We start from the raw sequence: 111,839 nt of genomic DNA, 5'->3' as shown, positions 1-111,839 counted from the left end.
GGGGCGGATCGAGGCGGTGGCGCGCGGGCGCTTCCTGCATTTCTCGGAAGACATTACCATCCGCGTCAGGCCGCGCGTCGACGGCAGCCGCATCGACATCCGCTCGGCCTCGCGGCTGGGCAGCCATGATCTCGGCGCCAATGCGGCGCGCATCGCTGCCTTCGCGGATGAGGTGGAGCTGTTGATGGATAATCGCTAGATCAGGCGAGACGGTAGCGGCTCGACAGGGCCGGCACGGCGTCGCTGGCCTGGACCGCGCCGCGCAGCACCAGATCCTCGAGCTGCGCCAGCACCGAGAGCGCCGCGGCGCCATGCAGGGCAGGAGCCAGGCCCTGATAGATCGCGGGCACCATGGCGGCGATCGTCTCGTCGCCCTGACCGAGGCGGCTGAGGACCGCCGCCTCGCGCTGGCGGCGATGCTGGACGAGCCCGCGCAGGAAACGCTGCGGCTCGGTGACGGGGCCGCCATGGCCCGGCCAGTAGCGCGCATGCTCCAGGCCGCGCAGCTTTTCGATCGAGGCCATATAGGCGGCCATCGAGCCGTCCGGCGGGGCCACGATCGAGGTCGACCAGGCCATGACGTGGTCGCCCGAGAACAGCGTCGCCTCCTCGGCCAGCGTGAAGGCCAGATGATTGGCGGTGTGCCCGGGCGTCTCGACCGCGCAAAGGCTCCAGCCCGCTCCTGAGACCGTGTCGCCATCCCGCATCAGCCATTCCGGCTCGTAACCTGTATCGGCTGCGGCATCGAGGACGCGGCCTTCGCCGGGGCCGAGTTCGCGGGAGGGGCGATGCCGCCCGCAGCCGACCACGCGCGCGCCGGTGGCCGCCTTGAGCGCCGGCACGGCGGGGGAATGGTCGCGATGGGTGTGCGTCACCACGATATGGCTCACCGTCTCGCCACGGAGCGCGGTCAGCACGCTCTCGACATGGGCCGGGTCATCGGGGCCGGGATCGATGATCGCCACCGTGCCATGGCCGACGATGTAGGTGCAGGTGCCGGTGAAGGTCATTGGCCCGCTGTTGCCGGCGATGATGCGGCGCACCAGCGGCGACAGCCTCGCGACCTCGCCGGCCGGCGTCGTTGCGCTCCTGTCGAATTCGATCTCGTCCGCCATCTTGCCGTGCCTCGCCCGGGCCTGAGCCGATTTCGCCAGGCCGGTTACCCATTCCTGCAAAGCCTGCTCGCTTGTGAGGCTCCGTGGCATTTTCTATAGACGCAATAGCGGCCGCGGCGCGCGGTCTTTTCGGGAAAGGACGACAAGCCCATGGCCGACATGTTCCCCATGCAAGCTTCGACGCTCGCCGGCACGCTGCTTCCCGCAACGGGCAGGCGCACCGCCATGCTGCGCAATGTGGCGCTCGCCTTTGCCGGAAGCCTGCTTCTCGTCGCGGCGGCCAAGATCAAGGTGCCGTTCTGGCCCGTGCCGATGACGCTGCAGACGCTCGCGGTGCTCGGACTCGGCGCCGCCTATGGCGCGCGCTTGGGCGCCGCGACCATGGCGCTCTACATCGCCTATGGGCTGGCCGGATTGCCGGTCTTCACCAATACGCCGCCGGTGGCGGCCGGCCCGCTTTATCTCGTCGGACCGACGGGCGGCTTCCTGATCGGCTTCATCGTCGCGGCGGCGATTGCCGGCTGGGCGGCCGAGCGCGGTGCCTCGTTGCTGCGGCTCGTCGGCGGGTTGGTTCTGGCCGATCTGGCGCTCCTGGCCATCGGCTGCCTGTGGCTCGCCTTCGGCGCCCAGATGGCGGGCGGCGCGACGGGCGTCGGGCTCGCCAAGGCCTTTGCCTTTGGCGTGCAGCCCTTCCTTCTCGGCGAAGCGCTGAAGGTCGCGCTCACGGTCTGCGTGGCTGGGGCGGGCTGGTCGCTGATCGGGCGGCGCGGCTGAGCTGCCTGCCTCTCAAGAGAACAAAATCCTCAAGAAGAAAGGCCGGGGTTTCGCGCCCCGGCCTTTTCGTTTCCTGCATGCTCGTGCGCTCGCGCTAGCTTGTCGACTGGCCGCCACCACAGGTCTTGCCGTCATAGGGCCCGAAGAGCGGGGGGAAGTTCCCGCATTTGTCGCAGCCCGAGAGCGAGAGAGCGAGCCCAAGCAGGCCGGCGAGGAGGATGATGTGCTTCATGGCCCAACCGTTCGATTCGATCCGGGCCGCAATCTAGAACGGGACGGCCGCGCGCGACAGTGGCTGCGGCGACCGATGATCGCGGCTCAGTGGCCGATATCCGCCAGCCAGCCCAGGATGCAGAACGCCGACACGGCGATCAGGGCGATCGTTGCTTTCGCGTCGCTCGGCCAATGATGTTGCATGTTTCGACTCCGTCGCGGGAGCCGTTGCAATAGTCATACCATTTAACGGGGAGGTGACGGTTTCCCCGGTGCCTGGGAGCCCGGGGAAACCGCCGTCTCGACCGCCGAGGGCGATCTCGCCGGTCGACGTTGCGCATTCAGGTTTCGCGGAAGGCCCGCGCCATGCTGTCCTTGAGCGGCTGCAGCAGGTACTCGAAGAAGGTCCGCTCGGCGGTCTGGATGTAGACATCGGCCGGCATGCCCGCGGTCGGCTGGAAGCCGGGAACGCCAGCGAGACTCTTGGCGTCGAGCCGGGCACGCACGACATAGAGATCCGGCACGCCGGGATAGGCTCGCTGCTTCTCGTCGGGCAGGGCGTCGGCGGAAATATAGATGACGCGGCCACTGACCATCGGCGTGGTGCGCTGGTTCAGGGCTGTCAGCCGCACGGTGGCGAGCTGGCTGTGCTTGATCTTGTCGATGTCCTGGGGCCGGACGCGCGCCTCGATGATGAGCTCGTCCTGCAGCGAGACGATCTCCATGATGTTCTTGCCGGCCTCGATGACGCCGCCGGGCGTGTGATAGCGCAGCTTGACCACGGTGCCCCTGACCGGCGCGGCGATGGTCGACCGATCGAGGATGCCTTTTACCGTATGGATGCGCTCGCGCACGTCGTTGAGGTCAGCGCTGATGTCCTGCAACTGGTCGGAGGCGACCTTCTGAGCGTTCTTGCGCACGCCGTCGATCTGCTCGAGGGAGCGGGCGATACGCTCGCGGGAATCGCCGATATCTCCGGTGATGCGCCCGGCTTCACCGCCCAGATTGGCGGCCTGGCGCTGGAGCGAGAGCACCTCGGGCTTGCGGATGTAGCCGCGCTGCAGCAGCGCCTGCTTGCCTTCGAGTTCCTCCTTCAGCAATCGCGACTGCTGCTGGACGCCGGCTAGCTGCACCCTGCTGCCGGTGATCTTCTCCTCCAGCGCGTCGATGCTCTTTTGATGAGCGGCGATCTCGCTTGCGGTGTTGTTCTGGCGGGCCCGGAAAGCGATGCTCTGCGCTGCCATCAATGCGGCGATGTCGGGATCACCGCGCCTTTCGGTCAGATGCTGGGGGAAGGAGAAATCGCTGCGGCCGGCGACCTCGGCCCGGAGCCGTGCCTCGATCGCCTCTAGCCGAAAGAGCTTGAGCTCGTGACGGCGCAGCTCGGCGCGCGAGGAGGTGTCGTCGAGCTTGACCAGGGGCTGGCCGCTTTCGACGACATCGCCCTCGCGGACGAGAATTTCGCGGATCACCCCACCTTCGAGATGCTGGATCGTCTTGTTCTGGCCGGTGGTCACGAACACGCCGGTGGCAATGACGGCGCCCGCGATCGGAGCGGTATTGCCCCAGACACCGAAGCCCATGACCGTCACGGCGACGATGACGACGCCGCTCAACGTGGCCATGCGCGTGCTGCGCGGCACGTCCGCATACCAAGGCTGCGAGATCAATGGCCTTGTCATGAGCCCACTCCCGTCTCCTGGAGCATTTCCGCGTTCATCCGGCTCTCCGGCATGCTCTATCTCTTTGTTTCGGCATGTCTTCTTTGCGCGAACCGGCGTCTATCCCGCTCGAAAATGCTCTAGCCTCGCGGCGATTGCCGTCGCGGGTTCCCGTCAGCGCGAGGTCGGTGCGGCACCGTCGATGCTGCGCCGCCCGACGATCAGCGGCAGAATATCGTCACGTGCTCCGATCGCCTGCACGGCGCCGTCCTTGATCATCATGATCTTGTCGACGCTGCGGAGCAGGGCAGGGCGCTGCGTGATCGCCACCATCGTCATGCCGCGCGCCTTTGCCCGCTCGAAGGCGCGCGCCAGCGCCACTTCGCCCAGCACGTCGAGATTGGAGTTCGGCTCGTCGAGCACGACAAGGCGCGGATTGCCGAAGAAGGCGCGCGCCAGACCCAGCCGCTGCTTCTGCCCGCCGGATAGCGGCGCGCCATCGATGCCGATCTGCGTCTCGTAGCCATGGGCGAATTGCGCGACCATCTCGTGGATGTCCGCGATCTCGGCAGCCTCGAAAACGTCGGCGTCGCAAGCGTCCTCGCGCATGCGGGCGATGTTGGCCTTGATGGACGCCGGGAAGAGCTGCACATCCTGCGGCAGATAGCCGACATTCTCGCCGAACTGGCGCGGATCCCAGTTGCGCTGCTCCATCCTGTCGAGGCGGACCGTGCCGGCGGTCGGCGTGATCGAGCCGACCAGCATGCGCGCCAGGGTAGACTTGCCGCAGCCGGAGGCGCCGACGATGGCGAGCGAATCTCCGGGCTCCAGGCTGAAGCTGATGCCGTTGAGGATGACCTTCTTGGTCGGCGGCGGCACGTAGAGGATGCGCTCGACATCGAGGCGGCCCTTGGGGCTCGGAAGCCTCAGGCGATCGAGGTTGAGCGGGGAGGCCTGCAGCAACGCCTTGACGCGCTGGAAGGCTGCCCGCGCATGAATGAAGTTGCGCCAGCCTTCGATCGTGCCTTCCAGCGGCGCCAGCGCGCGGCCGGCGACGACGGAGGAGGCGACCACCATGCCCCCCGTCAGCTGGCCTTCGAGCGAGAGCATCGCTCCCCAGCCGAGCATCGCCACCTGCGTCCCCAGGCGAAAGAACTTGGAAGCGCCGGTCATCACGATGTTGCGGTCCTGGGCGCTGACCTGAGCTTTGAGGGATTCTGCCGTCTCCCGGCCCCACATCACGACGCCCTCGGGGATCATGCCCATGGCGTTGATGACCTGCGCGTTGCGGGACATCGCCTCCGATTGCAGGTTCGCCCTGGTCGAGAAGGCGCTCGAGCGCGCGAAAGGGGCCGCCGTAAACTGCTGGTTGAGGTAGGCGATCAGGAACAGCACGATCGCTGCGACGGTGACGATATATCCGAGATGCGGATGGATCAGATAGACCGCCAGCAGATAGATCGGCGCGGTCGGCGCGTCGAGCATGGTCAGGATGACCGGGCCGGTCAGGAAGTTGCGGATCTGCTGGAGATCGGCCAGCGTCTGGAACTCACGGTTGGAGCCTGCCTGGGCCGCCTTGGCAGCCGCGGCGAGCACCGGGCCGCCAAGCCGGCTTTCCACATCGACGGCCACGCGCATCAGCATGAAGCGGCGGACCATGTCGAGCAGCACATGTGCTCCGATCGCCAGCATGACGATGATCGAGAGCATTGCCAGCGTGTCGAGGCTGCGACTCGTCAGCACGCGGTCCGACATCTGGAAGAGATAGATCGGCACGGCGAGCACGAGCGTGTTCACCACGACCGAAAACACAGCCACGACCATCAGGTTGTGCCGTGCGCCGGCGAGACCCACGCCGAGAACCTGCTTGAAGTCGCGATCGCCGAGGCGCTGTTCGATCGGCGTGCCGCCGCCCGGGCCACCGCCGCCACCGCCGCCATTGCCGCCGCCTCGGCCCCTGCCGCCGTCAGGGGCCTGCTTCAGGGCGTCTGCGTCGGCCTTGGAACGCGGCGTGAGCGCCTCGGGCGCCGGCTGGCCGTCACCACGCGCATCGGCACGGACGTCGTCATTCACGCGCGGCAGCGGCGTCTCGATCCTAGGCGAAACGGTCGGGCTGTTGGTGTTGGCCGTGCTGTCAACCGTGACCGCCGACAGCCCAATCGTCGGGGGCAGGCCGATCACGCGCAGCGGTTTGGAGACGGCAGAAGGCCGCGCTGCGGAGGTTGCTTCGCTCTTCTCGGTCATGCCCCTGCCCCGTCTCTCTCGTTCTCGCTTTCAGGTCATGATGTTCGACGTCAGATGATCGTGCTGGGCCGGATCCTGCACCGGCGCATGCCGGCAGTGCGGTTCGGGCTCCTGCGTGGCGTGCTCGGCGAAGGCGATGAGCTCCGGCACGAGCGTGCTGGTGTCGTGGATCTTCACCATGTCGCTGTCGGTGACGATGTTGACCTGGATCAGCACGGCCTCCTCATAGGCGTGGCCGCCGAGGTAGTTGGAGGTCGACATCAGCCCGGGATCGACGATGAAGGCCTCGTTGAGGGCGCTGTTGCCGCCCGCGGCTATGCCTTGCTCGGTGCCTTCCCTGGCGCTGGCCTGAATGCTCTGGTCGCCATCCACCAAGAAATTGACCTGGGTGATGACGTTGGCATCGTAGTAATCGCCGGCCACGTAGAGGATCTTCAGCGTGCCGGTGGCGCTGCCGTAGAGATGCCAGTCGGCATTCGGCTTGAGAATGGTCGCTCCGGCGGCGAACTGGTCCATCAATTCGTGATGAGCGTCGAGCATCGGCTTGAAGGCCGCCGCGTCGTAGGTCTCGATCGATGCCTTGTTGATGAGGCTGTTGAAGCCGGTGGTGACGGTGGTGTCGTCATCCGCGTTGCCTGTGCTGTAGAGCTTGGCATAGTCCGGATCGAGCACGATATTGTACTGATAGATCCAGTCGGCGCGATGGTAGTTTCCGCCGATGACGATGACGTCATAGTCGGCAATGCCTTGTATCTTCGCGAGGTTGAGCTGCTCGTTCCCGCCGGTGCCGAGATTGAAGTAGGTGCCGGCTTCCGCCTGGACGGTTCGGTCGTTGTCATCCAGGCTGTTGAACTGGACGACCGATTTGACGTCGTAGAAGTCGCCCGAGACGATATCGACGCTCCAATGGGGCGTGGATGCCGCGCCCTTGACGTCGATGGTCGCGTGATGGGTCACGAATTCCGCGATGTTGTGGACTTCGTTGCCATGGGTCTCGATGACGGGGGAAAGCGTACCGGCGACGGCGACATCGACGTGGTCGTTGTCGACGAGGATGTTCATCTGAACGATCCCGCGGCTGTAGAAATAGTCGCCGCCGACCATCAACGATCCGACGGCCTCATTGGCGTCGACGATGGCGGCCGCGTTGATCTGCGTGTTGAGCCCGGTCTCGGCCAGCGTCGCGACGCCGCCCGTCGGAGCAGCGACTTCCAGCTTCGCCTCGGTGACCGTCTGGGCGGGGGGATCCTCCAGCCGCCAGGGGGCGCTGTCGAGGATGGTCGGCATGGAGGGATCGGGAGCGCCGGCGACGCCGTCGACGATCCGGCCTTCCGGAGCCGCGGGAACGGTGGTGCCTTCCGGATACGGATTCCCGGTCTGCGCCCACAGGGCGTCGCGCGCCGAAACCATCGCGATGATTTCGCCCGGCCCAGCCTCGAGCGCCTCGCTCATATTCGGGATGCCATCCGGCACGATGTCGTTGGCCTGGTGGATCAGGCTGGCGAACTGACCCTCGAGATGCAGTTCCGGCGGGATCACCGGACTGCCGTCGGCATTGGTCACGGCGTTCGACGTCACGAGATCGCGGTCATCGGCGAGATTAACCTGCTTGAGTTGCAGGAGGGCTTCGTCGCCGCCCTGTCGATACTCGACCGTGATGGCCCGCGGGGCCGCATGGTACGGCAGACTCTGCTCATAGGGATCGGTAGGAAATGGCTTCAAAGGAGGCCGGAATGCGGGCAGTTCCTTGTTCGGAAGGCCATGAGGATCCGGCATGGATACCGGCGCGAAGCTCGCATGCGGATCCGAGCTCGATGTTTCCCTGATCGTTGTCGGGGCCGAAGCGAACTCGTCGAAATCGAGGCCACGTCGCGGCTCGCGCAGAAGGTCGTCGACGTCAGGAGGGAGCGGCGACGGCGTCTCGCCATCGTAGAAGCCCGACGTCCGCGCGACGGAGTCGGACAGACGCAGATAGCCAATGAACTGCCAGATCGTCTCGGTAAAGCCGCCGGCTTGCATGGCACGATCCTCCCCCGCATCAGGCTCGCATCGGGCGGGAAGATTTCAGGCGCATGTCGCGCAGGGACATGGCGGACCCGGAGCGGAAACCGCGCGGGACGTATGGCCCCGCGCGGTCGCTGATTGTGCCGGTCCTCAGAACGCGTCGTTCGCGTCCCCTCCGACCATTGTCAAGTCGACCGAGTTGAACTGGATGTTGGCCCCCATGACGATCGACTGGGTGAAGGCCTCCTGCGTGAGGCTGGCGGCCGCCGAAGCTGCGCCGATCCCGCTGAAGGTGCCGTCGTCGCCGGTGATCGAGCCGAGATGGGACTCGGCCGAGCCGCCGACGGCCCGCGCGATCATCGTGAAGTCGCCGACGCCGCCCGGGTCGCTCGAGCTCGGATCCCAGCAGGACGTCTCGGCCAGGCCACCCGCCAGACCGCTTGCACTGTAGCTCACGGACGGGTTGTTAAGCGTATCGTTGTCGGCCAGGTTGTTGACCTGATCGAGATTGAAGTTGTTGCCGCTTTCGAGGGTCTGGGTGACCACGTCCGGCATGATGATCGATTCGCTGATATCGTGGATCGTGTCGATATCGATGACATCATTGTCCAATGGCGGAAGGAGGGCCCCCGAGAGGTCAAGATCGACGTTCACGTCGACGTTCACGCAGTTGTTCACGTGATTGTCGACCTGGTTCTCGATGTGGTTGACGTTCTCGTTGAAGTTCAGGTTGCCGTTGGCGTTGAGGTTTCCGTTGCCGTTCAGGTTGAGATTGCCGTTTTCGCTCGAATTGCTGGCGGAGTTCCAGACATCGGTGTCGACGGCCTGAGCTGCATACTGAGCCTGACCCTGTGACTGGCCTTGCCCTTGGCCCTGGCCTTGCCCCTGACCCTGCAGCTGAGCCTGCAGTTCAGCTTGGCCCTGCAATTGGCCCTGCGTCGGATCGTCGTAGCGGCTACGCTGATTGTTGGACTGACCCATGACATGCTCCTGCGCATTCGGGAGACATCGATTGGGTCCGGCTACGCCTCTCTTCTGCGGTGCGCGGCACGGAATTGAGCGATGTCAATTGAGGATGATCGAGCACTTGATATCTTACGCGATACATGGAAGATGGTGCTCAATTTCGAATTTTGAGCTGCTTGTTACTGGAGTTTATTTCATTGTTTTTCCTTTCATTATTTTGATTTTGAAATAAATAGATATCTATGGCGTCGTCAAAATCTTGTGTGATCTTTTGAATTCGGATGAGGTCGTATATTTCCGGATGCCTCGCCGTAATATTCGTGCTTCAGAACGTAAAACTGTAATTAATTCTATTTATTCTTATCTAATTGAGTTATGATTGTGTTTTTTCTCGAAGTTCGTTTTGTCGAACGAGTATTATTTTTCTTTCCTAAGCTCTTTCTACTGTATATAAACAGCCATGAAGGGGCTTATGGGTCAATGTGACGAATCGTTACCCTGCGTTATCGAATCCTTGAATTTTAGTGACCCAGGAGGTGGCCTCGTGACGCTTGCGGCCTTGTGTGCCGGAGATTGGCTATGCCGAATGCCGTCCGCATGCACGACGAACAGGCTGCTTTCCTCTCGCTCGAGGCATTGGTCTGGCGCGGCGCGCCGGTCTGTCCCCATTGCGCGGAAAGCAGCCGGCTCGGCCGGCTGAGCGGGCTCAGTACACCGATCGGCATGTGGAAGTGCTATGCCTGCCGCAAGCCCTTCACCGTCAGGCACGGCACGATCTTCCAGAACAGCCACGTGCCCATGCATGTCTGGCTACAAGCGCTCTATCTGTTGACGGCGACCGGAGAGCGCGTCAGTTCACAGAGGCTGGGGCAAATTCTCGGAGTGTCCGTCCGGACCGCCTGGCATCTCAAAACGAAAATCAGTGCCGGCCTGGAGTCCGCGAAGGAGCTGCCCGGCTCGTGGCTCGGCGAAAGCGCGATGAAGCGAGTCCTGCGCGAGCCGTTTCCCGACAGCCCTGCGCCGCTCCAGCCCGGGCAGGCCGTCTGCAAGGCGCGTTACGAACGCTTCCTTGCGGCGACTGCGGGCGCGGCGCAGCATCTCGACGACACCATTTTCCTGGCGGCCTTGAACAAGCTGCTGAGAAGCCGCGGCACAGGCGCCGATCCGGCGAGCGAGATGTTGGAGCAACAGCTGGAGTTGAGTCTGTTCGACGAATCCGCAGGAGGAGAGGGCGGCGCCGATGATGAGGGGCTACGTTGACGACAAGGGTGCTGGCGCGAGCCGCCTTCATCGTCCGCGCGGCGCCGATCATTGCGGCCGGGGACTGCGGCGGAGGCACTGATCGACATGTTCTTCCCAAAGCTTCTGCAGCGTGGGGTCGAGCGATCTGACGGGGGCATCGGGCTCGTCAAGCGCTGTCGAGGGGCGCAGCATCTCAAGAAAAGCAACGGCGCCGCGCGCGCCAGCCGCGAAGGCGGGATCTTCGTGGCTGGTCAGCAGGCAGATTTCCTCCCCGATCAACTCCGGGCCGATGCCTGTGACGGCGTTCAGGACACGAGCCTGAACCGCAGCCAGCGCATGCGTGCGCATCGGCCCGCAATGGCGCTGGGCGATCAATGTAACGAGCGTCGCGAGGAAGCCGATGATCTGCGGATGAAGCCAATCGCCGGCCTGCAAGGTTGCCGTTCCGCCGTGGTCCCGGTGCAGGAACGGATCGATCGCGGCATGGGCCATGCGGCGCGCCCTGCGAATCTTGAGCAATTCGAACATGGCGCCTCCGCTCTGAGCGAAGCCTAAGGGAAACGTCCGATGCGCAAGTTCTCCCGAGGACAGGCTGCCTTGCCCCCCCGGCCGGATTTCCGAGCGCTGGAAGCTGCGGCCGCGCGCCCATCCTCCAGCCGCAGGGTAGCCTTCATGAACCTCGTAGGCGATCTGAATCTCGCCTGGTCGAACAATGAGAGCTTGTTCATCTATGTGCTGATGTGGCTGCTGGGCAGTGATGAAAAGGTCGCGGCGATTGTCTTCGCCACGCTCAACACCACGCGCGCGCGGCTGGATCTGGTGCAGCGTCTGGCCAAGATCGCGCTCGCAGACAAGGCCGTGCGTGGCGAGCTCAATGAGATCGTCGAACGGTTTTCGGCGGCGACGCGGCTGCGCAATGATCTCAGCCACGCGACCTTCGTTCTCGATGCGCAGGGCGAAATCACGCATACCCAGCACATGAAGGTGGAGGAAAGCCGGGGCAATCTGCGCTTCGGTGTCCGACGGGCCGTCGATGAGGCCAGGCTGGACGAGATTTCCCGCACGATCCGGGAGCTTCATGCCCTCAACCGACGAATCTGGGATCTGATGCCGATCCTGGAAGTCGCCACGCGGGCAGACAAATAGCCGTCGAGTCGGGGTAGTTGCGGCAATCAACACCGATACGGCGGTCAACGCCAACGTCCCGACGCTCGGCGACAGGCCGAGAAGAGCGACGGCGCCGACCGGCAGATCGGCGACTTCGTCGCCGAGGACGCTGCCCCAAGCTGGAGTTGGTTGGAAGCTGACGGCCTCAGCGAGCCTCAAGCGCAGTCCAGACGAAGACCGACCTGATCGCCTATGCAGCCGACAGGCGTTGGCCAACGAAGTTGCCGGTATCGTCGTCGGCGGCGTGCCCGCCGCCACCGATGACCGCTCCAAGATCGTGATGGTGGATCATGATGGTCGGCGCCCGCGTTGCCGCAATGTCTGATCCGAATTGGCTTCCGGTCTGGCATGTGCCGACGGCGGAACCTACTCGATCGATGCGACTACGATGCTCGCGATCAGCGGCGCAGTAGAGTCGCGCGTCAACGCTGGGTTCGCCGCCTTCGCTGCAGTCGAGGACGACATCGACGCTGCCGAGATGCATTCCATGGACACGGCCGCCATCCAGCGGGCTCGCTGGCCGCGCTCGGCTACACGCTCGACGTCGACGGCAAGCCTGGACCAAGACGAAGGCCGCCTGGCGGGCGTTCGAGGGAATGTGCCCACAGCCGAGCGTTTTGGAGATCATCGCCGATTTTCCGGCGACAAACTGGCCTCAGTGACGGAATCGGCCCGGCTGCGGATGTACCGGTCGCGTCGGGATCGACGATTTCGACTGGAGCTGTGGCTACTGGCGCGAGCTGTCGGGCGTTGTTCCCGTGGTTCCCGCAGTAGGTTCCTGCGCGAGCTGTTTGGCCAACTCCTGCGCCCCAGTCCGTGTCAGGGCGATGGTGACCGACTCCGTAGTGCCCGGCGCGGTCATCAATTCGAAGCGAACTGCGATGGCGTCCGGCCCTCGGAAGACTTGGAATCCGGCGACCCGAACTGCGGGAATCTCATTGCTTTCAGCCATGGGTTTTCTCCCGTTCCGAAGAGGTGACAATCCACCGCTTGCGTCCTCGGAGTCAAAGGCGTTCAACTTCATTGGCCTCTATTCGATCCTGTCGGAAGGGCGTGCCCGATGCCGGAGCACGCGAACTCGCGCGATGGGAGCGAGGATTTTCGCTTCAACGGCCGCTGTCAGATGGATCGCTCGATGTTGTCGCGCGGCATTAAGAAGGATGGGGACGGTGGGGAAATTGCCCGCCCGCCGCAGGCTTCATTGCTCTGACGCTATGGCTTTGATGCCGGCTGGCCTTCGTGCAATTTCTTACCCTGCGGTTGCGTCTCTTTCCCATAGTCCCGGTTCTGCTGGGAATTGGCGCCACCCTGCGCCTCGGGGCGATTTGCTCCTGGCGGCTCGGGGATACGGCCGCGCTGAGATTCCGCGGAATCAGGCTTCGCTCCGGCGCCCTCCTTGGTCGGTGGGTGGATCGTCTGGGCAATGGCGCCGCCGGCGACGACAAGCACGGCAGCTACCACAATCAGTCGACGTTTCATGCGATCCTCCGGGTTATTCGGAGCAAACGCCTCCCTTCGGCGCTAGGTTCCTGGCGTGGCCTACGCGCTGACCATAGCAAACCAAGCTGGCTGCGAGACGCTGGAACTCACGAGCGGTCTCGGTCGGACCGAAGTGCGCGCATTTTAAGAGGCGATCGGTTTCCGCCGATCACGGGTGCGGATCAGCATCATCCCCTGATGGCTCCGCGAGATGATGCTTGTGTTCACCGATTTGCGGAGGCCTTGTCGATCGGTCCTTGCGATCTCGCAATGCCTTGGTAAGCGTGATCCGTTGCACGAACAATTGCGCAAGCGAAAAAAGCCCCGAAGGGCTTTGTTTGCAACACTTTGAACTATCTCGGGAATTTTGGTCGGAGTGGCAGGATTTGAACCTGCGACCCCCTCGTCCCGAACGAGGTGCTCTACCAGGCTGAGCCACACTCCGATTAACTGGTGGCCGGCTTATAGCCAGCACGCGGGCGCGGCGCAACAGCTCGTTTGCAGGTTGGGGATGATTTCTTGCAAAGGCCCCCAATGCCCGTCGCGAGGCGGTTGCGCATGACGACGACGCGTTCTAGAAGGCGCGACGCGTTGGGGCGTCGCCAAGTGGTAAGGCAGCGGTTTTTGGTACCGCCATTCGGAGGTTCGAATCCTCCCGCCCCAGCCAGCTTCCCTGGACGATGACATCTTTCATTTTGGGACGGCCGGCGAGATGGGCGGTCGCGAGCTCAAGGCTGCGGCCAGAAGTCGGCCCAGGACGATAATGAACAGGTCCGGGCGTTCGGGATATTCCTGCGGGTCGAATGCCAGGCACAGCACCACAGGCTGCTGATGAGGTGCTTTGATCGGCCAGAAATCGAAGCGCGAGGCGTCGAAAGGGTACAATCCCGCTCGCATAAACCGGCCTTGATCGAGCGATGATTGCGCTGCGGCCAAGTCGGTCGCGCTGGCGGCTATGGGCCCCAGAGACGAGATGATTTCAAGCCGCCCGTCTCCGGGCGTCATCACCGCCACCGAGACGTGGAACATCTCTTCGAGCGCCGCCGCGGCTCTGTTGGCCATGTCTCGAGGGTGGCTCGCTTCGGATACGGCGGAGCTGAAGGCCTGCAAAGCTTGTTCCTGCCGGAGCCGCACATTGATGGCCGTTTGTCGCCGGGCCGCCAACGACGCCAGGCCGCTCGCCATGCCGCCGACCACGAGAAGCAATCCGATCGCCCAGATGTTGCCGGGATCGTTGACCTGGAACGAGAAACGCGGCGCGGTGAAGAAGAAATTATAAGCCGATGCGCCTGCCACAGCGGCGAGCATCGAGGGGCCAAAACCAAATATGATGGCAACCACGATGACGGGCAGCACGTAGACAAGCGAAAGGTTTGGAACCGACGCCACGCTTTCGAGGGCGGATGCAATCACCGTCGCCAAGGCCGTGAAAGCCAGAGCGGCGAGATAGCCGGCCGCGACCGGAAAATCGGACCGACCCCGATACGCTGCACCGGCGATGGGATCGACCGGGAGCGTATTTGCGTCCTGCATGCCTTCCGGGTTCGCCATGACAAGCCTCCCACGATGACGGGCTGCCGCTGGCGGCCGCCACCGAGCCCGCGCTCTCGGATTTAGGATGGGGGGCATAGAGTTTCCATGTGAGAAAGCCTTATCGGAAATAGGAATTCGGTTGAGCAGGTCCGGTGGTTGCCACCATCGGCGAGAATGCTGGGACGGCCTGTCAGGGCAGGCTCGAAACGCCCGAGATCCGTCCGTCGGCGCATCGGACCGGGCCGGGATCAGCGGCGACGCCGACATGTGCAACCCCGGGTCGATTGACTCGGTCGCTTGGTTTGTTCTTCTAATGTTCTCTTTTCGAGGATGAGAGCAATGACAGCCGAGCCGCTTGGCGAGCCGCCGGAAGCCGACGAATTCGAATGGGAGATCGTCGAGCTCGTCGACGAGTATGGAACCGAGCGGGCCGCTTTGCGGGCGACATACCAGATGTTGAAAGCGGTCCTCGCCGATGCCGATCGCGCGGTTTCGCGAGGCTTCGTGCGCGGCCTGTTCTCTCAGGGAGCGCGGCCGGCCCGCAATGCGGATGACCTGGCGAAAGGGCGAGGGGGCGCACAAAGACCACAGCCGGACCCACCCGCTTCGGGTTGAAATCCAGCTTCGTGCCGGCGGCCACGGCGATCCGTCGCGGGGCGGCGTATTGTCCTTAGGGACAGGTGTCGGCCCTGTGGGATGATAGTAATCGTCTGGTCAGCGAGAATTTCCCGGTGATGACGATTGAAGTCGTGGTCCGCACAGGCCACGATACCATGCTGGACGCGCGCGTGGCCGTATATATGCGCATGGCCCGAGAAGACATTCAGATTTCGGCGGTGGCAGTGGTCGATCGAGTGCCGCCGACAAGCAAATGAGCGTCACTGCGGCGCGAAACCCAGATGGCGTTTCGGAGCTGTTGCGAGGTCATGCCATGCATCTGCGAATTGTGTTCGTCAGCGTCATCGTCAGTGGGCTCGCCTCCCAGGCGCTCGCGCAGACGGCCGCGCCGCCACCACAACCCCAAGCGCCGGCCGCAACGCAGGCGGTGCAGGGCGAGCAGCCTCTCTCCGCCGCCGAGCTCGATGCGCTGGTCGCGCCGATCGCGCTCTACCCGGACAATCTGCTGGCGCAAGTGCTGATGGCTTCGACCTATCCGCTCGAGGTAGTGCAGGCGGATCGATGGGTCGCGGGCAACAAGAAGCTCAAGGGCGACCAGCTCAAGGCCGCAACCGACAAGCAGCCCTGGGATCCCAGCGTAAAGTCGTTGGTCGCCACGCCCTCCGTGCTGGCGATGATGAGCAAGAATCTCGACTGGACACAAAAGCTCGGCGACGCGGTCCTGGCGCAGCAGCCGGATGTGATGGACGGCGTCCAGCGGATGCGGACGCGCGCATACGATGCCAAGAAGCTGTCGTCCGGCTCCCAGCAGAAAGTGACGGTCCAGCCGGCCACCGGCAGCAGTAGGCAGACGATCGTGATCGAGCCGACCAATCCGGACACGGTCTATGTGCCCTATTACGATCCGGCCGTGGTCTACGGCACGTGGCCCTATCCCGCATACCCACCCTATTATTTCCCTGCGCCGGGCTATATCGCCACCGGCGTTCTCGCGACGGGCCTCGCCTTCGGCACCGCTTACGCCCTGGGGCGCTGGGCCTCGGGCGGATACTGGGGCGGAAACGTCAACTGGGTCGGCGGGGGCATCAATATCGACCGCAATCGGGTGACGCATTGGGAGCACAATCCGCAGCATCGCCACGGCGTGCAGTATCGCAATGATGCGGTCAGGCAGAAATTCTCGAACAGCAATATCCGCGCCGGCGCCGAAGGCCGGATGGACTTCCGCGGACGCAGCGGCGAGCAGGTTCTGCGCCCCGAGGGCGGGCGCGGCGGGGCGGGAACTGGTGCCGGCGCGAGACCGGGGGATCGTCCCGGAGCAGGTGCCAGACCTGACCGTCCAGGCGGCGATCGGGTCGCGGCAGGCAATCGGCCAGCCGGTGGGGACCGGGCGACACGCCCCGGCGGCGGGCGCCAGAACGCGGACCGTGGTCGGGGCTCGGCACCGCCGCGGGCGAACACTCAGCCGCGTCGTCCTCAATCCGGAGCAGGGCGTCCGGGACCGGCGCGCGAAAGCGCCTTTAGCAACATGCAGCCGGGTCGGGCCGCGAGCCTTCAATCCCAGCGCGGACGCGCCAGCATGGCGCGCATGCCCGCAGGTGGCGGCCGAGCGATGCATGCGGGCGGGGCGCGCATGGGAGGCGGAGGATTTGGCGGCGGCGGGCGCGTGGGCGGTGGCGGGCGAATGGGCGGCGGCGGTGGTCGCGGAGGTGGTGGCGGGCGCCGTTCCGACATCCAGCTCAAGAACCACGTCGTGCTTCTGGGCGTGATGGAGAACGGGCTCGGCTTCTACCGTTTCGCCTATAACGGCTCCCGCACCACCTATGTCGGCGTGATCGCGCAGGAGGTGCAGGGTGTCGCGCCCGCGGCGGTGCATCGCGGCGCGGATGGCTATCTGCGGGTCGACTACCGCCAGATCGGGGTTCCCTTCCAAACCTTCGACCATTGGAGGGCCTCGGGCTCGCGGGTTCCTGCCGGGAAGCTCTGAAAATGAAATGGCGTCGTCATCTGCTGGTGCGGTTCGCAACTGAGGGTGCAGTTCCATGATCATCACATGGCCAGCGGCGCATCTGCTCGTTCGCCTGCTTTGCGGGATTGCGGTGAGCGTCTGTGCCGCCTCGACGGCCGCGCGCGCCCAGGAATTGTTCCAGACTCCGGAGGAGGCTGCGGCGGCGCTTATCGCCGCGGCGCGCGAGGGAAGCTCTACGCGCTTGTATTCGGTCTTCGGGATGTCCGGGCGGGACATCCTGTTCTCGGGCGATGCCGTGCGCGATGCCGACAGCCGCAAGCGCTTCATCGCGGCCTATGATGCCCGGCATTCGATCGTCGAAACGGGCCGGACCGCTACGTTGCTGGTCGGGGAGGACGCATTCCCGTTTCCGATCCCCATCGTTCGTTCACGCGGCGGCTGGAAATTCCTCGTCGAGGCTGGGCGCCGCGAACTCCTGGCCCGCCGCATCGGCAAGAACGAACTGGATGCCATTCAGACAAGCCTGGCGATCCTCGACGCGCAGTTCGAGTACGCCGCAAAGGGGCATGATGGCCGAAATCCGGGAATCTACGCGCAGAGAATCGTCAGCCAACCAGAGAAGCACGACGGCCTGTATTGGCCGACCGGGCCGGGCGAGGAACAGAGCCCTCTCGGCGAACTCGCCGCCCAGGCCGCAACTGAAGGCTACAAGGCAAGCGACACGCCGCAGCCCTATCACGGCTACTACTTCAAGATTCTCAGGAGGCAGGGACCGGCTGCCGCCGGCGGCGCGGTCGACTATGTCGCAGGCGGCAATATGATCGGCGGTTTCGCCGTTCTCGCTTATCCCGCAACCTACGCAAGATCGGGAATCACGAGCTTCCTCGTCAACCACGCAGGCACTGTCTACCAAAAGGACCTTGGCCCCAATACGCGTGTCATCGCGTCGCGCATGAACAGCTTCAATCCCGATCATGGTTGGGAGAAAGTCACACCGGAGAAGACGCAATAGCGGAGCGGCCGGCCCTATGGCACGTGCGAGGCTGAACGGCGGTTCCGCAGGCGCCGACGACAGCTCGGGATGGTGGGGTCGATGAAGCGCTGGTTGCCGATCGCGGAGGGGCTGCTTCCCTACAGGTGGGAATGGCTGCGCTTCGATGTCACCGCGGGGCTGGCGATCGCCGCCGTCGCCATTCCCAGCGCCGTCGCCTACCCTGCCATCGCGGGGCTTCCGGTCGAGGTCGGGTTCTACGCCAGCATTCTGTCTCTCGTCGGCTATGGTCTTCTCGGCCCATCGCGCAAGCTGATCGTCGGGCCGGACGCCGCCACGATGACGGTTCTCGCAGCCACGCTCGCCACCCTGCCTCTCGGCGATCCGCCGGATCGCGTCGCTGCAGCGAGCGCGCTGGCGCTGATCGCCGGGGTATTTTGCATCCTGGCCAGCGTGCTCAAGCTCGGCGTCGTCGCGTCCTTTCTGTCCCGGCCGATCCTGATCGGTTTCATCAGCGGCATTTCGATATCGATCCTCATCGGGCAGATCGGGCGGCTGACCGGCGTGCGCATCGAGTCCGACGGCCTGGTGATGCCGCTGCTCGAGATCATCCGGAAGGCCTCGCAGATCCATTGGCTTTCGGTCTGGTTCGGTGCGGCCATGTTCGCGCTTCTCGTCATACTGAATCGCCTCCGCTTCCCCGTTCCGGGGCCGCTGGTCGTGGTCGTGCTGGCGGTGCTGGCGTCGGCTGCCTTCGGCTTGGAAGATCGGGGCATGAAGGTCATCGGCAGCCTTCCGGCCGGCCTGCCGAAATGGGCCATCCCGAACATCGCCCATTTGCCGATGACGGACCTTGTGCTCGGTGGCGCGGCGATCTGGCTGGTCAGCGTCAGCTCCGGTCTCGTCGGGGCGCGCAGCTTCGGGGCAAAGGACGGCTTCAAGGTCGATGCGGACCGGGAGTTGACCGGGCTGGGTGCAGCCAACATCTGTTCCGGCCTGTTCACCGGCTTCCCCATTACGGTCTCGGATTCGCGAACCGCGATCAATCTGGCGGCAGGCGGCCGGTCGCAGTTGGCGGGCCTGATCTCCGCTGCCGCTCTGGCCGTTCTGCTCATCTATCTGAACGATGTGCTGCGCGTCCTGCCCCATGCGGCGCTCGGGGCGATCCTCGCCTTCGCGGCGTTGAGTCTGATCGATCTCAAGGGGCTGCGGGAAACCTGGCGGATCAGCCGCCTGGAGTTCGGATTTGCCCTCATCAGCATGTGGGGCGCCATCAGCTTGGGCGTGCTCAGCGGCGTGGTCATCGCGATTGCCGGCACGCTCCTCTACGTCCTGCTGAAGGAAATGCGACCACGCGACGCCTTGCTCGGACTCGTTGCCGGCCGGCCAGGCTTCTACAAGATGCACCGGACGGAGAATGCGGCACCACCGCCGGGGATGGTGCTCTTCATGATCCAGGGCAGCATTCTGTTCTTCAACGCCGACTACGTCCATTCCCGGCTCGAAACCGTCGCGAAGGAGGCCCCGCCCGGTACATCCTGGTTCGTGCTGGATGCGAGCGCCGTCGCGCAGATCGACATGACGGCGGCCACCATGTTGCTGCAGTGGCGGGCGGAGCTGGCGGCGATGGGGCTGACATTCGCCATCGCGGAGCTGCACAAGGAGCCGCGGGAGATTCTGGAGCGAGCCGGCCTCTTCGAGGGGCCGCATGCGACGACGATCTTCGAAGATCTCGAAGACGCGGTCCGGATGCTCGGCGAGACGATGTCCCGATAGTCGCCTAGCCGAGACGGCCGGCGTGACGGTATTCGCGGATCAGGATGTCGCAGCTGACGATCAGCACCCAGATCGGAAAGACCAGGAAGGTCCAGTCGACGAGGTGGCTGCCGACGAGGATGACCGTCGCAGCGGCATAGCCGGCGAACGCCGTCCATCGTCCCGTGATCCCGGTGCGGAGCACGATGGTCGAGGCCGTGATCAGGAAGACGCTCGATACCTTCATCGCGTAGATGCTGGCGAGATTGTAGGCGAAGGACCTCGCCAGGGTGAACGTCACCGAGCCGGCAAGTTCGCCCGGCCGGGCTGCGTGCGTGAGCAGGATCGCGCCGATGGCGGAGGCCGCGACGAACAGCATGCCGATGAAGAGAAACCCGCTGCCGAGAAACACCGTCGCGAACAGGCTGTTCTCGCGATCCCCCAATCGATCGCGCAGCACGCCCATGAACCAGAGGAAGGCGATGCCCGCGAAGGGGATCAGGTTCAATGCCAGCGCCACCTTCCAGGATTGGGTGCCCACCCAATCGCCGGGATCCTGCGGATGGAGGCGCAAGGTCTGGAGCACCAGCACCAGCGCAGAGAGGAGCAGTACCGAAAACAGAATACCGGCTACACCGGCCGCCTTCGGCGTCTTGAGGCCATCCGGCGCTTGGTGAGGAGGCGGCACGTTGCGATCCTCGTTTCGGAAGCCTGCGCGGATATCCCGAGCTTGACGGGCCGGTCGGCACTAGCTCCAGAGACAACTTTCAGGGATTGTCGACCCGGAGCTGGCCGAGCCGCTCGGCGCAGGTCACGAGCTCGACGACGGAGCGGACCTGCATCTTCTCCATGACCTTGTGGCGATGGGCTTTGATGGTCCGCTCGGTCGTTCCGAGCTTGAAGGCGATCTGCTTGTTCATCTTGCCGCGAACGACCAGATCGAAGACCTCCCGCTCGCGCCTGGTCAGCTGCTGAAGCCGGGTCAAGCCGACCCGCACCCTGCTTTCTTGCTCGCTGACGAGACGATGGCGGCAGATTGCGCGGCCGATGGCGTCGATGAATTCGTCGGGCTCGACGGGCGTCGTGAAGAAGTCCTCGGCTCCCGCCTTGATCGCCCGGATGCCAAGGCGGACATCCTCCTGATCGGTCACGAAGATCACGGGCAGATTCAGGCCGGCCTTGCAGAACAGGTTCACCACATCGGGGATCGACTGATCTGGCCCCCGCGTATCAATGACGACGCAGCTTGCGCTTTCGATATCCGGGCGATGATTCAAGATTTCGTCGGTGCTGAGATAAGCCCTGGTTTCATACCCGGAAGCGCGAAGCATCCGATCGATACCGGCCCGAGATGCCGCGTCGCTATCGACGATGTGCACAAGAGCTGACATGGACAATCCTCAGTCTCTCCGTAGACAGCCGGGGCTTCCGGCACGCGGCGCGCGGCACGTGGGTTCAAGGCGTCTTCAGCGCCTCCGATGTGCAGCGCCGATACCTGATCGCGGTGCCCCCTTCGGGCGCGCTGTAGCGGTAGAGGCCGCCATCCTGACCCAGGGCGAGCACGGCCCGCGCGGCATCGGTCGCGATCGTCGTGGTGCAACTGAGATGAAGGACCCGCCGCTCACCCTGCAGGTTGACGCGAGCGATCCTGCAGGTCGCGAGCGGAGTGGACAGCCGCTCGCCCCGAATGACGAACGCGGAGGCAAAGGCGTTGGCCGGGCGCTTGAAGCCCAGCGCCTTCCCCGCTGCGGCGAAGACATTGGCGCAGATCTGCCCTTCTTCGAGCCAGGCACCCTGGAGGTCTGTCGTCTGTGCCCCTGCGTCCTGTGCGCCGAGCGCTGCAAAGCCGACAGCGACAGCGAGCAAATACGGTCGGAAAGCCATGGCGATCATCGACCTCCAGTAGTGAGCCTGTCCGAGACACAAACGGCACAGATCGCGACGCTCGTGTCGGGGCAACAGAGCCGCAGATGCGTGATGGCGGCCACCGAGGCGACGGCATTCCGCCTTCAGCTGCACCGCATGCTCCGCTTCCTCTTTGACAAGAAGTGAAAGCTGCGAAGGAAATCCGGGGTAGTAGGTTACGGTAGGCTACGGTCCCCGCCGGTTCCGCCTTTTCCCGCATTCGAGAGAGCACCGAATGATCGTTCGGTCTCGGCCAGGAACCGGTTTGGCACGGGGAAGCCGGCCTCGATGGCGCCGCGGATCAGAATGGCGCGATCTCTCGCATTGAAGTTGCGGCTGTTGAGCTCGTCATCGAACTTGTCGAAGAAACCCGGTCTCAGCCGCAGGAACTCGGCACGGGATTGCGCCGCTTCGGCCTGTAATCCCTGGCGCGCGAATATCAGCGCCGCGACGAAGTGGTATATCGAAAACCGACGCAGGTTTGCGCGGCGGATCAGATCGGCGGCGCGCGCATTGTCGCCTTGCATATAGGCGGCCAAGGCCAGGAGCCCGACATAGTAGTCGGAGTTGCCGGGGTTCTTTGCCATCGCCTCTTCGAGCAAGGATGCGCCTTGCTGCCAGTCTCCGGCCTGGGCCACCCGGCTGCCGTACTCGCCGAGCAGCTCGGTATCGTTCGGGTTGAGCGCGCGCGCCTGGGCGCCGACCCGCAGCGCCTCGCTGGCGTCTCTGCTGAAATAAAGGACGGTCATCAGCGCCTGGAGCGCGCGAATATTCTCCGGATCAAGGTGAACGGCGCGCTCTGCGGCGGCTCTCGCCCGCTCCAGGGGCGGCGGCGAGCCTAGCCGCCGGTTCAACTCGAAACGATCCTCGTCGAGATAGAGGTAGGACAGCATCGCCCAGCCGGTCGAAAAATCGGGATAGCGCGCCGTGACATTCTCCAGGCATGCGCGCGTCGCGGCATGCTCGGTCTGATCGAGCACGGTGCGGTAGCGATAGAACCGATAAGTGCACTGATAGGTTTCGAGGCTCTGGACGTCTCCCGATCGCGCCGGCCGCGGCGGAGCGCTGAAAATGATCCCATAGGGCTGGGCGATCGCCGTCGCGACCTTCGAGGCTATCGTCGTTTCCACGGCGACGATGTCGGCGGCGTTCGGATCGGCGTCATAGGTTCCCGACCAGACGATGGCAGAGCTCTCGCCATCCAGGACGCGGGTCGTCACCCGGAGCTTGCCGTCGGAAAGGCGGATGCCGCCTTCGAGAATGTACCGGTTGCCGAATTGGCTCGTGATCTCCGAGGCCGAGGCGCTGGGCGATACGGCGGCAGACGTTTCCCGGCCGAAAACCGTCAGCTCCTTGAACCGCGAGAGCTGCGTCAGCAATTCTTCGCCGAGACCGGCGATGTAGACGTTGACTTCCGGCTGCCCAGACAAGTTCGAGAACGGCCTGACGATCAGAGAAGGGCCACGCGGTGGCGGCGGCTCCCAGCTGGCGGGCGCCGGCGCTGGCGGGGCGGCCAACCAGGGGAGCGGGACGGCAAGGCACAGCGCTGCCACAACGATGGCCCAGGCGAACCAGCGGCTTCCCCACCACGGTGCATCCGCTCCCGCCAGATCCTGCCTCTCCGGAGCAGCGGTGCGGGCGGGATCGACGATGTGGATCGGCGGCGCCTCGCGCCGATGGAAGCGCGGCACGTAGCCGCCCTTGGGAATCTCGATCAGAATGGGGTCCGAGCTCCCGGACAGCAGATAGTAGCGCTCCAGCGCACGCCGGAGCCGCCCGGCTTCGATGCGAACAACCGGATCGTTCTGGATATCGAAATTTGCGTCGCGGCCGAAGACTTCGACTGCGACGGAATAAGCTTTGATCCGGTCCGCGTGGCCGGCGAGGGTCTGGCTGATCACATAGATCAAGAATTGCCGCACGCGCTCGGGAACGTTGAATTCAGTGCTGGCGAGGATCTTATCCAATTGAGCGTGAATTTCATCGCCCTGAAGCTTGTCTTCAGGGCGATCTTCCAAATTACCGTTTTCGAAAAGCCGGTTATTCTCCATGGAATCGGCTCCCCCAAGCCAGAAAACCACGTGAAAACTTCAGGGCTAGGTCGCGCTTTCGGTGTAAACTACGGTTATTTACTCCCAATCCAGTCGAGCGACCACATAAATATTCGCTTTCGCAGGGGGCGCGCTCCAATGGAACCGGGCGTTCTGGCTGCCGTTCGGCTGCTGCCGAAGCACAAGAAGGCGATCGAGGAGCTGGTGTTGAGGAGTCAGAACTTCCGGTCGCTATGCGTGGATCTGGCCGACGCAGAACAGGCCCTCCGGCGTTGGGAGGCCTCCGACGCTCCCGGAACGGCTGCGCGATGCGTCGAGTATCGGCATCTGATCGACGGCCTCGAATCCGAACTCCGGCAGTCGATCGGCGAATGGCAGGCCCGGTCCGAAGGGGCGATCAAGCATAAAGAACGGTGACTTCAACCCAGGGTGGAGAGTGACGATGTCAAAGCGTGCATACTTGGCTCTGGCGATCTCGTTGGCCTTGGGCGCGGCAGCCTGCGCACCCACGGTCACCAGCACGACCATCATGGTGGCCGGCGTCGGACCGGTCGAGATCGAACGGATCAATGTCGAAGTCGCGGGAGTCGACCCCAATGCGCGCATCGTGACCGTGCGCCAAGGGCGCTTTGTCTGGGATGTCGCCGTTCCCGACGTGTTTGGCGATCTGCAGGGGCTTCGCGTCGGCGACAGGCTGGAGATCCAGCGGGCCGAAGGCGTGATCCTCGGCGCCAGGCGCGCAAGGAAGGGAGTCCGGCCCGGCATCGTCTATACCGATACGGTCGGTGCGCCATCCTTCAACAATCTGCCCGACAAGTTCGTGACACGATCGCTGACGCTGACAGCCCGTTTCGAGAGGTTCGACCCGGCCACGGGCGTCGTGGACTTCGTCGGACCGGCAGGGCCGCGCAGCCTCACCGTGGCCGATCCCGTGATCAAGGACGATCTCCGGCGCATGCGTCGCGGCGACATGATCGACCTGACCTTCGCCGAGGCCGTCTACATCCAGAAGTACTGAATTCGCCGGCTCAAACCCGCGTCGAGGACGCTGGTTGCGATCGATGAAGGAGATGCGAACGATGTCGCCCGCAAATCAAAATCCGAACGCAGCGACGCTCGGCGACGAGAGTTTCATGTCGGCCGACGATCTCCGGTCTTATATGACCGATCTCGAAATGGCGCGGGCGTCCAAGCTGGCCGGCGCCATGAACAAGGCCGAGGACGCGCAACGCAAGCTTGCCGCGACGTTGAGCGAGGAAATTGCCGTCACGCCGGAGAAGATCGAGGAAATCAAGCAAAGCCTCGCAACCAAGACCCGCGCCGCGGCCAGCCGGGGCGAGACCGAGGTCCTCGTCATGCGCTTCCCGAGCCAGCTTTGCACGGACCGGGGGCGCGCCATCAACAATGCGGAAGCCGACTGGCCGAGCTCCCTGACCGGCCGGCCGCGGCAGGCCTATGAATTCTGGAAGGAGCATCTCCAGCCCGCGAAGTACAAGCTTCGCGCCATGATCATCGACTGGCCGGGCGGGCTACCCGGCGATGTCGCGTTCTTCCTGAGCTGGTCCTAACGGAGAGGGCGCCGGCGATGAAAACCAAGAGTAGCGAGCCCCTGAAACGAAAACCCTATGAGCAGAAGCTGCGGGATCTTCACGCGGAGCTGGTCAATCTCCAGGAGTGGGCGAAGCATGCGGGCGCAAAGGTCTGCATCGTCTTCGAAGGGCGGGACGGCGCTGGCAAGGGCGGCGCCATCAAGGCGATTACGGAGCGCGTCAGCCCCCGCGTCTTCCGGGTGATTGCGCTGCCGCCGCCGACGGAGCGCGAGAAGTCGCAAATGTATGTGCAGCGCTATCTGCCGCATTTGCCGGCGGCGGGCGAAATCGTGATCTTCGATCGGAGCTGGTACAACCGGGCCGGCGTCGAGCGGGTCATGGGCTTCTGCACCGAGGAGCAGGCGAAGAGCTTTCTTCAGGACGTGGCGGGCGTCGAAAAGGCGATCGTCGATTCCGGCACCATCCTTCTGAAATACTGGCTGGAAGTCAGCCAGGAGGAACAGACGCGCCGGATGGAGGAGCGCATCCACGATCCGCGGAAGATCTGGAAGCTGTCGCCCATGGACCTGAGATCATATTCGCGCTGGTACGATTATTCGCGCGCCCGCGACGAGATGTTTCGCGCCAGCGATACGACCTGGGCGCCATGGTATGCGGTCCACTCCGACGACAAGCGCCAGGCGCGGCTCAACATCATCTCCCACATCCTCCGCTCGGTTCCTTACAAGGCGCCGTCCCGGGAGAAGATCAAGCTGCCGAAACGGCAGAAGACCGATGGCTACGAGGAAGCCGAGTTCGCACGGAATTGGATCGGCTGATTGAGACTGGAGCGCGTTTATGGCAGCCGAACTTCATCCCCTGGCGCCGCGCCATCTGCCGGCCTTCATAACTACGCCGGGAGAGACGGACGTTCTCATGGTCGTTGCGGCCGTGATCCTGCTTCTGGCAGTGCTGGGTGTTGGCTTGATCTTCCTTCGGCTGCACACCTTGCCGGAGCGCATGGCGCATAAATCCCAGAAGCTCCAGTTCGAGATCGTCGCGGTGCTCGGCTTGCTCGCGCTCTTCACCCATGTGCATCTGTTCTGGGTCGCCGGGCTGTTGCTCGCCTTGATCGACATTCCCGATTTCACCGGGCTGTTCGGCAGAATGGCGCATGCGCTCGAACGCATCGCGGGGATTGCGCCGAGGCGGGCGTCCGTCGCCGAGGACACCGCGGCAGGGGAGCCCACAGCGGGATCCGGCGCGGACGATCACACCGCGCTCCAAAAGCGGGAGAGCAGCCATGCTTGAGCTTCTGTTCTGCTCCCTGCTGACGCTCCTGCCGGATTACCTCTATCGGCGATACGGGCAGGGAAAGCGGTTCGGCAAGGAAATCACCTTCTATTCGGTGTGGTTCGAGCTGCGATGGGGCATCATCTCCTGCCTCATGCTGACGATCGGCCTGATCACGGTGATCTTCTACAATCACCCGTCGACGACGAATGCGGCCGTGCTTTTCCGTACCGTCCCGCTCATTTCGGAGACCACCGGCCGCGTCGCGCAGGTCTATCTCGGCGTCAGCGGCCCGGTCACGAAGGGCAGCCCGATCTTTCGCCTCGACAGCTCCAAGGAGGAGGCGGCGGTTGAGACGGCCCGGCGCAAGATCGCGGAAATCGAGGCTTCCATCGTCGTCGCAAAGGCCGATCTTCTCACGGATGAGAACCGAATTCTCGAAGCCGGGAGCGCCCACAAGCAAGCCCTCGACGAGCTCGAGACGAAGCAGGAGCTGCAGCGCCGCAACGACGATATCGTCGCCCGCCGCGAGATCGAGAGGCTCGAAAATCTGGTGGCGGGGCGCGAAGCGGCCCTGGCGGTGGCCGTCTCTGCAAAATCCTCAGCCGAAACCCGCATTTCGACCTTGCTGCCGGCAGAGAAGGCAAGCGCGGAGGCTGCCCTCGCGCAGGCGCAGACCGATCTCGACAAGACCGTCGTGCGCGCCGGCGTCACTGGCCGGGTCGAGCAGTTCACGCTGCGCGTCGGCGACATCGTCACGCCCATCATGCGGCCGGCCGGCGTCCTGATCCCCGAGGAGGCCGGGCGGAATATTCTGCAGGCGGGTTTCTCGCAGGTCGAGGGACAGGTGATGCAGGTCGGCATGGTCGCCGAGGTGACTTGCCTGTCCAAGCCCTGGGTCATCATTCCGATGGTGGTGACCGGCGTTCAGGATTTCATCGCCACGGGCCAGGTGCGGGCCGCCGATCAATTGCTCGATCCCCAGCAGGTGTCGAAGCCCGGCACGCTGCTGACCTTCCTCGAACCTCTCTATGCCGATGGGCTCGATGGCGTGACGCCGGGCAGCAGCTGCATCGCCAACGCCTATTCGAGCAACCACGAGCTGATCGAGTCGGGCAAGCTCTCGACCGGACGAAAGATCGTCCTCCACGCCGTCGACGCGGTGGGCCTTGTTCATGCGCTGCTGCTGCGCATTCAGGCACTGGTGCTGCCGATCCAGACGCTGGTCTTCAGCGGGCATTGACCGCGAGCCACGGCCGTCAGGCGGACTCCGCCGGAGCGTCAAGGGGGAGGCGGGGCCTCGCGGCAGTTCGGCTCGCATTGCGTTGGGGCGGCGACCGACGCCCATGCAGGCGAGAATGAACCGGCACGGAACTTGCCGCGACAAACGGACATTCGTCCGGGTGTTTCGACATGGATCAGAACGAGTTCCGTTGCGAAACATGTGGCTCTCCGCATGTTTCGATCCCGCGCGTTCTCAAATCAGAGAGCGAAATCGTCTGCGGCCGATGTGGCGCCTTCATCGCGACATGGTCAAACTATTGCGGCGCAATCGCCTTGGCGCTTGCGAACGACAATCGCCTCCGGCCACCTCCGGCCGATCCGCTCCGGCCGGCTGAGTGATCAGCGGCTCGGCGGCAATCACTTATCGGTCCAGAAACAACCGAGGGGTGTTGGCAGCACGAGACCGTCTCGGGGTGCTCGCACCAGGAGAACAGATCGTGCGCCGTTTTTCTTTGCGAGTGTGGCGCGCGTGGGGCCGGCGGCTCAATCGGCTGCTATGGGTAGGCAGCCGCCATCGACGATCAAGGAGCGGGCTCGCCGTCTTTTGGAAGCCGCAGCAAACGCTCGCGTGCTGCCATAGTGCACACGAGCGTGTTGGCAGTCCCTACGCTAACGAGAGGTTTAGTAAAATCACACAACCGGGCGGCCCAATCAGGTCGGTCTATTGCAATGATGTCCCCAGATTTGCAGTGTTCAGCAAATCTCGATATCAATTTTTCGGGGTCATACCTAAGACCTTTTACCATTGGTCTACAATATCGCTGTTCGCGAGCATATGCCGATTGAATACACAGCCCCACTAGCGCCAACGCAAGGTAACAGGTGGACCTAAGCATATCCGCATCCGTGGCTGTATTGAATTTGGTCCTCGCCTCTAGATTGCGCGGATTCGCCGCCCCTGCAAGGGACCGAAGAGCTTTTGCGAACGGCCGCAACGTGGTCGAAAGCGGTCGGAAAGTCTCCGGCCCCCATGCGCGCTGACCAAATGCGGTCAAGCGTTGACTAGGCCCTAAAAAGCGCTGACGGGGAATCTGCCCGTCAGCGGCCTCGCCGCAACTACACCTTTCTGATTCCGGGCGGTCGCGGCGCCTAGCGGCAAAGGACTGCCTTCGTCTTCTCAGACATGGTGCACAGGGACACCTGGCGTTCTTCGCGAGGGAGTGGCCGATAGGTGCGCATGCTGTCGCGAGTGACCAGGACCGCGGAGCCCTGCTGAGGCGGAACATAGGTTGCGCACCCGGCGAGGAACGCGCAGCACACAGTAATGGCAAGCATCTTCATGCTGTTTCTCCTGGCGTGGGCCTACAGATTGAACTCTGCCACCAAACGCTTGACAACGGCGATGATTTCCCAGGACGCCCGGTCTCCGAAAGGGTGCGGTCTTTTTCGGCCAGCTAATGTCGCTAACAGGTCGCAAGCGGCCACCCAACGCTCTCAAGTGCTCGCGAGGCCGAGCGGGAGCGGTCTGAAGGCGCGGGCTTGCGAAACGATAAGTGATTTCAATCACTTATGAAGTTGTGGTAGCGGGAGAGGGACTTGAACCCCCGACACGCGGATTATGATTCCGCTGCTCTAACCAGCTGAGCTACCCCGCCACGGACATCGTAGCCGGCTGGGCCGGCCCGTCGTCGAGGCGCGATATAGGCGTCGCGATATGGCTGCGTCAAGCCTTCGATCGCGACTTATCAGCAGAGACGAGCTTGCGCAGGCGAACAACCTTGAAATAGCCGCGCCCGACATGGACGGTTTCGTAGCGGCCCGTCGCCTTCGCCCAGTCCGTCAGGCGGCTTACCTTGAAGTCGGAGCTCCAGCCGATCGCCTTCGAGAGCGGCGCGACGGCGCTCCAGAACGGCGCGAGGACGCCGCCATCATCGACGAGGCGGCTCGAGATGACGATCTCGCCGCCCGGCTTCAGGACGCGGTCCATCTCGGTCAGCGCCTGCTCGGGATCCGGCACGAGCGTGATGACGAATTGCGCGGTCACGGCATCGAAGCGCTCGTCGTCGAAACCGAGGCGGCAGGCATCCATCACCATCAGCCCGCGGACATGCCGCAGATTCTGGCTGGCGACCTTGCGATGGGCCACTTTGAGCATGTCGAGCGAGAGATCCGCGCCGAGGACGCGCGTTTCAGGGGTAAAATAGGACAGGGTGAGGCCGGTTCCGACACCTATTTCCAGGATATCCCGTCCGCATGCGCAGGCCGCCTCGACCGCCTCGCGCTGCGGGCGCGCCAGCATGCGCTGATAGATCCGGTCGTAGAACTTGGCCCAGGTCGCGTAGACGCGCTTCTGGCCGTCGAGGTCGTAGGTCACCGGCATGGCTGGAATCCGAGCAGAGAAGCTGAGCCCGTCAGGACAGGGCGAGCGCCGCGGGCGCGGCGGTGGCCGACATGGCGAGCGGCCGGCGCAGGATGGTGCCGCCGCCGAGAACGCGCGAGCCAGGGCCGGCATCGGCGTAGATCACGCAGGCCTGGCCGGGCGAGACGCCTTCCTCGTCGCCGGCAAGCTCGATGCGCAAGCCCTCCGCATCGCGGAAGAGGCGGGCTTCGCGCGGCGCGCGGGTCGAGCGGACACGCACGGCGACCTCGAGCCCTTCCGGCGGCAGGGCGTCGAGCGCGGTTTCGCCGAGCCAGTTGAGATCGCGCAGGCGAACTTCGCGCACGCTCAGCGCCTCGCGCGGGCCGACGATGACGCGCGCGGTGTCGGCATCGAGACGCAGCACATAGAGCGGCTCGGTCGCGCTGAGCCGCAGGCCCTTGCGCTGGCCGACGGTATAGTGGAGCACGCCCTCGTGATGGCCGAGCACGCGCCCGTCGAGATGGACGATGTCGCCGGGCCGGGCGGCGCCGGGCTTCAGCCGCTCGATGACATCGGCATAGCGGCCGTTCGGGACGAAGCAGATGTCCTGGCTGTCGGGCTTGTCGGCGATGGCGAGGCCGAGCTCGGCCGCGAGCGCGCGGGTCTGGGTCTTGTCGATATGGCCGAGCGGGAAGCGCAGCAGGTCGAGCTGCTCCTGCGTCGTGGCATAGAGGAAATAGCTCTGGTCCCGGCTGGCGTCGGCGGCGCGGAACAGGCCGCGATGGCCGTTGCCGAGGTCGCGGCTGACGACGTAGTGGCCGGTCGCCAGCGCATCGGCGCCGAGCTCCTTGGCAAGATCGAGCAGGTCGCGGAACTTGACGGTGCGGTTGCACTCGACGCAGGGGATCGGAGTCTCGCCGGCAAGATAGCTCTCGGCGAAGCGCTCGATGACGGCGTCGCGGAAGCGGCTCTCATAGTCGAGGACATAATGCGGGATGCCGATCGCCTCGGCGACGCGGCGGGCGTCGTGGATGTCCTGCCCGGCGCAGCAGGCTCCGGCGCGGTGGACGGCGGCGCCGTGATCGTAGAGCTGCAGCGTGACGCCGATGACGTCATAGCCCTCGCGCTTGAGCAGGGCTGCCACCACCGAGGAATCGACGCCGCCCGACATCGCCGCAACGACGCGCGTGGCCGCTGGCGGCTTGGCGATGTCGAGTGAGTTGCGGGGCGTGGTCATCGTCTGTGGAGGCGTCCGTGGCTCGGAAGTTCGGCATTTGCGCGTCTGCCGGCTCTATACCGGCTTTGGCCGGCTGCTGCCAGCGGGATCGGCAAATCCTGCCGGCCTTCGGCTTTCATGCGGGCGGTTCTTGCCGCCGCAGTCCCGATAAGACATTCTAACGCATTGATTTATAACGTCTCTGTTCTGGCGTGCAACTTGCTGGCGACGGGCGGGTGCGTTGTTGCCCGCGCCGCGGAACCGTTCATGTCGATCCAGCCCGTCTTCACCAATCAGCGAGCGTCGGACGCTCCAGCTTCGCGCCGCCGCGCTGAGGGCGGGGAGAGCGATGCCTTTTCCTTGCCCGAGGTGCAGGAGGGGAGCGACGCAGCGGCGGGAAAGGGCATCGCCAGCAAGACAACCGACCAGGCCGGCGCGGTCGAGGAGGCTGTTGCCGCGGCTGCTGGCGCCCAAGCCGAGAAGATTTCGGCGCCAGCGGACGGGAAGGGCGAGCTTGTCGTGAAGTCGGGCGAAGTCGTCGCCAAGCCGTCCAAGCCCCAACAGGCGGGAGCGCAGCCCGAAGCTCCAGCTGTGGCCACAGGGATCGATTTCCTGATCGCGATGGCGGCGGCTCAGGCCGAAGCCGCCGCGGTTCAGGGCGGCGAGGGAAAGCCGAAGGCGGACGGCCAGGCGAATTCCACAGAAGGCGAGCAGAAGCCGGCCAAGGCCAAGACGGATGACGGCGAAGCCGACGCGGCGAGCCAGGCATCGGGTGCGGAGGAGGCCAAGGCGATCGCCCAGCCGCCTCATCCCGTCGCGTTGATGGTGCTGCCAGTGCCGGTTTCGGCCTCCGCGGCCGGTGGAGACGTCTCTCCGCCTGCCAATGGATCCGCCGTCGCCGTGGGCGATGGAGCGAAGCCTCAGGCGACGCCGCTGCCACTTCCCGGATTTGCCAAGGTCGACGCGAAGGCGGCGAAAGACGCCGAAACCGTTGCGCCCGAGGATGCGGCGTCCGTGGACGGTAAGGCAATTCCCAAGACAGATCAGGTGACCGAGACCAAGAGTACGGCCGAGAAGGCCATCGCCGGCGCCCCTACCAAGGCAGAGGCGACACCGGCAGCAGCCGATCCGAAGCTGCTCGACGGCTTGCAGCAGGCCTTGGGCCCGCTCGATCTCTCCACGATGCTGCAGCAGGCGCCCGGAAAGCCGGGCCATGACCGCCTGCTCCAGCCGCTCGATCCGAATCTGGCTGCGAACGGTGCCGCGCTAGCTCAAGGTCAAGGTCAGGGCGTCGCGGGCGGCCAGCCGACGCCGGTCCATATGGTGCCGATCGAGATCGGCATGCGCGCGATGTCGGGTTCGAAGCAGTTCGACATCCGTCTCGATCCGGATGAGCTCGGGCGCGTCGACGTCAACCTGTCGATCTCCGACAAGGGCGAGGTCAGCGCGAGGCTCGTCGTCGACCGGGTCGAAACCCTGCACCTGCTGCAGCGCGATGCCCGCACGCTGGAACGCGCCTTCGAGCAAGCGGGTCTGAAGCCCTCCGACGGAGGCGTCGATATCAGTCTGCGCGATCCGTCCGATCAATCGGCCTTCCGCCAAAACCGGCAGCACGACGAGGCGCCGCAGCGCCCACGCCTGCCGCAGGGCAACGAGCGGGCTGACGAAGCCCCCCTTTCCAACGATCCCGCCCCGCAGCGCCGCCTCGTGCGGCTCGGCGGCGTCGATCTCAGCATCTGAGCAAGGACAAGCGCCATGGCGGTTTCCGGGACAAATAGTTCGACGGGCACATCGACCACCAACAACACCAACGTCTCCGGCGGCACCACCGGGATCGCCAACAATTTCGACCAGTTCCTGACGCTGCTGACGACGCAGCTCAAGAACCAGTCGCCGCTCGACCCTCTCGACACCAACCAGTTCACGGCGCAGCTGGTCCAGTTCGCCGGCGTCGAACAGCAGCTCAAGACCAATGAAACGCTGAGCTCGCTGCTCAGCCTGAACGCGGCGGGCACGGCGACCAGCGCGGTTGGCTTCATCGGCGCCAAGATCACGGCCGATGGTGCCACCACACGGCTGATCGACGGCAAGGCCGAGTGGAAGGTCAACATGCCGTCGGCCGGAACGGCCACCGTCACCATCAAGGATTCGAAGGGCAACGTCGTCCAGACCGCCACCAAGACGCTGGTCGCGGGCGACCAGACCTATAGCTGGGACGGCACGACCTCGATCGGCTCCAAGGCGCCGGACGGCGAATACACCATCACGATCGACGCGAAGAACGTCGCCGGCGAGTCCATCACCGCCAAGACGCAGATCAGCGGCATCGTCGACGGCGTCGACTTCACCTCTTCGATCCCCATGCTGAAGATCGGTTCGATCAGCGTGCCGATCGACAAGGTGAAGAGCGTGGTGCGCAGCGAATGAGCCGGGGCGAATCAATCGTGGACATACGACACGATCGTTTTAGCCAATTTTTAAAGCCGGCCTTCTATGCTGCCCTCAGTAGCTCTGTTGAGTTGTGTGAGAGTACCATGACCGAGCCATTGCGACCGCGGGTGAAGTACGTGATCGGACCGGACGGAAGTCCGCTGACGATCGCGGACCTTCCGCCGATGAATACAAGGCGCTGGGTCATCCGGCGGAAGGCAGAGGTGGTGGCCGCTGTGCGCGGCGGCCTGCTGAGCCTGGAAGAAGCATGCCAGCGCTACACGCTGACGGTCGACGAGTTCCTGAGCTGGCAGATGTCAATCGACCAGCATGGCCTCGCTGGGCTGCGGACGACCCGGATTCAGCATTACCGCCAGTAAGCGGCAGGTTTTTCTTTTGTTTTCAAAGGCGTCGGTCCGATCAGGACCGGCGCCTTTCGCGTTGGCACGGCATGTCCGTGTGGAAAGTTTAACGAGCCGCCTCGAAAAATTAACCGACTGCTAACCATGCGCTGGGAAAAACTTGCCTAGTGGGTCGGCAAGTGCGCCGTCCTTTCGATTCTGTGGAACGGATGGCGGCGTGAACGGCCTGATCGAGCAGTTTGCGAAGTTCGGCGCGGCACGGCTGGCAGCCATGTTGGCGGTGACGCTGGCGCTCGTCGGCTTCTTCGGCTTCGTGATGCTGAAGATGTCCCAGCCGGCGATGAGCGTGCTGTTCACGGATCTTTCCAGCCAGGATGTCAGCGCGATCCTCAAGGATCTCGACACGCGCGGCATCAAGTACGAGCTGCGCGGCGACGGCCAGACCGTGCTGGTCCCCAAGGCCGACGTGCCGCGGCTGCGCCTCGATCTCGCCGGCAAGGGAATCCCGGCCGGCGGCGGTGTCGGCTACGAGATATTCGACAAGGGCGACGCCTTCTCCTCGACCAGCTTCGTCCAGAACATCAACCATCTGCGCGCGCTCGAAGGCGAGCTCTCCCGCTCGATCCGCTCGATCAGCCGGGTGCAGGCGGCACGCGTGCATCTCGTCATTCCGGAGCGCAGGCTGTTCGAGCGGGACCGCGAGGCGCCGCGCGCCTCGATCGCGCTCAAGCTCGCGGGCGACCTCGATGCGGCGCAGGTCCGGGCGGTGCGCCACCTCGTCGCCTCGGCGGTGGACGGGCTGAAGCCCGAGCGTGTCTCGATCGTCGACGAGCGCGGCCGCCTGCTCGCGGATGGCGCCCAGAGCGATCAGGGCCTGATCGGGCTCGGCATCGAGGAGCGCCAGACCGCGATCGAGAAGCGCATCAAGTCGCAGGTCGAGGACATCGTCGCCAGCGTCGTCGGCTTTGGCCGGGCGCGGGTGCAGGTTTCGGCGGCGCTCGACACCAATCGCGTCGAGAGCCGCTCCGAAAGCTTCGACCCGGAAGGCCGCGTCCTGCGTTCCAGCCAGAACCGCACCGAGGCATCGACGACGAACGAAGGCGGCAACGGCGCGGTCACAGTCGGCAACGAGTTGCCGGGCGCCCAGCAGGCACAAGGCGCGCAGCAGGCCCAGCGCGAGAACTCCTCCAAGAACGAGGAGGTGGCGAACTACGAGATTTCCCGCACGACCCGCACCGAGGTGCTGGAAGGCGGCCGGATCAAGAAGCTCTCGGTCGCCGTTCTCGTCGACGGCAACTACAGCCGCAGCTCCGGCGGGGAGCTCGCCTATCAGCCGCGCAACACCGAGGAACTCGAGCGCATCGGCGAGCTGGTGCGGACCGCCGTCGGCTTCGATCAGGGCCGCGGCGACAAGGTCGAGGTGGTCAACCTGCGCTTCGCCGAGGCGCCGCCTCCGCCGAACGACCTGACCGAGCAGACGCTGATGCAGCAGCTGCTGTCCTTCACCCGGGAGGATCTCGTCCGCTTCGTCGAGCTCAGCGTGATCTCGCTGCTGACGGTGGTCGTGCTGATGACCGTGGTGCGGCCGCTGCTGAAGCAGGTCCTCGCGTCCGACAACAGCAATGTCCGCGCGATCCCCTCCTTCATGCGCAACGGTGCCGTTCTCGCGGACGGCACGACCGGCGACCCGGCTGGCGTGCCCGGCCGCGCCGTTGCCACGGTCGGTCCCGACGGGGAGGTGCTGCAGGCGGAGGTCGAGATGCCGTCCGAGCGGATGCTGGCCATCGCGCAGGTCAAGGGGCAGCTCAAGGCACAATCGGTGGAAAAGATCGGGGCGCTGGTCGCGCAGAACCCGGCCGATTCGGTCGCGGTGCTCAGGAGCTGGATCCACGAGAAGTCACCGGCGTGACGGGCCGCTGAACCATGGCAGAGACACGCTCCCTCGCGACGCGCGGCACCGGCCTCCCTGACGGCATCGAGGGCGGCGGATTCGGCGCGACCACCATCGACCAGATGACCGGCCCGCAGCGCGCGGCCGTCATCCTGCTCGTCCTTGGCGAGGATCACGGCAAGAAGATCTGGCAGGAATTCGACGACGACGAGATTCGCATCATCACCCGCGCCATGGCCGAGCTCGGCACCGTCGATGCCGACGAGGTCGAGCGGTTGATGCTGGAGTTCGTCGGCAAGCTCTCCAGCGCCGGCGCCATCACCGGCTCCTTCGACCGCACGATCTCGCTGCTCGAGAAGATCCTGCCGAGCGATCAGGTCGCGCTGATCATGGAGGAGATCCGCGGGCCGGCGGGCCGCAACATGTGGCAGAAGCTCGGCAATATCGATGCCGTCGTGCTCGCGAACTTCCTCAAGAACGAATACCCGCAGACGATCGCCGTGATCCTGTCGAAAATCCGGCCCGACCATTCGGCGAACGTGCTGCGCAACCTGCCGAACGAGCTGTCGATCGAGGTGGTCGGACGCATGCTGCGGCTCGAATCGGTGCAGAAGGAAGCGCTCGATCACATCGAGAACACCCTGCGGACCGAGTTCGTCTCGACGCTAACCCAGACGCGGCGGCGCGATCCGCACGAGATGATGGCCGAGATATTCAACGGCTTCGACCGGCAGACGGAGCTCCGCTTCCTCTCGGCGCTCGATGCTTCCAACCAGGAATCGGCCGAACGCATCCGGGCGCTGATGTTCACGTTCGAAGACCTCGGAAAGCTCGACCCGGCCGGCCTGCAAACGCTGATGCGCCTGGCCGAAAAGGACACGCTGGCGCGCGCGCTCAAGGGCGCGAGCCAATCCATGCGCGATTTCTTCTACGGGGCCATGTCGCAGCGCGCCGCGAAGAATATGAAGGACGACATGGAGGGGCTGGGGCCGCTGCGGCTCAAGGAGGTCGACGAGGCCCAGACCAAACTGGTCCAGCTGACGAAGGATCTCGCGGACAAGGGCGAAATCGTCCTGTCCAAGGGCGGTTCCGAAGACGAACTGGTGTATTGAGATGGTTTCCGCAACGAAATTCATGTTCGGGACGGATTTCCGCGAAGGCGGCCGCAAGGCAGCCGGCGAAGCCGATCTCGCCGCAGCGCGCGCCGAGGGGTTCCGCGCCGGGCAGGAGCAGGCGCATCGCGAGGCGCAGACCCAGCTCGCCGGCCTGACCGGGCAGCTTGCCCGCTCCGCCGAGCGGCTGTTCGCGCAAGAAGCGGCGCGGGCCGCGGCGATCGAGGAGCATGCTGCGCATGTCGCGCTCGTAGCGGCGAAAGCGCTGGCGGGCGCTGCGCTGGCGGAGAAGCCGATGGCGGCGCTGGCCGGAGCCGTGCGCGAAGCCTTGAGCCATGCCCGGACGGCGCCGCATCTCGTCCTGCGCGTCAACGAGGCCGTGGTCGAGCAGGCGGAGGAACTGACCCGCAAGCTCGCTGCCGAGCATGGCTTTGCCGGAAAGCTGATGGTGCTCGGACAAGCCGACATCGTGCCCGGCGACGGGCGCATCGAATGGGCCGAGGGCGGTTTCGTCCTCGACAGCCAGCAGCTTTCGGCGCTGGTCGAACAGGCGGTCGCCCGCGTGTTCGGCCATGGCCGGGCGGAACCATGAAAGTCTGAGCCATGAGCCAGCAGAACGACCTCAACCTGCCGCCGCTGAACCAGGCCGACCTGTCCTTCGACCAGAACCAGACCTCGGTCGCGCGGTCGGGGCCGGTCCCGGTCAAGACGGCCGAAGATCTGGAACAGGTCTTCGACGTGCCGGTCACGGTCTCGGCCGTGCTCGGCTCCTCGAAGGTCGCGGTGGGCGACCTGCTGCAGATCGTGCCCGGCGCGGTTCTCGAGCTCGACCGGCGTGTCGGAGAGGCGATCGACATCTTCGTCAACGAGCGACTGGTGGCGCGCGGCGAGGTCGTCGTGGTCGAGGACCGGCTCGGCGTGACCATGACTGAAATCATCAAGGCGGACCGGTGAGAACCGGCCCTGCCATCGTGACGCTAGATCGCCGTGCATCCGAACGGACGTATCGTGGCGATCTATCTCTTTGTCTCAGCATCGGATTCATCCGAAAAGCGGATGCCGCTTTTCGGTCCGATGCTCCAAGCGGAAGGACCTGAGCCATGCGCCTCATCATCGCCGGCGGTCTCAAGGGACAGATCATCGCCGCCGCCAAGATCGCGATGTCGCACGGAGCGGCCGTGACCCACACCGATGGGCTCGACCAGACGCTCGCGGTGCTGCGCGCCAAGGGCGCCGATCTCCTGATGATCGACGTTGTCCAGCCGATCGCGGCCTATGTCGCGGCGCTGGAAGCCGAGCGCATCCGCACGCCGATCATCGCCTGCGGCACCTCGACGGATGCGCGTGCCGCCGTCGCCGCGATCCAGGCCGGTGCACGCGAATACGTGCCGCTGCCGCCCGATCCGGAGCTGATCGCGGCGGTGCTGGAAGCGGTCGCGGCCGATCAGTCCAGCCTGATCTGGCGCGACCCGGCAATGGAGCGCGTCGTGCAACTCGCCTCGCAGATCGCGCGTTCGGAAGCGCCGGTTCTCGTCACCGGCGAGAGCGGCACCGGCAAGGAGGTGATCGCGCGCCATCTGCATCAGAAGTCGGGACGTAAAGACCGGCCTTTCGTCGCGGTCAACTGCGCGGCCATTCCCGACAACCTGCTCGAATCCGAGCTGTTCGGCCATGAGAAGGGCGCCTTCACCGGCGCGATCGCCCGCCGCATCGGCAAATTCGAGGAGGCGCATGGCGGCACGCTGCTGCTCGACGAAATCTCAGAGATGGATGTGCGCCTGCAGGCGAAGCTGCTGCGCGCCCTGCAGGAGCGGATGATCGATCGCGTCGGTGGCACCCAGCCGGTCAAGGTCGATATCCGCATCATCGCGACGTCCAACCGCAACCTGGCGGACGCGGTGCGCGAGGGCGCCTTCCGTGAGGATCTGCTCTACCGCCTCAACGTCGTGCATCTGCGCCTGCCCGCGCTGCGCGAGCGGCCCGGCGACATCCTGGCGCTGGCCGAGCATTTCGCGAAGAAATATGCCGATCTGAACGGGATGCCGATGCGGCCGATCGCGGCCGATGCGCGCAAGCTGCTGCTCGGCAATGCCTGGCGCGGCAATGTCCGCGAGCTGGAAAACACGATGCACCGGGCGGTGCTCCTCGCCAGCGGGCCGGAAATCGCAGCGACGGCCGTGCTGACGCCGGAAGGCGAGGTGCTGTCTTCGGCGCCCGCGCGCGATTCCGCCGCGCGCGCTGCGCAGACTGCGGAGGCAATGACCCGATCGCTGGTGGGGAACACGGTCGCCGATGTCGAGCGCGAACTGATCCTCGATACCCTCGACCATTGCTTGGGCAACCGCACGCATGCGGCCAAGATCCTGGGGATCTCGATCCGCACCCTGCGCAACAAGCTCGGCGAATACACCGCCGCCGGCATCACCGTGGCGGAGCCGGGTCAGACGCGCATCAGCGTCGCCTGACCCGCGCAGGGCTCACCAATAGCGCCGGCGATAGTAGCGCGGACGATAGTAGCGCGGCCGGTAATAATACCGCGGGCGGTAATACGGCCGGTAATAGGGGCGCCGATAATAGCCGTAACGCGGCCGGCGATAGTAGTAGTACTGGCTGAATTCGGCGTCGGTCTTGTCCAGCGCCTCCTTCACATCGGCCGGCACTGCTTCATCGCCCTTCGCGGGCCCCGCTTCCGGCGTCAGGTCCGGCTTCGGCTGGGCCGCTTCGACGGCAGCAATGCCGCCCATGCCGGCTGCGGCGAAGCCTCCGACCAGTGTGATCAGGAATGAGCGTCTGTCCACGACGACCTCCAGGCTGTTGTCCCATCCATTCTTAAGGCCGGAAAGCCGGCGATAAGTAATGCATTTAGAGGATGCTTTGTTCCCGGGAGCGCGGATTTCGTCCCTATGGTCACGGCCGCGTTCAATCGACGGCATTCAGTGGCCTGGCAACGCTCTCGAGCGGCCGACGCTCGGCACGGATCGCGAAACGGGCCGCAATGACCGCGGCGCCCAGCATCAACGCGGCGCCGAGCAGATAGCCGCCGAAAACGCTGCCGCGCGAGCCGGTGTCGATCAGGATGCCGAAGAGCCAGGGGCCGGCGACGCCGCCAACGCCTGTGCCGAGCGCATAGAACACGGCGATGGCGAGCGCCCGCATCTCGACCGGGAAGGTTTCGGAGACCGTGAGATAGGCCGAGCTCGCAGCGGCGGAGGCGAAGAAGAAGACGACGCTCCAGCATAAGGTGAGCTGGGAGGCCGTGAGCCAGTCCTTCCAGAAGAGATAGCCGGTCCCGGTCAGAAGCAGGGCCGACAGCGCGTAGGTTCCCGCGATCATCACGCGCCGGCCGATCGTATCGAAGAGCCGTCCGATCATCAGGGGGCCGAGGAAGTTTCCCGCGGCGAAGGGCAGGATGAACCAGCCGATCTGCTGCGAGGGCACAGCGTAGAAATCGGTCAGGATCAGCGCATAGGTGAAGAAGATGGCGTTGTAGAAGAAGGCTTGGGACAGCATCAGCGCAAGGCCGACGAGTGCGCGCTCGCGATGGACCACGAAGAGCGCGTGGAAGACCTCGCCGAGCGGAGTCTTGGCCCGCGGCCTCAGCCGGGTCGGTATCAGAACCTCGTTTGCCGGCGCGACGAAGCCGGCGCGGCGCTCGATATCGGCAACGATGGCGGCGGCGCGCTCCGGGTGGCCGTGGCTGATCAGCCAGCGCGGGCTCTCCGGAATCCAGTGCCGCAGGATGAGGATGGCAAGGCCCAGTGCGGCGCCGATGAAGAAGGCGAGGCGCCAGCCATATTCCGGGTCGATCCGGGCCGGATCGAGCAGGACGATGGCGCCGAGCGCGCCGAGCGCTGCGCCGATCCAGAACGAGCCGTTGATGACGAGATCTGTCCAGCCGCGCACGCGGGCCGGGATCAGCTCCTGAATGGTGGAATTGATCGCCGTGTATTCGCCGCCGATGCCCATGCCGGTCAGGAAACGGAAGGCGATGAAGCTCGCGACATTCCAGGACAGGGCGGTCGCGGCCGTGGCAGAGAGATAGACGAGAACCGTGATCGTGAAGAGCTTCTTGCGGCCGAGACGGTCCGTGAGCCAGCCGAAGAAGACGGCACCCAGCACAGCGCCGGCAATATAGGCCGCCCCCGCAATGCCGATCTCCGTGTTGGTGAAGCGGAGGACCGGACTTTCCTTCAGCGCTCCCGAGACGGCGCCCGCGAGCGTCACCTCGAGTCCGTCGAGAATCCAGGTGACGCCGAGCGCAACGACGACGAGCGTGTGGAAGCGCGACCAGGGAAGCCGGTCGAGACGGGCGGGCACGTCGGTCTCGACGACGGGGTGTTCTGCTGCCTGCGATTGAACATGCTGCACGGGTCGTCCCCGACGATGAACGGCGCTCTTGCGGCGCTTTGAGATGGGCAGGCACCGGCACGGGAGAGCTGCCGGCGCAGGAATGACGTCGCCTGATATCGGCGGAGCCGGTGCGCGTTGGGTCGAGACGCAAACAATCCGTGTCCGCGAAGGTTCCGGTGACGCATTCGGGGACAGGTGCCCGAGGCCAGGCTTAACCATTCATTCACCATGAACCCGGCAAGAATTGCCGGGTCGCGCTCCGCTTCGGAGTGCTGGCCTGCCATGGGCGGGCATAGGGCGGGCGGAGCGGTCGATGACCGATGTGACGGCGGGGCAGGGAAGAGGGTTCAGCATCCCGGATCGCGGCGCGCTGGGAAAGCTGCTGAACCGGCCGGACCTGTTCCTGGCAATCGGCGTCATGGGCATCCTGGTGGTGCTCATCTTCCCGATGCCGGCGGTGCTGCTCGACCTGATGCTGGCGCTTTCGATCATCCTGTCGGTGCTCGTGCTGATGACCGCGCTCTTCATCGAGGAGCCGCTGGAGTTCTCCGCCTTTCCGACCGTGCTGCTGATCGTCACCATGTTCCGGCTGGCTCTGAACCTGGCCTCGACGCGCCTCATCCTCGCGCATGGCCACGAGGGCACTTCGGCGGCGGGCCACGTCATCGAGGCCTTCGCCGGCTTCGTGATGAGCGGCAATTTCGTGATCGGGGTGATCGTCTTCACCATCCTGATCATCGTGAATTTCGTCGTCATCACCAAGGGTTCGGGCCGCATCGCCGAGGTCGCGGCCCGCTTCACCCTCGACGCCATGCCCGGCAAGCAGATGGCGATCGACGCCGATCTCTCCGCCGGCCTGATCGACCAGGAGACTGCCAAGGTCCGCCGCAAGGCGCTGGAGGACGAATCCTCCTTCTTCGGCTCGATGGACGGTGCTTCGAAATTCGTGCGCGGCGATGCCATCGCCGGCCTGCTGATCACCTTCATCAACGTGCTCGGCGGCATCATCATCGGCGTGGCGCAGCAGGGGCTCAGCTTCGGCCAGGCGGCCACCAACTATACGCAGCTCACCGTCGGCGACGGCCTCGTCAGCCAGATCCCGGCGCTGATCGTCTCGACCGCGGCGGGCTTGCTGGTCTCGAAGGCGGGCGTGCGCGGCGCCGCCGACAAGGCGCTCGGCAAGCAGCTCTCCGGCTATCCCAAGGCGCTCGGCATGTCGGCCGCGGTGATGCTGCTGATCGCGCTGCTGCCGGGTATCCCGATGCTGCCCTTCCTGCTGCTGGCGGGTGGCGCGGGCTTCCTCGCCCGGCGCTTCGGCCAGGCTGCCAAGGCGCGCGAGGCCGAGCAGGCGCTCACCGGGGCGGCGCAGCCCGGCGCGGCGCTGGCGGCGGACGGCTCGCCGCGCGAGGAGACGCTGAACGACCTGCTCAAGATGGACGAGCTCAAGATCGAGATCGGCTACGGATTGCTGCCACTGGTCAATGCAGCGGGCGGACAGGACCGGCTGACAGATCAGGTGCGGGCGCTGCGCCGCCAGCTTGCCGCCGAGCTCGGCTTCGTCATGCCGGCGGTTCGCATCGTCGACAACGTCCAGCTCGAGGCCAACCACTACTACATCAAGATCAAGGAGATCGATGCCGGCCATGGCATCGTCTATGCCGGCCAGTACATGGCGATGGACCCGATGGGCGGCTCGGTGAACCTGCCCGGCCACAACGTTCTGGAGCCGACTTTCGGCCTGCCGGCGACCTGGATCGACGGCGCACTACAGGACGAGGCCCAGCTGCGCGGCTACACGGTGGTCGACGCCGCCACCGTGATCTCGACGCATCTGACGGAAGTGCTGAAGTCGAACATGCCGGAGCTGCTCTCGCATGGCGAGGTGCAGAAGCTCCTGCGCGAACTGCCGAAGGACCATGCCGATCTTATCAAGGAGATCGTGCCGAACCAGATTTCGACCACCGGCATCCAGCGGGTTCTGCAGATGCTTCTTTCCGAGCGCATCTCGATCCGCGACCTGCCGACCATCATCGAAGGCATCGCCGAGGTCTCTGCCGGCGTTCGCAATCCGCGCGACATCGCCGAGCATGTCCGCGCCCGGCTGGCGCGCCAGATCTGCGCGCAGTTCTCGAACCAGCATGGCGTGCTGCCGATCATCACGCTGTCGCCAGCCTGGGAAAGCGTCTTCGCCGAGTCGGTCATCGGACAGGGCGAGGACCGGCACCTCGCCATGCAGCCCTCGCGGCTGCAGGAGTTCGTGCATCACGTCCGCGACAAGTTCGAGGATGCCGCACGCATCGGCGAGATGCCGGCACTCGTCACCTCGGCCATGGCGCGGCCTTTCGCGCGCCAGATCATCGAGCGCTTCCGCCGCGAGACGCCGGTGCTGTCGCAGGCCGAGATCCATCCGCGCGTGCGCCTGAAGACCGTCGGCAGCGTCTGAGGCTCGCCTCCGCTTTCCACGGGGGTCCGATGCCCGCGGCGCAATGGTCAGCGCCGGGAGCTGCGGCTAAGCGGAGGCCATGTCCCGCAACGCTGCCCTCTTCGCCGTCATGTGCCTCGTCTGGGGGCTGACCTGGCTGCCGGTCAAGGTCGGTGCGGCGCATGTGCCGCCGGTCTTCCTGGCGGCGGCGCGCTTCACCATCGCCGGGTTGCTGATGCTGATCTGGGCCGGGCGCGACGTGCCGAAAGTGCCGCGCGATGCCTGGCCGCGATTGATCGGCACGGCGCTGCTGCTCAACACCGGCAACTACACACTGTTGTTCTGGGGCACGGCGCATGCGCCGAGCGGGCTTGCCGCCATCGTCAATTTCGCGACGATCCCGATCTTCACCTTGCTGGCGACCCGCGCTTTCGAGGGCGAACGCATCGACGGGCGCAAGCTCGCGGCGATCGGGCTCGGCACGGTCGGCCTCGGCTTCCTGTTCGCGACGCGCGCGCTTGGCGGATTGTCGCTTGCGCAGGGCGATCCGCTGGAGGCATGGGGGCTTGCGGCCGTGGCGGCCGGAACTTTGCTCTACTGTGTCGGCGCGGTGCTGGCGCGCCCGATCGCGGGATCGATGCCGACGTTGACGCTCGCCGGATGGCAGACCCTGATCGGCGGCGTCGGCCTCACCGCCGTTTCGCTCTCCTTAGAGCCGGTCGGCTACGACGATCTCGCCAAGCTGGTGCAGTGGCCGGTGCTGCCCGCGCTCATCTTCCTTGTGATCGGCGGCTCGCTGATGGGCTTCACCATCTATATGCGGCTGCTGCGCGACTGGGGCGCCTTCAGGGCCGGTCTCTACGCCTTCATCAGCCCGGCGATCGCCGTCGCCGTCGGCGTCCTGGCCCTGCACGAGCCTTTCGGCTGGTCGGAGGCAACCGGCGCGCTGCTGATGTTCGGAGCCGCCGCGATTGCGCTCAAGCGGCCATCGGCCAAGCCCGCGAAGACTGTGACGGCCTGATTCAGGGCGGCGGTGCGATGCGGGTGCTGCGTTTGAGCTGCGCCCGCTCGAAGGCCAGCACGATCGGCAGCGAGAACACCAGCGGCAGGATGAGATAGAACAGCCGCCAGATCAGCAGCGCGGCGAAGACTGCCGGGGCCGGCACGCCGGGCATGACGGCAAGGAAGACCGCCTCCATCACGCCGACGCCGCCCGGGACCTGGCTCAGAAGGCCGGCCGAGAAGGACAGCAGGAAGGCGCCGAGCACGATCAGGAAGCCCGGATTGCCCTGATCGGGCAGCGCGAAATAGATGATGCCGGCCGCGCCTGCCAGTTCGAGCGGGGCGGCGAGATACTGCCTGATGACGATGGGCAGACGCGGATAGATGATCTCGAACTTGCCGATCTTCAGCGGCTTGAAGCGCAGCCACGAGCCGATCGTATAAAGCGCGACGAAGGCGAGCATTCCGACGCCGATCATGCGCGCCGTGTTGTCGCTGATTGCGAACCACCGCGACATCCGTTCGAGCGGGTGCAGGATCTGCGGTTCGTAGATCAGGACAAGGCCCATCAGGAAGATGGTGCCGAAGGCGAAGGTGAAGGAGCAGAGCGCGACGAGCATTGCAACTTCGGCGGCTGTGAGGCCCTTTGCCGTATAGGCCCGGTAGCGCACCATGCCGCCCGAGAAGACCGAGGCGCCGATATTGTGCGAGAGCGCGTAGGTCACGAAGGAGCAGAGCGAGATATAGAACCAGGAGATGCCTTTCTCCTTGCCGAGATGGATCAGGGCGATCCGGTCGTACCAGGCGAGGGCGGCATAGGCGACGAGCGTCGCGAGCGCGGCGTGGAAGAAGGCCTCCGGCGGGATGACCGCGATCTTGTGGCCGATCCGCTGGGCGATGATCTTGATGCTCTGCCAGAGGCTGGCGTCTGTGAGCAGCGCTTCGATTGCGGCGTCGGATCCGGCTTCGGCCTTGAGCTTGCCCCAGAGCAATTCGACCGACCAGACCACCGCTACGAGCCCGATGATCGGCCAGAGATAGTCGAGATAACGTTTCATACAGGCCGCGGGGCTGGGAACTGGTGACGGGTGGCGGGTGGCCCACGTCGTCACCGCTGCGGCGCGAACCTGTCGTTCTCTGTGCCAGCGTGTGGGGGCAAGGGCAAGCGCCCGAAGACGCCTGCCCCCGCGCTGGACTAGGTTATTTGCCGTTCTTCTTCAGCCAATCCTGCATCATCGCGACTTCCTTCTCCTGGTCGCGGATGACGCTCTCGGCGAGTTTGCGGATCTCGGGGTCCTTGCCGTGGGCCAGGACAATGCGCGCCATGTCGATCGCGCCCTGATGATGCGGGATCATGCCGCGGACGAAGTCGGCATCGGCATCGCCGGAATAGGCGATGTCCATGTCCTTGTGCATCTTCATGTTGGCCGCCTTGTAGGCCTTGGTCGATGCATTCTCGGCCGTCGTTGCGGCAGCGGGCGCGCCGTGCTGGCCGTGATGCTGCTGCGCCTGCGCGGCGCTGCCGAGCGTTCCGGCTGCGAGGAAGGCGGCCAATGCGATTGCTGTACGATTCATCTGTCTTGTCCTTGAACGATGGAAAACGCGGATCGCGCCGGAAAGCGGCGTCATAATCCGGGGAAATTTCGACTCAGATCGTCAGGGCGCGTGGTGGGCGCTCCGCCGGCTCGATGGAGAGCCCCCGGGACAGCATCGCGATCGGCGGACGCGTCCGCGACCAGACGATCAGCACGGGCAATAGCGGGGCCGACGGCGCCTGCGCGATCAGGCCGCAGCCGATGATGCAGCAAGGCGGCGCGGCGGAAACCGGGTGCTTGGCCGCGGTCGGTTCGTGACAGGGGGCGGGAGCCTCGGCCCGCTCGCCCGCGCCTGCAGCTGTCGTCTCGCCGTGATGCGACGAGGTGGCCATCGGCATGCGCATCATCGAGGCCGCCAACGTGACATGCGGCAGCACCGCGAAACACATCACCAGCAGCGTGAACAGCCAGCCGGCGGGGCGGCCGCGTCGCGGCCGCCCCGATCCAACCATGGTGTCACGCCGGGCATGCATCATCACGCCATGCTCTTTCGACCGCGATCATGTCATGATCGCGGCGACGACCACTCTTTCGAGCCGCGATCTGCCTTCCATGTCCGAGAGCCTGACCATTACCCTGAACGGAACGACCGATTTGCCGCCGGGCAAGATCGCGACGATCGTGACATCGCTCGAGATGTTCGAGCGGCCGACGCAGCGCTCCGATCCGCCCGGGACCGAGGGCTTCTCGCTCGATCCGATCGATCGTTCCGATATCGAGCGCTATCTGCGCGTTTATCGCCGGCTCGGCGAGCGCTGGATGTGGTTCAGCCGCTTGACCAAGCCGCGCGCCGAACTCGAAGCGATTTTCCGCGATCCGGCTGTCACGGTCTTTGCCGTCCGCTTCGACGGGCAGGATGCGGGGTTGCTGGAACTGGATTTCCGTGTGCCGGGGGAGGGGGAGCTCGCCTTCTTCGGGCTCGATGAGCCCGTGGTCGGGAAGGGGGCGGGTCGCTGGCTGATGAACCGGGCGCTTGAACTGGCCTGGGCCCGGCCGATCTCGCGCTTCTGGGTGCATACCTGCACGCTCGATCACCCGGCCGCGCTCGCTTTCTATCAGCGCTCGGGCTTCACGGTGTTCAAGCGCGGGGTCGAGGTCGACGATGATCCGCGCCTGACCGGCAAGCTGCGCAGGGACGCCGTCGAGCACCATCCCGTCATCGCATGAAAAAAGGCGGCGTCCGCGAGGACGCCGCCCTTTTCACTGAATTCCTGGGAACTACAGGATCTTTATTCTATCGCATTTTCCCGACGCGAACCGGTGTCCACTTCGCTCGAACTCTTGAAGCGGGTCAGGCGCGCGAACGCAGCCCGATCGCGTCCATCGTCGCCTGGTCGCGGGCGGCTTCCGCGGCACGCTCGGTAGCGCGCTCGCGATCGTCGAGAATCTCGACCTTCTTCATGTCCTCGAAGGCTTCCTGCAGCTCGGCCTTGGCCTCGTCGAGCTGGCCCTTCAGATTGTCGGCCGACTGGCGCAGGTTGTCGCGGCGGCCCAGAGCCGCCTTGGCATAGGTCGGATAGGCGAAGTGAGACGAGTCGGTGATGCCGGCGCGGGCTTCCTCGGACTGGATCTCCCGATCGAGATCGTTCGCCATCCTGTGGAAGTCGGCGATCATCATCTCGATCTGGCTCACCCGGCGACGTTTCTCGTCCACCTGAAAGCGCTTCAACCGCAGAAGGGTCTCTCGCGACTTCATGTCGTTTCCAACTCCTGATTACGCATTGGCCTCTGCCGACCCCTCGGCGCGGGCCTGAACTCTATCCGCGAGACGTGGCGCAGCATGGCGCAAGGAGGTTGACCTTTCCTTACCGAGACGGGCTGCTTTTTCTGCATGCTCAAGCCGCGTCGCGGCTCCTGCCGCTGCCTGTCGCGATGATCTAGTCACTGAGCCAGCGGCCATTCGGCCCGTTGTCAGCGGATGTCCTGTCTTGGTTGCCTTTCCTCGTTTCGGCGGGCACGGCCCCCTGCTTTTCGGCCTCGCCCTCACGCGCATCATCGGCTGGGGCTCGACCTTCTATTCGCCTTCCGTGCTGGTCAGCGCGCTCGACCGCGATCTCGGCCTCAATGCCGAGATCGTTTTCGGAGGCATCACCATTCTGCTGATCACCGGCGCGCTGGTCGCTCCGGCGATCGGCCGCCTGCTCGACCGCGAAGGCACGCGCTGCTCGATGTGCGTCGGCGCGGTCATCTGCGCGCTTGGGCTCGCCGTTCTCGCCACCGCACAGGGGCCGGTCAGCTATCTCGCGAGCTGGTTCGTCATTGGGCTGGGACATGCGATGTCGCTCGCCAATGTCGGCAACGTCGCGATCGCGCAGCTGATGGGCGAGCGGACCCGGCGCGTCATCGGATTGATGATGCTGGTGACGGGTCTTGCCTCCAGCGTGTTCTGGCCACTGACCGCAGTTCTGCTGGATGCTTTCGGCTGGCGCATCACCGTGCTCGTCTTCGCGGCGATGCAGATCGTGATCGTGCTGCCGATCTACGCCGCAGTCCCACGCCTCCAGCCCGCGCAGCCGGCGGCGAAGGTGACCGGAGCTCTCTCGGCCGGCGAGGAAGGGCGCGTTCCGTCCTCGTCCCGCAAGGCGGCTTTCTGGCTCGTGGCGCTCGCCTTCTCGGCGAGCGGGCTGGTGTCATGGGGGCTGCCGCTGCACCTGATCACGCTGTTCCAGGAGGCCGGGCTGACGCAGGCGGAAGCCGTCTGGATCGCGACGCTGAGCGGGCCGGCGACGATCGCAGCGCGCGCCATCGATGCCACTGTCGGCGAGCGCCTGCCGGCGGAGAAGACCGCCCTGCTCGGCCTGATGCTGGGGCCGGCGCTATGCCTGGTGCTGCCCTTCGTTCCGATGACGATCGGCGCCGCGGCTGGCTTCGTCATGCTGTTCAGCGCGGCGCTGGGCGTGATTTCGGTGGCGCGGGCAACATTGCCACTCGCCCTGTTCGGCCGGAACGGCTTCGCCGCGATGCTAGGCAAGCTCACCGTGCCCCAGAACATGGCCTTTGCCGCCGCGCCGCTGCTCTTCGCAGTGATGGTCGAGCGGCTTGGAGCCGACCTGACGCTGATCGTTTCCGCTGCGATCCAGGCAATCGGGTTCGCCGCGATGTTCGCCCTGGTGCGGATGATGGCGCGGGCCTGAAGCGGCTCAGATACCCATCAGCAGGGCGAGGATGGCGAGGGCCGCCGGCAGCGCCTGGATGTAGAGGATCTTGCGGCTGGCAGTCGCTGCGCCGAAGAGGCCGGCTACGAGGACGCAAGCCAGGAAGAACAGCTTGATCGCGAAGCCCCCGGCACCGAGCCAGAGTCCCCAGGCGAGGCCGGCGACGAGGAAGCCGTTATACAGCCCCTGATTGGCCGCCAGCACCTTGGAGCGCGCCGCAAATTCGGGCGTCAGTCCAAAAGCCTTGTGGCCGCGCGGCGTATCCCACAGCCACATCTCCAGAATGACGATGTAGATGTGGATGAGGGCGACGACGCCAGTCAGAGCCGAGCCGATCATCGATGGGGCATCCTGTGAAAAGGGTGAACCGGCGTCACACGCTGCCGCTCATGATCGCATGGAGGCGCTGATAGCATTCGGGCAAGGGGGTCGCGTCGTCCTTGGCCTGCTTGAGGAAGGCCTCAAGCGCCGGGTGCAGGCGGATTGCCTCGTCGACCTCGGCCGAAGCGCCCTGACGGTAGGCGCCGAGCCGGATCAGTTCTTCCATGTCGGCATAGGTCGCGAGCGTCGCGCGGGCCTTCTGCACGGTCGGGTAATAGGCCGGATCGCAGGAGCGGGGCATGGTGCGCGAAACCGATTTCAGGATGTTGACGGCGGGGTAGCGGCCGCGCTCGGCAATGGAGCGCTCCATGACGATATGGCCGTCGAGGATGCCGCGCACCGCGTCCGCGACCGGCTCATCATGGTCGCCGCCATCGACCAGCACGGTGAAGAGCCCGGTGATCGCGCCGTCTTCTGTGCCGGGGCCCGCTCGCTCCAGCAGGCGCGGCAGCTCGGCGAAGACGGTCGGCGTGTAGCCTTTTGTCGTCGGCGGCTCGCCTGCCGCGAGGCCGATCTCGCGCATCGCCATCGCGAAGCGGGTGACCGAGTCCATCAGGCACATCACCTGCAGGCCACGATCACGGTAATACTCTGCCAGAGTCAGCGTGGTCAGCGCCGCCTGCTTGCGCATCAGCGCCGGCTCGTCGGAGGTGGCGACGACGACGATCGAGCGGGCGAGGCCCTGCGGCCCGAGGTCCTCCTGCAGGAACTCCTGCACCTCGCGGCCACGCTCGCCGACGAGGCCGATGATGTTGACGTCGGCCTGGGCATAGCGGGCCAGCATCGAGAGTAGGACCGACTTGCCGACGCCGGAGCCGGCGAAGATGCCCATGCGCTGGCCGATGCAGCAGGTCAGGAAGGCGTTGAGAGCGCGGACTCCGAGATCGAGCGGCCTGCCGACGCGCCGCCGTTTATGCGCAGGCGGCGGATCGTTGCGGAAGGCATAGAGCGTATCGCCTTGCGGCAGTGGCGGGCCGCCGTCGACCGGCCGGCCGAGCGCATCGACGACGCGGCCGAGCCAGGCGGGGGTGGGGCGCAGGCCGGGCTGAGCGCGGTCGACATGGACCGGGCAGCCACGGCGCACGCCGTCGAGGCCGCCGAAGGGCATCACCAGCGCCTTCTCGCCGGAGAAGCCGACGACCTCGCAGGGAACGCGGGTGCCGGCGGCGATCTCGATGCCGACACGGCCACCCAGACTCATCGCGCCGATCGGTCCGGCGACCTCGACGAGAAGGCCGCGCACGCCGATGACGCGGCCATAGATGCTCACCCCCTCGATGTGCTCTATGGCGGAGGCGAGGGCCGAGAGACGGTCATGGCCGTGCGAGGGGGAATTCATGATGCGATGACGTCCTTGCCGGTCGGCGAGGGGGGCGGGATATTCGGCAAATCGCCCTTGTGGATGATTTGGTAATGGTTCCTAACAAATTGCGCTCATTTACCAGCCGTTAAGCTCTGTGATTAACACTGCAGATCGAGGCTGCCGCGTGTCGCAGGGCCGTTTGGCCCCGTTTCTCGCAGCATCCCTCCGCGAAAGGGCGCTTTTCGCGGGTGAGAGTTCATCGATCCGTGTCAAATTCGACTCACCTCGACAAGGATCGTTCACTTTCTCCGAGGAAGCGCTTGCGCTCGGGAATCACGGTTTGTTAACCAGTTTCCTCGTAGCGTGTCGCGTGGCGTTTCATTGGGCAAGTGCGTCGTCGCCAAGGGCCGGGAAGGTCCGGGCGAAAGCAACGGTTAACCTGCCCTGCGGGCGAAATTGGGGACGTGGACATGCGGGTTCTGCTGATCGAGGACGATAGCGCGACCGCTCAAAGCATCGAGCTCATGCTCAAATCCGAGAGCTTCAACGTCTACACGACGGATCTCGGCGAAGAGGGCGTCGATCTCGGCAAACTCTACGACTACGACATCATCCTGCTCGACCTGAACCTGCCCGACATGTCGGGTTACGAGGTGCTGCGCAGCCTGCGTGTCGCCAAGGTCAAGACGCCGATCCTGATCCTCTCCGGCCTCGCCGGCATCGAGGACAAGGTGAAGGGCCTCGGCTTCGGCGCCGACGATTATCTGACCAAGCCGTTCCATAAGGACGAGTTGGTCGCCCGCATCCATGCGATCGTGCGCCGCTCGAAGGGCCACGCCCAGTCGGTCATCACGACCGGCGATCTGGTCGTCAACCTCGACACCAAGACCGTGGAAGTCGACGCCGCCCGCGTCCATCTCACCGGCAAGGAATACCAGATGCTGGAGCTGCTCTCGCTCCGCAAGGGCACGACGCTCACCAAGGAGATGTTCCTCAACCATCTCTATGGCGGCATGGACGAGCCAGAGCTCAAGATCATCGACGTGTTCATCTGCAAGCTGCGCAAGAAGCTGGCGAACGCGTCGGACGGCAAGAACTACATCGAGACCGTCTGGGGCCGTGGCTATGTGCTGCGCGAGCCTTCCGAGGTCGACGAGCGCATTACGGCCTGACGCACTCTCGTCGCGTGCCCGTCATCGGGCAGTCACGAAGCGGTGGCATACAAGTTTTGACCTGATCGTCGGATGTACACGACAGGTCGACGGGACCCCGCCGCGAGGCGGGGTTTTTGTTTTGGCGCCGACGGTGCCGATGTGGCGATGTCCGGCGCTCAGGCGCGCCAGCCCGCCAGCGGTTGCGCAAAGCTTCGATTGGCAAGCGGCGCGGCGCTGCGCGGCTGCGCGGCGAGGGCGGCGTGGCGGTAAAGGCCCCGGTGCTCGGGGTCGCAGGTCAGCCTGGTGGCTAGCCCGAGGACCGTTTCCGCTGCGCCGAGAACGAAAGCTCCGTCGGGGACGAGGCGCGGCGTCAGCAACTCCAGCGCCTTCACCTTCGTCGGCACATCGAAATAGATCAGCACGTTGCGGCAGAAGATGATGTCGAACCGGCCGAAATGATCGTTCCGCTCCAGCAGATTGTGATGGCGGAAATCGATCATGCGGCGCAGCCGCTCCGAGATCTGCCATTTGTCGCTGCGCTGCTCGAAATGCTTGAGCAGCATCTGGATCGGCAGGCCGCGCTGCACCTCGAACTGGCTGTAGATGCCCGAGCGCGCTTTCTCCAGGATCTCCGAGGAGATGTCGGTGCCGATGATCTCGACCTTCCAGCCGGCGAGGCGCTCGGCGAGGTCGTCGATGATCATGGCCAGCGAATAGGCCTCCTGTCCGCTCGATACAGCGGCGCACCAGATGCGCAGCGAGCGGCTGGCGGCGTTCGCGGCGATGCGTTCCGGGAGGATCACGTCGCGGAACAGGTCGAACGGCATGCGGTCGCGGAAGAACAGCGTCTCGTTCGTCGTCATCGCATCGACGACAGCGCTTTCAAGCACGCGATCGCGGCCGAGCCGCAACTGGCCGATCAGCGTTGCGATATCGGCGATGCCCCGCCGGCGGCACAGGATGCTCAGGCGGCTTTCCGCCAGATACAGTTTGTCGGGCGTCAGCGACAGGCCCGAGCGCTGCTGCAGCAGCAGCCGCAGGAAGGCGAAATCGGTCTCGGTCATGCCGGCTGCACCCCGCGCACAAGGCAGCGAACCGAGGCGCCGATCTCGTCGAGCGCGATCACGCTGCTGGCATGGCGTGCACGGACGACCGCGCCCGGCATGCCCCAGATCGTGCTGCTCGGCTCGTCCTGGGCCAGAACGGCCGCGCCGGCCTTGCGCAGGGCACCGGCGCCCTCCGTGCCGTCGCTGCCCATACCCGTCAGAACGAGGCCCATCGTCGCAGCGCCGAGATGGCGGGCGGCATCTTTGAACAGCACGTCGACGGCGGGCCGGCAGAAGTTGACCGGCGCCTCGTCACCGATCCGCGCGACGATGTGCCCGAGCCGGCGGTCAATGCCGAGATGGCGGCCGCCCGGCGCGACATAGACGGTGCCGCGCATCAAGCGCTCGCCGTCGAAGGGCTCTCGCGCGGGCACGCCGATATGGCTCGCGATCTGCTCGGCGAAGGAGGCCGTGAACAGCGGCGGCATATGCTGGACGACCAGCGTCGTCAGGTCGTGAAGGCCTTCGCCGATGTCGAACAGCACCTTGGCGACGGCGCGCGGCCCGCCGGTCGAGGCGCCGATCACGAGATAGCGCGGCATCACCGAAACCAGGGGGCGCAGATTGACGGGGCCGCCATGCGGAAGATCGACGATGTCGACCTCAGGCGGCAGCGAGCCGGGGCGTGCCGGCGTATGGGCGATGTTGCCGAGCTTGAGCAGAAATTCGCTGCGGAAATCCAGCGACAGCGTCATGCCGGCGCGGCTGTCGGGTTTCGAGACGACGTCCATCGCGCCCTTGGTCATGCATTCCAGCGCGATGCGGGTGTTGCGCTCGTTCAGCGTGGCGGCGAGGAGGACGCCGGTATTGGGGCTTTCCTTGAGGATCTGCGGCAGTGCCGCAGCGCCGTCGACGCCCGGCATGTCGAGGTCGAGCACCATGACGTCCGGCTTGTAGCGTGTCGCATGGGCCACGGCCGTCTCGCCGTCGCCGGCCACCGCCACGACGTGAAAATGGCCGGCTTCCCCCAGCCAACGGGCGAAAAGCCCGCGCACGACGACGGAATCGTCGGCGATCACGACCGTCTTGTGCCGGGTCGGTGGGGCCGGAAGGGGAAGGCGGGACGCCATCATGCTCATGCTGCTTACTGGATCGGCGGTGCCGTCCGACGGAGATCGGGCATCCGCCCCCGCCGCACTGCTCAGAGCAGGCCGACCTGATGGAACTTGGACGCCACGATTTCCTTGTCGAAGGGCTTCATGATGTATTCGTCTGCGCCGGCATGCATGGCGCGCGCGATATGGGCGATGTCGTTCTCGGTGGTGCAGAAGACGACCTTCGGCCGCTTGCCGCCGGGCATCTGGCGCAGCGTGCGCAGGAACTCGTAGCCGTCCATGATCGGCATGTTCCAGTCGAGCAGCACAGCATCGGGCATCTCGCCCTTGCAGGCATCGATGGCGCGTGCCCCATCCTCGGCTTCGGCGATGCGGAACTGAAGACCTTCCAGGATACGGCGGGCAACCTTGCGGATTACCGCTGAGTCATCGACGACGAGGCAGTACTTCATGGTCTGTCTCCAAAGCTTTGGGGCCGCGCCTCAGGCCGCGGCGGGAAGGTCGAGATCGAGGACTGCATCGAGATCGAGTATGACGAGGAGTTCGTCGGCGAGCCGGTGAACGCCGGTCGCCAACGCGGTCCAGACGCGGTCGAGATGAACGGGCAACGGCTCGAAGGTGGAACGGTCCAGCCGGATCACCTCGCCGACGGCGTCGACGATCAGGGCAAAGGCCTCGCCGCGATGGTCGATGCCAATCGCCGTCAGCTCGCCTTGCCCCTGCGCCTCCGGAACCGTTCTGCCTAGCCGCTTGCGCAGGCAGATCGCCGTGACGATGCGTCCGCGCAGATTCAGCAGACCGACGATCTCGCTCGGTGCGCGAGGGACGAGCGTGATGCGGTCGGTGATGAAGACGTCCTGTACGCGACCGATCGGCAGCCCGAGCAACTGCTCGCCGATGCGGATCGTCACGTAGTCGAGCGAGTCGCCGAAACTGGTCGACGCCGCCTGCTGCGCCGTGTCGGGCACGGGACGGGTCATGCTGCCTGCCTCATATCTGCGCTGCCGGCATTCAGCTCGCTCAGCAGGGCCCGGCGATCGAATTTTGCAACGATATCGTCGAGACCGGCCTGTACGGCCCGCATGTGCAGATCGGGGGTCGCGCAGGTGGTGAGTCCGAGGATGCGCAGGCGCTCGCTGCCGGCCTGCGCGCGCAGCGCGGCGGCGAAGACGAAGGCCGCTTCGGTCTGCCGATCGAGATCGAGCAGGACGATGCTGAACGGCTCGGCGGCTGCAGTGGGATCAAGGTGGAAATCGGCCGCCATGGTGATCACATGGCCGGACGCCTTCAGGATCGGGCTCAGCATTTCCCGCAGGAAATCCGACGGCTCGATCAGCAGGACACGGGCGGATGGAGCCGAGCTGCGCCGCACGGCAAACCAGCCGGGTTCGTTCAGCGGCAGGTAATGGGCGAGATCGACGATATCGGTGGCGCGGCCCCGGATCATGGCCGAGCCGATTACGCCGCGCTCGTGGCTGGCGGCCATTTCGAGGTCGAAACTGTCCTCGACGATATCGACGATGGCATCGACGGCAAGCGCGACGGTCAGGTCGCCGTCCGAGACGATGACGAGTGGCTGGATGCCCTGGCTGCGCAACTGCGTTTCCGCGAGCGGCGTGACGGGTACGAGCCGCCCGCGATAATGCAGCAAAGTGCGGCCGCCGCCGCGCTGGAACTGCTCGGCGTCGACCTCCTCGAGCCTTGTCACCAGCGACAAAGGCAGGGCCTGGAGACTGCCGGCTCCGGTGCGGAAGACGAGCATCGTCGTCTTCTCGCTGGCCTGGGCATGAGGGGCGGCGGCATGCGGCTTCGCCTCGGCCTCGCCCGACAGAACAGCGCCGACCAGGCTGGCGACGCCGTTGGGGTCGACGATCAGCACGACGGCCCCGTCGCCGAGGATGGTATTGCCGGAGAAAAGCGGGATGTGGCGCAGCTTGCTCGACATCGGCTTCACCACGATTTCCTCGGTGTGGAAGACGCTGTCGACGAGGATCCCGAATTGCCGCTCGCCGATCTGGGTGATGACGATGAAGCCCTCACCGTCAGCGGCCTTGGGCGCGCCCATCAGCTCGGGAAGCGAAATGATCGGAAGCAGCCGTCCGCGCAGCCGCAGGACCGGGGCGCCGTTGATCTCCTCGATGCGGTTGTCGTCCCCCGCCTTCACCCGCACGAGCTCGCGCACCGCGATCTGCGGAATCGCATATCGGTCATTGCCCGCCACCACGATCAAGGCGGAGATGATCGCGAGCGTCAGCGGGATCTTGATGGTGATGGTCGTGCCGAAGCCGGGACGGCTTGCGACGTCAATCATCCCGCCGATCGAATCGACATTGGCCTTGACCACATCCATGCCGACGCCGCGGCCGGAAACCGCCGTCACATTATCCACGGTCGAGAAGCCGGGCAGGAAGATGAAGCGGCTGATCTGGGCGTCGCCGAGCTTCTCGATCTCGGCTTCGGTCGCAAGGCCTCGGGCGATGGCCTTGTTCCGGATGCGTCCGACATCGAGCCCGCGCCCGTCATCCGCGATCGAGATCGTGACGGAGCCGCCCTCATGATAGGCGGAAAGCCGGATCGTGCCCTGTTCGGGCTTGCCGGCTGCCCGGCGCTCCGCCGGAAGCTCGATCGCATGGTCGGCGCAGTTGCGGACCATGTGGATGAGCGGGTCCTTGATCAGGTCGAGGATCTGGCGGTCGAGTTCGGTTTCCGCCCCATCGGTCACGAGTTCGATGCGCTTGCCGAGTTCGGTGCTGAGGTCGCGGACGATGCGCGGCAGCTTCGACCAGGCGTTGCCGATCGGCTGCATGCGGGTCTTCATCACGCCGTCCTGCAGCTCGGCGGTGATCAGCGAGAGGCGCTGCAGCGGTGCCTTGAGCTTGGCGTCTTCCTGCTGACGGGAGACATCGAGGAGCTGGTTGCGCGTCAGAACGAGCTCGGAGACCATGGTCATCAGATGCTCGATCGTGTCGACATTGACCCGCAAGGTCGCCGGGCCGCCGCTTCGCGGGGATGACGGGCCATCTTCGGTATGCGGGAGACTTTCGCCGCTTTCGATACGGCCGTTGCGGTCGCGCTGCGGCTCCGGCGCGCTGCGAAACACGATGTCGTCCGTTGCAGCCTTGGCGTCGGCCTGGCCATGCCGGGCGAGATAGGCGGCGACGGGATCGATCGGCGCCTCGGCCGGGTACGCGTGGTCGAGTTCGCCCCTGGCACGGTCGGCCAGAGCCTGCAATTCGTGGATCAGCGTCTTGTCGTCGCCCTCCGGCTCCTGCCCCTTCTCGGTCAGCTCGGCGAGGATGTCCTTGATGCGGTCGATGGTTTCGAGAATGGCGGTGACGGCGCTCGGCTTTACCGTCGCGCCGTCACGGAACTGCCCGATCACCGACTCGGCCGCGTGGGTGAGCGCCTCGAGCCGCGGCAGGCCGATGAAGCCGCAGGTTCCCTTGACGGTGTGAACCAGCCTGAAGATGTTGCGCAGGATATCCCGATCGTTCGGGTCCTGCTCGAAGCGGACGAGCTCCCGGTCGACCGTATCGAGGTTCTCGCCGGTCTCGGTCAGGAACTCTTGCAGCAACTCGTCCATGCAGGAACATCACTCAACGCGAAACCCTCCAGGAACCAAAGCACGAGAAGGGTTTATGATCGGTTGAGATCGCCCTTCGATTGATTTCGGTTTCAGGCCGCCTTGGCTGCCTTGATGGTCACGGTCTCGCCGTCGATCGCGACGGAAACCTCCATCCCTGCGGCACGCGCCACCATGCCGGTATAGACCGGCTGGACGGCATGGGCGTCGATCGTGCCGCCCGGCGCATTGCCGGCGAGCAGTTCCTCGACGTGGGCGGGGATGCGGGCATGCGAGCCGGTGGCCTTGATCTCGAAGCTGCCCTGTTCGCCCTCGACGCTGGCTCGCGAGACAAGCTTGCCGCCGCGCGGCACCGCCTGGGCTGCGATGACCAGCAGGTTCAGCAGGAGCTTGACCTGGTTCTTCGGCAGCAGGGCGCGCGGCGCCTCCCAGTCGAGCGACAGTTTCTCGTCGTTCAGGAAGCCGTTGGCGACGTTGCCGGCATCGCCGAGATCGATCATCGCGCCGGCCGAGCCGGCTGCGCCGAAGGCGAGGCGCGCGAACTGCAGGCGGGCGGAGGCGTTGCGGGCGCTCTTCTTGATGAGCTCGAGCGCGAAGTCGCGCATCGAGGGATCGTCTTCCTCGAGAACCTCCAGAGCGTTGACAATCGCGCCGACCGGGCTGATCACGTCATGGCAGACGCGGCTGCAAAGAAGAGCGGCCAGATCGAGCGAGTCGAGCGAGATGGCGGTCATGGGGGCGAAATCCTGGGATGGCGATGCGCCGAGGGTAGGGCGGCAATGCCGCCAGATATGCTGTCATCTTGGTTTTCATGTGGTTAATCGCCATATACCGGGCCAATGTTCGAAGGATGGGCCGCCATGATCGGCCGCGATGATGCCCGCCTGCGCGATTGCGACGGGCTGGGGCGCAAGCTTGCGGAAGCTGCCAGGATCAGTTCGACCGTCCTGCTGGCGAAGCGGGCGGCACGCGACGTGACGCTCAAGCAGGACGGCTCGCCGGTCTGCTCCGCGGATCTGGCTGCCGACCATGCGGCGAAGGATGCGCTCGCGCGCCTTTGCCCCGGCTTCCCTGTCATCAGCGAGGAAACGGCCGACAGCGTCGCGCCGGGCAAGGTCTTCATCCTGCTCGATCCGCTGGACGGTACGCGCGAGTTCCTGGCCGGCGGCGACAGCTACTGCGTCGCGATTGCGGTGGTCTGTGACGGCAGGCCGATCGCGGGCGCGATTGCTGCCCCGGCCATCGGCCGCCTCTGGTTCGCCGGCCAGCACGCCTATGTGCAGGATTTCGCCGCCGACGGCACCGTGCTCGGGGAAGCGCGCCGCGCGGCGGTGCGTGCCTTGCCTAGCGACGGGCCGGTGGCGCTGGTCAGCCGCTTCCATGGCGACGGCCGCAGCGACGGCATCGCCGCGTCGATGTGCTGCCACAAGGGCATCCCCGTCTCGTCGGCGGTGAAGTTCGGGATGATCGCTTCGGGCGAGGCGGATCTCCATGTCCGCTGTGGCCAGACCATGGAATGGGACATCGCGGCCGGCGACGCCATTCTTTCGGCGGCGGGCGGGGTGGTGCTGACGCTTGACGGCGCCTTGCCGCATTACGGCGTGAGCGAGCGGCAGTTCCGCAATCCGCCTTTCGTAGCGGCGTCGAGCGAGGCGCTGGCGCGGCGGGCCATCGCCGGTGATACCGGCTGCTGAGAGCCTTTTTGAGAATTCCCTGAGCCCTCATTCTGAGGAGTCATTCCCGCGCCTTGCGGCGCTCCTCAGGATGAGGGCTCGGGTCTCCAAAATGCCTCTTGGAGACCTCAGCGGGCGACGAAGCGCAGCACCGATTTCCAGCGATCTTCGGCCTGGGCCAGGAGCGCGGCGCCCTGCAGGAACCGCCGGCGGTTTTCCGCCGAGCGGAACAGAAACAGCCGCGAGCCGATGATCGCGTATTGGCTGGGATCGCTCTCGACGGCGACGCCATTGGCGACGCCCGTCGGGTCGAAGCCGCCGAAAGCGGGCGCGTAGACGCCCGGTGCATCGCGGAAGGCCTCGAGGTTGGCCTGCGAGGCGAAGCGCCAGACGATGCCCTCATGAATCAGCTCGTGGTCCGCGAGGCCGGCCGAGGGCCCATTGCCTAAGCGATAGGACACCGGGTCGAAGCCGTTGATGGCAAGGCCGGTGCGCAGGTCGCGCTGCATCACTTCGCCAAGTGCGGGCAGGCTGGGCAGACCGGCTGGCAGCCCCGGTGCCCCCGTCGAAGCCGGAACAACCGGCTCGGCGGAGGTGGTGTTGGCGGACGTCATGGAGACGACGAGGAAGAGAATGGCAATGCCGGCGCAGGTCGCGCTCCAGCGTCGCCTTGTTGCGGCCTTCATCCCCACAAATCCTCGCAATCCCGCATCCCGGGCCGCTCGGCTCTCCGGAATTTTCACGCCTTGGATAGATTTGCAGCGTATCAAACTGGTTACCGAAATGATTCGTTTTCGCCGGACGTCGTTTTTTCGACGCCGGTGCGAGCGGCGGATAGCCCAGAATCGGCCCGCCGTCCGGTCCGCATCGCGCTTGCCCGGAACAGGTTGCCCGGCCACCGAGGCCGGCGCCGGGAGCCCGGGCGATCAAACCGTTCTGGCGTCCGGCCTGGCCAGACCCTCTGTCCGGAGATCTAGCATATGAACCAGACCCGCCGCAGTCTCATCAAGAGCGGTCTCGCCGTAGCCGGAACGGGCCTCACCGGTCTGTCGGCCCCGGCTTTTGCGCAGAACTACAACGAGCAGCGCTCCTTCTCGCAGAACGAGCTGGTCACGTCCGGCCACAAGTTCTTCGGCAACGTGTCGCGAGGTCTCGCGCTCACCATCGAGGAGGCCGTGCGGCGCTGGGGCGAGCCCAATGGCTATGTGCTCGGCCAGGAGGCCTCTGGAGCCTTCGTCGGTGGGCTGCGCTTCGGCGAGGGCCAGCTCTACACCCGCAATGCCGGCGACCGCAGGGTGTTCTGGCAGGGGCCGTCGATCGGCTTCGACTTCGGCGGCGAAGGCGCACGCACGATGATGCTGGCCTACAACCTGCCGGCGGTGGACGCGCTCTACCAGCGCTTCGCCGGTGTCGACGGCTCGGCCTATTTCATCGGCGGATTCGGCTTCACCGCGATGACGGCGGAGGGCATCACCATCGTGCCGATTCGCACCGGCGTCGGCTGGCGGCTCGGCGTCAATCTCGGCTATCTCAAGTTCACGCCGCAGGCGACGTGGAATCCGTTCTAGCCCGCCGATCTCGAGCGGGTGACTAGAACTGGCCTTGGCGGCGCGGGCGTGGCAGATTCAGCCATCGCCTGTGTCCACGCTTGGTTCGGGAGACCTGGGTCTTGATCGAAGCCGCCATGCTGTTCGCGCTCGGCTTCCTTTGCGCGGCCCTGCTCGCGCTGGCAGCGGTGCCGGCGCTTGCTCGCCGTGCCGATCGGCTGGCGCGCAAGCGGGCTGAGGCTGCGTTCCCGCTCTCCCTGGCGGAAATCGCTGCTGATCGCGACCATCTGCGCGCCGAACTCGCCCTGCGCATGCGCTCCGTTGAGCAAGAGGCCGAGCGTGGCTTTGCGGCCAAGGCCGGGGCGATGCAGGAGCTTGGCCGCCGCGACATGACGATCGGCCGGCTGGAGCGCGAGCGTGGCGAGCGCGACACACGGATCGCGGAACTCGAAAACCTGCTCGCTACGACCCGGGCCGAGCTTGGCGACACGCGCAGCACCCTCGAACAGGAACAGGCCGGCCATGGCGAAACGGCTGCGGCGCTGGAGAAGCGGCTCGCGGATCTGGCGAGCCTGGAGCAGAGCCTGGCTGAGACACGGCAAGCTCTGACCGGCACCGGGGCCGATCTGAGCATGCGCGACGACGAGCTCGCGCGGGAACGCGAGACGGTCGGGCGGATCGAGAAGCTGCTCGCCGAACGCGAGACCGAACTGGCGGGGATCCGCGACGAGCATGCGAAGCTGCGCTTGGCGCTGGTGGAGGACCGCACCCAGATCATGGTCCTCCAGGGCAAGCGCGACGAGCTTGCCGGGAGACTGGCGGGAGTCGAGGATGCGCTGGGCCGCAGCGAGGCTTCATTGAAAACGATGACGGGCGAGCGCGACGGCGAACAGGTGCGGGCCGGTGCCTTCTCCGCGCGTGCCGAGCAGGCTGAAGCTGGGCTGGCGGCGGCCGATGCGCGCGCCAGCGCGGCGGCTGTCGAGGCGCGGCAGCTCGGCGTGAGGCTGGAGCAGGCGATGGCCGATCAAGGGACGCTGCAAGGGCGGGTGGATGCCCTGGAACTGGCGCTTGCGGCTGCCAAGGATGAGCTGGTCGATCTGCGCCGGCGCAAACAGGAAGAGATAACCGCCTTGCAGCACAGTCAGCGCGAACGAGATGGTCAGATCGAGCTTGTGCATGCCGAGCTTCAAACGCTGCAAGGAGCCCTCAGCCAGGCCCGCGAAGATCGAAATCAGCTCCTGGACGAGATGTCGGACCTGCGCAGAGCGGCATCGGGCGCGCAGGCCAATTCGGCCTTGCGCGAGGAGATCGTCCGGCTGGCCGACCGCCTGATGAGCCTATCCCCGAAACGTGAGGCGGCAGAATAGCGCGGAATCGGCCGCGCCGTTCGTCGCGCGGTCCGGGCAGCACCGAAAAGCGGTTTCCCCTTTCCTCGTCGATGGTCCAGATCGCCTTGCGTCCCTGCCTGACCCGAAGCGGGGATCTATCTCTTTGTTCGGGCATCGGATTTTTCCGAGAAGTGGATTCCACTTTTCGGTCCGATGCTCTAGGAAGACGGGGCCTCCCGGCGCGCCGGCGCCACCTGAAATGGTTTAAATCGTGACGGACAGCCAAATCGATCTCTTGTGCCTGGGCGAGCCGCTCGGCGAGTTCAACGCCACCCGGGCGGAGACCGGGGCCTTCCTGTTCGGGCATGGCGGCGACACCTCTAATTGTGCCGTCGCGGCGGCCCGGCAGGGTCTATCGGTGGGGTATCTCGGTGCGCTCGGCGACGACAGCGCCGGCCATTCGATCCGGGCGCTGTGGAAGCGGGAGGGTGTCAACGATGCCCATGTCTCGACGCATGCGACCGCTCCGACGGGGCTCTATTTTGTCGATCACGGCCCGTCCGGCCATGTCTTCTCCTATCTGCGCGCCGGTTCGGCCGCGAGCCTCTACGGTTCGCGCGATCTGCCGCGCGATCTCATCCGCTCGGCCCGCATCATCCAGGCCTCCGGCATCAGCCAGGCCATTTCGGCCAGCGCCTGCGATGCGGTGTTCGAGGCCTTCGAGACGGCGCGCAAGGCCGGTGTTCTCACCGCCTACGATACCAATCTGCGCCTGAAGCTCTGGCCGCTGACCCGCGCGCGGGCGATCATCCATGCCGCCTGCGCCATGGCCGACATCGTTCTGCCGGGCCTCGACGATGCGACGCAGCTGACCGGGCTCAACAATCCCGACGCCATCGTCGATTTCTATCTCGGCCTGGGCGCGCGGGTCGTCGCGCTGACGCTCGGCCACGAAGGCTCGCTGATTGCGACGCCGGTGCGCAGGGAGCGTTTCCGCCCGATCAAGGTCGATGCCATCGACGCAACGGGGGCGGGCGATTGCTATGACGGCGCCTTCCTCGCCGAATATCTGCGCACCGGGGATGCCTTCGCGGCGGGCGCCTATGCCAATGTCGCCGCGGCGCTCTCGACGCAGGGCTATGGCGCCGTCGCGCCGCTGCCGCGCCGGGCCGAGGTCGAAGCGCGTATCGCTGCCGAGGCCAAGAGCTAATGACCGTTCCCGTTCTGAAGCGCGCGGGCGATCTCCTCGCCCGCTACGATGTGCTGATCAGCGATGTCTGGGGCGTCGTTCATGACGGGCTCTGGGCGCTGGAGCCGGCCTGCGAGGCATTGATCGCCTTCCGGAAGCTGGGCGGGACGGTCGCGCTGCTCTCCAATGCCCCCGGGCCGTCCACGCAGGTGGCTGGTCTGCTCGATACCAAGCGCGTGCCGCGCGAGGCCTGGAACCGGCTCGTCACGTCCGGCGACGTCACGCGTGCGCTGATCGCGGAGAGCCATCACAAGCGCGTCTACCATATCGGCTGGCAAAGCGACCGGGCGGTTTTCGCTGGGCTCGATGTCGAGCTGGTCGGCGAAGAGCAGGCCGACATCATCGTGGCGACCGAGCTCAACGATTACCGTACCGAGACGCCGGAACAGTACCGGCCGCTGCTCGAGCGCTTCGCCCGGCGCGGCCTGCCTTTCATTTGCGGCAACCCGGATCTCGTCGTGCATGTCGGCGAGGATCTGCTGCCCTGCGCCGGTTCGCTCGCGGCGATCTATGAGGAGCTGGGCGGGACCGTCGCCTGGGCCGGCAAGCCTTATCGTCCGGCCTATGACCTCGCGCTTTCAGCCGCCGCCGAGGCGCGCGGCGGCCGCCCTGTCGAACCCGGCAAGGTCCTGGTGATCGGCGACGCGGTCAGGACCGATCTCGCCGGCGCGAGGCTGATGGGCTTCGACAGCCTTTTCATCGCCGGCGGCATCCATCGCGACGAGACGATGCATGGCGGTGAGGTCGATCCTTCCGGGCTCGCCAAGGTGCTGGACGGGTTGCCGGTCCGGCCGATCGCGGCAATGGGCGCGCTCGCCTGAAGCCGGGCCTCAGGCGGTGGACGCTTGGCCGAGCTGGCCTTGTTGCAGCACCGCCGTCATTCCGGGGCAGGCCGACGGCCTGAGCCCGGAACCCATGACCACGACGCGGTTCCAGAGTCGTAGTGCTCGCCCTTGCGGCGAGCATCCACGTCTTGAACACCACCCGCGACCGAGGAAGACGTGGATGGTCGGCACAAGGCCGACCATGACGGGAGCGCCGTGTTCATGGGTACCGGGCTCGGACCTCCGGTCCGCCCCGCAATGACGGCAGCGGTTCCTAAGCCTAGTGATTGCGCAGCCGTGCGAGGATGTCCTCGTAGAGGCCTTCGAGCGGGCGGAAGACGAAGCGAACGGTGGATTTCCCGGGCGGGACGACGACGGCCCGGAAAAGCACATTGGCGCGCAGCAACTCCGCCGGGCGATCGTCGACCTCTACCCGCCACCAGTGGTGCCAGACGTCGTTGAGGACGAGATAGCCGCCGCGGGGCGCATCGACGGCGAGCGTCACCGTGGTCGTGCCGTAATCGCGGATCGCAACCTTGGCCGGCCCGATCACGCCGGTGGCCAGCGGCGGCGGGTCGCGATCGAGCAGGACGGTCCGGCGCGGATCGAAGCCTGTCGGCCATTGGCCGGTCGTCAATATGGCGTCGAAATCGGCCTTCTGCGCCTCGGTGACGAGCAGGACGCGCGGCAAGGCGCGCGGGTTCTCGTAGATATAGGCGTCCTTGGTCCGGGCGATCTGCCTGAGATCGCCGGGCTTCAGCCGCGTGTCGATCTGCTCGACGGGAACGCCGGTCGCGATGAAGCGCAGGCCCAGCATGTCGGTGAGCAGGGAACGATAGCCCGGCATCAGGGCGGAGAAGGTACGCTGGTCGGGCAGGGCGACCTGGTCGCCGGCGCCGGTCGCCTTGCTGTAGAGGCCGAGGCGCAGCGGGTTGTAGCCCAGCGTGTTGTCGAGTTCGTGGACGAGGCTGGCATTGGGCCAGTGGAAGTCGATGGCGGCGAGCTCGATGCGGTCGCGCCGGTCGGGAGCGGCCGTGCGGGCGGTCTTGCGCTTGAGCAGCGCGATGGTCTCGTTCGCGCTGTCCTTCCGCAGCACGTCGTACATCTGCGGCGGCAGGGCAGTGGATTCGCTGGGGCCGTTATTGACCGCCAAATCCATGGTGAGGATCGCGGCAAGCACGACGGTCGCCGCCAATGCCGAGCCGCGCTGCGCCAGCCCGCGCGCGGCAACCAGGCCGCCGAGCGTGAGCAGGCCGCAGAGCAGCGCAATGACGAGCGGCGTGATCGCGACCGGGACGCGCCCGACCGTCCAGGCGAGCCAGAGGGCGAGAGCGAGCGCCCCGGCGAAGATCAGCGCTTCCAGGGCGATCTGCCACGGGCGCGCCTTCGGCGCCGTGCCGGTCATGACGAGGTGGGTCAGATAGCCGCCGAGGATGGCGATGAGAGCGCCGAGGATGAAGAGCGCGTCGGCGGGGCGGCGGTAGAAGCTCACGCCCGGAAGCTCGAACAGGAGCCGGAAGGCGGGCGTGTAACGCCCGAGCGCATAGAGCAGGACGATGAGCGCGGCGACGCTGAGCGCGACGATCTCGCGCCGCCAGAGCGCGCCGCGGACGAGGCCGAGGGTCAGGACCAGCCCCATCGGCAACAGACCAAGATAGAGCTGGCTCATATTGCGGGCGAGGAAGAGCCCGAGCGGGCCGAAGCGGGCTTCCCAGGCCGGGCTTGGCGCGCCCCAGAAATCCGCGAGCGGCCCGGCCGCGCCGTAGAGATTGGCGATTAGGCCGGTGAGCAGCGCCGCGGGGTGCAGCGAGCCCTTCCCGGCTTCGACGAAGTCGATCGCGGGACGGTTCGACTCCTGCGCGATGAAGGCGGTCAGGAGGATGGGGATGGTGGCGACCAGAATGGCGCCCAGCGTGCCGGCGAGCAGCGGCAACAGGCTGGCGCGGAAGGCGCGCCAGGGATCGCGCGTCATCAGGATCGCGGCGATGACCAGCCCGGCAAGAACATAGACGCCGATTAGCGCGACCTGATCGCGGCCGAGCACCATGAAGCCCGAGACCAGCCCGGCGGCGAAGCCGTAGCCTATCGAGCCGCGCTCCAGCGCGCGGGAGAGCAGGAAGAGCGTGACCGTGAAATAGCCGAGGCTCAGCACCTGCCCGACATGCTGGATACGCCAGGCGGCGGCGGCGCCGAAGGCGAAGGAGAGGGCCGCGACGACCGCGCCGGCCGGATGCCAGCCACGGTCACGGAAGATCAGGACGATCGCCAGCGCACCGCCCAGCAGCGTTCCGAGAACGGCTCCGTCGCTCCAGCGGAAATCGGGCGCGGGATTGAGCGCGGCGATCAGCGCGAAGGAGGGGGAGAAGATCAGCGACTGCGGATCGGCGACCTGCGGCGAGCCGGAGAAGACGTAGGGCGTCCAGAAGGGGGACAGGCCACGATGCCAGCTATCGGCGAGGAACTGTAGCTGAGGGTGGAAATGGGCCTTGGCGTCCCAGGGGATCGTGACGGCACCGGAGAGCCAGGGCCAGGACAGGGCCAGCCAGCCGAGAAACACGATGCAGAACACGCTGGCAAGCGGCCAGCGTGTCGGATCGTCCTCGAATGACGTCGTCCCGGGCACCGGCATCAGCCTGGCCTGACCGCGATCGGATGCACCGTCAATCCGTCGGGGCGGCACGCGCCATCAGCGCGTCCATGTCGATGAAGTGGCCGGCGCGGTCGCGCTTGGAGGCGAGGTAGCGGACGTTGTGGGCGTTCGGGCGGCCCAGCACGCGCTGGCTGGCGGCAACCTCGAGACCCGCCGCCTCGATCGCGCTGATCTTCAGGGGATTGTTGGTCAGCGCCACGACGCTGGAGACGCCAAGCTGCTTCAGCATGGTCGCCGCGAAATCGAAATGGCGCTGGTCGAGATCGAAGCCGAGCACCTCGTCGGCGTCGTAGGTGTCCCAGCCCTGGCTCTGCAGCTTGTAGGCCCGCATCTTGTTGGAGATGCCGTTGCCGCGGCCTTCCTGATCCAGATAGAGCAGGACGCCGCCTGTGTTCTCCGCCATCCACTGCACGGTCTCGCGCAGTTGGTCGCCGCAATCGCATTTCAGCGAACCGAAGAGATCGCCCGTGAGGCAGGCCGAGTGCAGACGCACCGCCACCGGCCCCGAAAGATCGGGTTTGCCAACGATGATCGCGACCTGATCGCGCAGCCCCTCGCCACCGCGGAAAACGACGAATTCAGTCTCCGGCGCGCCTTCGAGCGGCACGGGCGCGCGACCGACGATCTTCAGCGAAGCGGCCTGCTGGGCGCGATAGCCTTTGATCGCTTCGATGGCGACTTCGACCAGCGGCTCATCGGCGATGTCGGCGGCGTCRACCCGCACGACCACGACGGCCGGGAGGACGAGCGACAGGCGGGCCAATTCCAGCGCGGCCTCGTCGAGCCCGGAGGCGGGCGCGATCGGCGCATCCATCCGCGCATCGATCTTAAGGGCGAGCGTCTCGACGCGGCCGAGATCGATTGTGGGCAGCGCAAAGACGCCGCTTTCGCTGCGCCCCTTTGCGCCAAGCCGGCGCAGCCTCGCACCGCTGAGGACAAGATGCCCGCCGCCATGAGCCAGCTCATCGAGACCCTGCACGAGGCTCTCTTCGGCCAATTCGGCAGAGAGGACGAGCGCGCGCTGGTCACCGTTCCGCAGCAGGACGGGGCGGCCGGCGCGAAACTCGGCGATGGCCCGGTCCACCCTCACGAGCGCAGTTTCGAGGGAGGGGCCGAAGAGCGTACGCGACTCAGGCATCGGGAAGTCCGTCAGATTGGGCCGGCAAGCGGCCTAGGAGCGTCAGAGGCACCATGGGAAAAGGATATAGGGGTTCTTGGTTCGCCCTTCCAGCAACGTTCCCGGCAGGGCACGGTTCCATGGCACGCAAGTGCTCGGGAACGAGAAGCGGGAACCTGACCGGAGCAGTGTCGTATAGGTTGGTACGCTTGAACGTGGGATGAATGCTTTCCCTTGCGGCAACACCCGGAGAACGGCCGATGTCGGCGGAAATGGCGCCCGGCGGTTACAGCGCGACCGCCCGCACCCTGCATTGGATCACCGTGGTTGCGGTCTTCGTGATGATCCCGGTTGGGGTGACGATGAGCTATCGCGGCAACGTTCTGAACCTCTGGGACGGGCTGACCAACGGCCTCTACAGCGCTCATAAGCTTACCGGATTCCTGCTGTTGTGGCTGACGGCAGGACGCTTGGTCTATCGCCTTCTGCATGGCGCGCCGGCGGATGAACCGACGCTGGAATGGTGGCAGAAGGCCGGCTCGCATCTCGTCCACTGGCTGCTTTACGGGTTGCTCCTCGTCGTCCCGCTGCTGGGCTGGATCGGCGTCTCGCTGTTTCCGGCGCTCACCGTGTTCGACCTGTTCAACCTGCCAGCGCTGGCTGGGCCGAATGAAGCGGCGGCCAAGCAGGTGCTCGGCGTCCATGGCAAGCTTGCGCTGACGCTCGGCGCAATTGCGATTTTGCACATCGCCGCGGTGCTCTACCACCGCGTCATCCGCAAGGATGGCGTTTTGCGCCGGATGTGGCCGGGAACCGGCTAAGGCGTGCAATCCCTCCGGAGGGAAGATGGCGATCCGGCTCGTTTTCGGGGCGGAGCCTCAGACCGGGCGCGCCCAGAGATCCTGATGGCCGATCCGCGCCGATCCTTCCTCGCTGCGTGCGGCAAGCCAGCTCTCGACGGTCGCGGGATCGACCCGTCCGGTTTCGCGCACGGCCTGCGCAATGCCCTCGGCCAGGGCCGCGCGCAGATCGGCGCGAGCGCCATCGATTAGCCAGCTGCTGTCGCCCATCGAAACCGCGAAGCCGGCCTTGCGGAAGGCCTCGGCCACGATTTCGCAGGCCGCCGGGCCGGCGGAGGGGCCGAAGCCCTTGTCGCCACGCTGATGATCGACAAAGGCGGCGTGCATGCCGGCATCGGCGGGGTGCTCCGGCTGCCAAGCCTCGCGGCCGTCATAGGTCAGCACGGCATAGAGCGGCAGGCGTTGGCTCGTGAGCGCGGCGACGAGGCGCTCGATCCAGCGCCGCGAGGTGAGGTCGAAGAGGGCGGCGGCCGTCACGAGGTCTGGCCGCCAGCCGAGCACCCAGTCGAGATCCTTGTTGAGGTCGACGCGGCGCGTGTCCACGCCGATCAGTTTTTCCCCCTTGGCGAGGACGAGTTCCTCGCCCTGCTCGCGCGCCTCATCGGCCCAATCCGCCAGGCGGCTGCGCGCATGGGCAAGCAGGTCGGCATCGTGATCGACGAGTGTCCAGTGCTGACGGGCGGGCAGGGCCGCGTAGGAGGCGCGCAGATTCGAGCCGGCGCCGCAGCCGAGATCGAGGATGGACAGCGAAGGCCTGTCGGAGAAATACGAGCCGACCGCGGCGAGCACCTGCGGATTGCGCGCGGCATGATCCGCAGGCTCGCGCAAGGCGAGCCATTCCGGAGAAAATCCAGCCATCAACCCACCTCCCGGCTGCCGCCGCCCAGACATGCCCGCGCGACGATGCGGGCCGCATCGTGCCAGCGTGGCAAGGCGCCGGCTCCCGCCCATGCCGCATCGGCCCTCTGCCGGCGCTCAGCCGGCGCATCAATCAGCCTCGCAAGCGCATTGGCAAGTGCCGCAACGTCGCCGGGCGGCACCTTGAGAGCCGCATCGGCCGGCAAGGCATCCGCGCCCGCGCCGCTCAGCGTGCAGACGATCGGCAGGCCGCGCGCCAGCGCTTCCGTCAGAACCATGCCGTAGCCCTCATAGAGCGAGGGCATGGCGAATAGGTCAGCTTTGTCATAGAGTTCACCGAGGTTGTCCGGCCGCACGGCCCCGGCAAGCAAGATGCGGTCCGCCAGCCCGGCGGAGCGGATATGGGCCTCGATCGCGGCCGCGGTTTCGGGGGCGTAATCGGGAGAGCCGGCGATGGTGAGATGCCAGTCGCGGTCGGCAATCCGCATCAGCGCCTCGATCAGGACATCGTAACCCTTGCGCGGAATCAGGGAGCCGACCGCGAGCAGCTGCAGCGGCTGATCGCCGTGGCTGCCGGTGGCGCGCGGCGCGGGATCGACACCGGGAACGGCGACGAAAATGCGGCTCTCGGGGACGCCGAACTCCGTGCTCAAAACCGTTGCCGTCGCGGGGCTCGTCACCGCCACGGAGCGGACATGGCCGAGAGCGGCGCGTTCGCTCGCGCGCAGCGCCGCTGCCTGGGCGGCCTCTAAGCCCGTTTCGAGCGCCAGCGGATGGTGGACGAGCGCGACCAGCCGGTCGGCGAAGCGCGCGGCGAGCGCTTCGGGAAAGGCCCCGAAGGCGAGACCGTCGACCAGCAGGATGTCGTCCGGCGCAGTCGCCGCCAGCAGCAATTCCGTCGCTGCGAGATCGGCTTCGGTCGGGAAGGGAAAGCCGCCCGGCAACGCCAGATGCCGGGCCTCGACGCCCATCTCGCGCCATTCACGCAGGAGACGGCGGTCATAGCCGTAGCCGCCGGTCGGCAGATCGATATTGCCGGGGATGGCGAAGACGATGCCCTTCACCCCAGCACGCCCTCGTAGCTGGCGCGGGCGAGGTCGGTCTCGTGCAGCGTCACGCGGATCTTCGACAGGCCGGCGCCATCGGTACCGAGCGCGCCGGATTTCGCGGCGGCGGACATGGCGTCGAAGATATGCTTGCAGAGAAATTCAGTGGTGGTCAGCACCCCGGCGAATTGCGGCAGGGCGTCGAGATTCTGGTAGTTGAGCGGCTTCAGGGTCTTGCCGAGCATGTCGAGCGCGGCGCCGATGTCGACGACCACGTTCTGCCGGTTCAACGTCTCGCGGAAGAAGGCAACGTCGACCACGAACGTCGCTCCATGCATGTTCTGCGCGGGACCGAAGAAGGGATCGGGCAAGGAGTGGCCGATCATGATGCGGTCGCGGACTTCGACGGAAAACATGCGATCTCCTGGAGAGACGCCCGAAGCGGGCGCGGTCACGGCCGCGTTTCATAGCAAATCGCGGCGGTGAGGCCAGCGGCGCCCGGCGCGAGCAGTTCCGGGATGCGCTGCGGTGCATCGCGGAAGGCGATCTCCTCGGTGATTACAGCGTCGAGCCGGTCGTCGGCGAGGAGCGTCATCGCTGCTGCCGCCCGTCGTGCGTGGTCCCAGCGCGCCCGATGCGAGGCGGCGACCATGCCGACCTGCGACGAGACGAGCTGGAGACGGCGCGCATGGAAGGCGCAGCCGAGGGTCGCCGGCACCGTTCCCTCGCCATACCAGCTCATCTCGACGATCCGCGCCTCGGTGCCGGCCGCAGCCACGGCGGTAGCGAGGCCGGCCGCCGTCGCGCTGGTGTGAAAGACGAGATCGGCGTCGCGCGGAGCTGCGTCCGGCATGGCGAAGCCAAAGCCCAGTTCGGCGGCCGGCCCTGCGCGGCCGGGCTCGACATCGACCAGCGTCACGTCGGCTCCCGGCAGGCGTGCGGCGAGCCAGGCGACGAGCAGGCCGAGCACGCCGCCGCCCACCACGACAATCCGGTCGGCCGGGGCCGAGCCGGCGTCCCAATGGGCGTTCAGGGCCGTTTCCATATTGGCGGCGAGGATGGCGCGCCGGGGTGGAACGCTGTCGGGAACCGGTATCAGGCTGCTGCGCGGTGCAATGAAACGGTCCTGATGCGGATGCAGGCAGAAGACGATGCGGCCTAGCATGTCCGGCGGGCCGGCATCGACGCGGCCGACGGCGCAGTAGCCGTATTTGACCGGGAAGGGAAAATTACCCTCCTGAAAGGGCGCGCGCATGCGCTCATGTTCGGAAGGCGGCACGCGGCCTTCGAATATCAGCCGCTCGGTGCCGCGGCTTAGCCCGCTCCACAATGTGGTGACGAGGCAGTCTGCTGGGCCAGGCACCGGCAAGGCCACATCATTCAGCTTGCATTCACGGGGGGCTATATACCAAAGCGCGAGGGCCTTGGCCCTTGCGTCAATCGTGGTTGCAGGCTTTAGCTCCCGCGCCATCGCGTCTGCCCTCCGTCCGAGCCTGTCTGCCCCCATGACAGAGACTGCCACGAACCAGCGTCCCGGTCCGAACACGTTCCAGCGGGTGACGCAAGGGGACGAAGCGATCGGCCTGACGCCGGCCGGCCTGCAGGACGCAATCGTGCTCCGGCGGCGGCGCCTCCTCGTTCTCGTGCTCAATCTTGCGACACTGATCCTGTTGCTGGCGGGGCTTGCTCAGGTGCTGGGGGCGGGCGGCTGGACGGTTGCGGATGTGGCGATCTTCGTCGCCTTCCTTGTCGGGGCACCCTGGACCGTGCTGGGCTTCTGGAACGCCGCGATCGGGCTGTGGTTGCTGCATGGCAGCCAGGATGGGCTTGCCGAGGTCGCGCCCTTCGCCGCCGCCGGGCAGCGGGCGACGCCGCTCTCGCTGCGCACCGCGGTGCTGATGACGTTGCGCAATGAGGATCCGGCGCGCGCCTTCCGGCGGCTCGAGGTGGTGAAGCGGAGCCTTGACGAGACGGGTGAGGGCATCTGGTTCGACTATTTCGTCCTGTCCGACACCAATGACCAGGCTGTCGCCGCCGCAGAGCAGGCTCTTGCCGCTGCCTGGGCGCGCGAACTCGGCGAGCCCGCACGGCTGATCTATCGACGCCGCGCCGAGAATGACGGCTTCAAGGCCGGCAATCTCAGGGATTTCTGCGAGCGCTGGGGCGAGCGCTACGCGCTGATGCTGCCGCTCGATGCCGACAGCGTGATGTCAGGCGAGACGATCCTCGGCATGGCCCGAATGATGCAGGCCTATCCAAAACTCGGAATCCTGCAGAGTCTCGTGGTCGGAATGCCCAGCCGCTCCGCTTTCGCCCGCATCTTCCAGTTCGGCATGCGCCAGGGCATGCGGCCCTACACGATGGGCTCGGCCTGGTGGGGCGGGGATTGCGGGCCGTTCTGGGGGCACAATGCGCTGGTGCGGATCGCGCCGTTCCGCGACCACTGCGATCTGCCCGTGCTGCCCGGCGGACCACCTCTGGGCGGCGCCGTCATGAGCCACGACCAGGTCGAGGCGACGCTGATGCGCCGCGCCGGCTACGAGGTGCGCGTGCTGCCGGTCGAGGGCGGGAGCTGGGAGGAGAATCCGCCGACCATGCTGGAATTCGCCAAGCGCGACCTGCGCTGGTGTCTCGGCAATCTGCAATATCTCAAGCTGCTCGACTTAGCCGATCTCAAGCCGATGAGCCGGTTCCAGCTGGTCTGGGCGATCCTGATGTTCCTCGGTCTGCCGGCCTGGACGCTGATGATCGCGCTGCTGCCGCTGAAGGCGTTTGAGGACCGGACGATCGCGGACTATCCGGCAGCGCTGACGGCCTGGCTCTATGTCCTGTTCCTGGCCATGTATCTCTCGCCCAAGCTCGCCGGCTTCGCCGACATCCTGCTGACGCGCGGCGGCGTGCGGCGCTATGGCGGCGCGGCGCGTTTCCTGTTCTCGGCGCTGATCGAGACGCTGTTCGCCTTCCTGCAGGGCGCGGTATCGAGCTTCCGCACCACGCTGTTCATGATCGGCCTCGCTTTCGGCAAAGCGCGGATCGGCTGGGACGGGCAGGCCCGCGATGCCCATGCGCTGACCTTCGCCACGGCCTTCGCAGGATTGTGGCCGCATCTGCTGTTCGGGATCTATCTGTTTGCCGGGCTCGGCGTGATCGCGCCGACCGTGCTGATCTGGTCCCTGCCCCTCACGGCCGGCTATCTGCTCGCGATCCCCTTCGCGATGCTGACCGCCTGGCCGGTTGCGGGTGCCTGGCTGGCCCGCCACGGGCTTTGCGCAATCCCCGAGGATTTCGACATGCCGCCCGTACTGGCTGCCATCCGCGACGGGGACAGCGCATGAACGCCACCGTCTATCCGAAGGGAACGGTGAAGGCGCTGTCGCGCTCCTTGCGCATCTATCACGGCGACAAGCGGCGCAACGCAGCCATGGACCAGCTTTACGGGACTTTCCTGCGACCGGGCGATCTCGCCTTCGACATCGGCGCCCATGTCGGCGACCGGATTTCCTCGTTCCGCAGGCTCGGCGCGCGCGTGGTGGCGCTGGAGCCGCAGCCCGGACCGGCTCGTGTGATCCGCCTGATCCACCGGCGCGACCCGCTGGTGACGCTGATCGCAGCCGCTTGCGGCGATCACGAGGGCTCGATCGCGCTCAGGATCAACAGCGCGAACCCGACGGTCTCGACGGCGTCGGCGGCCTTCATCGGCGCCGCAGCCGGGGCGCGCGGCTGGGAGGGGCAGGTCTGGGACCACGAGATCAGCGTGCCCTGCACCACGCTCGACCGGCTGATCCTGCGCCACGGCCTGCCCAAGCTTCTGAAGATCGATGTCGAGGGCTTCGAGGCGCATGTGCTCGCGGGGCTGACCAAGGCGGTGCCGGTGATCTCCTTCGAGTTCACGACGATCCAGCGTGAGGTGGCGGAGGCCTGCCTTGCCGTACTGGAGACGCTCGGCCCCTATCGCTTCAACGTCGCGATCGGCGAGAGCCAGAGGCTTGAGCTCGGCGAGCCCGCGAGCGCGGATGCCATGGGCGATTATCTGCGCGGCTTGCCTCATGCGGCCAATTCGGGCGATGTCTACGCCATCCTTCAAGGCTGAAGACGGGGTGCAAGGCTGCATCTGCATCGATCGCCTCCGCCGTCCCGGACAAGGAAACCCTGGCAACCATCGGCCAATACCGGCGTTGCAGTGCAAGCCAGAACCTGTTTCGGTTTCGCCCGCTCTGCCCGGCAGGTGAGGCCATGCGGCCAGCCGGCGTTCATCTTGCGTCGCTACGCTGCTCCCGAAATCACTCGCCAGGGATTGCCATGCTCAGCCTTGTTCGCCCGCTCGCGGTTTCGGTCGCGCTTCTCGCCTCCCTGACGATTGCGCGGGCCGCGGGCGACGTCGCCGTCGAGGTGCGGAACGAATCCGAGCCCGTGCTCTGCGCCGAGAAGGACAACGTCACGATTAAGGCGATTTCGCCTGAGGTGCGGCGTTTCCAGATCGAAGCCGCTCATCCGGCCTATATCGCGGGACTCGTGCGCGACAACTGGGATGCGGATTGGGCGAACTGCGACATGAAGGGCGATCCTTCCTTCACGCCGCCGACACCGCCGCGCCGCATCACCTTCTGGGAGACGATCGATTACTGGCTGGTCGGCTACACCTTCCCGACTTTCTGGCGGCCGGCCGACACCACCTTCCGCGTCGGCGACCGGGTGGAGAAGGGGCTGCATCTCGTTCAGCTCTGGAAGCTCGGCAAGGACAAGTCCTACGAGGTACTGGTCGTCTATCCGCAGGACGGCTACTGGCGCGCCCGGCCGCTGCCGCCGGAACATCTCGGCTTCTCCTCCTACGGCTCCTCCTTCCTGTTCGGGCCGATCGAGCAGGATGGGCGCCCGGTCGTGAACATCAAGGAGATCGAATTCGATCCTAAGACCCTGACCTTCAAGCTGAACTTCAAGGACGGGTCCGCCGGTAGCCTGAGACTCGACAGCGTCGACGAGAACCGGATGGTGCTGGGTGCCGTGCTCGACAAGCCGGTGACGGGGGGCAGGGCCTTTGTCGCCTTGCGTTCGATGTACGTCACCGAGTTCAACAACGACGTCGCACGCATCGCGTTGCGCGAGCCCAGCGCCAAGGGCTGGCGGGAGGAGGCCCTGATGCCGTTCCAGGGTGGCAAGGCAACCGATATCTGGATGGGGCGCACCACCCATTCGCGTCACAACACCTCCTCGCCCGACATGGTTTTCCGGCATTTCTCGGCCGATCCGAATCCGCCGCCGAAGCCGGAAAAGAAGTAGCGGCCGCGCGGCCGCATCGGAACGCATCCCCTCCCTGCGGCGTTTGGTCATGACGCGGCCGGCGCAGCGCGCTAGCTTGCCGTGATTGCTACCGCTTAGTCCGCAGAGACCTTCATGCCGCGTTTTGCCGCCAACCTTTCGATGATGTTCACCGAATGGGATTTCCTCGACCGTTTCAGAGCGGCCGCGGAGGCCGGCTTCGAGGCCGTGGAATTCCTGTTTCCCTATGAGCATACCCCCGAGCAGATCGGGCTCGCGCTGACCGGCGGCGAGCTCACGCAGGCTCTGTTCAACCTGCCGCCGGGCGATTTCTCCAAAGGAGAGCGCGGCATTGCGGCGCTGGCTGGTCGCGAGGACGAGTTCAAGGCCTCGGTCGAAACGGCGCTGGCTTATGTGCACGAGACCGGCGTCAAGCGCCTGCATATGATGGCAGGGCTCGCCGATCCCAACGATCCCATCGCGCAGAAGACCTACCGCGCCTCGCTCGCCTACGCCGCCGACAAGCTGGCGGAGCACGGCGTCGACCTCCTGCTCGAGCCGATCAATGGCAAGGACATGCCGGGATACTTCCTGAACGACTTCGATCAGGCTGCGGCCTATGTGCGCGAATCCGGCCGGCCGAACGTCCGGCTGCAATTCGACATGTATCATTGCGAGTTGATCCACGGCGATGTCTCGGCGCGGCTGAAGGCGCTCTATCCGCTCGTCGGCCATGTCCAGATCGCTCGCGCCAATGGCCGCCACGAACCCGACGCCTCGGGCCCGGATTATCCGACCCTCTTCGCTGAGCTCGATGCGCTCGGCTATGACGGCTTCGTCGGATGCGAATATCGGCCCGAGCGCGGCACGCTCGAAGGTCTCGGCTGGTTTGCGCCCTGGCGGAAGCCGCTCTGATGCGCCCGCCGTCGATATCCTATCCGGTGCTGGTCGCCGATATCGGCGGCACGAACTGCCGGCTATCGCTGGTCCCAGACCCGGACAGCCCCCACCAGCCGCTGGCGCGGATCGGCACCGGCAGCTGTCCGACGGCGGAGGCGGCATTTTCCGCAGTGCTCGCGGAGGCTCCGGAGAAGCCGCGTTCGGCCGTGCTTGCCGTCGCCGGGCCGCTCGACGGCCGGCAGGCGCAATTGACGAATGCTGTCTGGAATCTCGATGGGCCGCGGATCGCGGAGGCTCTCGGGCTGACGCAGGGCCTGCTGGTCAACGACTTCGAGGCCCTGGCGGCTTCCCTTGCCGTCCTGAGCCCGCACGACGTCGCCACATTGATCGATGGCAGGCCGGAGCGGGAGGGCGTGCGGCTAGTGCTGGGGCCGGGGACTGGCTTCGGAACCGCGGCTTTGCTGACACATGGCGAACGCGGCATGCTGATCCCGACCGAAGCCGGCCATATCGGCATCGGCCCCGAGGACCAGACCGAGCAGCGGCTCTGGCCGGCTTTGAGCGAAGGCATACCGCGCCTCACCGTCGAGCATCTGCTCAGCGGCGACGGGCTCGTGCGCCTGCACCGGGCCGTGGCGCGGACCTCGGGCATGCTGGAGGCGGAGGTGAGCGCTGCCGACGTCTCCCGCCTCGCCCATGACGGCGATCCGGCAGCGCTGATGGCGGTGGTCTGCTTCTGGCGGCTGCTGGCGCGTGTCGCCGGCGATCTGGCCCTCGTCTTCAAGGCGACGGGCGGAGTCTTCATCGCGGGTGGAATCGCGCCGCATCTGCTGCCGCTCGCGGACCGGGCGGCGGTTCGCGCCGCCTTTGCCGGCAAGCCGCCGATGGAGGATCTCGCGGCGCGCTTTGCTCTGCACGTCGTCACCACGAAGGACGCCGCCGAGCAGGGGCTCGCCGCGATTGCCGCCAATCTCCATCGTTTCGGGCTCGACGATCCGAAGCGGCTGTGGTTTGGCTGAGCGCCCCGCTCATCCGACTGGTTCCCGACAGGTTCGCGTGCAGCCCATCTATTCGATCCAGGTCCTGCGCGCGCTCGCGGCCTTCATGGTCGCGATTCATCACGTGCAGCCGGACGCCGCCGCGCTGGCCGAGCGGGCGGGCCTGAGCTTCAGCCGCAGCGACCTGCTGCCCTGGATGGCCGGCGTCGACATCTTCTTCGTCGTCTCCGGCTTCATCATGGTCCATGCCTCGCAGGACCTGTTCGGGCGGCCCGGCGCCTGGCGCGAATTCCTGAAGCGCCGGCTGGCGCGCATCGTCCCACTCTATTGGGCGATGACGACCCTGTTTCTGCTCGTCGGCCTCGTCGTGCCGGCGGCGCTCAATTCGGGCGTGCCGAGCTTCACGCAGATCCTCGGCTCCTATCTGTTCTGGCCGGTTGTCTCGACGCAGGGCCTGGTTCAGCCGGTCTATTCGCTGGGCTGGACGCTGAACTACGAGATGCTGTTCTACGCGCTGTTCGCGCTCGGGCTCATCTTGCCGAAAGGCTGGACCTTGCCGGCTGTCACTTTGGTCCTGGCGGTACTGGTCGGGGGGGAGAGCCTGGGCGGACCCTTGTCGCTGCCTTTCGGATTCTGGGGGCAGCCGATCGTTCTGGAATTCGCAGCCGGCATGGGCATTGCCGTGTTGCGGCGCAGAGGGCTTCGCCTGCATGGCGCCTTGCGTGTTGCGGTCGCCGCGGGGGGCGTAGCCCTGCTGATCGCGGCCGCGCAGCTGCCGGGCACGGATGGCCCATGGAGCAGCGTGCTATGGCGCGGCGGCGCGGCCGTCCTGCTGATGCTCTCTGCGGGCTGTGGGCGCGAGGGCATCGTGCCGGTGTGGCCGGTCAAGGCGCTGGCGGCGGTCGGCGATGCCTCCTATGCGCTCTATCTCGTCCATCCCTTCGTGATCCGGGGGATGCGCGAGGTCGCGTTGCGGATCGGGCTCCATGCGCCGATGCTCTTCATCGCAATTGCACTTACGGGCGCCGTGGTGGCGGCAGTCCTGCTCTATCGCTTCTTCGAGAAGCCGGCGACGCGGCTTGTGCGGCGCTGGTTGGAAAGCAGAGGCGGCCGTCCTGCTCGGGCTTGACCCGATCATCCCCAGCAGGAAGAAGCTCCGTGGCCCCTCTGTCATGAGCTTCACGGGTCTGCACGGGGTTTATCCCTGGGCCGGCCGACGGTCGGACCCGAGGGCTTCGCCCGCGAATAACGGCGCCACTCAGTTCAGCTTCATGCCCTTCAGCGACTGGCCGACCACGCCGCCATCCTTGCGCCGCTGTGCCCGCTTGGACTTGATCGTCTCGACATGCTCGGGCTGCGGATAATAGCCGCGCTCCATGATCTCGAGCGAATATTCCTCATAGGTCAGGCCGAGGGCAGATGCCTTCTCCTCACGCCGCAGCGCGATCTCGCGCGGCTTCTTCCAGGCCTTGCGATGGGCGAAGCGCCAGTCGAAATAGCGGCCGATATTGCCTGATCCGCTCGAGGAACGGCGCTTTCGCTCCTTCAGCGGCGGACCGCCATTATGGCCGATCCCGATGGGGCGTTCGCTGGGCATGGCTCTCGGACTCATGGGCTGCTGCGCCTCACGATAGGGGGCGGAACGGCGCTGGCAAGGGCCGTGCCATCACCTGCGGACGTGACAGGGCGGCGGCGGCAGTCTATCCCGCAGGCCGGAACACAGGACGGACCATGGCCCCCTTGCTGCATTTGCGCGACGTCGCGCTCACCTTCGGCGGACAGCCTTTGCTCGAAGCCGCCGAGATCGCGGTCTCGGCCGGCGAGCGCGTCTGCCTGGTCGGCCGCAACGGTTCGGGCAAGTCGACCCTGCTCAAGATTGCGGCCGGCCTCGTCGAGCCCGACAGCGCGGACCGCTTCGTCCAGCCGGGCGCGACCGTGCGCTATCTGCCGCAGGAGCCGGATTTCACCGGCTACCGGACCTCGCTCGCCTATGTCGAGGCGGGGCTCGGGCCGGGCGACGACGCCTATCGCGCCCAGTATCTGCTGACGGAGCTGGGCCTCACCGGGCAGGAGAATCCCGCTTCGATGTCGGGCGGCGAAGGGCGCCGGGCGGCGTTGGCGCGCGTGCTGGCGCCGGAGCCTGACATCCTGCTGCTGGACGAGCCGACCAACCATCTCGACCTGCCGGTGATCGAATGGCTGGAGCAGGAGCTGAAGTCGTTGCGCTCGGCCATGGTGCTGATCAGCCACGACCGGCGTTTCCTGACTTCGCTGTCGCGCGCGACGATCTGGCTCGACCGCGGCGTCACGCGGCGGATGGAGAAGGGCTTCGGCGAGTTCGAAGCCTGGCGCGACGAGGTGTTGGCGCAGGAAGAACTCGACCGCCACAAGCTCGACCGCAAGATCGCGCGCGAGGAGGACTGGCTGCGCTACGGCGTCAGCGCCCGGCGTACCCGCAACCAGCGCCGGCTCGGTGAGCTTCATTCGCTGCGCGACCAGCGCCGCACGGCCCGCAGCGCGGTCGGCAACGTCCGTCTGGAGGCGAGCGAGGCGCAGACCTCCGGCAAGCTGGTCATCGAGGCTATCGACGTCGCCAAGGCCTATGGCGACAACGTTATCATCAAGAACCTGTCGCTGCGCGTGGCGCGTGGCGACCGGATCGGCATCGTCGGTCCGAACGGCGCCGGCAAGACGACGCTGATCAACCTGCTGACCGGCGCGCTCGCGCCCGACAGCGGCACGGTCAAGCTCGGCACGGCGCTGGAGATGGTGACGCTCGACCAGCGCCGCGAAAGCCTCGATCCGGCGACACCGCTCGGCGATGCACTGACGGGTGGCGGCTCGGACCAGGTGATGGTCGGCGGGCAGCCCCGCCATGTCGTCTCCTACATGAAGGACTTCCTGTTCCAGCCGATCCAGCGCGGCACCCCGGTCGGCGCGCTTTCGGGCGGGGAGCGCGGGCGGCTGATGCTGGCCCGCGCGCTGGCCAAGCCGTCGAACCTGCTGGTGCTGGACGAGCCGACCAATGATCTCGACCTCGAAACGCTCGACCTGCTGCAGGAACTGCTGGCCGATTATCAGGGCACAGTGCTGCTGGTCAGCCACGATCGCGACTTCATCGACCGGGTCGTCTCGGCGGTGCTGATCTCGGACGGAGACGGCGTCTGGACCGAATTCGCCGGCGGCTATTCCGACATGCTGGCGCAGCGCGGTCGCGGTGTCGGCGCCAAGGTGCGAGTGCTGGAGAAAGCGCCAGCTGCGGCGCCAAAGACTACGGGTGCCCCCGTACAGGCCCCGCCGGCGTCCAAGCGCAAGCTCTCCTTCAACGAGAAGCACGCGCTGGAGACATTGCCCAAGAAGATCGAGGCCCTGCAGGTGGAAGCCGCAAAGCTCAACACTGCCGTGGCGGGCGATCTCTACACGCGCGATCCCAAGCTTTTCGCCAAGGCGACGGCGCGGCTGGAAGAGGTGGCGCGCGAGATCGGCGATGCCGAGGAGCGCTGGCTGGAGCTGGAGATGCTGCGCGAGGAGATCGGGGCTTAAGGTCCCGCGGTCATGCTCGGGCTGGCCCCGAGCATGACGGAAACCACCGCCCTCTCGTCATGAGATTCTCGGGTCTGCGCTTCGTTTCGCCCGAGAATGACGACTTCGCCCATACGATTTCCGTATCCGGCTGCGCATGAAAGCGCATTTACCGACTCGCTCAATCGTTTCAAACATCGCGCAATCGCAAAGCACGAGGAACATCCATGAGACTGAAAGGCAAGACGGCGCTGGTGACCGGCGCGGCGCAGGGTTTCGGCTTCGGCATCGCCGAGACCTTCGTGCGCGAGGGCGCGCGCGTCGCGGTGCTGGACATCAACGGCGACAAGGCCAAGGAAGCCGCCAAGGCGATCGGCCGCAAGGCCTTCGCCGTGACCTGCGATGTCGGCAAGGCCAAGAGCGTTGACAAGGCGGTCGAGAAGATCCTCGCCAAAGTCGGGCGGCTCGACATCGTCGTGAACAATGCCGGCACCACCCATCGCAACAAGCCGATGACCGAGGTGACCGAGGAAGAGTTCGACCGGATCTTCGCGGTCAACGTGAAGTCGATCTATCTGATGGCGCGGGCGACGGTGCCGCATTTCCGCGAGCATGGCGGCGGCGTCATCCTCAACATCGGCTCGACCGCGGGTCTTCGTCCGCGACCGGGCCTGACCTGGTACAACGGCTCGAAGGGCGCGGCGAACCTGATCTCGCAGTCGATGGCGGTCGAGCTTGCGCCGGACAAGATCCGCGTCAACGCGATCGCGCCCGTGGCCGGCGAGACGCCGCTGCTCGCCACCTTCATGGGCGAGGACACGCCGGAGCGCCGCGCTCAGTTCACCGCCTCGATCCCGTGGGGCCGGTTTTCGACGCCGCAGGACATCGCCAATGCCGCGCTGTTCCTGTGCTCGGACGAGGCGGACATGGTGACGGGCTCGGTGCTCGCGGTCGACGGCGGCCGCTGCGTCTGAAGCAGCTGCCGATCCGCCATAGCGGCCGCCCAACGCGCCGTTCTGTGCTTCCGGTACTCACGGACGAAAGTCTGCTGCGCGCCGGTTTTCGAACGGCGCGCCATTCGTCTCGCGCTGACGAATTCTCCAACGCTTCAGAATGGAGAGGTAGCTAGGCGCGCTCACCCAGGAGCGCGATTTCCTGGCGGAGGACGACCGTGCCGTCAGGCTCGAAGCCGCGTTGTTCCAGCCTGATCTGCGGTGCAGCAGCGTCTCCCGCGATGTGGAAGAGATGCCAGGTGCCGAGCTCGCCATGACCGAGCAGGCCGAGCGAAGCCGAGGGCACGCCGACGATCGGAACATCATGGTTTGGCCCGGGGCGCCAGGCCAGCGAGAAGCTGTGATTGTGCCCGTGGATGATGAGGTCGGCGCCCTTGCGCTTCAGCATGGCCTCGAAGGCGGCGGCATCGACCAGTTCACGGCCGCGCTTGGCACCGCCGACATAGGGCGGATGGTGGATCAGGACGACGCGGATGAGGTGCTCTTCGCGGGCGCGGTCGAGCAGGGCAGCGATCCGCTCCATCTGCTCGCTGCCGATACGCCCCGTCGCCATCAGAGGCAAGGTCGGCACGCCGCTGTTGACGCCGATCAGCGCGACCGGCCCGCGGCGGCGATACCAGGGGTAGCCGGCACGCCCGTCATCATCGGCGCACCAGGGGGCGAGCAGCCCGGCCAACGGCTTTAGCGAGGAGCGCGCATAGGCGTCGTGATTGCCCGGCACGAAGCTGACGGTCTCACGCGGACCCAGCGTGTCCAGAAAAGCGATGGCGGTCCTGAATTCGTCGGGCAGCCCGATATGGGCGACGTCGCCGGTGCAGGCGGTGTGGTCCGGCTGCTGCGCGTGGATGTCGGCGACGATGCGGGCCAGGACATCCATGTCATGGGCGTGCCTGCGCTTGCGACGCCAGTTGACGTAACCGGTCGCGCGCTTGCCCAGCAGTTGATGCAGCGAAAACCCGGCGAGCGGGCCGAGATGCGGGTCGGACAGATGCGCGAGCTTGAACACGCTCCAGCGCTTGCCCTTCCCGCCCGCCGTCAGTCAAGCGCGCCGTTGAGGCGCCTCGGCTGACGGGATGCGGAAAGCTTCAGTTGGCGRCGCCGGTGAGTTCCGACACGATACGGGAATCGGTCAGGGTAACGGCGGGCTTCCAGACATAGGCCGGCTTGGCCTTCAGGTAAGAAACGATGAACGAGAGCAGCATGTTGGTGGTTCCTAGCGGATGCGGCGGCTGTGTGACCCTTATTTGGGGCGCGTTTGTGACAGGGCAATCGACTTGGTTGACGGTCCGTCATGCGCTTTTTGCATAGACAATTAACGCAGCCTTGAGAGTCGTTCCGATGCAATCGCAGGCGCCCCATCCGCCAGCCGATACCGAGATGCCGCGGACCCTCAGGCATCGGCTGCTCACCGCGGTGTTGCATGCCTATTTCCGGCTTTCCCGCAGCATGACATTCGGCGTGCGCGCCGCGGTACTCAACGCGCGCGGCGAGGTCTTCCTGGTCCGGCATGGCTACATCCCCGGCTGGTATCTGCCGGGTGGGGGAGTCGAGGTCGGCGAGACGATGTGGGATGCCCTTGAGCGCGAAGTCGCTGAGGAGGGCAACATCAGGATCACCGGGCAGCCGACCCTCCACGGCATCTTTTTCAACCGCCGGATCTCGCGCCGCGATCACGTCGCGCTCTTCGTCATCCGCTCCTTCATCGTCGAAGGCGTCAGGCAACCGGACAGGGAAATCGCCGAGGCCGGGTTCTTCCCCCTGGATCGCCTGCCAGAGGGGACCACGCCTGCGACGAGGCGGCGCCTGGCGGAAATCATGACGGGCACGCCGGCCGCGGCCGACTGGTAGAACGAAAGCGCGATGGACGGGCCTATCCGCCTCTGCTACAGGCGCTTTCCATGAGCAATGGGTACTGCCTTCGAGACCTGCGACGACCGGCGCGCTGAAAGCGCCTTCCGGCAGTGCGCCCGCACGCGCCTGCCTCCGCCGATCGCCTCTCTTGCTCTGCCTGCTGCCATGACATCCCTGCCGCTGACCATCCGCCACGAATTGCCTGTGGACTCCGCCGCCATCGAGCGCCTGCATGAGCGCGCCTTCGGCCCCGGCCGCTTCGCCCGCACCGCTTTCCGCCTGCGTGAGGGCGTGCCGCCCGATGCGGCGCTCTCCTTCGCCGCCCATGTCGGCACCTTCCTTGTCGGGTCGGTGAAAGTGACGCCCGTGCTCGCCGGCGGCCACAAGGCGCTGATGCTCGGGCCGCTGACGGTCGACCCCGCCTTCGACGGCAGGGGCATCGGGTCCGCGCTGATGAACCGCTCGATCGAGGCCGCGCGTGAGGCCGGCCACGACCTGATCATGCTGGTCGGAGACGCGCCCTACTATGCGCGCTTCGGCTTCAAGGTGCTGCCGCCGGGCCAGCTCGTTCTGCCGGGCCCGGCCGATCCGGCGCGCTTCCTGGCGCTGGAACTGGTCGAAGGCGTGCTGAACGAACGCCGCGGCGCCGTGACCTCGGCGCGCGTCACGCCTGCCGCTTGAAGCGGCGGCCGCTCTCGCCGAGCCAGCCGGCCACGAGCGCGCCGAACAGGATCGCAAGGCCGATCAGCCCGACGAAGAGCGGCGAGATCTGCACGCCGCGTACGATGCCGGAATCGCTGATCCTGAGGCCGATCCAGTCATTGCCGGCGAACTGGCTGCCGGAGCGCACCGGCACGATGCGCGGAATGCTGACGCCGGAATCGCCCTCGTGCCCGATGCGGCGCGAGGAGCCGCCGGTGGCCTGAGCCAGACTCTGGAGCGCAGCCGGGTCGCTGACGACTTCCATCAGCTCGCGTGGATTCTCGGGACCGACGCTGGCGAAGGCGGTGAGATTATCGGCCGTCAGCCGGTAAAGGCCCTGATCGCCAGCCGGGATGCGGGCGGTGAACAGGCCCGGCCGCCCCGCTTCCAGCGGGATCGAGCGCGACTGGCCGTCGGGGCCGGTGATGGTGACCGGGGCGGGATTGTCGCCCAGCGTCTGACGCTCGACCTCGATGGTGCCGCCGCGGGTGGTGGCGCGCAGCGCCTCCTCCTCCAGCTCCGGTTCCTTCATCAGCCAGTGGCTGAGGCGGCGCAGCAGGTCCAGATAGGGGCCGCCGTCGCGGAAGCCGCGGGCCCAGAGCCAGGCGTGATCGGAGAGGAAGAGCGCGACGCGGCCCTTCTGTTCGCGGGCCAGCATCAGCAGCGGCCGGTCGCCCGGGCCGGTCATGACCGGGGATGCGCCTGCGCGCGCCTGCGCGCCGACCATGCGCAGCCACTCGCCCCAGCGCGGCGGCGAGACTTCCGAGCCCGGCAGGTCGCGGGTGACCGGGTGGCGCTTGCCGGGCTCGCTGACCTCCGCGCGATAGGCCTCGTCGATGACGCTGCCGTCCGGCAGGGCCGGCAGGATCTGGCCGAGCGGGGTGCGCGCCAGCGTCTGCGATCCCGCATATTCCGGGCCGGCCGCGACCAGCAGCGCGCCGCCGTCGCGGACGTAGCGGACGATGTTGTCGAAATAGAGCAGCGGCAGGATCGACTGGTTGGCGTAGCGGTCGAAGATGATCAGGTCGAATTCCTTGATCTTGACCTGGAACAGCTCGCGCGTCGGGAAGGCGATCAGCGAGAGTTCGTTGATCGGCGTGCCGTCCTGCTTCTCCGGCGGGCGCAGGATCGTGAAATGGACGAGGTCGACATTGGCGTCCGCCTTGAGAAGGTTGCGCCAGGTACGCTCGCCCGGATGGGGCTCGCCCGAGACCAGCAGCACGCGCAGCTTGTCCCTGACACCCTCGATGGTGATGACAGCGCGGTTGTTGGCGAGCGTCAGCTCGTTGTCGAGCGGCGCGGCCTCGATCTCGACAACGTTCGGGCCGCCGCGGTCGATGCGGATCGGAACCTGCACGGTCTGGCCGGTCGCGACGTCGCGGCGAGCAATGATCTCGCCGTCGCGGCGAATGGTGAGGCCGGCGCGGCTCGATCCGTTCTTGTCGACCACCCGCAGCCGGATGACCTGGTCCTTGCCGACGATGCCGAAGCGTGGCGCATCGACCAGCATGATGCGGCGGTCGATCTCGGCATTGCGGCCGGTCGTCAGGATATGGAGCGGAGCGCGCAGGCCGAGTGCCTCGGCATTGGCGGGGGTGTCGTGGGCAAGGCCGTCGGTGATGGCGATGGCGCCGGCGACGCGTTCGGAGGGAACATCGGCGAGGCTCGAGGCCAGGGCCTCGAAGAGGCGGGTGCCGTCGCTCGACCCTTGCGCGTCGCGCAGCTCGACGATCCGCGGTTCGACATTGGGGATGCCGCGCAGCTGGCGCTCGACCTCGGCAACCGCGGCATTGGTCTGGGCCGAACGGTCGGCGAGGCGGTTCGACGCCGAGCGATCGACCACGACCGCGACGACGTCCTTGACCGGCTCACGCTCCTCGAAGACCAGCGAGGGATCGGCGAGAGCCGTCGTCAATACGACGAGTGCCAGTGCCCGCAGGATGGCGCTGCGGCCGGCGAGGACGAGGGCGGCGCCGGCGGCCAGCGCCGCCAGCACGGCGAGGCCGATCAGGAGCGGCAGCGGCACGAGTGGGGCGAAGGAGACGCTCCACATCAGCGCAATCCTTCCGGTTTCTGACCTTCAGCCTTCATCTGGTGTAGCCATTCGGAGAGGATTGGCGTCTCGAAGGATGGTCCAGAAGGTTCTGGAGACGTCTGGAGCATCCTTCGAGACGCCGCTTCGCGGCCCCTCAGGATGAGGGCTCGAAGGGGCATCACTGGCCCAGCCTTTCGAGCAGGGCCGGAACATGGACCTGATCGGCCTTGTAGTTGCCGGTGAGGGCGTACATCACGAGGTTGATGCCGCCGCGCAGCGCCATCTCGCGCTGGCGCGGATCGGCGCCGGAGAGCGGCACCAGCCCTTCGCCGCGCTTGTCGATGGCCCAGGCCGCGGCGAGGTCGTTGGCGGTGATGATGATGGGCGAAACATTGTCGCCGGCGCGTGCCGGGCGCCGGCCGTCGCTGTCAGCGGGCGGCAGCGTCTCGACCCAGGTCGTGCCGCTATCGTAGCGGCCGACGAGTTCGTCGAGGATATAGAAGGTCTTGGTCAGGACATGGTCGCGCGGCAGCGGCTCAAGCTCGGGAATGTCGAGCGTCTGCAGCATGCGCTTGAGCTGATCGCCTTCGGGTGTCGTGCCGCCGCCGGGACGGGCGCTCATGGCGTCGCGTGTGTCGAAGATCACGAGGCCGCCGCCCTTCATATAGGCTTCCAGCTTGCGAAGGGTTTCGGCCGAAGGGATCGGCCGGCCGGCCACCACCGGCCAGTAGAGCACCGGGAAGAAGGCGAGTTCGTCGCGCTCGACATTGACGCCGACCGGCTCGCCCGGTTCCAGCGCGGTGCGCGCGCCGAGGACGATATTGAGCCCGGCGAGACCGGCCTTCGACATATCGTCGACGGCCCTGTCGCCGGTGACGACATAAGCGAGCCGCGTCACCGCCCCATTGGCGAGGAGCGCGCGGGGAATCGGCGGGCGCGTGTCCGCTTGCGGGTTCGGCGCGGGTTGGGCGCGAGCGCTGTCGGGCGCGAAGCCGCCTGCGAAGCCCAATGCGATGAGGATCGCGGCCGCCGCGGTCGCTTTGCGGGCGCGGCCGAAGCCGAGCCGCCCGCCGAGCCAGAGCGTCGCCAGCGTATCCGCGATCAGCAGCAGCAAAGCCAGCGCCAGCAGGGGCGGGCGGGCGTCGCGCGCCACCGGCTCGTCGATCGGCAGGATCGGAGCGCCGAGGCCGGCGAGATCGAGCGCACCCAGCGTGTCATTCGGGGTGAGAGCATTCACTGCGAGCGTGCCGTCGGCAGGGCCATAGAGGCCGGGCGGATGGGCGAGCGTGCCGCGGCCGGCATAGTTGCGGGGCACGGGCTGGCTGGTCGCCGGCGGGGTGCGGAAGCGGCCGCTGCCGTCGAGCACGCGGGTCGGCGAGAGCGTCTCGACGCGGACCTCGTCGCTTTGGGCATCGGCGGCAGGGCCGGTGCCGGCGAGATTCACCACGCGGCGCAGCATCTCCACGAAGAGGCCGGAGAGAGGCAGGTTCGACCAGGTGGTGTCGGCGGTGACGTGGACCATGGCGATCAGCCCGTCGCCGCGCCGCTCGCCGGTGACGACGGGCGTGCCATCTTCCAGCGCCGCCCAGGTCTTGCGCGAGAGATCGGCCTCCGGCTCCGCCAGGATCTGGCGGCTGACGCGGATATCGTCACTGATCGTCAGGCCGTAGAAGGGGCTTTCGCGCGTGAAGGGCGCGAGCTTGCGCGGCGTCTCCCAGGAGAGGCCGCCGCCCAAAGTCCGTCCGCCGCGGCGCAGGCGCACCGGCGTGAGATCGTCCGAAGAGGCGGCAAGGCGCGCGCCGGCAAAGCGTAGCAGCACACCGCCGCGGGTGACGAAATCGGAGACCTTGGCGCTGGTGTCGCGGTCGAGCGCGCCGATATCGGCCAGAACCAGGACCGAGAGATTCTGCGCGAGGAGCTCACCGACCGGGTCGGTCGAACCCTGGCGCGGTTCGCGGACTTCGGCGAAGGGCTGGAGCGCGCGCGAGATGTAGTAGGTCGGCGAGAGCAGCGGTTGCGCCGTGTCGGCGGTGGCGCCCGAGACGATGCCGATCCGGCGGCGCTTGGCGCGATCGTCGAGCAGGGCGACGGCGCCGGCGCTGTTCTCGCCGAGGATTTCCAGCCGCGAGACCGCGTTGCGGACTTCGATCGGCAGTGTCAGGCGTGCTGTCGTCTGCAGGTTCGAGCCTTCGAAGATGAAAGGCGCGTCGCCGAGCGGCAGGCCCTTCAGGTCGAGCGCGCGGACCTGCCCGGTGGCGGGGGCGCTCGCCGTCGGCCGCAGAACCTTCACGCTGAGCGCGCCGGCGAGATTGTCGGGCGCAGCGAGTGCGAGCTGGTTCGGGGGGCCGGCATGGATCGAAAGCCGTCTTGCGTCGGCGAGCTGCTTCAGCCTGGCCTGGAAGCTGCCGTCGTCGGAAACCGCGAGGCCGTCGGATATCCAGACGATCTCAGCTTCCGGTGCTGTCTGGAGGAAGGATTCGATGCGCGGCAGATGCGCGGCTCGATCAGGCGCATGTGGCTGGAGCGCCAGCGCGCGCAGCCGGTCGAGCGCTACGCGCGGCTCCGCCAGCGAGATAGCGGCCGGGGCCTCGGCCAGTCCGACGATGGCGACCGGGCGGCCCTCGCGCGTTGCGGCCGCGATCCGCGACTCGGCGACGGTGACGCGGTCCGGCCAGTCGGAGGCGGCGCCGAAGCCGTTGTCGACGAGGAGCAAGACGGGGCCGCGCAGGGCTGCGCCTTCGCGCGGCGGGTTCCAGATCGGGCCGGCGACCGCGAGGATGACGAGCGCGGCAACCGCCATGCGGATGGCGAGCAGCCACCAGGGCGTATGCGCCGGCAATTCCCGCTTGGCGACGAGGTCGGCCATGATCTTGAGCGGCGGAAAGTCGATCCGGCGCGGCCGTGGCGGCGTCACGCGCAGGATCAGCCAGAGCGCCGGGAGCAGGGCGAGCGCGGCCAGTGCGAGCGGGGCGGTGAAGGTCAAGGGGAGGGCGCTGAACATGGCGGCTCCCTTATAAGCCCGAGACGCCGCGCGAAGCGGCGACGAGGCTGGCGATGCGCAGAACGGCTTCGCTCGCCGGTCGGTCAGTGCGGTGAAGCGTCAGGGTCCAGCCGGCCTTGCGGCAGGCCTCGGTGATCGCTTCGCGATGGGCGGCGAGGCGCTGACGATAGGCCTCGCCCCAGGCGCCGGCATCGCCGACGCGCAGCGTCAGCCCATCCTCCAGATCAAAGAGCTCGGCCTGGCCGGTGAACGGGAAGGTTTCCTCGATCGGATCGACGATCAGCAGCAGATGGCCGCGCGCGCCCGACGACGCCATCGTAGCGATGCGCTGCGCCAGCGAGGCGGAGGGCGAGAGCCCGTCGGTGATGATGATGGCATCGGCCAGCCGTGGCAGCGGCGCGCCGGGAGGGAGGTCGGCCTCGCCATTGCGGCTATCGGCGGCAATGGCCTGCGCCAGCAGCTCGACGATGCGGCGCGAGGCCAGCGCACGGGTCAGGCCGATATGGCCGACGCGCTCGCCCCCCTCGACCATCGTTTCTGCGAGGGCGAAGCCTGCGACCAATGCGCGGTCGACCTTCGGCGCCATCGCCAGCGAGGAGGCGAAGCCCATCGAGGGCGAACGGTCGATCCAGAGCCAGATCGAGTGCGAGGCCTCCCATTCGCGCTCGCGCACGAAGAGATGGCCGTCCCTCGCGGAACGGCGCCAGTCGATGCGCGAGGCGGATTCGCCGGCAACCAGCGGGCGGTACTGCCAGAAGGTCTCGCCCGGGCCGGAGCGGCGCCTGCCGTGGATGCCGTGGACGCTGGCGGAGACGCGGCGGGCTTCGAGGATCAGGCGGGGCAGGCGCGCGGCAAGGTCGAGCGATTCCGTCAGAACCGGCTTGGCCGGTTTCCGCTCGTTCGGGCCCAGGACGCGCATGCGCAACATCGGCCTATCCCAGCCGTTCCACGAGCCGGCCGATGACGCCCTCGACGGTCTCGCCATCGGCGCGGGCGGCGAAGGTCAGCGCGACGCGGTGCTTGAGGACCGGCAGGGCGAGCGCGGCGACATCGTCCACGGACGGCGCGAGCCGGCCCTCGACCAGCGCACGGGCGCGCACCGCGAGCGTCAGCGACTGGCTGGCACGCGGACCCGGCCCCCAGGCGAGCTTGTCGGTGATGGCGGCATCGCCCTCACCGGGGCGGGCGGAGCGGACGAGATCGAGGATCGCATCGACGACGGCTTCGCCGACCGGCAGACGGCGCACCAGACGCTGGATCGACATCAGCGTCTCCGAGGTCATCGCCTGGGACGGCTTGTATTCGGTCGCGCCGGTGGTTTCGAGCAGGATCCGCCGCTCGGCCTCGCGGTCGGGATAGCCGACATCGATCTCGAGCAGGAAGCGGTCGAGCTGCGCCTCGGGCAGGGGATAGGTGCCTTCCTGCTCGATCGGGTTCTGGGTGGCGAGGACGTGGAAGGGGGCGGGCAGGTCGTAGCGTTCGCCGGCGACGGTGACGTGGTGCTCCTGCATCGCCTGCAGCAGCGCGGATTGAGTCCGGGGCGAGGCGCGGTTGATCTCGTCCGCCATCAGGAGCTGCGCGAAGACCGGGCCCTTGATGAAGCGGAAATGGCGCTTGCCGTCGGCGCTCTCGTCGAGCACCTCCGAGCCGAGGATGTCGGAGGGCATCAGATCCGGCGTGAACTGGACGCGCCGGGCGGCGAGGCCGAGCACCGTGCCCATCGCCTCGACCAGCTTGGTCTTGGCGAGGCCGGGCACGCCGACCAGCAGCCCATGTCCGCCCGCCAGCAAGGTGACGAGCGAGAGGTCGACCACCGCCTGCTGACCGAAGATGACCTGCCCGATCTCCTTGCGGGCCGCGCCGATGGCGCCGAGCGCGGCCTCGGCCGCCTCGACGATCCCGCTGTCGAGATCGATGGGGGAAGTGCTCTCGCTCACGCGGGCTTGCGCCGCCATGTCGGTCTCCTTCACTGTCGCGGGCCGTTGTGCCGCCATCCGAACCGATCGGTGTGTTCCGTCCTTGAGTGTGGACGGGCCACCCCGGCGGCTCAAGCGCCGAATGGAATGGTACACATCATCTCGGCTTCACGATTATGTGGAGTTCAAGGCAGAAACGCGGTGCAATCAATATGCCGCAGCAAGTGGAGACGGGCTTTTCGATGACGGCTCCGGGCAATGCGATGGACCGGCTGATGGCCGCGCTGGGCAGCGGGAAGGCGCGCGGATTGCCGCCGGTCGAGCGCTGGAGTCCGCCGTTTTGCGGCGATCTCGACATGCGGATCGCGGCCGATGGAACTTGGTTTTATCTGGGCACGCCGATCGGCCGGCCGGCGCTGGTGAAGCTTTTCTCCTCGGTGCTGAAGCGCGAGGGTGACGATTACTTTCTCGTGACGCCGGTCGAAAAGGTCGGAATCAAGGTCGACGATGCGCCGTTTCAGGCTGTCGAAATGCAGCTCGACGGCGAGGGAGATGAACGGAGCATCGCCTTCCGGACGCAGGTCGACGATCTGTTCTGCGTCGGGCCGGAGCATCCCCTGCGTTTCCAGCGGGCTGCGAAGGATGGCCTGAAGCCTTATGTCCATGCCCGTAGCGGCCTCTGGGCCCGGCTGACGCGCGCGCTGACCTATGATCTGCTCGCGCTCGGCGAGGTGCGGGAGGCCGATGGGCAGGCGATGTTCGGGGTGGCGGCGGGTGGCCGGTTCTACCCGGCGCTGCCGGCGAGCGAGATCGAAGGCATCGGGATTTGACGTGAACGGCCAGGCTCTGAACCTCAGCACCGAGGCTTTCGCCAAGCTGGCGCGCGAGCGGCTGCGCGCCGAGCCGCCGTCGCTCGGCGATCTCATCGCCCGGCCGCGCGGCGACCACGAGAACCAGCCGCAGCCGGTGCCGATTCCGGACGTGAAGCGCGCTGTCCCCGCGGCCGTGCTGATCGGCATCGTGCCGCGCGAGACGGGCCCCACCGTGCTCCTGACCCAGCGCGCCGCGGCGCTGCGCAATCACTCGGCGCAGGTCTCCTTTCCCGGCGGGCGGGTCGATGCCGTCGACGGTTCGCCGGTCGTGACGGCCCTGCGCGAGACGGAGGAGGAGATCGGCCTGTCGCGGGAACGTATCCGAACGCTGGGGTTCCTCGATGCCTATCTGACCGGAACGGGCTATCGCATCGTGCCGGTGGTGGCGCTGATCGAGCCGCCTTTCTCGCTGGCGATCAACCATCACGAGGTCGACGAGGCCTTCGAGACGCCGCTCTCCTTCCTGCTCGATCCCGCCAATCACAAGCGGGAGGGCCGCGAATGGAAGGGGCATTTCCGCACCTACTATGCGATGCCGTTCGAGGGCCGCTATATCTGGGGTGCGACTGCCGGCATGATCCGTAACCTCTACGAACGGCTGGCAGGTTAGGATTGTCTTGCGCGGAAAGCGCGCCTGGGAACGACGAAGCCGATGCTGCGCGCGATCATCGAAGAGGTCCTGCTCTTCGTCCTGCCCTTCTGCGTCTTCGCGGGCTATCTCATCGTCCAGCGGCGCAACCCTTTCGACGTCGCGCATTGGAGCCGGCACGCCTTCTGGCTCGCTGTCGCCGGCCTGCTGCTGGCAATCTCGGTGCTCACCTATACCGGCTTCATCGCGCCGCGCAGCGAGGGGGCGTACGAGCCGCCGCATATGGAGAATGGGGTGCTGGTGCCCGGCCGCTTCAAATGACCGGGGCACACGAACAGGCCATCGAGCGCTTCCTGGCCGAGCCGATTTTGGTCCGCCTCCTGGACGCGCTGAACGGGGCGGGGGAGGAAACCCGCATCGTCGGCGGAGCCGTGCGCAATCTCCTGCTCGGCGAACCGGCCGATGACGTCGACCTCGCCACCACCGCCCTGCCGCAGGAGACGATCCGGCGCGGCCGGAAGGCCGGGTTCAAGGCCGTGCCGACCGGCATCGAACACGGCACGGTGACGCTGGTCTCGGGCGGCACGAGTTTCGAGGTGACGACCCTGCGGCGCGACGTCGAGACAGACGGGCGACGCGCCAAGGTCGTGTTCGGGCGGGATTTTGCCGAAGATGCGCTGCGGCGCGACTTCACCATCAATGCGCTCGGGCTCGATTGCGGCGGCAAGCTGCATGATTACAGCACCGGTCTTGCCGATCTGGCCGGGCGGCGCGTGCGCTTCATCGGCGATGCCGAGACGCGCATCCGCGAAGACTATCTGCGGATCCTGCGCTTCTTCCGTTTCCACGCCCGCTACGGCGTGGGCGCGCCCGACGCGGAAGGGCTGCGCGCCTGCATTGCAGGCCGCGACGGGCTCGCAGCCCTGTCGCGGGAGCGCGTCCGGGCCGAGTTGATGAAGCTTCTGGTCGCTCCGGCCGCGGGCGCCACGCTCGAAGCGATGGCCGGGGCGGGGCTGTTGATGCCCGTGATCGGTGGCGTGCCGCATCGCTCGCGCTTTGCTGCCATCGCCGATGAGGACAGCGACCGCGTCGATCCGGCTTTTCGGTTGGCGGCGCTGGCGTTGTCGGTTCGGGAGGATGCGCCGCGCTTGCGGACGCGGCTGCGGCTCTCGAACGGGGAATTCGAGCGGATCGACGGAATTGCGCTCGCGCTGGAGGGGCTCGCCGGGCAGGCGAAGTTGTCGTCGCTGGCGCGGTTGCGCCATGTCGCCGATCGCGCCGGAAGCGATGCCGCGGCCGCTGCTTTGGCCCTTCTCACCGCTTCGGCGGATGACGAGACCGGCAGGAGCGTGCGGGATCTCGTCGGCCAATTGGGCCGGACGCCCGCTTTCCTGCCGCGCGGGCAGGATGTTCTCGCCCGCGGCGTGCCGAAGGGCGAGCGCATCGGGCGGGCTCTCGCGGAGGCACGCCGGCTCTGGATCGAAGCCGGGTGTCCGTCCGATCGGGCCGCGCAGTTCGAACTGCTCGATGTCGCCAGCCGGGAGGCGCTGCCTTAGGGCCAGCGCACCGTCGGCGGCATCGAGGACAGGATCGAATCGACGTTGCCGCCGGTCTTCAGCCCGAAGATCGTGCCGCGGTCGTAGAGCAGGTTGAACTCGACATAGCGGCCGCGCCGGACCTGCTGCTCCTGGCGCTGCGCCTCGGTCCATGGCTTGCCGATATTGCGGCAGAGCACATTGGGGTAGATGTCGAGAAAGGCCTCGCCGACTGCCTTGGTGAAGGCGAAATCGGCGTCCGGATCGCCGGTCCAGATATAGTCGTAGAAGATGCCGCCGATGCCGCGCGGCTCGTTGCGGTGCTTCAGGAAGAAGTATTCGTCGCACCACTCCTTGAAGCGGGAATAATCCGCCACTGCCGGGAAGTTGTCGCAGGGCCGGCGCATCGCGGCATGGAAATCCCGCGAATCCAGATCGTCCTGATTGCGCCGGGCATCCAGCACCGGCGTCAGATCGGCGCCGCCGCCGAACCAGGGCTTCGTCGTGACGACGAAGCGGGTGTTCATGTGCACGGTCGGCGCATGCGGGTTCCAGGGATGGGCGATCAGCGAGATGCCCGTGGCGTGGAAGCGCGGATCGTCGGAGGCGCCGGGGATCTGGCCGGCGAAATCCGGGTGAAAACTGCCATGGACGGTGGAGACGTGAACGCCGACCTTCTCGAAGACACGGCCCTTCATGATCGACATGACGCCGCCGCCACCGGGAACTCCGTCGTGATTGGTGCGCTGCCAGGGCGTGCGGACGAAGCGGCCGGGCCGGTCGGTCTCGGACGGGAAGGGGCCCGCAGCCTCGTCCTCGATTTCCTCGAAGGCGGCGCAGATCCGGTCGCGGAGATTCTCGAACCACGCCGCCGCGCGGGGCTTCATCGCCTCGACGACAGCCGGATCGGCGGGCGCAGCTTCAGCGGGCTTGGGCTTGTTCATGGTCATGTCCATCGCGGCGCGGAAAGCCGCCTGTCTGTCGCAACGCCTCGCCCATTACCATCGCCGCCGCAAGCGCGACATTGAGCGATCGCAAAGCCGGGCGCATCGGGATGTGAAGGCTGGCATCGGCCGCAGCCTGCACCGCGGGCGTGACGCCGGCCGATTCGCGCCCGACAAGGATGATATCGCCGGGCTGGAAGACGAAATCCGGCAGCGGGGTCGCACCGTCCGTCTCCGCCAGGACGAGGCGGTGCCCGGCCTCGCGCCGCCACAGGTCGAACGCCGCGAAGGAATCGTGGCGGGAGACGGCCGCGCGCTCGAGATAATCCATGCCCGAACGGCGGAAATGCCGGTCCGACACGTCAAAGGCGGCGGGCTCGACGATATCGACCGCGATGCCGAGACAAGCCGCCATGCGGATCATCGTGCCGGCATTCTGCGGGATATCCGGCTGGAACAGGGCGAGACGCAACATGGCCCTGTCATGCGGTGACGCCCGGATATGCGTCAAGCAGGCTGGCCATTCGCACAAGCGGGGGCCATATGCCTCGAAACCGTCGCGATGCCGCTCCAGGGAAGGCAGACATGTTCGCTCCGCTCTTCCGCTGGCTCGAAAGCCGAATCGACGTCTTCGCTCCCTTCGACGAGCAGGAGACGCCGCCGCACGGCGTCTGGCCCTTCATGTGGCACCACATCAAGGGTGTGAAGGGCTGGATGGCGGCGATCATGATCACCGGCCTCGGCTTCAGCGGCATCGAGGCGGCGATGTATCTGATGGTCGGCTGGTTCGTCGATCTGCTCTCGACGCAGTCGCCCGATACGATCTTCCGGGATCATGGCTGGCTGCTTGCGAGCGCCGCCTTCCTGCTCGTGGTCGTCCGGCCGCTGATCTATTTCGCCAACCACGCTATCGTCGATCAGGTCGTGGTGCCGCAGATCACCAACCAAATCCGCTGGCGCAACCATGTCTACACGCTCGGCCATGCGCTGGGTTACTTCCAGAACGATTTCGCAGGGCGGCTTTCGGCGCGCGTCATCCAGGCCGGGCAGTCGATCCGCGGCGCGACGATCGAGGTCATCGACGACCTCTGGTACGCGCTGGTCTTCGCCACGGTGGCGATCGGCTTCTTCGGCAAGACCAGTCTCTGGCTCGCCCTGCCGGTCATCGTCTGGCTCGGCGCCTATGTCGCGCTGCTGATCTACTTCGTGCCGCGCGCCAAAAAGCGCTCGGAGGCGAATTCCTTCGGCCGTTCGACGACGACGGGGCGCATCGTCGATTCCTACACGAACATCCTGACGGTCAAACTGTTCGCGCGCGCTGATGCCGAGCGCTCCGCCGTCCGCGACTCGTTGACGCGGTGGAACGCCTCCTTCCTCAACCTGTCGCGGCTGATCACCGGCGTGAGCGTGATCCTGCAGACGATGAACAGCCTGCTCGTCGTCGCGACCGCGTGGCTCGCGCTGCTGCTCTGGAGCCAGGGCGAGATGACGCCGGGCGCCGTCGCCGCCGCGATCGGCCTCGTGCTGCGCCTCGTGCAGATGTCGGGGTGGCTGATCCATCTCGTGCGCGGCATCTTCGAGAATATCGGCTCGGTGCAGGAGAGCATGGAGACGATCGCGAAGCCGCATGATCTCCGCGATATGCCGGACGCCCGGCCGCTCGTCGTCGACAAGGGGGCGATCAGCTTCGAGAAGATCCGCTTCAACTACGGCCGGGGCGCCGGGCTGTTCGAGGGGCTCGATCTTCAGATCAAGCCGGGCGAGCGGATCGGGCTCGTCGGCCCCTCGGGCGCCGGCAAGTCGACGCTGGTGAACCTGCTGCTGCGGCTCTACCCGCTCGAAAGCGGGCGCATCCTGATCGACGGGCAGGACATCGCCCATGTCACGCAGGACAGTCTGCGGGCCCAGATCGGCATGGTGACGCAGGACAACTCGCTGCTGCACCGCTCGATTGGCGACAACATAGCCTATGGCCGGATGGGCGCGAGCGAAGCCGAGATCATCGCCGCCGCGCGACAGGCCGAGGCGCATGACTTCATCCTCGGGCTCGGCGACCAGGACGGGCGCGAGGGCTTTGATTCGCGCGTCGGGGAGCGCGGCGTGAAGCTCTCGGGCGGCCAGCGCCAGCGCATCGCCATCGCGCGCGTGCTGCTCAAGGATGCGCCGATCCTGATTCTCGACGAGGCGACCTCGGCGCTGGATTCAGAGGTCGAGGCGGCCATCCAGCAGCAGCTCGCCGCGCTGATGCAAGGCAAGACCGTGATCGCGATCGCGCATAGACTGTCGACGATCGCCGCGCTCGACCGGCTGATCGTGCTCGATCAGGGGCGGATCGTGGCGACCGGAAGCCATGAGGAGTTGATCCGGCGAGGCGGGCTCTACGCCCGGCTGTGGGCGCGGCAATCGGGTGGTTTCCTTGCCGCCGCCGATCCGGAAAAGCTCGCCGTCTGAGGTCCTCGCCTGCGAACTGTGCGCCATGCATGGGCGGGAGGTTCGCGACAGTAGACTTCGTCCAATCTGCATGTCAAAGAGCCCGAGGTGACGCACCGCCGCATTGCGGCGGTCGTGGCGCGCCCCTATGAGGGCGAGAGGCGACAATTTCGAGCTGTTCCAGCTCGCAAGACGTGTAAGAGGATTGGATCGTGGCGAACGCGACCGATACATCGACCGGAACAACCCGCCGCGATTTCCTGATGCTTACGACCGGGGCTGCAGGCGCCGTCGGCATCGGCGCTGTCATCGTCCCCCTGATCAGCCAGCTCGCTCCCGATGCGCAGACCGTCGCGGCCGGCGCGCCGGTCGACGTCGATCTGGCACCGATCGCCGAAGGCCAGGCAATCAAGATCTTCTGGCGCGGCAAGCCCATCTTCGTGCGCCATCGCACCAAGAAGGAGATCGACGAGGCGCTCGCCGTCGATGTCAGCACGTTGCGCGACCCGCAGACCGACCAGCAGCGCACGAAGGCCGGCCATGAGCAGTATCTCATCGTCTTCGGCAACTGCACCCATCTCGGCTGCATCCCGCTCGGCACCGCGCCCGGCGAGCCCAAGGGCGACTACGACGGCTGGTTCTGCCCCTGCCACGGCTCGCACTACGATTCCTCCGGCCGCATCCGCAAGGGCCCGGCACCGCTCAACCTGCCGGTTCCGCCTTACGCCTTCACTGCGGACACCAAGATCAAGATCGGCTGAGCAATGCGCTCGACGCTTTCCCGCCAAGATGAGACAGCCTTGAGGCATTCTTCATGAGTGGTCACAGTTCCTACGTTCCGAAGACCGGCATCGAACGCTGGCTCGACGCCCGCCTGCCGATCATCCGGCTGGCTCATGATTCGGCCGTCTCCTATCCGGTGCCGCGCAACCTGAACTATCTTTGGACGTTCGGCGGCATCCTGGTGTTCATGCTGGTGGCGCAGATCATCACCGGCGTGATCCTGGCGATGCACTACACCGCCAACTCTCTGCTGGCGTTCAACTCCGTCGAGCACATCATGCGCGACGTGAACTATGGCTGGCTGCTGCGCTATCTGCACTCGAACGGCGCCTCGATGTTCTTCATCGCCGTCTACGTGCACATCTTCCGCGGGCTTTATTACGGTTCGTACAAGGCACCGCGCGAGGTGCTCTGGATCCTCGGCGTGGTCATCTTCCTGCTGATGATGGCGACGGCCTTCATGGGCTACGTGTTGCCCTGGGGTCAGATGTCCTTCTGGGGCGCTACCGTCATCACCAATCTGTTCTCGGCATTGCCGGTGATCGGCGAGACGATCGTCACCTTCCTGTGGGGCGGCTATTCGGTCGACAACCCGACGCTGAACCGCTTCTTCTCGCTGCACTATCTGCTTCCGTTCATGATCTTCGGCGTCGTCGTGCTGCATATCTGGGCGCTGCACGTCGTCGGCCAGAACAACCCGACCGGCGTCGAGGTGAAGAACGTCGAGAAGGACACCGTGCCCTTCACGCCCTATGCGACCGTCAAGGACATCTTCGGCATGGTCGTGTTCATGATCCTGTTCTCCTGGTTCGTGTTCTACCAGCCGAACTTCCTGGGTCACGCCGACAACTACATCGTGGCGAACCCGGCCGCGACGCCGGCGCACATCGTCCCCGAATGGTACTTCCTGCCGTTCTACGCGATCCTGCGCGCCATCCCCGACAAGCTCGGCGGCGTGCTGGCCATGGGCTCGGCCATCGTCGTGCTCGCCTTCCTGCCCTGGATCGACACCTCCAAGGTGAAGTCGATGAGCTACCGCCCGATCGCGCGCCAGCTCTTCTGGGCCTTCGTCCTGGTCTGCATCGGCCTGGGCTATCTCGGCGCCATGCCGGCGGACGGCGGCTACGTCATCGCCTCGCAGATCTTCACCGTGCTGTATTTCGGCTTCTTCGTCGCGCTCTTCGTCGTCGGCCTGTTCGAGCGGCCTAAGGCGCTGCCGACCTCGATCGCCGATGCCGTGCTCGCTGTTTCCGCCAAGAACGGCTCGGCGGCGCGCATCGCGACCGCCACCGCTGCCGAACCGAACGTCAAGGGCTGACGGAACCATGAGCAGAACATCGTTTCGTCTTGCCCTGACCGGGCTCGCTGCCGGCCTGTCGCTGGTGCTGTTCCAGCCGGCGGCGCRGGCGGCCGAAGGTGGCTTCCAGCCGCCGGCGCAGAGCTGGTCGTTCTCCGGCCCCGTCGGCAAGTTCGACCGGGCCCAGCTTCAGCGCGGCTTCAAGGTCTACAAGGAAGTCTGCGCGGCCTGTCACGGCGCCAGCCTTGTCGCCTTCCGCAACCTGTCGCAGCCGGGCGGTCCCGAATTCACGCCCGGCCAGGTCGCCGCGCTTGCCGCGACCTATCAGATCAAGGACGGCCCGAACGAGCAGGGCGAGATGTTCGACCGGCCGGGCCGGCCGGCTGACCGCTTCCCGTCGCCGTTCCCGAACGAGCAGGCGGCCCGCGCGGCCCAGGGCGGTGCCTATCCGCCGGACTTCTCGGTTCTGGCCAAGGCCCGCACCTATGTGCGCGGCTTCCCGACCTTCATCTTCGACATCTTCACCCAGTATCAGGAGCAGGGGCCGGACTACATCCATGCCCTGATGGTGGGCTATGAGGAGCCGCCGGCCGGCGTGACGCTTCTGCCGGGGCAGAACTACAACAGGTATATGCCCGGTCACTTGATCGCGATGCCGAAGCCGCTGAGCGACGGGCAGGTCGAGTATCCGAAGGGCCCGGACGGCAAGTCGCCGGTGCCGGAAACGGTCGACCAGTATGCGCGCGACGTCGCGGCCTTCATGGTCTGGATGGCCGAGCCGCATATGGAAGCGCGCAAGCGCTTGGGCATGCAGGTGATGCTCTTCCTCGTCGCCTTCTCGTTCCTGCTCTACTACACCAAGAAGAAGGTGTGGTCGCGCATGCCGGACGGCTCGCCCGCCCACTGAGCCGGGAATGACGATCTTGCGAAAGGCCCCGGAGACGGGGCCTTTTTGCTATCGGGCAATGGCGCCGCCGGAACTCTCTGCGCTGTGTTGCGACCGTCATCGAAAGATGGTCCTTTCCGCGCCCGCAACAGGGAAACAGCCATGAGCGAAGCCGTTCTCGGAATCATCGGCGGATCGGGTATCTACGATCTGCCGGGCCTCAGCGACCTCCGCGAGGAGCGCATCGACAGCCCCTGGGGCGAACCTTCGGATGCGCTGCGGATCGGCCGAATCGGCTCGACCAAGATCGTCTTCCTGCCGCGGCATGGGCGCGGCCATGCCATTCCGCCTTCCGAGATCAACTATCGCGCCAATATCGACGTGCTCAAGCGCGCGGGCGTGACCGATCTCGTCTCTCTGTCGGCGTGCGGTTCCTACAAGGCCGAGCTCTATCCCGGACTGTTCGTCCTGGTCGACCAGTTCGTCGATCGCACCACGCGTCGCGAAAGCTCCTTCTTCGGCAAGGGGTGTGTCGCCCATGTTTCCCTCGCCTATCCGGTGGGGCCCGGCCTGCAAAACCGGCTGGCCGAAGCGGCCCGGGCGGAGCAGTTGCCTTTCGTGCGCGGCGGAACGCTGGTGACGATGGAAGGGCCGCAATTCTCGACCTATGCGGAATCGATGACCTATCGCGGCCTCGGCTACGACCTCATCGGCATGACGGCGATGCCGGAGGCCAAGCTCGCGCGCGAGGCCGAGATCACCTACGCCACCGTCGCCATGGTGACGGATTACGATTGCTGGCATGAGCTGCACGGTGCCGTGGACGTTGCCTCGGTCGTGGCGGTGCTGCATGAGAACGCCGACAAGGCTCGTCGCCTCATTGCCCGGCTCGCCGCCGATTTCCCGGCCGGGCGGGAGCGTTGCCCGGCCGGCTCGCACAACGCCCTCGACAATGCGATCATCACTGCGCCCGCGTTCCGCGATCCTGCCCTGCTGGCGAAGCTCGACGCGGTCGCCGGGCGCGTGCTCAGGGGCTGAATGATGGCCGCGCCCTTGACGAAGCCGGCTCGACGTCCGACCAAGGCGTCCGTCACCCTATCCGAGACGACGCCCGTGAACCTTGCCGACAGCATTCGCGCGATTCCGGACTATCCTCGGCCCGGCATCGTCTTTCGCGACATCACGACGCTGCTCGGCGATGCGCGGGCCTTCCGCCGCGCCGTGGACGAGCTGGTGCAGCCCTTTGCGGGGCTGAAGATTGCCAAGATTGCCGGCATCGAAGCGCGCGGCTTCATCCTCGGCGGCGCCGTGGCACATCAGCTCTCGGCCGGCTTCATCCCCGTCCGGAAGAAGGGCAAGCTGCCGCTCGAGACGCTGCGAGCGACCTATGCGCTCGAATACGGCACCGACGAGATCGAGATCCATCGTGATGCCGTCCAACCGGGCGAGCGGGTCCTGTTGGTCGACGATCTCGTCGCGACCGGCGGCACGGCCGAAGCGGCCGTCAATCTGCTGAGTGGGGTGGGAGCTGAAGTGGTTGCCGCCTGCTTCATCGTCGACCTTCCCGATCTGGGCGGTGCGGACAAGATCCGCCGGCTCGGCGTGCCCGTACGGACGCTGGTATCCTTCACCGATCCTTGAGCCCATGAAGATCAACGGCCAGCACTATCGGACGATCTGGCTCGCGCAGGATGGCTGGCGCGTCGTGGTCATCGATCAGACGCGATTGCCTTTCCGCTTCGAGACGGTGTCACTCGGCTCGGCCGAGCAGGCGGCCGATGCGATCCGCTCGATGGTGGTGCGCGGCGCGCCGCTGATCGGCGCGACGGCAGCCTATGGCGTGGCGCTGGCGATGCGGGCGGATGCCTCGGATGCCGCCTTGAAGGCGGCGCTGACGCTGCTCGGCGAGACCCGGCCGACTGCGGTCAATCTGCGCTGGGCGCTGGAGCGCATGGGCCGCATCCTCTCGGGGTTGCCGTCGGAGAAGCGTGCGGAGGCTGCCTATGCCGAAGCAGCCGCGATCTGCGACGAGGATGTCGCGCTGTGCCGCGCGATCGGCGAGCATGGCCTGCCGCTCATCCGTGAGATCGCCGGGCGGAAGCCGGCGGGGCAGCCGGTCAATATCCTGACCCATTGCAATGCCGGCTGGATCGCTACCGTGGATTGGGGCACGGCGCTGGCGCCGATCTATCGAGCGCATGACGCGGGAATCCCTGTCCACGTCTGGGTCGACGAGACGCGCCCGCGCAATCAGGGCGCCGCTCTGACGGCCTATGAGCTCGGCGCCCATGGCGTGCCGCACACCGTTATCACCGACAATGCAGGCGGGCATCTGATGCAGCGCGGTGCGGTCGACATGGTGATCGTCGGCACCGACCGGACGACAGCCACAGGCGACGTCGCCAACAAAATCGGCACCTATCTCAAGGCGCTCGCCGCACATGACAACGACGTGCCGTTCTATGTCGCGCTGCCGTCGCCCACAATCGACTGGAGCATCGGTGACGGCCTTGCGGGAATTCCGATCGAGGAACGCGCCGCGCGCGAGGTGACCCATCTGTCGGGGCTTGCGGAGGATGGCGAGGTGCGGTCTTTCCGCGTCGTCGCGCCGGGCAGCGGTGCCGCAAACCCGGCTTTCGATGTGACGCCGGCGCGCCTCGTCACCGGACTCATCACCGAACGCGGGGTCTGCGCTGCAAGCGCCGAGGGGCTCGCGCATCTCTTCCCCGATCTGGCGAACAAGGCGACGGCATGAACGAAACGGAGCTGCGGCAGGAGATCGTCGCGGTCGCGCAGGCGATCGACCGGGCGGGCTTCTGCCCCTCGAAATCGGGCAATGTCTCGGCGCGCTTCGGGGTGGGGTTGCTGATCACCCCGTCCGGACTGCCCTACGCCCAGACAAAGCCGGATGACCTGATCCATCTGTCCCTCGACGGAACGGTGCTCAGCGGCGCGCGCAAGCCTTCCTCGGAGTGGCCCTTCCATGTCGCGATCTACAAGGCCCGCCCGGATGCGCAGGCGATCGTGCACACCCATTCCCCGCGCGCCACGGCACTCTCCAGCACCCGCCGCGGCATCCCGGCGTTCCACTACATGATCGCGCTCTGCGGCGGCGCCGATGTGCGCTGTGCCGACTACGCCACCTTCGGGACGCCGGAACTTGCGGCCAATGCCGTGAGGGGGCTGGAGGGGCGCAAGGCGGTGCTGCTCGCCAATCACGGCGTCATCGCGCTCGGCCAGACGCTGGCCGGTGCTCATACGATCGTCGCTGAGGTCGAAAATCTCGCCGGCCAGTATCTCGATATCCTGGCAGCCGGGCTCGAGCCGGTCATCCTCGACGCTGCCGAGATGGAACGCGTCGGCGCGAAGTTCGCGGGTTACGGCAAGGTCGGCTGAAGCCGTCGCCGCGCCGGCTTGCACCTGTGATCACCCTGCCGCGATGAACGCAGCAGGGTATTTTCCGTTCTGAACTTGCCGGGATGGCATCCGGACCGAGAGCATGTGCCGATCAGATCGGAGCGCAACCTGATCGGGGGCCGGCCTAGTCGAGCATGAAGGCCTGCTCGAGCACATCCCTGGAGTCGAGGCCGAGCTGCACCTCGAAGCGTCCGCTCTCGACGACTTCCTTGAGCTCGGCATTGATGAATTTGAGCTGCTCCTTGCCGATCTCGAAGCGCACCACGCGGCTCTCGCCGGGCTTGAGCGTCACCTTCTGGAAACCCTTCAGCTCCTTGATCGGGCGTGCGATCGAGGCGTAGGGGTCGGCAATGTAGAGCTGCACGACGTTGGCGCCCTCATAGGTGCCTTCATTGGTCAGCGTCGCCTCTGCAGTCAGGCGCTGGTCCCTCGTGATCCGCGCCGCCGAGAGCTTCAGATTGGATAGGGCGAAACGGCTGTAGCTCAGCCCGAAGCCGAAGGGATAGAGCGGCCCCTGCTCCTCCTCGAAATACTGCGAGGTGTAGTTGCCCGGCTTGCCCGGGGTGAAGGGGCGCCCGATCCGCAGAGGGTTGTAGTAGGTCGGGATCTGACCGGCGGAGCGGGGGAAGGAGATCGGCAGCTTGGCCGAGGGGTTGTGGTCGCCGAACAGCACGTCGGCGATGGCGTTGCCGCCCTCGGTTCCGGTGTACCAGGTCTCCAGCAGCGCGTCGGCATTGTCCTTTTCCCAGCCCAGCGCGAGCGGGCGGCCGTTCATCAGCACGACGATGAGCGGCTTGCCGGTCGCCTTGAGGGCCTTGAGCAGGGCGCGCTGCGAACCGGGCATCTCGATGCTGATGCGGCTCGATGACTCATGCGACATGCCGCGGACTTCGCCGACGACGGCGATCACCACGTCGGCCTGGTTGGCGACCGACACGGCCTCCTGGATCATCTCCTCGGGGCTGCGTGGATCCTGGACGACCTCAGGCTTGTCCCAGTTCAGATAGTTCAGGTATTCGACGACCTTCTGGTCGTCGAGGACGTTGGAGCCGCGAGCGGTCAGGAGGCGCGCCTTGCCCTCGATCGCCTTCTCAATGCCAGCCCGCACCGTCACGGCCTGCTCGGCTACGCCCTGGGCGGACCAGCTGCCGAGGATATCGAGCCCGGAATCGGCCAGAGGCCCGACAAGCGCGATGGTTCCGGTCTTCTTCAGCGGCAGCGTCTGGTTGCGGTTCTCCAGCAGCACGATGGTCTGGCGGGCAATCTCCCGCGCCGGCTGGCGGTGGAGGCGGCTGTCGGCCTTCTCGTTCACCGGGTCGTCGGCGGGCTTGCCCATGCGCAGGAACGGGTTGGCGAACAGGCCCAGATCGTATTTGGCGCCCAGCACCTCTCGGACGCAGGCGTCGAGTTCGGCCATCTTGACCTCGCCCGAGGCGATGAGGCCCGGCAGCTCGGCAAGATAGACCTGATCGGCCATGCTGAGATCGATGCCCGCCTTGATGGCGAGCTTGGCAGCTTCCCGCGCGTCGCGCGCGACGCCATGGCGCGTCAGCTCGGTGATTGCGCCGTGGTCGCTGACGGTCACGCCATCGAAACCCCACTGCTTGCGCAGCAGATCCTGCATCAGCCAGGTGTTGGAGGTTGCGGGTACGCCGTTGATCGAATTGAGCGCGACCATCACGCCGCCGGCCCCGGCCTCGATCGCGGCACGGTAGGGCGGCAGATAGACCTGATGCATGCGCAGCGGGCTCATATCGACCGTGTTGTAGTCGCGCCCGCCCTCGACGGCGCCGTAAAGCGCGAAGTGCTTGACCGCCGCCATGATGCTGTCCGGGCGGTCGGTCGCGTCGCCCTGGAAGCCGCGGACGCTGGCCCTTGCGCATTCGGAAACGAGATAGGGGTCTTCGCCGAAGCCCTCCGAGGTGCGGCCCCAGCGCGGATCGCGGCTGATGTCGACCATCGGCGCGAAAGTCATGTCCACGCCGTCGTTGCAGGCCTCGATGGCCGAGACGCGGGCCATCCGCTCGATCGTGGCCATGTCGAAGCTCGCCGCCAGCCCGAGCGGGATGGGGAAGGTGGTGCGGTGGCCGTGGACTACGTCATAGGCGAAGAAGAGCGGGATCTTCAGGCGGCTGCGCTTGACGGCCGCTTCCTGCAGCGGCCGATTGTCGCGCCGGATGACGGTGTTGAATGAGCCGGCGATGCGCCCGGCCGCGACCTCGTCCATCAGCTTGGCATGCGGCATCTCGGGGCCGATGCTGATCAGGCGGAGCTGGCCGATCTTTTCCTCGACCGTCATGCGCTTGATCAGGTCGTCGATGAACGCCTGCTTGCTGACGGGGCCGGTCAGGTTGAGGGCCTGTTTCGGCGCTGCTGCGGCCGATTGCGCCGTCATTCCCGCTGCCATCGCGACCGAAGCCATCGCGCCCAAGGCCTGGCGCCGGGACAGGCCCTTCTCCGTCTCATCAGTACAAGGCATCGCATCCAGCCCATCAGCGACCGGCGTACCGTTCGAATTGTTCATGCTGAGTTCGTTCATTCAGGTTGACGAAGGCCAAGGGCGGCGCGGAGCGGTTGCGGAAGAACGACGCTCTTCCTTGACCCTTGTGTCGATGATGGGCATTTGTGCTCGCGTGCGCCGCTCCCGACATGGGACGGGCGCACTCCGCCCCGCCAGCGTGCATCTTTAAGGAGCTGTTGTGAGCTTGTCGACCCGTTCTGGTGACGGGGCCCTTGATATGGCCCGGTTTTCTTCTTCGGCCCGACGCATGCTGGTGTTGGCTTTGAGGCAATGCGCAGCGACCTGCAGCAGGTCGGGTTTGGCCCGGTTGAGCCTGGCTGCCGGCTGCCTGGCGCTCGGAGCGCTCGTCGGGACCTCTGCCTTCGCGCAGAAGCGTCTGGCGGATTTCGGGCTCGAGGACGTGCTCGCGAAGGCGAAGGCGCTGGCGGACAAGCCTTACGTGACCCCGGTCAGCAACCTGCCCGACGTGTTCAGCAAGATGCAATTCGCCGACTATCAGAAGATGCAACCGCGGCGTGACCGCTTCGCCTGGACGGAATTGCGGACGCCCTTCAAGCTGGCCTTCTATCATCAGGGCATGCAGTTCAACACGCCGGTGAAGATCAACGAGATCGTCAACGGCGCCGTGCACGAGATACCCTATGACGCCGGGCGTTTCGACTTTGCCGACCTGCATTTCGACCCGGCCGAGACCAGCAAGCTCGGCTGGGCCGGTTTCCGGGTGGTCTATCCGATCAACCAGGCCGGCAAGCTCGACGAGATCATGAGCGTGCTGGGCGCGAGCTATTTCCGCGTCATCGGCAAGGGACAGATCTACGGCCTCTCGGGGCGCGGCCTGGCCATCGATACCGGGCTGCCGATCACCGAGGAGTTCCCCAAATTCCGCGAATTCTGGCTGCGCCGCCCGAAGCCCCAGGACAAGCAGCTGACCTTCTATGCGCTGATGGATTCGCCACGGGCGACCGGCGCTTATGAATTCACGCTGGTGCCGGGCGCCGACACAGTGCTGAACGTCAAGGCGCGCGTCTTCATGCGCGAGGGGGCGGCGCCGCGCACGCTCGGCATCGCGCCGCTGACCAGCATGTTCCTCTTCGGCCCCAACCAGCCTTCGCCGACCTATAACTTCCGGCCGGCCATCCATGATTCCAACGGGCTCGCCATTCAAGGCGGCGACGGCAAGTGGACCTGGAGCCCGCTCGGCAACCCGCCATCCGCGGTGGCCGTCACCAATTTCCCGGCCGAGAATCCGAAGGGCTTCGGGCTGCTCCAGCGTGGACGCTCCTTCACGCGCTACGAAGATCTGAAGGATCGGTACGATCTGCGCCCGAGCGCCTGGATCGAGCCGACCAACAATTGGGGCAAGGGCAGCGTGCGTCTCGTCGAAATCCCGACGGCGGACGAGACCAACGACAACATCGTCGCCTTCTGGGTGCCGGAGAGCATGCCGGCGCCGGGCCAGCCGCTGCAGTTCGACTATAGGATGCACTGGACGATGGACGAGCCGGCGATCTTGAAGGACGGTACGTCCTATGTCTGGCAGACCATACGCTCTACCGGGGAGTTCTATCAGTCCAACCTCATTCGCGCGGGCGACGGGACGCAGGCGTTCCTGATCGACTTCAAGGGGCCTTCGTTGCGCAAGCTTTCGCCGCAGGCGAAGATCACGGCCGAGGTCACGGCCAACGACAATGTCGAGATCGTCGGAACCGACCTTCAACCCAACCCGGCCATTCAGGGCTGGCGCCTGACCTATAGGGTAAAGGTCAAGAATCCGGCGGTGTCGTCCGATTTGCGCGCAGTGCTGAAGCAAGGTGACCGCGCGCTGACCGAGACTTGGGATCTGAGAATTCCCCCTTTGCCGGCTGCAAAGGCAAGGGAATCCTATCTCAATCCCTTCAAGGCGATCGAAGGTCAGAGGTCCGAGCTGGTCGAGCCGAAGCCCTGACGCTGGCCCGGCTTCGCCGAGACTGCCGTCTACAGGGACGGCAGTCGGGATTTGGGATCAGGCGGGTTTCCGCTCGACGAAGACGCAGCCGTCGAAGCGGAAGACCTCTTCGCCGCGCTGGTTGATGCCGGTGTTGCGGTGGAAGAACAGGCCCCATTGCGGGCGCGAGGCGCTCTCGCGCTTATCCACCACCTCCGAGAAATAGGTGATGCGATCGCCGGCGAGGACCGGCTTCGACCAGCGCAGATTCCTGAAGCCGGGCGAGGGGCCGAGGCGGGCAGGGCGCCCGGTCGTCGCGGCGAGCTGGCGCCTGCGGTGCGAAACCATGGTCGCCATCCAGACCGCCGCGGTATGCCAACCTGAAGCGGCGAGCCGGCCGAACAGGCTGACGCGCGCCGCCGCCTCGTCCATGTGGAAGGGCTGCGGGTCGAAGCTACGGGCGAAGGCGATGATTTCATCCGCGGTGAAGACGAAGCTGCCGAGCTCGTGGCGGCTGCCGATGGCGAGCTCCTCGAAGAAGCGGGTGGGCTCGGGACCTTCTGAAGGCGCCTCAAGCGGGCTCTCCAAGGCCGGGCGTTCGTAGCGCGGCGAATGCGCGAGCCAATCGCCCTGCGGCTGAGGGGAGACGCCGGAATCCTTCCGGCCGAACATGATCCAGTTGATTTGCTCAAGCAGCGGTTCACCGCGCTGGTTGAGCAATTCGAGCCGGAAGCGCACGAGGCCCATTTCGGGCCGCGAGCGGGAGGTCTTGGTCTCGATCACGGTGCGGCGGGCGGTGACGCTGTCGCCGGGAAGGAGCGGGCGCAGCCACTTCACCTCCTCGATGCCCGGCGCGCCCATGCCGGTCGAGTCGAGCAGGAAGCTCTCCGCCATCAGCCGCATCAGCAGCGAGCAGCTATGCCAGCCGGAGCCGATCAGGCGGCCGACGAAGCTCGCCTTCGCGGCTTCCGGATCGACATGGAAGTCCTGCGCGTCATAGCGCGAGGCGAAGGCGACGATATCGTCCTCAGAGACGGCGATGCTGTGCGAGAGGACGCTCTCGCCTGGGACGAAATCCTCGAACTGCAGCATCGGCGGGCTTTCTCAGGTCGCGAAACGGAAGTGCAGCACGTCTCCGTCGGCGACGACGTACTCCTTGCCTTCGAGGCGGAACTTGCCGGCTTCGCGCGCGCCCGACTCGCCCTTGTTGGCGACGTAGTCGTCATAGGCGATCGTCTCGGCGCGGATGTAGCCCTTCTCGAAATCGGTATGGATCACGCCGGCGGCCTGCGGCCCCTTGGTGCCCTTCTCGATCGTCCAGGCGCGGGCTTCCTTCGGGCCGACGGTGAAATAGGTCACGAGGTTGAGCAGGCTGTAGCCGGCGCGGATGACACGGTTGAGCCCCGGCTCCTCCAGTCCCACGGCTTCCAGATATTCGGTCTGCTCCTCGGGCGGCAGAACCGCGATCTCGCTCTCGATCTTGGCCGAGACGACGACGGCGACGGCGCCTTCCTCGGCGGCGCGCTTCTTCACCTGCTCGGAGAAGGCGTTGCCTTTGTCGGCGCTGGCTTCCTCGACATTGCAGACATAGAGCACGGGCTTGGACGAGAGCAGGCCGAGCAGCTCGAAAGGCCGGCGCTCCTCGGCTGCGACCTGGACGAGGCGGGCCGGCTTGCCGTCGCGTAGCAGCACGAGGCAGCGGTTCATCAGATCGGCCAGTTCTTTGGCGTCCTTGTCGCCGGTTTTGGCCTTCTTCTCCAGTGGCTGGACGCGCTTCTCGAGGCTTTCGAGATCGGCGAGCATCAGCTCGGTCTCGATGATCTCGATGTCGTCGATGGGCGCGACCTTGCCTTCAACATGGGTGATGTCGCCGTCTTCGAAGCAGCGCACGACATGGGCGATGGCGTCGCATTCGCGGATATTGGCGAGAAACTGGTTGCCCAGCCCTTCGCCCTTCGAGGCGCCGCGCACGAGGCCGGCGATGTCGACGAAGGTCAGTCGCGTCGGGATGATCTCCTTCGAGCCGGCGATGGCGGCGAGTTGCTCAAGCCGCTCGTCGGGCACCGCGACATCGCCGACATTCGGC

At 66.2% G+C, this 111,839-nt stretch carries 106 protein-coding genes and 3 tRNA genes (2 of these 109 only partly in view); 59 read left to right on the top strand and 50 right to left on the bottom strand.

The window, feature by feature from the left end; all coding sequences use genetic code 11:
• Positions 1-199: the 3' portion of a DUF1499 domain-containing protein gene (locus tag AC1DDA_RS14065; protein ID WP_476796180.1), read on the top strand. 578 nt of this gene lie to the left of the window's left edge; 199 of the gene's 777 nt are visible here — the last part of the coding sequence; the start codon falls outside the window, past its left edge; the stop codon is at positions 197-199.
• 1 nt (position 200) lies between these two features.
• Here the strand turns inward: AC1DDA_RS14065 and AC1DDA_RS14060 are convergent, their stop codons facing one another.
• On the bottom strand, positions 201-1,115 hold the full coding sequence (locus tag AC1DDA_RS14060; protein WP_476796179.1) for an MBL fold metallo-hydrolase: 915 nt from the start codon (positions 1,113-1,115) through the stop codon (positions 201-203).
• A gap of 150 nt (positions 1,116-1,265) precedes the next feature.
• Between AC1DDA_RS14060 and AC1DDA_RS14055 the strand changes: the two genes are divergently transcribed.
• On the top strand, positions 1,266-1,889 hold the full coding sequence (locus AC1DDA_RS14055; protein ID WP_476796178.1) for a biotin transporter BioY: 624 nt from the start codon (positions 1,266-1,268) through the stop codon (positions 1,887-1,889).
• 94 nt (positions 1,890-1,983) lie between these two features.
• Here AC1DDA_RS14055 and AC1DDA_RS14050 read toward each other — a convergent pair whose 3' ends face one another.
• The 5 genes from AC1DDA_RS14050 to AC1DDA_RS14030 all read right to left on the bottom strand — a co-directional run bounded on the left by AC1DDA_RS14050 (position 1,984) and on the right by AC1DDA_RS14030 (position 8,992).
• Positions 1,984-2,121, bottom strand: coding sequence for a hypothetical protein (locus AC1DDA_RS14050; protein WP_476796177.1), 138 nt, complete (start codon positions 2,119-2,121; stop codon positions 1,984-1,986).
• 322 nt (positions 2,122-2,443) lie between these two features.
• Entirely contained in the window at positions 2,444-3,784 is a 1,341-nt protein-coding gene (locus AC1DDA_RS14045) for an HlyD family type I secretion periplasmic adaptor subunit (RefSeq protein ID WP_476796176.1), read from the bottom strand.
• A 153-nt stretch (positions 3,785-3,937) separates the two neighbouring features.
• Positions 3,938-6,007: a type I secretion system permease/ATPase gene (locus AC1DDA_RS14040; protein WP_476796175.1), complete on the bottom strand. Its 2,070-nt coding sequence runs from the start codon at positions 6,005-6,007 to the stop codon at positions 3,938-3,940.
• A 30-nt stretch (positions 6,008-6,037) separates the two neighbouring features.
• Positions 6,038-8,026: a hypothetical protein gene (locus AC1DDA_RS14035; RefSeq protein ID WP_476796174.1), complete on the bottom strand. Its 1,989-nt coding sequence runs from the start codon at positions 8,024-8,026 to the stop codon at positions 6,038-6,040.
• A gap of 135 nt (positions 8,027-8,161) precedes the next feature.
• Positions 8,162-8,992 (bottom strand): hypothetical protein, encoded by an 831-nt coding sequence (locus tag AC1DDA_RS14030; protein WP_476796173.1) that lies wholly within the window; start codon positions 8,990-8,992, stop codon positions 8,162-8,164.
• Between the two features lie 564 nt (positions 8,993-9,556).
• On the opposite strand from AC1DDA_RS14030, the gene AC1DDA_RS14025 reads away from it, so the two are divergent.
• The 3 genes from AC1DDA_RS14025 to AC1DDA_RS14015 all read left to right on the top strand — a co-directional run bounded on the left by AC1DDA_RS14025 (position 9,557) and on the right by AC1DDA_RS14015 (position 11,365).
• Positions 9,557-10,237: a transposase gene (locus AC1DDA_RS14025; RefSeq protein ID WP_476796172.1), complete on the top strand. Its 681-nt coding sequence runs from the start codon at positions 9,557-9,559 to the stop codon at positions 10,235-10,237.
• 87 nt (positions 10,238-10,324) lie between these two features.
• Positions 10,325-10,774 (top strand): hypothetical protein, encoded by a 450-nt coding sequence (locus AC1DDA_RS14020; protein WP_476796171.1) that lies wholly within the window; start codon positions 10,325-10,327, stop codon positions 10,772-10,774.
• A 12-nt stretch (positions 10,775-10,786) separates the two neighbouring features.
• Complete coding sequence (locus AC1DDA_RS14015) at positions 10,787-11,365, top strand: hypothetical protein (protein ID WP_476796170.1); 579 nt, start codon at positions 10,787-10,789, stop codon at positions 11,363-11,365.
• Between the two features lie 211 nt (positions 11,366-11,576).
• Here the strand turns inward: AC1DDA_RS14015 and AC1DDA_RS14010 are convergent, their stop codons facing one another.
• The 4 genes from AC1DDA_RS14010 to AC1DDA_RS13995 all read right to left on the bottom strand — a co-directional run bounded on the left by AC1DDA_RS14010 (position 11,577) and on the right by AC1DDA_RS13995 (position 13,310).
• Positions 11,577-11,870, bottom strand: coding sequence for a hypothetical protein (locus tag AC1DDA_RS14010; protein WP_476796169.1), 294 nt, complete (start codon positions 11,868-11,870; stop codon positions 11,577-11,579).
• 243 nt (positions 11,871-12,113) lie between these two features.
• Positions 12,114-12,338: a hypothetical protein gene (locus AC1DDA_RS14005; protein ID WP_476778789.1), complete on the bottom strand. Its 225-nt coding sequence runs from the start codon at positions 12,336-12,338 to the stop codon at positions 12,114-12,116.
• Between the two features lie 260 nt (positions 12,339-12,598).
• Positions 12,599-12,865, bottom strand: a complete 267-nt coding sequence (locus AC1DDA_RS14000; RefSeq protein ID WP_476796168.1) for a hypothetical protein — start codon at positions 12,863-12,865, stop codon at positions 12,599-12,601.
• A 368-nt stretch (positions 12,866-13,233) separates the two neighbouring features.
• A tRNA-Pro gene (locus AC1DDA_RS13995) sits at positions 13,234-13,310 on the bottom strand.
• A gap of 147 nt (positions 13,311-13,457) precedes the next feature.
• On the opposite strand from AC1DDA_RS13995, the gene AC1DDA_RS13990 reads away from it, so the two are divergent.
• Positions 13,458-13,532: transfer RNA gene (locus tag AC1DDA_RS13990), tRNA-Gln, on the top strand.
• A gap of 23 nt (positions 13,533-13,555) precedes the next feature.
• Here AC1DDA_RS13990 and AC1DDA_RS13985 read toward each other — a convergent pair.
• Positions 13,556-14,416, bottom strand: coding sequence for a DUF4118 domain-containing protein (locus AC1DDA_RS13985; protein ID WP_476796167.1), 861 nt, complete (start codon positions 14,414-14,416; stop codon positions 13,556-13,558).
• A 321-nt stretch (positions 14,417-14,737) separates the two neighbouring features.
• Between AC1DDA_RS13985 and AC1DDA_RS13980 the strand changes: the two genes are divergently transcribed.
• The 5 genes from AC1DDA_RS13980 (at position 14,738) to AC1DDA_RS13960 (ending at position 19,752) form a co-directional block, all read left to right on the top strand.
• The gene (locus AC1DDA_RS13980; protein WP_441511892.1) at positions 14,738-15,013 is read left to right on the top strand and encodes a hypothetical protein; all 276 of its coding nucleotides are present in this window, start codon (positions 14,738-14,740) and stop codon (positions 15,011-15,013) included.
• A gap of 119 nt (positions 15,014-15,132) precedes the next feature.
• Complete coding sequence (locus tag AC1DDA_RS13975) at positions 15,133-15,273, top strand: hypothetical protein (protein WP_441511893.1); 141 nt, start codon at positions 15,133-15,135, stop codon at positions 15,271-15,273.
• A gap of 56 nt (positions 15,274-15,329) precedes the next feature.
• Entirely contained in the window at positions 15,330-17,003 is a 1,674-nt protein-coding gene (locus AC1DDA_RS13970) for a DUF3300 domain-containing protein (RefSeq protein WP_476796166.1), read from the top strand.
• 55 nt (positions 17,004-17,058) lie between these two features.
• Positions 17,059-17,997, top strand: a complete 939-nt coding sequence (locus tag AC1DDA_RS13965; protein ID WP_476796165.1) for a DUF2950 domain-containing protein — start codon at positions 17,059-17,061, stop codon at positions 17,995-17,997.
• 81 nt (positions 17,998-18,078) lie between these two features.
• Positions 18,079-19,752: a SulP family inorganic anion transporter gene (locus tag AC1DDA_RS13960; protein WP_476796164.1), complete on the top strand. Its 1,674-nt coding sequence runs from the start codon at positions 18,079-18,081 to the stop codon at positions 19,750-19,752.
• Between the two features lie 4 nt (positions 19,753-19,756).
• Here AC1DDA_RS13960 and AC1DDA_RS13955 read toward each other — a convergent pair whose 3' ends face one another.
• From AC1DDA_RS13955 to AC1DDA_RS13940, 4 genes are all read right to left on the bottom strand, one after another.
• The gene (locus AC1DDA_RS13955) at positions 19,757-20,419 is read right to left on the bottom strand and encodes a hypothetical protein (protein WP_476796163.1); all 663 of its coding nucleotides are present in this window, start codon (positions 20,417-20,419) and stop codon (positions 19,757-19,759) included.
• Between the two features lie 79 nt (positions 20,420-20,498).
• Entirely contained in the window at positions 20,499-21,122 is a 624-nt protein-coding gene (locus tag AC1DDA_RS13950) for a response regulator transcription factor (protein WP_476796162.1), read from the bottom strand.
• A gap of 64 nt (positions 21,123-21,186) precedes the next feature.
• Positions 21,187-21,615, bottom strand: a complete 429-nt coding sequence (locus AC1DDA_RS13945; RefSeq protein WP_476796161.1) for a hypothetical protein — start codon at positions 21,613-21,615, stop codon at positions 21,187-21,189.
• Between the two features lie 197 nt (positions 21,616-21,812).
• Complete coding sequence (locus tag AC1DDA_RS13940; protein ID WP_476796160.1) at positions 21,813-23,603, bottom strand: adenylate cyclase; 1,791 nt, start codon at positions 23,601-23,603, stop codon at positions 21,813-21,815.
• Between AC1DDA_RS13940 and AC1DDA_RS13935 the strand changes: the two genes are divergently transcribed.
• From AC1DDA_RS13935 to AC1DDA_RS13910, 6 genes are all read left to right on the top strand, one after another.
• On the top strand, positions 23,604-24,104 hold the full coding sequence (locus AC1DDA_RS13935) for a hypothetical protein (protein WP_476796159.1): 501 nt from the start codon (positions 23,604-23,606) through the stop codon (positions 24,102-24,104).
• A 25-nt stretch (positions 24,105-24,129) separates the two neighbouring features.
• The gene (locus AC1DDA_RS13930; protein WP_441511902.1) at positions 24,130-24,705 is read left to right on the top strand and encodes a hypothetical protein; all 576 of its coding nucleotides are present in this window, start codon (positions 24,130-24,132) and stop codon (positions 24,703-24,705) included.
• 61 nt (positions 24,706-24,766) lie between these two features.
• Complete coding sequence (locus AC1DDA_RS13925) at positions 24,767-25,255, top strand: hypothetical protein (RefSeq protein WP_441511903.1); 489 nt, start codon at positions 24,767-24,769, stop codon at positions 25,253-25,255.
• A 17-nt stretch (positions 25,256-25,272) separates the two neighbouring features.
• Positions 25,273-26,055 (top strand): polyphosphate kinase 2, encoded by a 783-nt coding sequence (gene ppk2, locus AC1DDA_RS13920; protein ID WP_476796158.1) that lies wholly within the window; start codon positions 25,273-25,275, stop codon positions 26,053-26,055.
• A gap of 19 nt (positions 26,056-26,074) precedes the next feature.
• Positions 26,075-26,527, top strand: coding sequence for a hypothetical protein (locus tag AC1DDA_RS13915; RefSeq protein ID WP_476796157.1), 453 nt, complete (start codon positions 26,075-26,077; stop codon positions 26,525-26,527).
• On the top strand, positions 26,520-27,752 hold the full coding sequence (locus tag AC1DDA_RS13910; RefSeq protein ID WP_476778803.1) for an HlyD family secretion protein: 1,233 nt from the start codon (positions 26,520-26,522) through the stop codon (positions 27,750-27,752). The genes AC1DDA_RS13915 and AC1DDA_RS13910 overlap by 8 nt, the downstream gene beginning before the upstream one ends.
• A gap of 1,559 nt (positions 27,753-29,311) precedes the next feature.
• Here the strand turns inward: AC1DDA_RS13910 and AC1DDA_RS13905 are convergent.
• The 3 genes from AC1DDA_RS13905 to mnmA form a co-directional block, all read right to left on the bottom strand.
• Positions 29,312-29,388: transfer RNA gene (locus tag AC1DDA_RS13905), tRNA-Met, on the bottom strand.
• Positions 29,389-29,456: 68 nt separating this feature from the next.
• On the bottom strand, positions 29,457-30,113 hold the full coding sequence (locus AC1DDA_RS13900) for a class I SAM-dependent methyltransferase (RefSeq protein ID WP_476796156.1): 657 nt from the start codon (positions 30,111-30,113) through the stop codon (positions 29,457-29,459).
• Positions 30,114-30,144: 31 nt separating this feature from the next.
• Complete coding sequence (gene mnmA / locus AC1DDA_RS13895; protein ID WP_476796155.1) at positions 30,145-31,329, bottom strand: tRNA 2-thiouridine(34) synthase MnmA; 1,185 nt, start codon at positions 31,327-31,329, stop codon at positions 30,145-30,147.
• A gap of 246 nt (positions 31,330-31,575) precedes the next feature.
• Here mnmA and AC1DDA_RS13890 point away from each other — a divergent pair, with 246 nt between their 5' ends.
• From AC1DDA_RS13890 to flbD, 8 genes are all read left to right on the top strand, one after another.
• Positions 31,576-33,048: a flagellar hook-length control protein FliK gene (locus AC1DDA_RS13890; RefSeq protein WP_476796154.1), complete on the top strand. Its 1,473-nt coding sequence runs from the start codon at positions 31,576-31,578 to the stop codon at positions 33,046-33,048.
• Positions 33,049-33,063: 15 nt separating this feature from the next.
• Positions 33,064-33,735 carry a flagellar hook assembly protein FlgD gene (locus tag AC1DDA_RS13885; protein WP_441511912.1) on the top strand — a complete coding sequence of 224 codons (672 nt, stop codon included), beginning with the start codon at positions 33,064-33,066 and terminating at the stop codon, positions 33,733-33,735.
• Positions 33,736-33,842: 107 nt separating this feature from the next.
• The gene (gene sciP / locus AC1DDA_RS13880) at positions 33,843-34,118 is read left to right on the top strand and encodes a CtrA inhibitor SciP (protein ID WP_038359348.1); all 276 of its coding nucleotides are present in this window, start codon (positions 33,843-33,845) and stop codon (positions 34,116-34,118) included.
• Positions 34,119-34,317: 199 nt separating this feature from the next.
• Positions 34,318-36,009 (top strand): flagellar basal-body MS-ring/collar protein FliF, encoded by a 1,692-nt coding sequence (fliF, locus tag AC1DDA_RS13875; RefSeq protein ID WP_441511913.1) that lies wholly within the window; start codon positions 34,318-34,320, stop codon positions 36,007-36,009.
• Positions 36,010-36,113: 104 nt separating this feature from the next.
• Positions 36,114-37,103, top strand: coding sequence for a flagellar motor switch protein FliG (gene fliG / locus AC1DDA_RS13870; protein ID WP_441512213.1), 990 nt, complete (start codon positions 36,114-36,116; stop codon positions 37,101-37,103).
• Between the two features lie 22 nt (positions 37,104-37,125).
• Positions 37,126-37,695 (top strand): FliH/SctL family protein, encoded by a 570-nt coding sequence (locus AC1DDA_RS13865; RefSeq protein ID WP_476796153.1) that lies wholly within the window; start codon positions 37,126-37,128, stop codon positions 37,693-37,695.
• An 11-nt stretch (positions 37,696-37,706) separates the two neighbouring features.
• Positions 37,707-38,057, top strand: a complete 351-nt coding sequence (gene fliN / locus AC1DDA_RS13860; RefSeq protein ID WP_441511915.1) for a flagellar motor switch protein FliN — start codon at positions 37,707-37,709, stop codon at positions 38,055-38,057.
• Between the two features lie 146 nt (positions 38,058-38,203).
• Positions 38,204-39,568 carry a sigma-54-dependent transcriptional regulator FlbD gene (gene flbD, locus AC1DDA_RS13855; RefSeq protein WP_441511916.1) on the top strand — a complete coding sequence of 455 codons (1,365 nt, stop codon included), beginning with the start codon at positions 38,204-38,206 and terminating at the stop codon, positions 39,566-39,568.
• A gap of 12 nt (positions 39,569-39,580) precedes the next feature.
• Here the strand turns inward: flbD and AC1DDA_RS13850 are convergent, their stop codons facing one another.
• On the bottom strand, positions 39,581-39,901 hold the full coding sequence (locus AC1DDA_RS13850) for a hypothetical protein (protein ID WP_441511917.1): 321 nt from the start codon (positions 39,899-39,901) through the stop codon (positions 39,581-39,583).
• Between the two features lie 121 nt (positions 39,902-40,022).
• On the bottom strand, positions 40,023-41,471 hold the full coding sequence (locus tag AC1DDA_RS13845; protein ID WP_476796152.1) for an MFS transporter: 1,449 nt from the start codon (positions 41,469-41,471) through the stop codon (positions 40,023-40,025).
• Positions 41,472-41,766: 295 nt separating this feature from the next.
• Between AC1DDA_RS13845 and flhA the strand changes: the two genes are divergently transcribed.
• A complete protein-coding gene (gene flhA, locus AC1DDA_RS13840; RefSeq protein WP_441511919.1) occupies positions 41,767-43,896 on the top strand; it encodes a flagellar biosynthesis protein FlhA in 2,130 nt (709 codons plus the stop codon).
• A gap of 79 nt (positions 43,897-43,975) precedes the next feature.
• Positions 43,976-44,896, top strand: a complete 921-nt coding sequence (locus AC1DDA_RS13835) for a DMT family transporter (protein WP_476796151.1) — start codon at positions 43,976-43,978, stop codon at positions 44,894-44,896.
• 1 nt (position 44,897) lies between these two features.
• On the opposite strand, the gene AC1DDA_RS13830 is transcribed toward AC1DDA_RS13835, so the two are convergent.
• From AC1DDA_RS13830 to AC1DDA_RS13820, 3 genes are all read right to left on the bottom strand, one after another.
• Positions 44,898-45,935, bottom strand: coding sequence for a lysylphosphatidylglycerol synthase transmembrane domain-containing protein (locus AC1DDA_RS13830; protein WP_441511921.1), 1,038 nt, complete (start codon positions 45,933-45,935; stop codon positions 44,898-44,900).
• A 142-nt stretch (positions 45,936-46,077) separates the two neighbouring features.
• Positions 46,078-46,452: a CopM family metallochaperone gene (gene copM, locus AC1DDA_RS13825; protein WP_476796150.1), complete on the bottom strand. Its 375-nt coding sequence runs from the start codon at positions 46,450-46,452 to the stop codon at positions 46,078-46,080.
• Positions 46,453-46,525: 73 nt separating this feature from the next.
• A complete protein-coding gene (locus tag AC1DDA_RS13820) occupies positions 46,526-46,951 on the bottom strand; it encodes a hypothetical protein (protein ID WP_476796149.1) in 426 nt (141 codons plus the stop codon).
• 28 nt (positions 46,952-46,979) lie between these two features.
• On the opposite strand from AC1DDA_RS13820, the gene AC1DDA_RS13815 reads away from it, so the two are divergent.
• Positions 46,980-47,639, top strand: coding sequence for a GNAT family N-acetyltransferase (locus AC1DDA_RS13815; protein WP_476796148.1), 660 nt, complete (start codon positions 46,980-46,982; stop codon positions 47,637-47,639).
• Between the two features lie 124 nt (positions 47,640-47,763).
• On the opposite strand, the gene fliJ is transcribed toward AC1DDA_RS13815, so the two are convergent.
• Positions 47,764-48,168 (bottom strand): flagellar export protein FliJ, encoded by a 405-nt coding sequence (fliJ, locus tag AC1DDA_RS13810; protein ID WP_441511925.1) that lies wholly within the window; start codon positions 48,166-48,168, stop codon positions 47,764-47,766.
• 232 nt (positions 48,169-48,400) lie between these two features.
• Here fliJ and AC1DDA_RS13805 point away from each other — a divergent pair, with 232 nt between their 5' ends.
• Positions 48,401-49,606, top strand: a complete 1,206-nt coding sequence (locus AC1DDA_RS13805) for an MFS transporter (RefSeq protein ID WP_476796147.1) — start codon at positions 48,401-48,403, stop codon at positions 49,604-49,606.
• A gap of 6 nt (positions 49,607-49,612) precedes the next feature.
• On the opposite strand, the gene AC1DDA_RS13800 is transcribed toward AC1DDA_RS13805, so the two are convergent.
• Positions 49,613-49,966, bottom strand: coding sequence for a DUF1304 domain-containing protein (locus tag AC1DDA_RS13800; RefSeq protein WP_476796146.1), 354 nt, complete (start codon positions 49,964-49,966; stop codon positions 49,613-49,615).
• Positions 49,967-50,000: 34 nt separating this feature from the next.
• Positions 50,001-51,347 (bottom strand): flagellar protein export ATPase FliI, encoded by a 1,347-nt coding sequence (gene fliI / locus AC1DDA_RS13795; protein WP_441511928.1) that lies wholly within the window; start codon positions 51,345-51,347, stop codon positions 50,001-50,003.
• A 434-nt stretch (positions 51,348-51,781) separates the two neighbouring features.
• On the opposite strand from fliI, the gene ctrA reads away from it, so the two are divergent.
• The gene (gene ctrA, locus AC1DDA_RS13790; RefSeq protein WP_441511929.1) at positions 51,782-52,483 is read left to right on the top strand and encodes a response regulator transcription factor CtrA; all 702 of its coding nucleotides are present in this window, start codon (positions 51,782-51,784) and stop codon (positions 52,481-52,483) included.
• Between the two features lie 158 nt (positions 52,484-52,641).
• On the opposite strand, the gene AC1DDA_RS13785 is transcribed toward ctrA, so the two are convergent.
• From AC1DDA_RS13785 to chpT, 6 genes are all read right to left on the bottom strand, one after another.
• Entirely contained in the window at positions 52,642-53,529 is an 888-nt protein-coding gene (locus tag AC1DDA_RS13785) for a CheR family methyltransferase (RefSeq protein WP_476796145.1), read from the bottom strand.
• On the bottom strand, positions 53,526-54,644 hold the full coding sequence (gene cheB / locus AC1DDA_RS13780; RefSeq protein ID WP_476796144.1) for a chemotaxis-specific protein-glutamate methyltransferase CheB: 1,119 nt from the start codon (positions 54,642-54,644) through the stop codon (positions 53,526-53,528). Before cheB ends, AC1DDA_RS13785 begins: the two co-directional genes overlap by 4 nt.
• Positions 54,645-54,712: 68 nt before the next feature.
• Positions 54,713-55,078: a response regulator gene (locus tag AC1DDA_RS13775; protein ID WP_038359309.1), complete on the bottom strand. Its 366-nt coding sequence runs from the start codon at positions 55,076-55,078 to the stop codon at positions 54,713-54,715.
• Positions 55,079-55,108: 30 nt separating this feature from the next.
• Entirely contained in the window at positions 55,109-55,606 is a 498-nt protein-coding gene (locus AC1DDA_RS13770; RefSeq protein WP_476796143.1) for a chemotaxis protein CheW, read from the bottom strand.
• Positions 55,603-58,209: a chemotaxis protein CheW gene (locus AC1DDA_RS13765; RefSeq protein ID WP_476796142.1), complete on the bottom strand. Its 2,607-nt coding sequence runs from the start codon at positions 58,207-58,209 to the stop codon at positions 55,603-55,605. Before AC1DDA_RS13765 ends, AC1DDA_RS13770 begins: the two co-directional genes overlap by 4 nt.
• Positions 58,210-58,301: 92 nt before the next feature.
• Positions 58,302-58,943 carry a histidine phosphotransferase ChpT gene (gene chpT, locus AC1DDA_RS13760; protein ID WP_476796141.1) on the bottom strand — a complete coding sequence of 214 codons (642 nt, stop codon included), beginning with the start codon at positions 58,941-58,943 and terminating at the stop codon, positions 58,302-58,304.
• A 126-nt stretch (positions 58,944-59,069) separates the two neighbouring features.
• Between chpT and AC1DDA_RS13755 the strand changes: the two genes are divergently transcribed.
• Positions 59,070-59,903 carry a 3'(2'),5'-bisphosphate nucleotidase CysQ family protein gene (locus AC1DDA_RS13755; protein ID WP_476796140.1) on the top strand — a complete coding sequence of 278 codons (834 nt, stop codon included), beginning with the start codon at positions 59,070-59,072 and terminating at the stop codon, positions 59,901-59,903.
• Between the two features lie 107 nt (positions 59,904-60,010).
• On the opposite strand, the gene AC1DDA_RS13750 is transcribed toward AC1DDA_RS13755, so the two are convergent.
• Entirely contained in the window at positions 60,011-60,781 is a 771-nt protein-coding gene (locus tag AC1DDA_RS13750) for a YHS domain-containing (seleno)protein (RefSeq protein WP_476796139.1), read from the bottom strand.
• An 81-nt stretch (positions 60,782-60,862) separates the two neighbouring features.
• Between AC1DDA_RS13750 and AC1DDA_RS13745 the strand changes: the two genes are divergently transcribed.
• The 4 genes from AC1DDA_RS13745 to AC1DDA_RS13730 all read left to right on the top strand — a co-directional run bounded on the left by AC1DDA_RS13745 (position 60,863) and on the right by AC1DDA_RS13730 (position 64,827).
• Positions 60,863-61,450, top strand: a complete 588-nt coding sequence (locus AC1DDA_RS13745) for a DUF1134 domain-containing protein (protein WP_441511937.1) — start codon at positions 60,863-60,865, stop codon at positions 61,448-61,450.
• A 344-nt stretch (positions 61,451-61,794) separates the two neighbouring features.
• Entirely contained in the window at positions 61,795-62,796 is a 1,002-nt protein-coding gene (locus tag AC1DDA_RS13740; protein WP_476796138.1) for a hypothetical protein, read from the top strand.
• 232 nt (positions 62,797-63,028) lie between these two features.
• A complete protein-coding gene (locus tag AC1DDA_RS13735) occupies positions 63,029-63,967 on the top strand; it encodes a sugar kinase (protein WP_476796137.1) in 939 nt (312 codons plus the stop codon).
• Positions 63,967-64,827: a TIGR01459 family HAD-type hydrolase gene (locus tag AC1DDA_RS13730; protein WP_476796136.1), complete on the top strand. Its 861-nt coding sequence runs from the start codon at positions 63,967-63,969 to the stop codon at positions 64,825-64,827. The genes AC1DDA_RS13735 and AC1DDA_RS13730 overlap by 1 nt, the downstream gene beginning before the upstream one ends.
• A gap of 283 nt (positions 64,828-65,110) precedes the next feature.
• On the opposite strand, the gene AC1DDA_RS13725 is transcribed toward AC1DDA_RS13730, so the two are convergent.
• Entirely contained in the window at positions 65,111-67,459 is a 2,349-nt protein-coding gene (locus AC1DDA_RS13725; protein ID WP_476796135.1) for a hypothetical protein, read from the bottom strand.
• Positions 67,460-67,490: 31 nt separating this feature from the next.
• A complete protein-coding gene (gene ribA, locus AC1DDA_RS13720; RefSeq protein WP_476796134.1) occupies positions 67,491-68,618 on the bottom strand; it encodes a GTP cyclohydrolase II RibA in 1,128 nt (375 codons plus the stop codon).
• A 239-nt stretch (positions 68,619-68,857) separates the two neighbouring features.
• Here ribA and AC1DDA_RS13715 point away from each other — a divergent pair, with 239 nt between their 5' ends.
• Positions 68,858-69,418: a cytochrome b gene (locus AC1DDA_RS13715; protein WP_441511943.1), complete on the top strand. Its 561-nt coding sequence runs from the start codon at positions 68,858-68,860 to the stop codon at positions 69,416-69,418.
• Between the two features lie 57 nt (positions 69,419-69,475).
• Here the strand turns inward: AC1DDA_RS13715 and AC1DDA_RS13710 are convergent, their stop codons facing one another.
• Genes AC1DDA_RS13710 through AC1DDA_RS13695 form a run of 4 tightly spaced genes read right to left on the bottom strand, consistent with a single transcriptional unit; the run spans position 69,476 to position 72,616 of the window.
• Positions 69,476-70,315 carry a class I SAM-dependent methyltransferase gene (locus tag AC1DDA_RS13710; RefSeq protein WP_476796133.1) on the bottom strand — a complete coding sequence of 280 codons (840 nt, stop codon included), beginning with the start codon at positions 70,313-70,315 and terminating at the stop codon, positions 69,476-69,478.
• On the bottom strand, positions 70,315-71,379 hold the full coding sequence (locus AC1DDA_RS13705) for a glycosyltransferase family 4 protein (RefSeq protein WP_476796132.1): 1,065 nt from the start codon (positions 71,377-71,379) through the stop codon (positions 70,315-70,317). Before AC1DDA_RS13705 ends, AC1DDA_RS13710 begins: the two co-directional genes overlap by 1 nt.
• Positions 71,376-71,777, bottom strand: a complete 402-nt coding sequence (locus AC1DDA_RS13700) for a 6-pyruvoyl trahydropterin synthase family protein (RefSeq protein WP_476796131.1) — start codon at positions 71,775-71,777, stop codon at positions 71,376-71,378. The genes AC1DDA_RS13705 and AC1DDA_RS13700 overlap by 4 nt, the downstream gene beginning before the upstream one ends.
• A gap of 35 nt (positions 71,778-71,812) precedes the next feature.
• Complete coding sequence (locus AC1DDA_RS13695) at positions 71,813-72,616, bottom strand: zinc-dependent alcohol dehydrogenase (RefSeq protein WP_476796130.1); 804 nt, start codon at positions 72,614-72,616, stop codon at positions 71,813-71,815.
• A 250-nt stretch (positions 72,617-72,866) separates the two neighbouring features.
• Here AC1DDA_RS13695 and mdoH point away from each other — a divergent pair, with 250 nt between their 5' ends.
• From mdoH to AC1DDA_RS13665, 6 genes are all read left to right on the top strand, one after another.
• Positions 72,867-74,696: a glucans biosynthesis glucosyltransferase MdoH gene (gene mdoH, locus AC1DDA_RS13690; protein WP_476796129.1), complete on the top strand. Its 1,830-nt coding sequence runs from the start codon at positions 72,867-72,869 to the stop codon at positions 74,694-74,696.
• Positions 74,693-75,451, top strand: coding sequence for an FkbM family methyltransferase (locus AC1DDA_RS13685; protein ID WP_441511949.1), 759 nt, complete (start codon positions 74,693-74,695; stop codon positions 75,449-75,451). The genes mdoH and AC1DDA_RS13685 overlap by 4 nt, the downstream gene beginning before the upstream one ends.
• A gap of 209 nt (positions 75,452-75,660) precedes the next feature.
• The gene (locus tag AC1DDA_RS13680) at positions 75,661-76,638 is read left to right on the top strand and encodes a hypothetical protein (RefSeq protein ID WP_476796128.1); all 978 of its coding nucleotides are present in this window, start codon (positions 75,661-75,663) and stop codon (positions 76,636-76,638) included.
• A gap of 114 nt (positions 76,639-76,752) precedes the next feature.
• Positions 76,753-77,532, top strand: coding sequence for a 2-oxo-tetronate isomerase (gene otnI / locus AC1DDA_RS13675; RefSeq protein WP_476778839.1), 780 nt, complete (start codon positions 76,753-76,755; stop codon positions 77,530-77,532).
• The gene (locus tag AC1DDA_RS13670) at positions 77,460-78,536 is read left to right on the top strand and encodes a glucokinase (protein WP_476796127.1); all 1,077 of its coding nucleotides are present in this window, start codon (positions 77,460-77,462) and stop codon (positions 78,534-78,536) included. The genes otnI and AC1DDA_RS13670 overlap by 73 nt, the downstream gene beginning before the upstream one ends.
• A 37-nt stretch (positions 78,537-78,573) precedes the next feature.
• Complete coding sequence (locus tag AC1DDA_RS13665) at positions 78,574-79,644, top strand: acyltransferase family protein (protein WP_476796126.1); 1,071 nt, start codon at positions 78,574-78,576, stop codon at positions 79,642-79,644.
• Between the two features lie 129 nt (positions 79,645-79,773).
• Here the strand turns inward: AC1DDA_RS13665 and AC1DDA_RS13660 are convergent, their stop codons facing one another.
• Positions 79,774-80,112, bottom strand: coding sequence for a hypothetical protein (locus tag AC1DDA_RS13660; RefSeq protein ID WP_441511954.1), 339 nt, complete (start codon positions 80,110-80,112; stop codon positions 79,774-79,776).
• A gap of 134 nt (positions 80,113-80,246) precedes the next feature.
• On the opposite strand from AC1DDA_RS13660, the gene AC1DDA_RS13655 reads away from it, so the two are divergent.
• Positions 80,247-82,058, top strand: a complete 1,812-nt coding sequence (locus AC1DDA_RS13655; protein ID WP_476796125.1) for an ATP-binding cassette domain-containing protein — start codon at positions 80,247-80,249, stop codon at positions 82,056-82,058.
• 206 nt (positions 82,059-82,264) lie between these two features.
• Positions 82,265-83,011, top strand: coding sequence for an SDR family oxidoreductase (locus tag AC1DDA_RS13650; protein WP_441511956.1), 747 nt, complete (start codon positions 82,265-82,267; stop codon positions 83,009-83,011).
• A gap of 151 nt (positions 83,012-83,162) precedes the next feature.
• On the opposite strand, the gene AC1DDA_RS13645 is transcribed toward AC1DDA_RS13650, so the two are convergent.
• A complete protein-coding gene (locus AC1DDA_RS13645) occupies positions 83,163-84,056 on the bottom strand; it encodes a metallophosphoesterase family protein (protein WP_476778844.1) in 894 nt (297 codons plus the stop codon).
• Between the two features lie 371 nt (positions 84,057-84,427).
• On the opposite strand from AC1DDA_RS13645, the gene AC1DDA_RS13640 reads away from it, so the two are divergent.
• Together AC1DDA_RS13640 and AC1DDA_RS13635 are read left to right on the top strand one after the other, a co-directional pair.
• Positions 84,428-84,898 carry an NUDIX domain-containing protein gene (locus tag AC1DDA_RS13640; protein ID WP_476796124.1) on the top strand — a complete coding sequence of 157 codons (471 nt, stop codon included), beginning with the start codon at positions 84,428-84,430 and terminating at the stop codon, positions 84,896-84,898.
• Between the two features lie 168 nt (positions 84,899-85,066).
• Positions 85,067-85,582: a GNAT family N-acetyltransferase gene (locus AC1DDA_RS13635; RefSeq protein ID WP_476796194.1), complete on the top strand. Its 516-nt coding sequence runs from the start codon at positions 85,067-85,069 to the stop codon at positions 85,580-85,582.
• On the opposite strand, the gene AC1DDA_RS13630 is transcribed toward AC1DDA_RS13635, so the two are convergent.
• The 4 genes from AC1DDA_RS13630 to AC1DDA_RS13615 all read right to left on the bottom strand — a co-directional run bounded on the left by AC1DDA_RS13630 (position 85,566) and on the right by AC1DDA_RS13615 (position 92,594).
• Entirely contained in the window at positions 85,566-87,656 is a 2,091-nt protein-coding gene (locus tag AC1DDA_RS13630) for a hypothetical protein (protein WP_476796123.1), read from the bottom strand. The two genes, AC1DDA_RS13635 and AC1DDA_RS13630, sit on opposite strands and share 17 nt — an antisense overlap.
• 160 nt (positions 87,657-87,816) lie before the next feature.
• On the bottom strand, positions 87,817-90,639 hold the full coding sequence (locus AC1DDA_RS13625; protein ID WP_476796122.1) for a DUF4159 domain-containing protein: 2,823 nt from the start codon (positions 90,637-90,639) through the stop codon (positions 87,817-87,819).
• A 10-nt stretch (positions 90,640-90,649) separates the two neighbouring features.
• On the bottom strand, positions 90,650-91,567 hold the full coding sequence (locus AC1DDA_RS13620) for a DUF58 domain-containing protein (RefSeq protein ID WP_476796121.1): 918 nt from the start codon (positions 91,565-91,567) through the stop codon (positions 90,650-90,652).
• 4 nt (positions 91,568-91,571) lie between these two features.
• Positions 91,572-92,594: an AAA family ATPase gene (locus tag AC1DDA_RS13615; RefSeq protein WP_441511962.1), complete on the bottom strand. Its 1,023-nt coding sequence runs from the start codon at positions 92,592-92,594 to the stop codon at positions 91,572-91,574.
• A gap of 203 nt (positions 92,595-92,797) precedes the next feature.
• Here AC1DDA_RS13615 and AC1DDA_RS13610 point away from each other — a divergent pair, with 203 nt between their 5' ends.
• From AC1DDA_RS13610 to AC1DDA_RS13595, 4 genes are read left to right on the top strand one after another with little or no spacing between them, the layout of a single operon-like run.
• Positions 92,798-93,385, top strand: a complete 588-nt coding sequence (locus tag AC1DDA_RS13610; RefSeq protein WP_476796120.1) for a DUF1285 domain-containing protein — start codon at positions 92,798-92,800, stop codon at positions 93,383-93,385.
• Position 93,386: 1 nt separating this feature from the next.
• Positions 93,387-94,037, top strand: a complete 651-nt coding sequence (locus AC1DDA_RS13605) for a CoA pyrophosphatase (RefSeq protein WP_476796119.1) — start codon at positions 93,387-93,389, stop codon at positions 94,035-94,037.
• A 42-nt stretch (positions 94,038-94,079) separates the two neighbouring features.
• The gene (locus tag AC1DDA_RS13600; RefSeq protein WP_441511965.1) at positions 94,080-94,337 is read left to right on the top strand and encodes a DUF6111 family protein; all 258 of its coding nucleotides are present in this window, start codon (positions 94,080-94,082) and stop codon (positions 94,335-94,337) included.
• Complete coding sequence (locus AC1DDA_RS13595) at positions 94,334-95,572, top strand: CCA tRNA nucleotidyltransferase (protein ID WP_476796118.1); 1,239 nt, start codon at positions 94,334-94,336, stop codon at positions 95,570-95,572. Before AC1DDA_RS13600 ends, AC1DDA_RS13595 begins: the two co-directional genes overlap by 4 nt.
• On the opposite strand, the gene hemF is transcribed toward AC1DDA_RS13595, so the two are convergent.
• Positions 95,569-96,501, bottom strand: coding sequence for an oxygen-dependent coproporphyrinogen oxidase (gene hemF, locus AC1DDA_RS13590; protein ID WP_476796117.1), 933 nt, complete (start codon positions 96,499-96,501; stop codon positions 95,569-95,571). The two genes, AC1DDA_RS13595 and hemF, sit on opposite strands and share 4 nt — an antisense overlap.
• The gene (locus tag AC1DDA_RS13585; RefSeq protein WP_476796116.1) at positions 96,473-96,970 is read right to left on the bottom strand and encodes a tRNA (cytidine(34)-2'-O)-methyltransferase; all 498 of its coding nucleotides are present in this window, start codon (positions 96,968-96,970) and stop codon (positions 96,473-96,475) included. The genes hemF and AC1DDA_RS13585 overlap by 29 nt, the downstream gene beginning before the upstream one ends.
• A 110-nt stretch (positions 96,971-97,080) precedes the next feature.
• Between AC1DDA_RS13585 and AC1DDA_RS13580 the strand changes: the two genes are divergently transcribed.
• The 8 genes from AC1DDA_RS13580 (at position 97,081) to AC1DDA_RS13545 (ending at position 105,287) form a co-directional block, all read left to right on the top strand.
• Complete coding sequence (locus AC1DDA_RS13580; RefSeq protein ID WP_476796115.1) at positions 97,081-98,946, top strand: ABC transporter ATP-binding protein; 1,866 nt, start codon at positions 97,081-97,083, stop codon at positions 98,944-98,946.
• 191 nt (positions 98,947-99,137) lie between these two features.
• Positions 99,138-99,686, top strand: a complete 549-nt coding sequence (gene petA / locus AC1DDA_RS13575; RefSeq protein WP_441511970.1) for a ubiquinol-cytochrome c reductase iron-sulfur subunit — start codon at positions 99,138-99,140, stop codon at positions 99,684-99,686.
• A gap of 53 nt (positions 99,687-99,739) precedes the next feature.
• On the top strand, positions 99,740-101,026 hold the full coding sequence (locus tag AC1DDA_RS13570) for a cytochrome b (protein WP_476796114.1): 1,287 nt from the start codon (positions 99,740-99,742) through the stop codon (positions 101,024-101,026).
• A gap of 7 nt (positions 101,027-101,033) precedes the next feature.
• Complete coding sequence (locus AC1DDA_RS13565; protein ID WP_476796113.1) at positions 101,034-101,912, top strand: cytochrome c1; 879 nt, start codon at positions 101,034-101,036, stop codon at positions 101,910-101,912.
• A gap of 141 nt (positions 101,913-102,053) precedes the next feature.
• Positions 102,054-102,929, top strand: coding sequence for an S-methyl-5'-thioadenosine phosphorylase (locus AC1DDA_RS13560; protein WP_476796112.1), 876 nt, complete (start codon positions 102,054-102,056; stop codon positions 102,927-102,929).
• Between the two features lie 75 nt (positions 102,930-103,004).
• Positions 103,005-103,532, top strand: a complete 528-nt coding sequence (locus AC1DDA_RS13555) for an adenine phosphoribosyltransferase (protein ID WP_441511974.1) — start codon at positions 103,005-103,007, stop codon at positions 103,530-103,532.
• A 4-nt stretch (positions 103,533-103,536) separates the two neighbouring features.
• Complete coding sequence (mtnA, locus tag AC1DDA_RS13550; protein WP_476796111.1) at positions 103,537-104,646, top strand: S-methyl-5-thioribose-1-phosphate isomerase; 1,110 nt, start codon at positions 103,537-103,539, stop codon at positions 104,644-104,646.
• On the top strand, positions 104,643-105,287 hold the full coding sequence (locus AC1DDA_RS13545) for a class II aldolase/adducin family protein (protein WP_476796110.1): 645 nt from the start codon (positions 104,643-104,645) through the stop codon (positions 105,285-105,287). The genes mtnA and AC1DDA_RS13545 overlap by 4 nt, the downstream gene beginning before the upstream one ends.
• A gap of 145 nt (positions 105,288-105,432) precedes the next feature.
• On the opposite strand, the gene bglX is transcribed toward AC1DDA_RS13545, so the two are convergent.
• On the bottom strand, positions 105,433-107,832 hold the full coding sequence (bglX, locus tag AC1DDA_RS13540) for a beta-glucosidase BglX (protein ID WP_476796109.1): 2,400 nt from the start codon (positions 107,830-107,832) through the stop codon (positions 105,433-105,435).
• 295 nt (positions 107,833-108,127) lie between these two features.
• On the opposite strand from bglX, the gene AC1DDA_RS13535 reads away from it, so the two are divergent.
• Complete coding sequence (locus AC1DDA_RS13535) at positions 108,128-109,774, top strand: glucan biosynthesis protein G (RefSeq protein WP_476796108.1); 1,647 nt, start codon at positions 108,128-108,130, stop codon at positions 109,772-109,774.
• A 57-nt stretch (positions 109,775-109,831) separates the two neighbouring features.
• Here the strand turns inward: AC1DDA_RS13535 and AC1DDA_RS13530 are convergent, their stop codons facing one another.
• Together AC1DDA_RS13530 and ychF are read right to left on the bottom strand one after the other, a co-directional pair.
• The gene (locus AC1DDA_RS13530; RefSeq protein ID WP_441511979.1) at positions 109,832-110,845 is read right to left on the bottom strand and encodes a MaoC family dehydratase; all 1,014 of its coding nucleotides are present in this window, start codon (positions 110,843-110,845) and stop codon (positions 109,832-109,834) included.
• Between the two features lie 12 nt (positions 110,846-110,857).
• Positions 110,858-111,839, bottom strand: partial view of a redox-regulated ATPase YchF gene (ychF, locus tag AC1DDA_RS13525; protein WP_476796107.1) — the 3' portion only. The gene runs 116 nt beyond the window's last position; 982 of the gene's 1,098 nt are visible here — the last part of the coding sequence; its start codon lies off the right edge, out of view; its stop codon occupies positions 110,858-110,860.

It is taken from the genome of Allobosea sp. 10N428, from assembly GCF_056394545.1.
This window is presented reverse-complemented; position numbering and strand designations above follow the sequence as displayed.

What these genes read in the sequence shown, in the direction of transcription:
- AC1DDA_RS14025 (WP_476796172.1), top strand. Translation starts at nt 9,557, where the DNA reads ATGCCGAATGCCGTCCGCATGCACGACGAACAGGCTGCTTTCCTCTCG.
- hemF (WP_476796117.1), bottom strand. Translation starts at nt 96,501, where the DNA reads ATGACCATGAACAAGCCCAAGCCCGCTGAAGCTGCGCCCGCCGATCCG.
- AC1DDA_RS13610 (WP_476796120.1), top strand. Translation starts at nt 92,798, where the DNA reads ATGACGGCTCCGGGCAATGCGATGGACCGGCTGATGGCCGCGCTGGGC.
- AC1DDA_RS13615 (WP_441511962.1), bottom strand. Translation starts at nt 92,594, where the DNA reads ATGGCGGCGCAAGCCCGCGTGAGCGAGAGCACTTCCCCCATCGATCTC.
- AC1DDA_RS13890 (WP_476796154.1), top strand. Translation starts at nt 31,576, where the DNA reads ATGTCGATCCAGCCCGTCTTCACCAATCAGCGAGCGTCGGACGCTCCA.
- AC1DDA_RS13730 (WP_476796136.1), top strand. Translation starts at nt 63,967, where the DNA reads ATGACCGTTCCCGTTCTGAAGCGCGCGGGCGATCTCCTCGCCCGCTAC.
- flhA (WP_441511919.1), top strand. Translation starts at nt 41,767, where the DNA reads ATGACCGATGTGACGGCGGGGCAGGGAAGAGGGTTCAGCATCCCGGAT.
- bglX (WP_476796109.1), bottom strand. Translation starts at nt 107,832, where the DNA reads ATGAACAATTCGAACGGTACGCCGGTCGCTGATGGGCTGGATGCGATG.
- AC1DDA_RS13715 (WP_441511943.1), top strand. Translation starts at nt 68,858, where the DNA reads ATGTCGGCGGAAATGGCGCCCGGCGGTTACAGCGCGACCGCCCGCACC.
- sciP (WP_038359348.1), top strand. Translation starts at nt 33,843, where the DNA reads ATGACCGAGCCATTGCGACCGCGGGTGAAGTACGTGATCGGACCGGAC.
- AC1DDA_RS13950 (WP_476796162.1), bottom strand. Translation starts at nt 21,122, where the DNA reads ATGTCAGCTCTTGTGCACATCGTCGATAGCGACGCGGCATCTCGGGCC.
- AC1DDA_RS13975 (WP_441511893.1), top strand. Translation starts at nt 15,133, where the DNA reads ATGACGATTGAAGTCGTGGTCCGCACAGGCCACGATACCATGCTGGAC.
- AC1DDA_RS14000 (WP_476796168.1), bottom strand. Translation starts at nt 12,865, where the DNA reads ATGAAACGTCGACTGATTGTGGTAGCTGCCGTGCTTGTCGTCGCCGGC.
- mtnA (WP_476796111.1), top strand. Translation starts at nt 103,537, where the DNA reads ATGAAGATCAACGGCCAGCACTATCGGACGATCTGGCTCGCGCAGGAT.
- AC1DDA_RS13585 (WP_476796116.1), bottom strand. Translation starts at nt 96,970, where the DNA reads ATGTTGCGTCTCGCCCTGTTCCAGCCGGATATCCCGCAGAATGCCGGC.
- AC1DDA_RS13985 (WP_476796167.1), bottom strand. Translation starts at nt 14,416, where the DNA reads ATGGCGAACCCGGAAGGCATGCAGGACGCAAATACGCTCCCGGTCGAT.
- AC1DDA_RS13745 (WP_441511937.1), top strand. Translation starts at nt 60,863, where the DNA reads ATGAACCAGACCCGCCGCAGTCTCATCAAGAGCGGTCTCGCCGTAGCC.
- AC1DDA_RS13835 (WP_476796151.1), top strand. Translation starts at nt 43,976, where the DNA reads ATGTCCCGCAACGCTGCCCTCTTCGCCGTCATGTGCCTCGTCTGGGGG.
- AC1DDA_RS13900 (WP_476796156.1), bottom strand. Translation starts at nt 30,113, where the DNA reads ATGCCGGTGACCTACGACCTCGACGGCCAGAAGCGCGTCTACGCGACC.
- AC1DDA_RS14040 (WP_476796175.1), bottom strand. Translation starts at nt 6,007, where the DNA reads ATGACCGAGAAGAGCGAAGCAACCTCCGCAGCGCGGCCTTCTGCCGTC.
- AC1DDA_RS13695 (WP_476796130.1), bottom strand. Translation starts at nt 72,616, where the DNA reads ATGCGCGCGCCCTTTCAGGAGGGTAATTTTCCCTTCCCGGTCAAATAC.
- AC1DDA_RS14015 (WP_476796170.1), top strand. Translation starts at nt 10,787, where the DNA reads ATGCGCAAGTTCTCCCGAGGACAGGCTGCCTTGCCCCCCCGGCCGGAT.
- AC1DDA_RS13915 (WP_476796157.1), top strand. Translation starts at nt 26,075, where the DNA reads ATGGCAGCCGAACTTCATCCCCTGGCGCCGCGCCATCTGCCGGCCTTC.
- AC1DDA_RS13785 (WP_476796145.1), bottom strand. Translation starts at nt 53,529, where the DNA reads ATGACCGAGACCGATTTCGCCTTCCTGCGGCTGCTGCTGCAGCAGCGC.
- AC1DDA_RS13530 (WP_441511979.1), bottom strand. Translation starts at nt 110,845, where the DNA reads ATGCTGCAGTTCGAGGATTTCGTCCCAGGCGAGAGCGTCCTCTCGCAC.
- AC1DDA_RS13710 (WP_476796133.1), bottom strand. Translation starts at nt 70,315, where the DNA reads ATGGCTGGATTTTCTCCGGAATGGCTCGCCTTGCGCGAGCCTGCGGAT.
- AC1DDA_RS13970 (WP_476796166.1), top strand. Translation starts at nt 15,330, where the DNA reads ATGCATCTGCGAATTGTGTTCGTCAGCGTCATCGTCAGTGGGCTCGCC.
- AC1DDA_RS13930 (WP_441511902.1), top strand. Translation starts at nt 24,130, where the DNA reads ATGTCAAAGCGTGCATACTTGGCTCTGGCGATCTCGTTGGCCTTGGGC.
- AC1DDA_RS13980 (WP_441511892.1), top strand. Translation starts at nt 14,738, where the DNA reads ATGACAGCCGAGCCGCTTGGCGAGCCGCCGGAAGCCGACGAATTCGAA.
- ctrA (WP_441511929.1), top strand. Translation starts at nt 51,782, where the DNA reads ATGCGGGTTCTGCTGATCGAGGACGATAGCGCGACCGCTCAAAGCATC.
- AC1DDA_RS13545 (WP_476796110.1), top strand. Translation starts at nt 104,643, where the DNA reads ATGAACGAAACGGAGCTGCGGCAGGAGATCGTCGCGGTCGCGCAGGCG.
- AC1DDA_RS13885 (WP_441511912.1), top strand. Translation starts at nt 33,064, where the DNA reads ATGGCGGTTTCCGGGACAAATAGTTCGACGGGCACATCGACCACCAAC.
- AC1DDA_RS13960 (WP_476796164.1), top strand. Translation starts at nt 18,079, where the DNA reads ATGAAGCGCTGGTTGCCGATCGCGGAGGGGCTGCTTCCCTACAGGTGG.
- AC1DDA_RS13595 (WP_476796118.1), top strand. Translation starts at nt 94,334, where the DNA reads ATGACCGGGGCACACGAACAGGCCATCGAGCGCTTCCTGGCCGAGCCG.
- AC1DDA_RS13570 (WP_476796114.1), top strand. Translation starts at nt 99,740, where the DNA reads ATGAGTGGTCACAGTTCCTACGTTCCGAAGACCGGCATCGAACGCTGG.
- copM (WP_476796150.1), bottom strand. Translation starts at nt 46,452, where the DNA reads ATGAATCGTACAGCAATCGCATTGGCCGCCTTCCTCGCAGCCGGAACG.
- AC1DDA_RS13620 (WP_476796121.1), bottom strand. Translation starts at nt 91,567, where the DNA reads ATGTTGCGCATGCGCGTCCTGGGCCCGAACGAGCGGAAACCGGCCAAG.
- AC1DDA_RS13680 (WP_476796128.1), top strand. Translation starts at nt 75,661, where the DNA reads ATGCTCAGCCTTGTTCGCCCGCTCGCGGTTTCGGTCGCGCTTCTCGCC.
- AC1DDA_RS13815 (WP_476796148.1), top strand. Translation starts at nt 46,980, where the DNA reads ATGATCGCGGCGACGACCACTCTTTCGAGCCGCGATCTGCCTTCCATG.
- AC1DDA_RS13630 (WP_476796123.1), bottom strand. Translation starts at nt 87,656, where the DNA reads ATGTGGAGCGTCTCCTTCGCCCCACTCGTGCCGCTGCCGCTCCTGATC.
- AC1DDA_RS14020 (WP_476796171.1), top strand. Translation starts at nt 10,325, where the DNA reads ATGTTCTTCCCAAAGCTTCTGCAGCGTGGGGTCGAGCGATCTGACGGG.
- fliG (WP_441512213.1), top strand. Translation starts at nt 36,114, where the DNA reads ATGACCGGCCCGCAGCGCGCGGCCGTCATCCTGCTCGTCCTTGGCGAG.
- AC1DDA_RS13765 (WP_476796142.1), bottom strand. Translation starts at nt 58,209, where the DNA reads ATGGACGAGTTGCTGCAAGAGTTCCTGACCGAGACCGGCGAGAACCTC.
- chpT (WP_476796141.1), bottom strand. Translation starts at nt 58,943, where the DNA reads ATGACCGCCATCTCGCTCGACTCGCTCGATCTGGCCGCTCTTCTTTGC.
- AC1DDA_RS13965 (WP_476796165.1), top strand. Translation starts at nt 17,059, where the DNA reads ATGATCATCACATGGCCAGCGGCGCATCTGCTCGTTCGCCTGCTTTGC.
- AC1DDA_RS13800 (WP_476796146.1), bottom strand. Translation starts at nt 49,966, where the DNA reads ATGATCGGCTCGGCTCTGACTGGCGTCGTCGCCCTCATCCACATCTAC.
- flbD (WP_441511916.1), top strand. Translation starts at nt 38,204, where the DNA reads ATGCGCCTCATCATCGCCGGCGGTCTCAAGGGACAGATCATCGCCGCC.
- AC1DDA_RS13685 (WP_441511949.1), top strand. Translation starts at nt 74,693, where the DNA reads ATGAACGCCACCGTCTATCCGAAGGGAACGGTGAAGGCGCTGTCGCGC.
- ppk2 (WP_476796158.1), top strand. Translation starts at nt 25,273, where the DNA reads ATGAAAACCAAGAGTAGCGAGCCCCTGAAACGAAAACCCTATGAGCAG.
- AC1DDA_RS14035 (WP_476796174.1), bottom strand. Translation starts at nt 8,026, where the DNA reads ATGCAAGCCGGCGGCTTTACCGAGACGATCTGGCAGTTCATTGGCTAT.
- AC1DDA_RS13865 (WP_476796153.1), top strand. Translation starts at nt 37,126, where the DNA reads ATGTTCGGGACGGATTTCCGCGAAGGCGGCCGCAAGGCAGCCGGCGAA.
- AC1DDA_RS13725 (WP_476796135.1), bottom strand. Translation starts at nt 67,459, where the DNA reads ATGCCGGTGCCCGGGACGACGTCATTCGAGGACGATCCGACACGCTGG.
- fliI (WP_441511928.1), bottom strand. Translation starts at nt 51,347, where the DNA reads ATGAATTCCCCCTCGCACGGCCATGACCGTCTCTCGGCCCTCGCCTCC.
- AC1DDA_RS13740 (WP_476796138.1), top strand. Translation starts at nt 61,795, where the DNA reads ATGCAGGAGCTTGGCCGCCGCGACATGACGATCGGCCGGCTGGAGCGC.
- AC1DDA_RS13655 (WP_476796125.1), top strand. Translation starts at nt 80,247, where the DNA reads ATGGCCCCCTTGCTGCATTTGCGCGACGTCGCGCTCACCTTCGGCGGA.
- AC1DDA_RS14045 (WP_476796176.1), bottom strand. Translation starts at nt 3,784, where the DNA reads ATGACAAGGCCATTGATCTCGCAGCCTTGGTATGCGGACGTGCCGCGC.
- fliN (WP_441511915.1), top strand. Translation starts at nt 37,707, where the DNA reads ATGAGCCAGCAGAACGACCTCAACCTGCCGCCGCTGAACCAGGCCGAC.
- AC1DDA_RS13910 (WP_476778803.1), top strand. Translation starts at nt 26,520, where the DNA reads ATGCTTGAGCTTCTGTTCTGCTCCCTGCTGACGCTCCTGCCGGATTAC.
- mnmA (WP_476796155.1), bottom strand. Translation starts at nt 31,329, where the DNA reads ATGACCACGCCCCGCAACTCACTCGACATCGCCAAGCCGCCAGCGGCC.
- AC1DDA_RS13640 (WP_476796124.1), top strand. Translation starts at nt 84,428, where the DNA reads ATGCCGCGGACCCTCAGGCATCGGCTGCTCACCGCGGTGTTGCATGCC.
- AC1DDA_RS13700 (WP_476796131.1), bottom strand. Translation starts at nt 71,777, where the DNA reads ATGTTTTCCGTCGAAGTCCGCGACCGCATCATGATCGGCCACTCCTTG.
- AC1DDA_RS13945 (WP_476796161.1), bottom strand. Translation starts at nt 21,615, where the DNA reads ATGGCTTTCCGACCGTATTTGCTCGCTGTCGCTGTCGGCTTTGCAGCG.
- mdoH (WP_476796129.1), top strand. Translation starts at nt 72,867, where the DNA reads ATGACAGAGACTGCCACGAACCAGCGTCCCGGTCCGAACACGTTCCAG.
- cheB (WP_476796144.1), bottom strand. Translation starts at nt 54,644, where the DNA reads ATGATGGCGTCCCGCCTTCCCCTTCCGGCCCCACCGACCCGGCACAAG.
- AC1DDA_RS13770 (WP_476796143.1), bottom strand. Translation starts at nt 55,606, where the DNA reads ATGACCCGTCCCGTGCCCGACACGGCGCAGCAGGCGGCGTCGACCAGT.
- AC1DDA_RS14005 (WP_476778789.1), bottom strand. Translation starts at nt 12,338, where the DNA reads ATGGCTGAAAGCAATGAGATTCCCGCAGTTCGGGTCGCCGGATTCCAA.
- AC1DDA_RS13660 (WP_441511954.1), bottom strand. Translation starts at nt 80,112, where the DNA reads ATGCCCAGCGAACGCCCCATCGGGATCGGCCATAATGGCGGTCCGCCG.
- AC1DDA_RS13635 (WP_476796194.1), top strand. Translation starts at nt 85,067, where the DNA reads ATGACATCCCTGCCGCTGACCATCCGCCACGAATTGCCTGTGGACTCC.
- AC1DDA_RS13625 (WP_476796122.1), bottom strand. Translation starts at nt 90,639, where the DNA reads ATGTTCAGCGCCCTCCCCTTGACCTTCACCGCCCCGCTCGCACTGGCC.
- AC1DDA_RS14010 (WP_476796169.1), bottom strand. Translation starts at nt 11,870, where the DNA reads ATGCATCTCGGCAGCGTCGATGTCGTCCTCGACTGCAGCGAAGGCGGC.
- AC1DDA_RS13830 (WP_441511921.1), bottom strand. Translation starts at nt 45,935, where the DNA reads ATGAAACGTTATCTCGACTATCTCTGGCCGATCATCGGGCTCGTAGCG.
- AC1DDA_RS13925 (WP_441511903.1), top strand. Translation starts at nt 24,767, where the DNA reads ATGTCGCCCGCAAATCAAAATCCGAACGCAGCGACGCTCGGCGACGAG.
- AC1DDA_RS14050 (WP_476796177.1), bottom strand. Translation starts at nt 2,121, where the DNA reads ATGAAGCACATCATCCTCCTCGCCGGCCTGCTTGGGCTCGCTCTCTCG.
- AC1DDA_RS13775 (WP_038359309.1), bottom strand. Translation starts at nt 55,078, where the DNA reads ATGAAGTACTGCCTCGTCGTCGATGACTCAGCGGTAATCCGCAAGGTT.
- AC1DDA_RS13650 (WP_441511956.1), top strand. Translation starts at nt 82,265, where the DNA reads ATGAGACTGAAAGGCAAGACGGCGCTGGTGACCGGCGCGGCGCAGGGT.
- AC1DDA_RS14030 (WP_476796173.1), bottom strand. Translation starts at nt 8,992, where the DNA reads ATGGGTCAGTCCAACAATCAGCGTAGCCGCTACGACGATCCGACGCAG.
- AC1DDA_RS13600 (WP_441511965.1), top strand. Translation starts at nt 94,080, where the DNA reads ATGCTGCGCGCGATCATCGAAGAGGTCCTGCTCTTCGTCCTGCCCTTC.
- fliJ (WP_441511925.1), bottom strand. Translation starts at nt 48,168, where the DNA reads ATGAAGTCGCGAGAGACCCTTCTGCGGTTGAAGCGCTTTCAGGTGGAC.
- otnI (WP_476778839.1), top strand. Translation starts at nt 76,753, where the DNA reads ATGCCGCGTTTTGCCGCCAACCTTTCGATGATGTTCACCGAATGGGAT.
- AC1DDA_RS13580 (WP_476796115.1), top strand. Translation starts at nt 97,081, where the DNA reads ATGTTCGCTCCGCTCTTCCGCTGGCTCGAAAGCCGAATCGACGTCTTC.
- AC1DDA_RS13560 (WP_476796112.1), top strand. Translation starts at nt 102,054, where the DNA reads ATGAGCGAAGCCGTTCTCGGAATCATCGGCGGATCGGGTATCTACGAT.
- AC1DDA_RS14060 (WP_476796179.1), bottom strand. Translation starts at nt 1,115, where the DNA reads ATGGCGGACGAGATCGAATTCGACAGGAGCGCAACGACGCCGGCCGGC.
- AC1DDA_RS13670 (WP_476796127.1), top strand. Translation starts at nt 77,460, where the DNA reads ATGCGAATATCGGCCCGAGCGCGGCACGCTCGAAGGTCTCGGCTGGTT.
- AC1DDA_RS14055 (WP_476796178.1), top strand. Translation starts at nt 1,266, where the DNA reads ATGGCCGACATGTTCCCCATGCAAGCTTCGACGCTCGCCGGCACGCTG.
- AC1DDA_RS13755 (WP_476796140.1), top strand. Translation starts at nt 59,070, where the DNA reads ATGATCGGCCGCGATGATGCCCGCCTGCGCGATTGCGACGGGCTGGGG.